Raw genomic sequence first — 112,480 nt, forward strand, 5'->3', positions numbered from 1 at the left:
GCCCAGGAGGCCCCCGCCGCCCAGGAAGCCCCGGCTCCCGCCGCGGCCCCGGCCGCCCCCGCCCCCGCCGCCGCACCGGCGCCGGCGCCGGCACCTGCTGCCTCGGGATCCGACGACACTGATGCCTCGGCCTACGTCACTCCGTTGGTGCGCAAGCTCGCATCGGAGAACAACGTCGACCTCGGCTCTCTCAAGGGCACCGGCGTCGGCGGACGGATCCGCAAGCAGGACGTCCTCGACGCGGCCAAGGCCGCCGAAGAGGCCGCTGCCGCGCCCGCCCCTGCTGCAGCCTCCACCCCGGCGCCGGCCGCAGCAGCCACGTCCGCACCGGCTGCATCCAGTGGGGCCGCCTCGGTCTCGCCCAAGCGGGGCACGACCGAGAAGATGTCGCGGCTGCGGCAGACCATCGCCAAGCGGATGGTCGAGTCGCTGCAGGTGTCGGCCCAGCTGACCACCGTGGTCGAGGTCGACGTCACCAAGATCGCCCGACTCCGGACCAAGGCCAAGACCGAGTTCGAGCAGCGTGAGGGCACCAAGCTCAGCTTCCTGCCGTTCTTCGCGCTCGCGGCCGTCGAGGCCCTCAAGGCCCACCCGGCGGTCAACTCCAGCGTCGAGGGCACCGAGGTCACCTACCACGGCACCGAGAACCTGGGCGTCGCGGTCGACACCGAGCGCGGCCTGCTCGTGCCGGTCATCAAGGACGCCGGTGACCTCAACATCGCCGGGCTGGCCCGCAAGATCGCCGACCTCGCGGAGCGCACCCGCACCAACAAGATCGGCCCGGACGAGCTCGGCGGCGGCACCTTCACGCTGACCAACACCGGCAGTCGCGGAGCGCTCTTCGACACCCCGATCATCAACCAGCCCAACGTCGCCATCCTCGGCACGGGTGCGGTCGTCAAGCGCCCGGTCGTCGTGTCCGACGGTGACGGCGGCGAGACGATCTCGATCCGCTCGATGGTCTACCTCGCGCTGTCGTACGACCACCGCGTCGTCGATGGTGCCGATGCCGCCCGCTTCCTCACGACGATGAAGTCGCGTCTCGAGGACGGCAACTTCGAGTCCGACCTCGGTCTGTAGCGGAGTCGGTCGAGCAGGTTCAGCAGATGCCGCAGCGTGTTGCCATCACCGGTGCCTCCGGACTGATCGGCAGCGCGCTGTCGGCGTTCCTGCGGGGGCGCGGCGACGAGGTCGTCCACCTGGTGCGGCGGGCTCCCTCCGCGCCGGACGAGGTCCAGTGGGACCCGGCCAACCGTCGCCTCGACCCGTCTGCCCTGCGCGGCGTGACGGCCGTGGTCCACCTCGCGGGCGCGGGTGTCGGGGACAGGCGGTGGACCCCCGCCTACCAGCAGGAGATCCTGGCCTCCCGCGTGGATGGCACCACCACCATCGCCACCACCCTCGCGACCCTGGCCGCGCAGGGTCAGCGAGTCCGCCTGGTCAGCGGCGCGGCCGTGGGCTTCTACGGCGACCGCGGGGACGAGGTCCTGACCGAGGAGTCCGCTCCCGGCGAAGGCTTTCTCAGCGAGGTGGTCCGGGCGTGGGAGGCGGCAGCGGAGCCGGCCCGTGCGGCCGGTCTGTCGGTGGCCACGACCCGCACCGGCCTGGTGTTCGCGCCAGATGGCGGTGCACTCTCGCGCATGCTGCCGCTGGCCAGGCTCGGCATCAACGGCCCCCTGGGCAACGGGCGTCAGTGGTGGCCGTGGATCTCGTTGCGCGACACCGTGGGCGGCCTGGCCCACCTCGTCGACCGCTCCGAGATCGAGGGGCCGGTCAACCTCGTCGGACCACACCCTGACCACCAGCTCGACATCGCGAGGGAGCTGGGCCGCCAGATCCACCGGCCCGCCCTGCTGCCGGCCCCGGCCTTCGGGATCAAGCTGGTGCTCGGCGGCTTCTCCGACGAGGTGCTCACCAGCAAGCGCGCCGTTCCCGCGAGGCTCACCGAGTCCGGCTTCGTCCACCAGGACCCGACGGTCGAGTCCGCCTTACGTTGGGTGTTGTCCCAACGGCCCTAGAGGGTGTCGCCCGTGATGCTGTCCACCAGCCACCGTCCGGACGTCCACCTCAGCTGGTAGCGCAGCTCCTCGCCCGCGACCGCCGGGCGTGTCTGGGCCCGACCCGCGGTGTCGACGACCCGGTATGCCGCCGTCCCCACCACCGCGTCGACCGCAGCCGTGGTCGCGGTGTGCCTCACGGTGCGGGCCGACGTCACTGTCAGCGCCACGCCCTCCCAGGACTGGCCCGAGGTGTCGAGGTCCCGCAGCAGCGCGGTGTCCTGGGCCATGGCGGCGGAGCCGGGGACGTCCAGGCGGGCGAGTGCCGCGGCCGACCTCGACATCGTCACCTCGGCCCGCAACCCGGCCAGTGCGGACATCAGTCCGCGTGGATCGGTCTGCGGGGCGGTCGGGTCCGCCGCGAGGTCCCGCCGAGCGCGGGAGACGCCGCCCCCTCCCGCCTGCGTCGGCGCACCCGTCGGGCCAGGAGCGGAGACGGGCAGCAGCCCGTCGCGCGAGGCGCTCGAGGGGGCGGCCGCGTCCCGCGACCGGTGGACCCAGTCGGGCGTGGCGAGGCGGCCGCCGGCCATCAGTCCGCCGCAGCCGAGTCCGACAGCCAGCACCAGCAGGGTGCAGAGCGCAGGAGCCCGACTCGGCTCACGAGAGCGCCGCTCCGCGCCATCGACCGGAGTTGCCGCCCCGGACTGCCGCAGGCGCTGGGTCAGCAGTGACGTCTCGTCGCTGCCCACCACGAGTCGGAGCGGCTCGCACGGGGCCGAGTCGTAGTAGGTCAGGGCCAGCTCAGCAGCGGTGGGGCGGGCGTGTGGGTCGCTGTGCAGTGCACGCAACGTGATCTCGGACCACGCGGGCGGCAGACCGGGCGCAAGCTCCTCGAGGGGTCGACGCAGGGCCACCGGTGCCGGCGGCGAGCCGGTGACACACCACCAGGCGAGCGCACCCACGGCATACACGTCGGAGGCGGCGGTGACCACGCCGCGATCGAGGACCTCGGGCGCGACGAAGCCCTCGGTGCCCCAGAGCTCCCCGGGCAGCTCGCCCACCAACGAGGCGACCCCGAGGTCGGCCAGCAGCGGTCGCCCCGTGCGTTCGACCAGGACGTTGGCCGGGGTGACGTCGCCGTGGACGACGCCCAGCCCGTGCAGGCCCGCCAGGGCCCGGGCGACCGGAGCGAGCATCGTCACCGACTCCCCCACGCTCAGGTGGCCGCGCGCCCGGACGAGGCCCTCCAGGGAACCACCGCGCACCCGGTCGAGCACCAACGCGACCGCGGCAGGCTCACCCGGCAACCCGACCGCCTCGTGGAACGCGACCAGCCCTTCGACGTCGACCCTGGCCAGCACGGCCAGCTCGCGGGCCAGCGAGTCGGCCTGGTCGGACTGGCCGACCGGCACCACCTTGACGGCCACAGCCGCCCCGTCACTGTCCCGCGTCGCGGCCCACACGGTGCCGGATCCCCCGCGCCCCAAGAGCTCGCCCAGTAGGTAGCCGGGCACGTCTGGCCGCGTCGCAGCGCTCTCGGTACTCATCGCGCCACTATGCCCAGTCCAGCGACACCAGCCTGCGAGTTGTCCACAGGCCCCTCCTAGAGTCGGGGCATGCCTGCAGACCAGCCGACCATCCTCGCCACCTCGGGTGGCTACCGCATGGCCCAGCGCAGCCGTTTCGAGTTCGACGCCCTGGTGCACCACGCGGTCGCGCTCTCCGGCGCCGAGGGCACCCCCGAGGTCACCGTGCTCGGCACGGCTAGCGGGGACCAGCGGAGCTTCGCCGCCGAGGTCGACGAGGCGGGACGGGCGGCCGGGTTCGCCGTCACGAACCTGCACCTGTTCCCCATGCCGAACCTCGACGACGTGGAGGGCCACCTCCTGTCCCAGGACGTCGTCTGGGTCAACGGCGGGTCGGTCGCCAACCTCCTCGCGGTCTGGCGGGTGCACGAGCTGGACGCTGTCTTCCGACGGGTCTGGGAGGCGGGAGTGGTCCTCGCCGGCGTCTCCGCCGGCTCGATCTGCTGGTATGCCGGGGGCACGACCGACTCGTTCGGCCCCGAGCTCCGCGCGGTGACCGACGGCCTGGGCTTCCTGCCGTACGGCAACGGCGTGCACTACGACTCCGAGGAACGCCGGCGCCCCCTCGTGCACCGCCTCGTGGCTGACGGCACGCTGCCGACGACGCACTGCACGGACGACGGGGTCGGGCTGGTCTACCACCGCACCGAGCTCGTCGAGGCCGTCACCGAGCGGGACGGAAAGGCTGCGTTCATCGTCAGTCGCGACGCTGGTAGCGCCGCGGGTGCCGTCGAGGAGCGTCTGGAAACCCGCCGTCTCCCTCGGGCGTAGGCTGACCCGCATGCGTTTCGAGCACGTGGGCTTCGCCCCCGACTTCGTCGACTACGAGGCTGCCTGGGCCCACCAGCGTGAGGTGCACGCCGCGGTCGTCGAGGGTGCGGAGGACACGGTGCTACTGCTTGAGCACGCCGCGGTCTACACCGCGGGCAAGCGCACCGAGGCACACCAACGGCCCTTCGACGGCACCCCTGTCATCGACGTCGACCGGGGCGGGCTGATCACCTGGCACGGGCCCGGTCAGCTGGTCGGCTATCCGATCGTCCGGTTGCACGGTGTCCCGATCGACGTCGTGGCCCACGTGCGCCGCCTCGAGGAGGTCATGATCCGCACCTGCCGCGACTTCGGCGTGGACGTGACGCGGGTGGAGGGTCGCAGTGGCGTCTGGGCCCTGGCCGACGACGCCCCTGGTGGTCGTCCGGACCGCAAGCTCGGCGCGATCGGCGTGCGGGTGAGCCGACAGGTCACCATGCACGGCTTCGCCCTCAACTGCGACGCGGACCTTGCCTGGGCCGACAACATCGTCGCCTGCGGGATCGACGACGCCGGGGTGAGCTCGATCAGCCGCGAAGCCGGGCGCGTGGTCACCGTCCAGGACGTCCTCCCGTATGCCGAGAAGCACCTCTTCGACGTCCTCGCCTCGGGCGCGTGAGGGCCGCCGACCGGCACCCGACCACCGCGGACACGTCGGTCGCCCCCGAGGGCTCCACGCCCGCCGCCCTGTCACGACGCCTGGTGCAGCTGGTGCTCTCGTGCGTGGTCCTGGGCGCGGGAGTGGCCTGTCTCCTCGACGCGGCCCTCGGCTCGGACGGCTACTCGACCCTGATCTCGGGCCTCACGAAGGCCTCCGGGCTGCCATTCGTCGTCGTCAACGTCGGGGCGGGGATCCTGCTCATCGGGGTGGCCTGGAGCCGGGGCACCCGACCGGGAGTGGGCACGGTCGTGCAGATGGTCGTCGTCGGGGCCACCGTCAACGTGCTGCTCCCTGTCCTACCGACCCCGACGACGCTGGGACCCCGGTTCGTGGAGCTGGCGGCGGCGTTCGCCCTGCTGTCGCTGGGGGTGGCCGGCTACCTCGCGTCGCACACCGGTGCCGGCCCGGCGGAGGCGGCTGCGATCTCGTTCGACCCGCCACTGCCCTTCAAGTGGAGCTACACCGTGCTGCAGGCGGTCAGCGCGGTGGGCGGCTGGTCCCTGGGAGCAGCCGTCGGGCCGGGCACCCTGCTGGTCTCGATCCTGGTCGGGCCGACCGTGGACCTGCTCACCCGGGCGCTGTTCCACAGTCGCAAGGTCTCGGCCTGACCCGCCACCCCTCCCGGAGGTGAGGCGCGGGAATAGTCCTCCGAGGGCAGGCGTACCCTTGAGGGACGCCCGGTGACCTCCGGGCGCACCCGTGCCCCACGGCATACCGGACGACCCGACCGGGTCGCTGCACAGGGCACGTGCACCACCGAGAGGGCAAGGGAGTCTTCGTGACCATCGCACCCGAGGGCCGCCGACTGCTGCGCGTCGAGGCGCGCAACGCCGAGACGCCGATCGAGCGCAAGCCCGAGTGGATCCGCACGACCGCGAAGATGGGCCCGGAGTACACCAAGCTCCACTCGATGGTGAAGACCGAGGGTCTGCACACGGTCTGCCAGGAAGCCGGGTGCCCCAACATCTTCGAGTGCTGGGAGGACCGCGAGGCGACCTTCCTCATCGGCGGTGACGTCTGCACCCGCCGCTGCGACTTCTGCGACATCGCCACCGGCCGGCCCGAGTCACTCGACCGCGACGAGCCCCGGCGGGTCGCGGAGTCGGTGGCCCAGATGAGACTGCGCTACTCGACCGTGACCGGCGTCGCGCGCGACGACCAGCCCGACGGCGCCGCCTGGCTCTACGCCGAGACGATCCGCCAGATCCACGCCAAGAACCCCAACACCGGTGTGGAGATCCTGCCCCCCGACTTCGGCGCCAAGCCCGAGCTCGTGGGCCAGCTGTTCGACGCGCGTCCCGAGGTCTTCGCCCACAACCTCGAGACCGTGCCGCGCATCTTCAAGCAGATCCGGCCCGCCTTCACGTACGAGAAGTCGCTCAAGGTGCTGTCCATGGCCCGCGACGCCGAGCTCGTCACCAAGTCCAACCTCATCCTCGGCATGGGTGAGCAGGACCACGAGGTGGAGCAGGCGATCGCCGACCTGCACGACGCGGGCTGCGACATCCTCACCATCACGCAGTACCTGCGCCCCTCCAAGCTGCACCACCCGATCGACCGGTGGGTCAAGCCCGAGGAGTTCGTGCACTGGAGCGACGTCGCCCAGGAGATGGGCTTCAAGGGCGTCATGGCCGGCCCCCTGGTGCGCTCCTCCTACCGCGCCGGACGCCTCTGGGCGACGGCCATGAAGAAGTGGGGTCGCGAGATCCCCGAGCACCTCCAGCACCTCGCCGAGGCCGCCGGTGACCCCGCCCGCCAGGAGGCCTCTTCCCTCCTCGCCGCACGCCAGCCGGGCGTGTTGGGCGCCCCCGCCTGACACCCGTATCCTGACCCTCATGGCCCGCAAGGAAAAGCAGCAGTCGGACACGCCCAAGAAGCCGGGCCGGTTCGCCCAGGTCCGCCAGGTCTTCACGGCATCGCGCAAGGCCGACCCCACGATCCCGTGGTGGATGCTGCTCGCGTTCCTGGCCGTCCTCGCCGTCGGCGCGGGCATCGGCGTGCTCGTCGGTCACTGGAAGTACGCCCTCGTGCTCTCCTTCCCGCTGGCTCTGCTCGCGGCCACCCTCGTGTTGTCCCGGATGGCCGAGCGCGCGGCTTACCGCTCCCTCGAGGGCCAGCCCGGAGCCGCTGGGGCCGCGCTGGGCTCGCTGCGGCGTGGCTGGTACTTCGACCAGCAGCCGGTCGCCGTCGACGGTGCACGTGGCACTCGACCCGAGGACGTCGCGGGTGCGGCGTTCGTCTACCGGGCTCTGGGTCGCCCCGGCATCGTGCTCATCGGCGAGGGCCCCGATGCCCGTCGCACCAAGCTGCTCACGCAGGAGCGCAAGAAGGTCGAGCGCGTCGCGCCCGGTGTTCCCGTGACCGCGATCGTCGTCGGTGACGGCGCCGACGAGGTGTCGATCCGCAAGCTCACCGGCAAGCTCACCCGGATGAAGCCCGTCCTCACCAAGGAGGAGGTGTCGGCCGTCAACAAGCGCCTCAAGTCCCTCGGTGGCCTGCGCCCGCCGATCCCCGCCGGCATGGACCCGATGCGGGCGCGCGTCGACCGCAAGGCCATGCGCGGCCGGTAGTCTCCACCGACCCTGGTTCTAGCCCGAGGCGCGCTCGACCAGCGACGTGTCGAGGACCCGCTGCTCGGGGGTGGACACCCCCCCAGCGCTGATCTGCGCAAGCAACATCGTCGCCATCTCACGGCCGAGCTGCTCCATCGGCTGGTGCACCGTCGTGAGCGGGGGGTTCGCGACCGCTGCCAGGGGGCCGTCGTCGAAGCCCACCATGGCCACGTCCTGGGGCACCCTACGACCGGCCTCGCGCAGGACCCGCAGGGCGCCCAGCGCCATGAGGTCGCTGGCCGCGAACACCGCGTCGATGTCAGGACGCCGCTCGAGCAGTGCGGTCATGGCCGCGGCACCACTGACCTCGCTGAAGTCGCCGACCTCGACCAGCGACTCGTCGACCTCCCGGCCTGCCTCAGTTAGGGCCTGGCGGTAACCGTCGAGGCGGTCGCGACCGGCGATCATGTCCTGCGGTCCCGCGATGAGGGCGACCACCCTGCGACCGCTCGACACGAGGTGGGTCACCGCGTCTCGCGCGCCGCCGGTGTTGTCCACGTCGACGTAGCTCATCTCCCCGGGCTGTCCCGGGCGGCCACAGAAGACGATGGGCAGGCCCCGCCCCTGGAGCCGGCCCGGGAGGGTGTCCGCGTCGTGGGCCGAGAGCATCAGCACCCCGTCGACGTGCTGGGGCGTGAGGTAGGTGTCGAGGCGGTCGACCTGCTCGCGGGTCTGCACGAGGGCGAGCACGAGCTGTCGCGACGCCTCCCCCACCACGGTGGTGATGCCGCGGACGACGCCGGCGAAGAACGGCTCCCCGAAGATCCGCTCCTCCGGCTCGCTGATGACCAGGGCGATGGCGCCGGTCCGGCGGGTCACGAGGGCGCGCGCCGCCATGTTGGGCACGTAGCCGAGCTCGTCGACCGCCCGCATCACCCGGACGCGGGTGCGCTCGGACACCTGAGGCGACCCGTTCACCACCCGCGAGACGGTGCCGCGTCCCACCCCTGCGCGGGCCGCCACCTCCTCGAGGGTCGGCTGGCCGGTGCCGCTGCTCACGAGCTGTGCCTCATGGGGTCAGTATTGCGTGCGGTCACGGGCGAGGAACGCGGCATACCAACGTCCGCTGTCCTTGACGGTCCGCTCCTGGGTCTCGAAGTCCACGTGCACGATGCCGAAGCGCTTGGCGTAGCCCTCGGCCCACTCGAAGTTGTCCATCAGCGACCAGGCGAAGTAGCCCCTCAGGGGGACGCCCGCCCCCACGGCGTGCGCGGCCGCCTCGAGGTGGGCTGCGAGGAAGTCGATCCGGCGCGGGTCGTGGACGGTGCCGTCGGGGGCCACCTCGTCGTCGAAGGCGGCACCGTTCTCGGTCATCACGAGCGGGAGGTCGCCGTAGTCGCGGGTCACCCTCGTGAGGATGTCGAAGAGCCCGTCGGCGTCCACTTCCCAGCCCATCGCGGTGGTGGGCAACCCGCGGTCGGTGAAGTCGACGACGCCCGACCCGGGGAATGCTCCAGGCGCCACGACGTGCCGGGTGTAGTAGTTCACCCCGAGGAAGTCGAGCGGGGCACTGATGGTCTCCAGGTCCCCCTCGGCGACGAACGCGAGGTCGCTGACGTGGGCCACGTCCTCGACCACGTCCTTGGGGTAGGAGCCCCGCAGCACCGGGTCGAGGAACCAGCGGTTGGACAGGCCGTCGATCCGGCGCACCGCGTCGTCCACGCCGTGCCCGTCGTGGGCACCGGCGACCGGGTAGAGGTTGAGGGTGATCCCGACCTGCGCGTCAGGCACCCGCTCGCGGAGCGCCTGCACCGCCAGCCCGTGCCCGAGCATCAGGTGGTGCGCGGCGGCCAGGGCGTCGGCGCCGTCGGCCCGACCGGGCGCGTGCCGCCCGCTGCCGTAGCCGAGGAAGGCAGAGCACCACGGCTCGTTGAGCGTGATGAAGTGCTTGACCCGGTCGCCGAGGGCGTCGGCGACGTGCGCGGCATACTCCGCGAAGCGGTATGCCGTGTCGCGGGCCGGCCAGCCCCCCAGGTCCTCGAGTGGTTGTGGCAGGTCCCAGTGGTAGAGCGTGGCCCACGGCGTGATGCCCCGCTCCAGCAGGCTGTCGACGAGGCGGCTGTAGAAGTCGACCCCGGCCTGGTTCACCGGACCCGATCCGTGCGGCTGCACCCGTGGCCACGCGATCGAGAAGCGGTACGCGTCGACGCCCAGACCGGCCATGAGGTCCGCGTCCTGGGCGTAGCGGTGGTAGTGCTCGACCGCCACGTCGCCGTTGTCACCGCCGACCACTCGCCCGGGCGTGGCCGCGAAGGTGTCCCAGATCGACGGTCCCCTGCCGCCCTCGGACGTCGCCCCCTCGATCTGGTAGCTCGAGGTGGCGACGCCCCAGGCGAAGTCGTCGGGGAAGTCGCCGCGCGACAGTGGGCTGTGGTGGATCGGCATGGTCATCCCTTGACTCCGCCCTGCATGATGCCGCCGATGATCTGGCGGCCGAACACGATGAACACGATGACGAGCGGCAGGGTCCCCAGCAGGGTCCCGGCCATGACCAGCGCCTGGTCGGTGTAGTAGCCACCCGACAGCCGGGACAGCGCGACCTGCACCGTCGGGTGCTCGGCGTCGAGCGTCAGGTAGGGCCAGAGGAAGTCGTTCCAGCGCTCCATGAAGGTCAGCAACCCGAGCACCGCTGCGGCGGGGCGCAGGATCGGGAAGACGACGGAGAAGAAGATCCGGAACGTCGACGCCCCGTCGACCCTGGCCGCCTCGATGAGCTCGTTGGGGATCGCCTGCGCGGCGTACTGGCGCATCATGAAGACCCCGAACCCGCTCACCAGGAAGGGCAGCAGTGCCGACGGCAGGGTGCCTGCCAGCCCTAGCTTGCCCATCAACATGTACAGCGGGACCAGCCCCAGCTGGACCGGGACCATCATGGTCCCGATCACGATGAGCAGCAACGCATTTCGTCCGCGGAAGCGGAGCTTGGCGAAGGCGAAGCCAGCGAGCGCGGACAGCACCACGACCGAGATGGTGGCCACTCCCGCGACCAGCACGGAGTTGACCATCGCCTGGCCGAACATCACGTCCTGGTTGGCGAAGACGCGGGAGACGTTGGTGCCGAGCTGGTCGCCTGGCGTGAGCGGCGGTGGCACCGAGGTGATGTCGCTGTTCGGCCGGGAGGCCATGACGACCATGTAGTAGAGGGGCCCGGCGGACAGCAGGACGGAGATCGCCAGGCACAGGTAGACGAGCTTGCTCGCCGGAGTGGCGCCGGTGCTCTGGGCCGCCAGCCGGGCCAGCGACCGACTTCTGCGGGCGCTGGGCGCCTCGACCTCGGGGACGGCGGGGGGCACCGCGGCGGGGAGCTGGATCTGGGTCATCGTCGCCTCACTCCGCCGACCGGATGCGCCGCAGCAGCAGCACGTTGACGGCTGAGAACACCGCGATGAAGAGGAAGAGCACCCAGGCGATGGTCGCGGCATACCCGAACCGCTGGCCCGTGAAGGCCTGCTGGATGAGGTACATCGCGGCCGTCTGGAACTGGCCGGTGGTGCCGCCCCCGATCGAGTTCGCTCCGGGGTTGAACAGCAGTGGCTCGGTGAACAGCTGGGTGCCACCGATCGTGGCGACCACCGAGACGAAGATGAGGGTGGGGCGCAGCATCGGGACCGTGATCGACCAGAACGTCCGCCAGCCGTTCGCCCCGTCGATCCGGGCGGCCTCGTAGATCTCGGTGGGCACCGACTGCAGCGCAGCCAGCAGGATCAGGGCGTTGTAGCCGGTCCAGCGCCAGTCGACCATGGTCGAGATGGCGAGCCACGACGACCACCGGTGGTCCTGCCACGCGATCGGGTCGACGCCCACGTGGCCGAGGATCCAGTTGAACAGCCCGAAGTCCCGGCTGAACATCATCGTGAAGATGATCCCGACCGCGGCCACCGAGGTGACGTTCGGGAGCAGGATGCCCATCCGCCACCAGGTCGCCCCCCGCAGCCGCGAGTTGAGCATCTGGGCCAGGACCATGGCGAGGACGAGCTGGGGGACGGTGGCCACCACGAACATCCCGAAGGTGTTGAGCATGGCGTTCCAGAAGTCCTTGTCCTGCATCAGCTCGCTGTAGTTGCCGAGTCCGAGCCAGCCCTGGTCTCCCGCGAGGAGGCTCCAGTCGTGGGTCGAGACCCAGGCCGTGTAGAGCAGCGGGAAGAGGCCGAAGATCCCGAACAGGATGAAGAACGGCGAGACCATCGCGTAGGGCGACWGGCGGGTGTCGGCTCGCCGGAGCCGCTGCCGCCAGCCGGTCGTCGGCGGGGCTGCGCCGACGACCTTCTCGGGCGTGGTGGTGGTCACGGCTCTCCTTCCTGGGTGCGGTCGTGCTGGGGTGCGGTCGTGCTGGGTGTGGTCGTGCAGGGTGGTGGCGGTCGGGTGCCGGCTCGCGAGAGCGCCGACACCCGACCGCAGCTGGGTGTGCCGCGGGGTCGCGGCTACTTGGCTGCCTTCTGCGCGGCCGCGACGGCCTCCGTCCAGCCGGCTGCCGCGGTGCGCTGACCGCCCTCGACGGCGCGCAGGGTGTTCTCCACGGCATCACGGACAGGCTGGTTCTTGGCGCCGAGGTAGACCGGCTTCAGGTTGGCGGCGCCGGCCACGAACAGCTCTCCCACTGGCGCGTTGTTGAAGTAGTCGTTCTTGGCGTCCTTGAGGGCTGCCTCGGTGTAGAGCTTGGGATTGGAGGGCAGGTTTCCGGCCGCCTTGAACGCCGCCAGCTGGCTCTCGCCGGTCGTGAGGAACTTGGCAAGCTCGACTGCCTCCTTCTGGTGCTTGCTCTGCGTCGGGACGCCGAGCCAGGAACCACCCCAGTTGCCGCCACCGCCGGGGATCGTGGTGATGTCCCATTTCCCGGTGTTCTCGGCGCCCGCTTGGTCCTTGATGTAGCCGGTCATCCACGCGGGGCAGGCGAGGGTCGCGAACGAACCGTTCTTGAACCCGGCGTTCCACTCCGGCGAGAACGCCTTGAGCTTGGCCGACAGGCCAGTGTCGACCATCTTGAGGGACTCGTCCCAGGCCGACTTCACGGCCGGGTTGCTGTCGACGACGAGCTTGTCGCTGCGGTCGAAGTAGGTGTGGTCACCCGACTGCATGAGGATCGAGTTGTAGGTGTTGGTCGCGCTGTCGACGAAGTGGGACTTCGGGTCCTTGATCCCGGCCTGGTACTTCTGGCCGGTGGCGATGTACTCGTCCCAGGTGGGCCAGAGCTTGCCGACCTCGACGCGGTCGGTGGGCAGCCCGGCCTTCTCGAACAGGTCCTTGCGGTAGCACATGGCCAAACCACCGACGTCGGTGCCAAGGCCGATGGTCGTCGCACCGTCCGCGGTCGTGGCGTTCGAGTACTTCCACGGCAACCAGTTGTCCTTCAGCTCGTTGCTGCCGTACTTCTGCAGGTTCACGAACTTGTCGGCGCTCTGGAGGAAGTTGACGACCTGGCCCTCCTCGATCGCCACGACGTCCCCGGCACCCGAGCCGGCCGCGATGCGCTGGATGAGCTGGGTGTTGTACTTGCCGAGGTCGCCCTCGGCGGTCTCGACGACCGTGATGTTCGCGTGGTCCTTCATGTACTGCTTGTAGAGGTCCGTGTAGCCGAACTTGCCGAACGTGCTCACCCGCAGCGTGATCTTCTCGCCGCTGGATGAGGAAGAGCCGCCGTCGTCGCCACCGCAGGCGGCGGTGAGGGCGGCCGTAGCGATCATTGCGGCTGCGGTAACCAGCCAGCGAGAGCGTGAGTGCACCGTTGCACCTTTCGTCGGGCCCCCTTATGGGAGCGCTCCCGGCCAGCGTGGGACCGCAGGCGCCGCCCGGTCAAGACCTGCGTGGGAGCGTTCTCATTTCGTAATCATTCCGTGACCTTAGCGCACCAGCCGCCGCCGCTGCCGCAACGGCCGCCGCGAAGCGCGTCACGGAGCCGGGCGCGAGGCGCAGGAACAGGTCGGGTTCGATCAGCTCGAGCTCCATCAGCGTCGGCTGACCATCCACGTCGATGAGGTCGACGCGCGCGTAGACCAGCTCGTCCGGGGCCAGGGCCATCGCCCGGGCCGCGACGTCGAGCTCCGCCGGGCTCGGCTCGTGCACCTCCTCGGAGCCACCGTGCAGCGCCTGCACGCGGTAGTCGCCCGCCTTGGGCACCTTGCGCACGGCATGGGAGAACTCGCCGCCGAAGAAGAACAGTGACGTCTCCCCCAGCTCGACGCTCGGGGCGAACGGCTGGACGATCGTGTCGCCGGCGGCGACCAGCGCCCCCAGGTGTGCGCCCGCCTCGGCCGAGCCGGCCGGCGCCTTGAGGGCGCCCCTTGCGCCGCCGTCGACCGCCGGCTTGATCACGACGTCGGCCCAGCCGGTGGCGAGCATCCGGTCGACCGGGTGGGCGGCCCCCTTCGCGAGGGGGAGGCTGGGCAGCACGGGTATGCCGGCCTCGCCCAGCTCCGAGAGGTAGCCCTTGTGCGAGTTCCAGCGAATGATGTTGGGGCTGTTGATGATTCGCGAGACCGAGTCAACCCGGTCGGCCCACTCGAGGAACGCGTCGAGGCGGTCGAAGTAGTCCCACGTCGAACGGATCACCACGAGGTCGAAGGATGCCCAGTCAGCCTCGTCGTGCCACACGACCACCTCGGCGGCAACACCCAGGGCGTGCAACGCCTCAGCGATCTGCGGTGGCTCCGGGTCGACGTAGGACGGGTCGGACCAGGTGCACAGGGCGATGCGGTGGCTCGTCACGGAAGGGATTGTCTCAGGCGTGATGAGGGCCCGAAGGATCACCCTGCACTGGGACTTGCCCTCGCGGCATACGCGATATAACGTGAGTCTCAACAACGCGATATAGCGCGAGATGACCCCTCAACGAAAGGACATCCCATGAGCGAGGAATGGTCGATCGACACCGCCAGGGTGCTCGACATCGGCGGCGACGGCGAGCGGGTCCGTCGGCTCAGCGTCGCGATCGTCGGCGGCAGGGTCGACGTCGTGACCCACGCCGACTCCCCCACGGCGCGGGTCGAGATCGCCAAGGTCGAGGGCATGCCGGTGAAGGTCACCTGGGACGGCACGAAGCTCAAGATCACCCACGGCGTGGACTCCACCCGGATCCTGGAGCGGGTGCGTCAGGCCTTCGACGGCCTCGAGCGCAACCGGGTCGCGATCAGCATCTCGATCCCCGAGGACGCCGAGACCTCCGTGAGCACGGTCAGCGCCAGCGGGCTGCTCGCCGGCATGCGGGCGGGCGCCAGGGCCAACACCGTCTCCGGCTCGATCACGATCGACGACATCGTCGGCCCCGTCGACGTCAACACCGTGAGCGGCGAGGTCGAGTGCGGCAACGTGCGCGGCCCGCTCAAGGTGCACTCCGTGTCCGGTGCAGTGACCGCCCAGCACAGCGACGTGCCCGAGGTCAGCATCAGCACGGTCAGCGGCGACGTGGCCCTCGACCTGGTCAACGGCGCTGCCACGATCAAGTCCAACTCGGTCTCCGGGGACGTGACCGTCCGTGCGCCGCACGGTGGCTACGACGTCACGGCCAACACCGCATCGGGCCAGGTCGTCATCGACGGCCACACCATCCACAAGCACTCACGCCAACCCGGCAACCGGCTCACCGACGGCGACGGCAGCCTGCGCCTCAGGGCCAACGCCGTCTCCGGCAACGTCGTGGTCCTCAAGGCGAGCCCGGCAGCGCCCTCGGACGAGGCGTCCGCATGAGCCCCGTCTTCGCGCACGGCCAGCTCCGCCTGTACCTGCTGGCCCTGCTCAACGAGGGTCCCCGGCACGGGTACGAGGTGATCCAGGACCTCGAGCACCGTTTCAACGGGCTGTACTCCCCCAGTGCCGGCACCGTCTACCCGCGGCTGGCCAAGCTCGAGGAGGAGGGCCTTGTGCAGCGGTCCGACGAGGGGCGCAAGGCGATCTACCGGATCACCGAGGCCGGCCGTGAGGAGGTCCGGGCACGCCAGGACGACCTGTCCAGCCTCGAGTCCGATCTCGACCTGTCGGTGCGCGAGCTCGCCGAGCAGGTGCGCTCGCGCGTCCGTGGCCAGACCAAGGACCTGCGCGCCGAGCTCAGGGCCGCGGCGCAGGAGGCCCGCCGCACGGCGACACCGGTCGGTGGCCCGGAGCCGTGGCAAGGCTGGAAGGGCAGCGACCCCAAGGCGATCCGCGATCTCGAGGAGGCCGTTGCCGAGCTGCGGTCCGAGGCGCGAGGCGCGTGGAAACGGCACGGGCTCACGAGCGACCAGAGCCGCGAGATCATCGACATCCTCGCCGAGGCGACGGGGCGGATCCGCGACGTCATCAGCCGGCGCTGACCGACCGCCCGGCTGAGCCTGCCAGTCGGTCAGCTGCGCACGAGGAGGGTGCCAGCCGCCTTGTCGTGCAGGCCGCGACCGTCCTTGTCCCAGAACATCGCGGGCAGGAACATGCACAGCAGCACAGTGCGCACCAGCACCTGGGTGGGCCTGGGCGTGCGACCGTCGAGGGACATCACGCGCAGGCCGACGATGCGGTGGCCGAGGGTGTAGCCGGTCGTGCTGAGCAGGAGGAGGTTCTCCAGGGCGAAGATCGCCAGCAGGATGAGGGTGTCGGTCCCCGAGGCCACTCCCCTGAACGGCAGCGGCACGTGGAACAGCGCCGCCGCGATCAGCTGGCAGGCGGTCCAGTCGATGACGACGCCCACCAGGCGGCGCCCGAACCGGCCCATCGAACCGGCGCCTTCGCGCGGCATACCCAGACGCTCACCGGGGTATGCCGCGGGCGCGCCTGAGCGCGAACCCGGCCCCTGGAGCCACGAACCGATGTCCTTGCGGTCGACCACGCGGAAAGCCTATGTCCGCGTAACACCGGCGAAACATTCGGGTCATGGGCGAGAAATCCCCACCCGTTAGGGTCGACGCCGACACCAGTTGAGCCATGGGCGGATTCGCCCGCCCCACCACAGGAGGTTGGTTTGTTCAGCAATGCTGACGAGGTCCTGAAGTTCATCAAGGACGAGGACGTCATTTTCGTCGACGTGCGGTTCTGTGACCTGCCCGGCGTGATGCAGCACTTCAACGTGCCCGCCAAGAGCCTCGACGCGGAGTTCTTCAAGGAAGGGCAGATGTTCGACGGATCCTCGATCCGCGGCTTCCAGGCCATCCACGAGTCCGACATGAAGCTCATCCCGGACCCCACGAGCGCGTACCTCGACCCGTTCCGCAAGGAAAAGACGCTCATCCTCAACTTCTCCATCGTCGACCCGTTCACCGGCGAGGAGTACTCCCGCGACCCGCGCAACATCGCGGCCAAGGCCGAGGCCTACCTCAAGTCGACAGGGATCGCCGACACCGCGTACTTCGGCGCCGAGGCCGAGTTCTACGTCTTCGACGACGTGCGCTTCGAGACCAAGCAGAACGCCAGCTACTACTACATCAACTCCGTCGAGGCCGCCTGGAACACCGGGCGCGAGGAGGAGGGCGGCAACAAGGGCTACAAGACCCGCTACAAGGGTGGCTACTTCCCCGTCCCGCCGACCGACCACTTCGCCGACATGCGCGACGAGATGACCCTGGCCCTCGAAGCCGCCGGCCTCTCGGTCGAGCGCGCCCACCACGAGGTCGGCACCGCCGGTCAGCAGGAGATCAACTACCGCTTCAACACGCTGAAGCAGGCCGCGGACGACGTGCTGAAGTTCAAGTACATCGTCAAGAACGTCGCGTGGGACGGCGGCAAGACGGTCACCTTCATGCCGAAGCCGATCTTCGGCGACAACGGCTCGGGCATGCACTCGCACCAGTCGCTCTGGAAGGACGGCGAGCCGCTCTTCTACGACGAGCGCGGCTACGGCGGCCTGTCCGACCTGGCCCGCTGGTACATCGGTGGACTCCTCAAGCACGCTCCGGCGCTGCTGGCGTTCACCAACCCGACGGTGAACTCCTACCACCGCCTGGTGCCCGGCTACGAGGCGCCCGTGAACCTGGTCTACTCGGCCCGTAACCGCTCAGCCTGCATCCGCATCCCGATCACCGGCGACAACCCGAAGGCCAAGCGCGTCGAGTTCCGCGTGCCGGACCCGTCGGCCAACCCCTACCTCGCGTTCTCCGCGATGTTGATGGCCGGCCTGGACGGCATCAAGAACCGCATCGAGCCCCCGGAGCCGGTGGACAAGGACCTCTACGAGCTGCCGCCCGAGGAGCACGACGCCATCGCGCAGGTGCCCGGTTCGCTCCCCGAGGTGCTCGCCGCCCTCGAGGCCGACCACGAGTTCCTGCTCGAGGGTGACGTCTTCACCAAGGACCTCATCGAGACCTGGATCGAGTGGAAGCGCAAGAACGAGGTCGACCCGATCCGCTTCCGCCCGCACCCGCACGAGTTCGAGATGTACTTCGACATCTAGGCCACTCAGGGGTGCTGACCTGCGGAAACGTCAGTCGGCCACCTCCTTTGTCCTTGACTTGTCCTCACGGGCTGCCAGCGCGACCGCAACGGCAGCCCGTGAGGACTCGTCGCTGTCGGGCCACAGGTGCCCGTACGTGTTGAGGGTGGTCATCGCTGAAGCATGCCTCAGTCGCGCCTGGACGATCTTGACGTCGAGCCCTGCCGAGATGAGCAGGCTCGCGAAGTAGTGCCGCAGGTCGTGGAAGCGGAAGCCCTCTGGCAGACCCTTCACACTCCCCCGCACGTCGCGCATCGCGCGCTCGATCGCCCACGGGGTCGAGGCCCGCATGATCTCCGACGTGACCAGGACGTCCGCGCCAGTCCGGGCGACCTCGGCCGAGAGCATCAGGGCCAGCTCGGAGGGAATCGGGATCGGCGTGCGTGACGTGTCGGACTTCAACGGCTTGGCTGGGTACTGGATCTCGGGCGCCACGATGCCGCGCATGAAGTCGACGTCGGACACCCTCAGCGCGGCCGCCTCGGCCACCCGGAGGCCGGCGAACGCCCCTAGGAGCACCGCGGGCCGCAGACCCTCGGGGAAAGCCGCGTGCAGAGCCCAGACCTGCGCCGTGGTGGCCACGTAGGGCCGCTGCTCCCCCGACTTGGGCGCCGTCTTCCTCGAGCAGGGAGACCTCGGGATGATGCCGTCGTGCACTGCGTCGCCCATCACCTGGGCGAAGCGCCGGTAGGTCGCGTAGATGTAGCTCGGCTCGTAGCCCTGCGCGGCCAGCCCTGCAGTCCACGCCTTCACGGCGGAGGGCCGCACCGAACCGAGCGGCTGAGGCCCGAAAGCCTCGCGGATCAGTCGTAGGTGGACCTTTGCCTGTCGCACGGTGCTCGGCGCCCGAGAGCCGTAGCCGGCCAGCCAGGTGTCACACCACTGGTCGACGGTCTGGCGCGAGGTGCGCGGGTCGACATGGGTCCCGGTGACGAGTGCTGAGGACTGTTCGTCGATCCACCGCTGCGCGTCCACCTTGCGGTCGAAACGGCGCGCGTGCTGCTTGCCCGCGTGGTCGTAGTAGCGAGCCTGCCACCGCCCGCTCGGCTGCTTCCTAATGCTTGCCATCGGTCGACCGCCTTCCAGCGTTGTGCTTCGCCATCTCGTGAACGGCCCCGTACGCATCCCGTCGTGCCGAGAAATCGAGCCAGAGGCGATCGTCGTCAGCGAGCAGGTCCTCGATGGCGGCAGCTGTGTGGGGGTGCTCCCGCGTATGAGCCACCAGCTTCAACTGCGCCTGCGACTCGGCAGTCCGGGCTGCCCGCCACTCCTCGAGCAAGGCCAGTGCCTCATGGTCGGCAACCAATTCGGGCGGCAGGAGCAGTTCCTCCGCAGAGATCTCGAACACCTGAGAGAAGGCCACCAGTTCGTCAACGGTGATGCGGCGTGGTGGGTCCTCATTCTCGATCTTGGAGATCGCGCTCTGTGTCAGGGGACAGCCGAGCGCGCTCATCCTGGCGGCCAGCGCAACCTGCTTCCACCCGCGCTTTTCCCGCTCGTATGTGATGCGTCGGGCCAGCGCCCGCTCGCTGCCCACCGACCCCGCTACTCGCCTTGGCACGTTGGTATCCCGTCCTCTCATTATCCATTGCGGAATGCACGTTACTCGTCTTTGGCTTGCCACGTCAAGCGCTTACCCCTCAACATCAAACGTAGGAGGCGCTGGAATCCGCGCCGGCACAAGGAGAAGCGAAGTCATGACCGAAGCGATGGGCAGTCGACAGGCGCCAACCCACCTCACGACGGAGGAGCTGGCGCAGCGGTACAGGACCTCAGCTGAGACATGCCGCTACTGGAGGCACGTCGGCAAGGGCCCGAAGTCATTCAAGGTCGGCAGACGAGTGCTGTACGCACTCGAGGACGTCGAGGCATGGGAGCGCGCGGCCCGCACCTCGGGCGCTGTCGCATGAGCGGCGGATTCGCTCTCGAGGCCATCCCCGGCCAACCGGGGGTGATCGCATGCACCTCTCCGGCGTCCTGCTCATTGACCTGACCCCAGCCGCGGACGAGTTCGGCTACATCGAGGGCCGTGCCGCCGCACGCCTTGTGCCTGTCATCCCAGAAGGCGTGGCAGTGGAATTGCACATCGGCGGCAAGTCCCCGCTCGGCGGCCTGCTCGGTCCACTCATCGAGGAACTTCGCCCTGCGGGCTCGCTCACGGTCGTCGGCACCAACCCCGCCGGCATCGCTGCGGTGTACCGGGCGCTGGAGATCGCCTTTGCCAGAACGGGGGCAGCGTGAGCGAGCTGACACCCTGGCCCGGATTCGTCTACCCCGACGACTGGCGGGAGGCCGCAAACGACACCTGCACCGAGCGCGACGGGCTCAAGCTAGGGCAGTGGACCGCCGACGCGAAAGACGACCACGGCGCCCGGCACGCCGACTACGCCCACCCGTGGTGCATGCGCTGCGAACTCGCCTCGTTGATGGAGCGGGACGGGACGTCCCTTGACGCCCTTGACGATCAGGTCGGCGGCGCCTACGTCGACGAGGCTGCGCGTCGCGTCGACTCCCGAGCCCTGCGCTACCTGCGCCTGCACGGCCGACAGCCCCGCCCCGAGCCCATGCGAGTCGTCTGCGAGCCGTTCGACGCAGGCACCCTGACCGAGATCCTGGCACGGCCCAGTGAGCCCCCCATGCGCGCCGATGGCCTCATCCCGTCCGACGCGAGCGCCCTGCTCGTGGCCCAGCGCAAGACCGGAAAGACGACCGCAGAGCTCAACTACGCCCGCTCCCTCTTGACCGGGGAGCCGCTGCTCGGAACCTTCGACGTGCGCCCCCTGGATGGTCGCGTGGCACTGCTCAACTACGAGGTCTCAGCTGCGCAGATCGGCCGTTGGGCGCACGAGCACAGCGTGCCCGCCGATCGCCTCGTGCTGGTCAACCTCCGAGGCCGCCGCAACCCCCTGACCGACGTCGAGGACCGCGCCAAACTGGCCTCCTACCTCCGCAGTCACGACACTGAGGCAGTCATCGTCGACCCTTTCGGACGCGCCTTCACCGGCGCCTCCCAGAACGACTCCGGCGAGGTCGGCGCGTGGCTGGTCGACCTGGACAGGTTCGTCCGCTCCGAGGTGGGCGCCACCGACCTCATGCTGTCCGCGCACGCCGGCTGGAACGGCGAACGCACGCGAGGTGCGTCCGCCCTCGAGGACTGGGCCGACGTCGTCATAACCATGACCCGCGGCGAGGACGAGGACGGACACCGCTACCTGCGCGCCATGGGCAGGGACGTCGACCTCGAAGAGGACCGCCTCATCTTCGACCCGGCGACCCGCACGCTGACCCTCTCCGGGCAGGGCTCCCGCAAGGCCGGACGCGACTCGCGCAAGGCCGCAGAGCTCGCGGTGCTCGTAGTCCGAGCGGCACGCCAGCAGCCCGGACTGAGCTACGCAGCGACCGAGGCCGCGATCCGAGAGATGGACGACAACCCCGGCTTCCGCAACGGCGAGGTGTCCAAGGCTGCGCGGTTCGCCCAGGAACAGGGTCAGCTGACGATCGGCACCGGAACCCGAGGCGCGGCAGCGCTGTTCGCCAACGACATCCCCACCTCTCCCACCTCTCCCGACCTCTCCCATGGGAAGGCTCCCCACCTCTCCCACCTCTCCTTTAGGGGAGAGGTGGAGGTGGGAGGTGCCGCACAGCACGCAGCTCTCCCACTTGATGACGAGCGCACGACCACCACCACCGCCACAGACACGAAAGCGAGCTGACCACATGGCCAGAGTCCCGAATTCACGCCTCACCCTCAGCGGTGAGATCAAAGACCACCGCGCCCAACTTCGAGACAGGGGCACCAACTTCTCAGGCACCGGACTCCACTTCCCGGCGCCGGGCACCGTGCAGGTGGAAGGCAACCTGTGGGTCACCGGCGACTTCACCGCTGACGGCAAGATCAGCAACGACGCGCTCGTGAGCCCCGTCGCCCCTGGCGTCGTCAGCAATGAGGTCACCAACTTCGGCATCACCACCAGCAGCGCCACCAAGATGTCGGGGACGATCAGCGTCCCGGCCGGCTTCACCAGCGCCGCGATCAGCGTCATCGCTAGGACGTTCGCGCTCGACAACGACACCGTGAACCCGACCGACTACCTCTACTCGAGGGTCACCCTGGGCGGTGTCTCCTCCAGCGAGGTGCCGTTGGCCTGCACCTTCAACGGAGGCAGCGGCACCAGCGTGTCCCCGCTGAGCGTCGTGCTGACCTCGCTCGGTTCGTCCATCGCCTACTCCGTGAGCGCGCACAGCGCGTTCGCCAACTGGGGCACCGATGCCCTCAACCGCGTGTCGCTCAGCGGCAGCGTCCTGTGGTTCCGATGAGCAAGGAGAGCACCATGCCCGACAACCCGATCCCCCGCCCGCCCGCAGGCCTCGAGGGCGACGCACCCGTGGTCCAAGGCTCGCCATGGCTCTTCCCCGAGGAGCCTCCGGCCGATGACGAACCCGAGACTGCATCATGACGAACCGCAGGCTCATCGACATGGTGCTCACCAGCGACCGCCGCCGAGGCCCGCGCACCGGGCAAGTGATCAGCGTCAGTGACGGCATCGCCCTCGTCAACGTCGCGGGCGGTGAGGTGCCCGCGTTCGTGACCGACCAAACTGGGGCAGTAGTGGTCGGCAATCTCGTCACGATCACCCCGCTCGGGGAGACCTACGAGCTGACCTCGATCCGCTCAGGTGGCACCCCGGCAGGACTCGTCCTAGGACCGAACCTGCTGCCCAACCCCGGTTTCGAGTACGGCCCAGCCGGTGCACCGCCCGACCACTGGACGCAGTACGTCACCAGACCCGCCGCCCTCACGTGGGACAACACCGCGGGCCAGGCGCTCGCGGGCTCGGCGCGCGCCCTCGTCACGATGACACCCGACGTCGCCCCGGTCGACCACACCACGGCCAGCAGGCCCGTCATGGTCGACGACGGCATCGACTACCAAGGCAGCGTCTGGCTCAAGGCCGCAGGCAGCGCCACCACATGGGCATGCGTGCTGAAGGTGCTCACCGCACCCACCGCGGCCACGTGCGAGCCCAGTGACCCTTCCGCCACCACGCACACCCTCGCCACCGTCACCAGCCCAGGCGCCGCATATCAGCTCGCACTGGGTCCGGTCACGGTCCCCGCTGGCCACGGATACGCCCGCCTGCTCTTGCAGACCACGGCAGCCACGGGCGCAGCCATGACCGTGTCGTGGGACGAGGCCGCGCTCCAGCAGAAGGTGACGCCATGACTCCCGTCCCGCCCCCGCCGGCTAACCACCAACGCACAGGCGAGCAGTGGCCACGACACCGCTACCGCGCACGCAAGAGACGACACGCCAAGGCTCCCTCCAAACCCAGCAGGACATCCCCGAAAGGAACACCATGACCAACTACGACTCAGACACCCGCGCAGCCCTCGCACAGGCCGGCGCCACCGCACTGACCAGCGGCCACTACCAGAGCGGCCCGGTCGACCCCGACGCCACGAGGCGCCTGCAGGTCGACCAGCTGGCCGTCTTCGCTCCCGCAGCGCACGCCGCAAGCGCCCTCGTCGGCTCCCACGGCATGCCCGCCGTCCCGCTGAACCGGGACACCCTCCAGCCGACCGCAGCCCCACTGGCGACCCTGTCCGATGTCGTCGAGCACTACCGCACCAACTACGCAGACGGCGTCGGCATCCTGGCAGGCGCCGACCCGACCCGCACCGTCTTCGCCGTCAAGGGACCACTGGCAAAGGTGCGCCAGTGGCTCGAGCAGATCGGCACCGAGGAGCACCACCGCACCGGGGACACCGGCCGGACCACCAGCGAATGGCGCGAATGGCGCCCCGTGCCGACCTTCACCCAGGTCGCGTGGACACCACCCGCACCGCCCAAGGCAGCCTCCACCGTGGCGTTCGGCGCCGCCGTGAACACCGACCCCCTTGCGCTGCGCGGCGACCACCGCGACCGCAAGGCCGTGGCAGAGCGCACCGCATGGCTGTGCTGGTCCGTCCCGGCCACCTGGGCAGTACCGCCCGCCCTCGACGCCATGGGCGAGCTCGTCCGCGGCCAAGGACTCCAGCGGCTCAAGGTCCGCTCCCACAAACTCACCGATGGTGTCGAGGTCGTGGCCGAAGGGGTCATCCCCTGGCACGTCCGCAGCGCTGACGGCTGGTCCCTCATCGCCCCGGGCATGCCCCGAGACACGGACATGCCCATCCCGGCCTGGCTGCTCGAGGCCACCGGCGCCAAGTGGGAGGCCACCCGATGAGCACCACCGACACCCAGACCGAGGACCGGATCGTCGCAGCCCTCGTCACCGTCGCGAACCGCAACACCGACATCATCGAGCGGGCAGCGTTCTGGATCAGCGGATGGGGCGACCACGGCCAGGACGTCGACGAGGCGGCACGCATCGCCCGGGAACACGGCTTCGACGAGTGCCGCCTCACCGCCATGAAGTCCCTCGCCCGCTCCCGTGACATCGAGCTGGCCGACGTGCTGCGCGCTGCCCTGCGAGGAGACCTGCGGGACATCGTGCGCAAGCCACCAGCCCCGGGATACCCCGGGCAGGGATGAGCGCACGCACGCGCTCAGTGGCCCTCGGAAAAACCGAGCGGGGTCGGGCCGTTTCTTTCCGAGGGAATCCGGCTGCGACCCGCGAGTCCATCTTCTCTCTCTGTAGGACCTGAAACGATTGGAGTAATTGAATGAGCACCGACAAGCCAGCCCCGCCGAAGGGCTCGGGCGTCGAGGGTCGTCGCCTGTGGCGGGCGGTCCTGAACGAGTACGAACTCGAGGAGCACGAACTGTCCCTGCTGCGTCAGGCGGTGCGGGTTGCGGACCTGTGCACCGCCTTGCAGGACCGGGTGGACGCTGAGGGCATCATGGTCGCGGGCAGGGCGCACCCTGCGCTGGTCGAGCTGCGTGCCCAGCGCATCCTGCTGGCTCGTCTGATCGTGGCTCTGCGGGTGCCGATGGGTGAGCGGGAGGGTGAGCAGTCTCAGCGCACGCAGCGCCGCGGCACTCGGGGCGTGTACGGCATCCGTGGTGCGGTCTCGTGAAGCGTCGAGCGAGGCCGCGGAGGATCGACCTGCTACCGGATGGCCTGGCGCGGTTCGATGAGGCCGACTGGCCCGGCGAAGTCTTCGAGGGCGCTCCAGGCACACCGCGGCAGTGGGCGCGCCTGCGGTGGAACCGCGCACGGTCGCGGTGGATCAGGGGAGTCGCGTCATGAGACGCCGTGAGAGGGCCAACCCCGATGCGGACGCACCCCCGGCACGACTCGTCCACTACAGCCCCGCCGACTGGCCCGACCCTGCCTGCCATCCGGAGTGCGCCTACTGGGAGGCGCGGGAGCAGTGGTCAGCCAAACACCCTGACGTCGACGACCTCTTCGACGTGGGCGGCCCGGACACCCCATTTCACCCGGAGCTGATCTAGGCGTGGGTGCCGCGCCCGCCCCGTCACCTTGCACTAGGACCGCTGTCGGACGCCTGCACGGCCTTGCCGTGGGTAGCATCGGCCATATCGCGGCCCGCCCCGCCCCCTCACCGGTGCGCCGCGACAGCCGCCCCGCCTGCACCCCCCTGACAGACGGGGCGGTGCCATTCTGAGGCGCGTTCCTATGTCCAGCAGCGCCCGCCGCGGGTAGCATTCCGTCTTGGCGCCTGCCCGGACCCGCATCGCCACTCTCGATGGCGAACGTCCGGGTCCAGCAGCGCGGCTTGGGGACGAAGGTCATCCGGGCGACGTCCAACGCCACAGGGGAAGTCTGGCGACGTCGACCGTAGAGACAGCCCCCCGTTCCGAGGGCGACGGGGGGCTGTCTTGATGTCGAGAGACTGTCAGGAGGCGGCCTCGAGCACGTCCGCGCCGAGCACGATCTCCTCGAGCGTCCAGACCAGGGTGACCCGCTGGTTGTCGGACCGTAGGTCGAGGCGCGTCTTCCGGCCCGACTGGGATCTGAGGTCGAACAGGTGCACCACGACCTCGGGGTAGTCGCACTCCTGATGGCCCACGACGGTCCACAGGGTCCGGCCCTTGCCGATACTGATGACGTCGCCGACGCGCACGGCGTGCATTGCGTCGGTCATCGCTGCACCGCGGTGGGGTAGTTGGCGAACCCCAGCGCTGCCATCTGCTCGTCGGTCGCCTCGAGCCCCTGGTGCTGGAGCGCCTCGACCACCTGCGCCCGCGTGGGGCGGACAAACGGCTGCTCGCCCATGGCGAACCCCATCTGGTAGGCGGCGTCGCAGTCCTCCTCGATCGTCGTAGCGCTTCCCTCGGAGATCCATCCCGTCAGTCGGTAGAGCGGGATGGTGACGGCCTTGTCGATGGCTTTGCCCACATTCCAGCGCGTTGCTCCCCAGATGTCGTAGGCGGTTTCGCTCACGCGGTGCGCGGCGATCCTCTGTGATGCTGTGCTCATGATCGTTCTCCACTTCGGTTGGTGATCGGTCTAGGCCCCGGTTGGTGTTGCTTCACCGGCTGGGGCCGTTCTAACCCGCGGCACTGAGGGCCGTGGGCGTTTTGGGGTGATCTTTACCCTTTGTCTCAGCCTGCAGGCGAGGGGCAGACGGTGGTCCCACCGCAGTACCGCGGGGCGTTGCCCGGGTCGCCCGGAGGTGGCCGCGGGATGGTCCGCGCTGGTGTCGTGGTGACCGGCTCCGGCGTCGTCTCCGCGGGTGCCGGGTCGGGTGCGACGTTCTGGACCGCTGGCGCCCGTCGCGCCGTCGTGGTGGCCGGTTTCGGTGCTGGTGGCTTGGCCGTCGTCGTGGTGCTCGGCGTGGCCGTCGTCGTGGTCGCGCTGGGCGTGGCCGTCTCGGTGGCGACCACCTGACGCAGCTGCACCGGGTGGTGCTGCGGTGCGCCCTGGCTCAGCGCGACTGCGAAAGCGCCGCCGATGACGCCGGCCGCGACCAGCGACAGGGCGCCGACTGTGATGGACCTGCTCATGTTGTTCTCCCCTTGTCCTTGGATTGTCCTTACGAGGTTCACAAACGCCCAACGGTGTCCAACACCTCAGATGGGCATTCGTGCAGGTCAGGGGCCCTTTGCCACGTCAGCCAACGTTTGCCAACTGTGCGGGGAGAGTTCGAGATGTACTTCGATATCTGAGCGAGCGAGAAACGGCGGCTGATCGTTACGGCTCGAAGCGGTAGCCCAGTCCGGGTTCGGTGATCAGGTGGCGCGGCGCGGAAGGGTTCTCCTCGAGCTTGCGCCGCAGCGTTGCCATGTAGACGCGCAGGTAGTTGGTCTCGTCGCCGTAGGAGGGCCCCCACACCTCCTGCAACAGCTGACGGCCGGGGATGAGCTTGCCCGGGTCGCGCACCAGGGCTTCGAGCAGGTGCCACTCGGTCGGCGTGAGGCGCACGTCCTGTCCTGATCGCGTCACGCGTTTGGCCCGTCGGTCGATGACCAGGGCGCCAGCCAGAAGGGTGGGCGCGTCCTCGGCCGGAGCCGCTCGTCGCAGACTCGCGCGCAACCGGGCCAGGAGCTCGTCCATGCCGAACGGCTTGGTGACGTAGTCGTCCGCGCCCGCGTCCAGTGCGTCGACCTTGTCCCCTTGGCCGTCCCGCGCGGAGAGCACGATGATCGGCACGTCGGTCCAGCCACGCAGGCCGCTGACCACGTCGACCCCGTCGATGTCAGGCAGCCCGAGATCGAGGATGACGATGTCGGGCACCTCGGCTGCGGCGGCGTTCAGGGCCGAGGTTCCGTCGGCCACGGCGCGCACGTCGTAGTGGCGGGCGCGCAGGTTGATCGCCAACGCCCGGCGAAGCTGGGGGTCGTCCTCGACGATGAGCACGGTGGTCACGGCGTGGCCGCCGCCGGCAGCAGGAGGGTCATGGTGAGGCCGCCGCCGGGAGTCGCAGATGGCCTGACGGTTCCGCTCATCGCCTCGGTGAAGCCGCGGACAATCGCCAGACCGAGCCCGACCCCGCCAGGAGTGTTGTCGCCGAGGCGCTGGAAGGGAACGAACATCTCGTCCCAGCTCGTCGGGTCGGCGCCGGGTCCCTGGTCGCTCACGCGGATCTCGACGACTGCGGGGTCGGGGGCCGGCAGGGCGGCGACGGTCACCTGGCCCCCTTCGGGGGTGTACCGGAGGGCGTTGTCGACGAGGTTCGCCAGGACGCGCTCGAGCAGGCCACCGTCGGCCATGACGGGTGGCAGTCCCTCCGCGATGTCGAGGACGACGCAGTGGGTGTCGTGGCCGATCAGTGCTCGGGAGGCAACCTCCTCGACGTCCACGGGATGAGCGTGCACGGACAACGCGCCAGCCTGGAGGCGGCTCATCGCCAGCAGGTTGTCGACGAGGGCGGCGAGCCTGTCTGCGCCGTCCTCGATGGTGGCCAGCAGCTCGTCCTGCTCGCCCGGCTCCCAGGCCACATCGGGCTGCCGCAGCCCGGACGCAGCGGTCTTGATGCCCGCCAGCGGCGTGCGCAGGTCATGCCCCACGGCTGTCAGCAGCGCGGATCGGACCCGGTCGGTCTGCGCGAGCTGTTCGGCTCGACTGGCCTCCTCGGCCAGGCGCGCGGTCTCCCACGCGCGGCCGGCAGTCCCGGCCAGGGCTTGCAGCAGGACTCGGTCCTCGGCGAACACGGGGCGGCCGTACCCGAGCAGGCTCAACGAGTCGGACGCCGGGATCGACAGCACCGGCGACCCGTGGGGGGTGGGACCAACCGATGCCACCGGCCGCTGGACGTCGGTGTGCGGGGCGAGGACCACAGTGCTCATGCTGTACAGCTGGCGCACCTGGTCGAGCACCCGCTCCACGCTGACGCCCTGCATCTCGGCGGAGCTCAGGTTCGCGACCATGTGGGTCTGGAGCCGGTTTCGCTCCGCCTTCGCGCGGTTCCGTGCACCGACCTCGACGGTGACGCTGACGATCGCGGCGGCCAGGACGAACACCACGAGGTCGGCCAGGGCTGCGGGTTCGCCGACCGTGAACGTGTGGAATGGCGGGGTGAGGAACCAGTTCGCGAGGAGGAAGCCGCCGACCGCGGCGAGCAGTCCCGGCAGCATCCCGCCGACGACGGCGATCACCACGACCGCCAACAGGTAGATCAGCAGCACGCTCTCACCGGTCCCGGAGCCGCGCAGCCCCACCATGACCCATGTGAGCAGTGGCAGCCCGACGAGGCACAGGCCGAGGCCGATGAGCAGCCGCCGTCGTGACAGGCCGATGACCCTCGACGGTGGCACGGTTGCAGGAAGGAGGGGGACGATGAGCTCTGCGTCCCGCGCGGCCCGCTGCATGTCCTCAGCGTGACACACGTGCGTCGCGGGACAGGGACAGGTCCTCCACTTCGACCGGGGGGTCGGCGGAGAGCTGCCAGGGCACTGAGGTGACCATGACCCCGGGCTCGAACAGGAGGCGAGCCTTCAACCGCAGTGCGCTCTGGTTGTGCAGCAGCTGTTCCCACCACCGACCGACCACGTACTCCGGGATGAACACCGACACGACGTCGCGGGGATGGTCGCGCAAGAGCTCGCGGACGTGCTCGACCACGGGGCGGGTCATGTCGCGGAACGGCGAGTCCAGGACGGTCAGCTCGACCGGGATGTCGCGCTCGATCCACTGCGCAGTCAGTCGTTCCGTGTCGGCAGCGCTGGTGCGCACCGTGACTGCCCGCAGGCTCGCCGGCCTGGTCGCGCGGGCGAACGCCAGCGCGCGCAGCGTGGGTGCGTGCAGCCTCGACACGAGCACCAGGGTGTGGATGTGGGCAGGGAGGACCACCCCGCCGGCAGCCGGGCGAAGCGCTCGGGCCACCGTCCGGTAGTGCCTGCGGATGAGCGTCATGAGCGCGATGAGCAAGGGCATGGCGACCACGACCAGCCAGGCACCGTGGGTGAACTTGGTGACCAGGACGATGACCAGCACCAACCCGGTCACCGCAGCGCCCACAGCATTGATCGCCAGCTTGCGCCTGGTACGTGCCCGGTCCCGTGGCGCTGCTGGTCCGACCAACAGCTGCTGCCAGTGCCGAACCATCCCGGCCTGGCTGAGGGTGAAGGAGACGAACACCCCGATGATGTAAAGCTGGATCAGGCGAGTGGTGTTCGCATCGAAGGCCCACAACAGACCGACCGCCAAAAGCGCCAGGATGACGATTCCGTTGGAGAACACGAGCCGGTCCCCGCGACGAGCGAACTGTCGCGGCAGGTAGCCGTCCTCCCCCAACAGCGAGGCGAGGATCGGGAAACCGTTGAACGCGGTGTTGGCAGCCAGGACGAGGATGGCTGCCGTGAACGCCTGGACCGCGTAGAAGCCGATGCTGCCCCCACCGAAGACGGCACCAGCGATCTGGGCGATCACCGTCTTCTGGATGTACCCGTCAGGAGCACCGGTGAGCATGGTGGGGTCATGAGCGACGTGGACCTTCGCGATCAGCGCCATCGCGGTCAGGCCGACGAACATCACGATGGTCAGGACCCCCATGATCGCCAGGGTGTCGGCGGCGTTGCGGCTCTTGGGTCGTTTGAAGTTGGGCACCCCGTTGCTCACGGCCTCGACGCCGGTCAACGCGGTACAGCCCGAGGCAAAGGCTCGGAGCGCGAGGGCAAGCACGAGCAACCCTGAGACGTGGCTTTCGGCGTGTATGCCGAGTGGTGCGGACTCAGCGACCGGTGGCGCCCCGATCGCGGTCCGGTACATCCCGAGGGCGAGCATGACGAGGACGCAGGCGACGAACCCGTAGGTGGGGACGGCGAACGCGGCTCCGGACTCCTTGATCCCGCGCAGGTTGACCAGGGCGAGCAGGGCCACCAGCACCACGGACAGCGTGAGGGCGTGGGGCGCGAGCGCCGGGACCGCGGAGACGATGTTGGCCACTCCTGCCGCCACCGACACCGCGACGGTGAGCACGTAGTCGACGAGCAGGGCGCTGGCCGCCACGAGGGCCGCGCTTCGCCCCAGGTTGGCCCGGCTGACGGCATACGCCCCGCCACCGTTCGGGTAGGCGTGACACGTCTGCCGGTAGGAAAGGACGACCACGACGAGCAGCAGCACGACTCCGGCGGCCACGAGCGGGGTGAGGTGAAGCAGGGTCAGCCCACCCATGCTCAGAACCAGGAGGATCTCCTCGGTGGCGTACGCGTTGGACGACAGCGGGTCGCTGCAGAACACGGGCAGAGCCAGCTTCTTCGGCAGCAGGGTCTCCCCCATCTGGGAGCTCAGCAGTGGTCGGCCCACCAGGAGGCGCTTGGGCATGCGCAGCAGTTCGGTCACGACCCGACTGAAACACCGGTGCGACCGCGCGGCCCCGGCTCTTGACGCATCCTTAGCGCGCGCGACGGCAATCTTGACGGCCTCTTGGCCCAGCACCCCGTGCCCTCAGGGAGGGCACGCGGCGAGGGCCAGCCTCAGCGCATAAGGTGCGCAGTGCGATCCACGAGAGAGGTACCCATGGCAGGCTCCCACCGGCATACCAACACGAGCGCTCACCCGCCGACACCGGTGTGGATGCGGGTCGCGCTGGGCGCCGCCGTCCTGGTCATCGCCGTCGTGACGGCAGCCGGCATGTGGGTCCTGCGTCCCACTGGCGAGGGCCGTCCGGCCTTGCGCGACAGCGCCGTCGCCGGCGTCGAGTACCTCCACGGCACCGTCACCTCGATCGCCCCCCTGGACTGTGACCAGTTCGGGGCACCCGACACCGCGATCACCAAGGATCCAGCGACCGCGAAGTGTGGACGGGCCAAGGTCGAGATCCGCACCGGCCCGGAGAAGGGATCCGAGGTCACCGTCGACCTGCCCCCCGATGCGAGACGTGCGGGGACTGGCATCGGCCTCGTGGTGCTCAAGGTCCCCGGCGAAGGAGAGGGGTCTCCCTACACCTTCTATGACATCGAGCGCGGCGCTCCCCTGACGTGGCTGGCGGTCGCTTTCGGCCTCACCGTCATCGCCGTCGCCCGGTGGCGCGGCCTGCGGTCGTTGGTCGGCCTCGCCGTCGCCGGCGCGGTGGTCGTCAAGTACCTCATGCCTGCGCTGCTCGATGGGCGCAGCCCTGTGGCGGTCGGCCTCTTCTCCTCCGCAGCGATCATGATCGTGGTGCTGTACCTGGCTCACGGCGTCTCGGCCCGCACGACGACCGCACTCCTGGGGACGTTCGCCGGCCTGGGGATCACCGCTGGCGTCGGCACGCTGGCAGTGGCGCAGGCGCACCTGAACGGCGTGAGCAGTGAGGACAACGCCGCCCTGCAACAGGTGGCCCAGCAGATCGACCTGCGCAACCTGCTGACCTGCGGCATCATCCTCGCCGGTCTGGGCATCCTCAACGACGTGACGATCACGCAGAGCTCCGCCGTCTGGGAGCTGTACGACGCTGCCCCGACCATGCCGCCGCTGCGGCTGTACCAACAGGCCATGCGCATCGGGCGCGACCACATCGCCTCCACCGTGTACACGGTCGTGTTCGCCTACGCCGGCGCCGCTCTGCCGGTCCTGCTGCTCATCAGCCTGGTCAACCAGCCCGTCGCGCGGATCCTGACCAGCTCCGACATCAGCGAGGAGATCGTGCGCACGATGGCCGGCGGCATCGGCCTGGTCCTTGCTGTCCCGGTCACCACCGCACTCGCCACCCTCGTCGTGCGCTCCCTCCAAGCCGGCGCGACTGCGGCCACCACCCCGCACGCGGACGTGGTTCCGGGGCGATCCGCAGGCTGACGAAGTTCACGAGGAGGCGGCCGTAGACTCGCGGCATGTCGGGTGGCAGCCGCTCCAGCGCAGGCCGACAGGCCCGCGCTGCCAGCCATGCCGGCTCACACCGCACACCACGCAGGTACCCACCCCGTATCGAGCGGTTGGCCGCGACCGTGACGATGCTGGCGCTGGGGACGGCTCTCGGCCTTGCTGGCCTCGCGACCATGGGGATCGGCCCGTTCAGCGGGCCGGCAGGCCAGCATGAGCAACCGGCAGCCGCCAACGGGCCCCAGGACACCCCCTCGCCCGGAACGTCGGCGAGTGGAGCAGGCTCCGCGGTCCCTGACCCGGCCGCCTCCCCCACCCCCTCCACCACCACAGCCGCCCCGCGGACCCTCCCTGTCGGCGCACGGACGCGCAGCACCATTGCAGGACACACCAGACAGGTGGTGGTGGTTCGTGGAGCGACCGCGACGTCGAGTGCGGCCACTGTCGAGTTCTACGAGCGCACGGCAGCGGACTGGATGCTCGTGGCCGCTTGGCGGGGACACGTCGGCAAACGGGGCTGGGCCACCAGCCACGTCGAAGGCGACCTCAAGACTCCGGTCGGCACCTTCACCCTCAGCGCGGCAGGCGGGCGCAAGGCCAATCCCGGATCCCAGCTGCCCTACCACCGGTCGGCAGCGTTCGAGCCTCCTCCCAAGCAGCCGGGCTTCGGGGACTCGACGGCGGACGCGTTCGACTACGTCATCGCCGTCGACTACAACCGCGTTCCCGGCCGGTCGCCCCTCGACCAGTCACGACCTCTTGGCGACCGACGCGGCGGTGGCATCTGGCTACATGTGGACCACGACGGTCCCACGCACGGTTGCGTCTCCCTCCCCGCTGAGGGTGTGCGCTACCTCCTGCTGCACCTCGCTCCCGAGTCACATCCCGTCGTGGTCATGGGGCATGCGGCCCAGCTCAAGCTCTGAGGTTCAGGGGCGCCTCGTTGGTGCCTCGCGCGCCATATCGGGTCGGGGTCACTGCCCCGTCGCCTCCCGGATGAGACGGACGGGACCGAGGAGGCCGTGATCGTGCACGTCGGTTGTCTGCATCTGTGGTTCCCCACCTGAGATCTGCCAGATGATGTCGGGCACCTTCTCGTAGTAACCCCGGGCGAGCAGCCGGTTGTTCAGTGAACTCGACACCCGGACGGTCAGCGTGTTGGCACCCGCGCGCAGGTCGTCGGTGACGTCGACGACGGGACAGGACGTGTCGAAGCCTTTTGCCTCGGCATCGTTGATCCGCACGGAGCCGAGGGCGCCGGCGGTGGAGCCGAGGTGGAGGAGGTGGCGGCGCCCCTCCAGCGGCTCATGGTCGAGCTGCAGCGTGGTGGTGTACTCACCCACGCCGGACACCTCGGGTCCGACCTCGGGCAGGTCCTTCCAGGGCCGCAGTGCTCCTGTCCCGGCTTCGAGGCGCGAGACTGCCGTCAGAGGCCGGACCTCGCGGGTCTGGTAGCCGAGCCCGCGGTCCTCGGTGATGACCTTGAGCTCCCCCGCGTCCCAGCTCTCGACAGCGATCGTCCACTCGGCCGGCTCGACAACCGTCTCGAACGAGGTCGCATCGACGTCGACGTCGGTGGTGTCGGGGGCGGTGGTGTCAGGGGCGGTGGTGTCCCCGCGGTCCAGAGTGAGCAGCACGGTCTCACCCGGTGCGAGCGCCACCCGCAGGATGGTTCGATCGCCCTCCCCCACGCTCGGGTACGGCCGGATCGCCCCCGTCCACCCGTCGATCCGGTGCGCACGTCCCTGACCCGGAAGTGCTACCTCGACCTCGACGGGCGCTCCCGTATCGTAGAGGAAGTGGTACAGGTACAAGTGCAGCAGCTCACCGTCCTCGCGCAGGTGGGACAGCACGCTGCGGTTCTCGTTGGTGAACTCGGCGCGTCCCGCGACGCCAAGGTCTCGCAGTGCCTCGACGGTCTCTGCGGGATCGTCGATCGCCACGACGGTGGGTTGGGCGAGGAGCTCGGCCATGGTGCGGGCCAGCTCATCGTCGCGTCCGTCGAGTCCGGGTGTCTGTGCGGCGGCACGCTCATGGGTCCTGTGAAGGTCCTTGATGAGCAGCTTCAGCTCGCGCGCGCCGTTCACGACGAGCACCTTCAGCCCCTGGCGAGCCCACTCGAGGAGCTTGGCGGCGACGTCCGGGTCGAACTCGCTCTGGTACACGATCAGCGCTTGGTAGCCGGGACCATTCGGCTGGACGAGCCCGTCGGCAAGGGTGACGTCATCGCGCAGCAGGAGGGAGCCGTCGAAGAACTCGTAGGTCCAGCCGGCGTCCTGCATGCCGAGGTCCTGCCACCAGTGGTTCTGTCGGTTGCGCATCCAGAGGCGGCCATAGGCCTCCTCGTCGTGGGTGCGGGTGCCGTCCGCGCCGAGGAACCCGATGCCGGACATGTTGTCGGTGAAGTGGTCGGTGCGCAGGATGCCGACATCGACGCGGGGGTTTCCCTGCCGCAGGACGCACTGGTAGCGGCCCAGCGCGTCATTCCACAGCGGGTAGAACTCCGACCCCGGCTGCCTGGTGTCGAACCGCTCGGAGAACATGGACCACATGCCCTCGTGTCCGGGCCACTCGGTCACACCTTCGGCGCCGGCGGTGCTGGCCCAGCCGTGCAGGACGGTCTTGGTGATGCCGGCGGCCAGCTGGGTGGCGATGATCTGGTCGTAGAACCGGTGGTCGAGGATGTGGTTGCGGGTGGTGGCGCCGGTCTCCGACGAGTACTGCTTGCCGAACAGGTGAGCCGGACCGGCCATCAGCCGGTAGGCATCGATCTGGGAAGCGAACTCCAGTGACTCCGTCTCGATGCCGTCGACCTCCGGGCCCGGTCGGGTGAGCTCGAACGGCAGGCCATAGCTGATCTCCGCGCGGAGCGTCATGCCGTTGTCGTGGAGGAACGCCGCGAACGGGCGGAGCATGTTCTCGATGTAGAGGTCGGTGAGGGTGCGGACGTAGTCGAAGCGGACCTTCTCGACCGTGACTTGGTGCTCCTCGGTGGCCTCGTTGTGGTAGGTCGTCGCCGCCGCCATCATGAACACCGTCCGGGTGAGGAAAGGCAGCCAGGGCTGGATGTCGTAGCCGCGGCGTGTCCGAAACTCGTCGGCCACCGTGCGGCCCCAGAACACGCCACCGGCTCCGGTCGTGAACAGCTCGAGGGAGTCCATGTACATCTGGGCGCGCGGGTTGCGGGCGATCTGCTCTCGGAGCTCGGGAGTGAGCACCACGGCGTCCCAGTAGCGGATCACCTCCTGCGCGCCATCAGGGTCGAGGTAGTTGACGGTGTAGTTGACCAAGGCCGCAGGAGACGCTGTCTGCCCGGTCCCGTGCGTCCAGTAGGTGAAGATCCGCCAGGAGCCGAGGTCCGGGGCAGTCCACGCCAGCGCCTCGTCCTGGACGAGACCCGTCAGGTCCACCACGGAGTCGACGTCCAGGACAGCGCCAATCTCCGTCTCCTCCACCACGCGGGCGGCCAGGACCGAGACGAAATGCTGCTTGCGGATCTCACCGCGGTGCCCGGGGAGCACCTGCTGTACCACTTCAGCATCGAGGTCGATGCGGGGCAGGGCGCCCCGTCGCGAAGCCCCGCCCTGGAGCTCCTCGATGACGACGTCCAGCTCCTTGGCCGCTGCGGGGTGGTCGGCGTCGATGGTCGGGAGGTTCGCGTTCGACCAGTTCGTCCCCGACGTGAAGCTGACCGACATACCCCGCTTGGTGGTCTCCTCGACGACGATCTGCGAGTCGTGCACCCACTCCTCGGCCCCCCACCCGTAGCGGGTGTGGTCGATGTCGCCCTCGTCCATGGCGAGGAACTCCATCCCGCCGAAACCCAGTCGATGGGCGGTGTCGATCTCGTGTCGCAGGGTCTCGTCGGTGTGCAGTCCCTCGGCGAGCCACCAGCGCAGCTCGGGCCGGTACTCGATCGCAGGGTCCTTGATGAGCCGGCTGAGGTCGTCCAGGGTCATGCTGCAGTCCTTTGCTCGCGGTGGAAGTCCCGGGATCGGTGGGCTCGGTGCAGGGGCCGGCTCTAGCCGGTGAACTCGTGGTCCCCAGCACTCACGGTCTGCTCCGTGCCGTCGGGCAGGCGCACCGTCGCCTCGACGCCCTCGGGGACCGTCACCCGGACGGACAGCCGTCGGTCGTCATCCAAGGCCCAGTCAGTGGCGATGGTGCCGTGCCTCGTGTCGAGAGCACCCCTGGCCCAGGTCAGCCCTCCGCCTGGCTGTGGGGCGATGAGGACGCGGTCGTACCCGGGCGAGAGGGGCGCGATGCCGGCGATGGTCCGGTGCATCCAGTCGGCCACGGCACCCAGGGCGTAGTGGTTGAAGCTCGTCATCTCGCCGGGGTTGATGGTGCCGTCCGGGAGCATGGAGTCCCACCGTTCCCAGACCGTCGTGGCACCCATGGTGACCGGGTACAGCCAGGACGGGCACTCTCGCTCGAGGAGCAGGTTGTAGGCGTCGTCGAGGTGCCCCGTGTTGGTCAGTGCGTCCGTTACGAAGGGCGTCCCGGCAAACCCGGTCGAGATGCGGAAACCATTCTGCCGCACCAGTTCTGCGAGTCTGTCGCCCGCACCCTGGCGGTCGGCCCCGTCGAGCAGACCGAACTCGATGGCCAGGGCATAGACCGTGGCACAGTCGCTCACGATGCGGCCGCCCTCGGTGACGTAGTGCTTCAGGAAGGCGCTGCGCACTCGGTCCGCAAGGTCCGAGAAGTATCCGGCGTCGTCGCTCTCACCCACGAGCTCGGCTGTCGCGGACACCTGGCGCAGGGTGCGGTAGTAGCAAGCGGTCGCGACGACGCCGTTGTCGGCCTTGGCCTTGAACGGCTCGTCCGGGGGTGCCTGCGGGTCCAGCCAGTCGCCGAACTGGAACCCGGTGTCCCACAGGCCGGTGTCAGACAGCATGCCCTCCACCCGGCGGGCGTGCGCCGTCATGGCCGGGTACTGGCGGCCGAGCGCCTCCCGGTCTCCGTACGCCTGGTAGAGCGCCCAAGGCACCCAGACGGCCGCGTCGCTCCAGACAGCGGTGCTGTTCGGAGTGGGGAACTCGGCCGGGATCTCCATGTACTTCAGGACATCTGGCACCACGAACGGCACCATGCCATCGGCGTGGCTCTGCTCGAGGTCGACGTCGACCAGCCAGCTGGAGAGGAAACCAGACACGTCATAGAGGTATGCCGCCGTGGGGGCGAAGGCGGCGATGTCACCGGTCCAGCCCAGGCGCTCGTCGCGTTGCGGGCAGTCGGTGGGGACGTCGAGGAAGTTGCCCTTCAGGCCCCAGACCACGTTGCGGTGCAGCTGGTTGAGCATCTCGTCGGAGCTCTCGAACGTCCCCGTTCGCGCGAGGTCGGAGTGGACCACGACGGCCTCGAGCGAGCCCTCAGTGAGCTCACCCGGCCAACCGGTCACCTCGGCATACCGGAAGCCGTGGAAGGTCTTGGTGGGCTCGAAGGTGTCCACTCCCCCGCTGAGGACGAACCGGTCCGTGGCCAACGCGCTGCGCAGCGGCCGGGTGCCCAGCTCGTCGTGCTCGAGGACCTCGGCATGACGGATGGTGACCTCGGTGCCGGCCTCGCCCTGCACGGAGAAGCGGAGCCAGCCGACCAGGTTCTGCCCGAAGTCGACCAACGTCGCGCCCGCCGGTGAGGTCCACACCTTCACCAGTGCCACGACTTCCTGACGACGGACGGGAGGCCCGAGGTAGGGCTCGAGTCGCGCGGTGTCATGGCTGACCGCGTGCACTCCGGACCAACCGTCGAGGGCCGCCTCGGGCAGCGTCCAGTCGGACGACTCCAGCCGGGCGTCGATGGTCTGGCCGTCGTAGAGGTCGTTGGCGAGCGTGGCGGAGGGACCTGCCTGCCAGGTGGCGTCCGTGCCCACGACCTGGTGGTGTCCGTCCTCGAAGTCGAGGTGCAGCTCCGCCAGGGCCGCCAGCTCCGAGCCGTACAACGCCCGGCGACCGTCCCACCCGAGACGGCCGCGGAACCAGCCGTTGCCGAGCGCGAGCCCCAACACCGAGGTGTCCGAGACCAGCGACGTGACCTCGTAGCTGCGGTAGCGCAGCCGCCACTCGTAGCTGGTCCATCCCGGCGTGAGCACCTCGTCGGACACTGGCGCGCCGTTGAGGGTCGGTTCAACGATCCCGTGCGCCGTGACGAAGAGTGTCGCGCGGACCACGGCGCCATGGCCCTGGTCGAGCGCAAACTCCTTGCGCAGCACGGGGGCGCCGGCGAAGTCCTCGTCGGGGGCGATCAGGGCTGCGGACCAGTCGTGGGTCATGTCTGCCTTTCAGGAGAACGGTGAGAGCGTCACGGGATCGGGGAAGGAAGGGTCGGGTTGGCGGGCCCTGCGCCCACCTGGCGAAGGGCGTCAGCCCTTGACGGCGCCGGACGTCATGCTGGCGACGATCTTGCGGTTGAAGAAGATGAAGAGGACCAGCGGCGGCAGCGTCACGAGCACGATGTCCATGAAGAGCAGGTTGTACTGCGTGCTGAACTGGCTGAGGAAGTTGTACAGCGTGAGCTGCACCGTGGCGTTCTCGTCACCAGGCAGGAAGTACAGCGGGTTGACGAAGTCGCTGTAGATGAAGACCGAGCTCGTGAGGATCACCGTGATCGTGACTGGCCGCAGGAGCGGGAAGATCACCCGGAAGAAGAGGGACAGCCCGGTGCACCCGTCGATCATGGCCGCCTCGTCCAGCTCTCGCGGGATGGCGGCGACGAACGCGCGGAAGAGCAGGACGCAGAACGCCATCTGGAAGGCGACCTCGACGAGGATCAGTCCGGGCAGAGTCTTGAAGAGGTGCAGCTGCTGGAGCACCCAGATCGTCGGCACGACGGCCGGGGGGATGATCAGCCCGGAGATCACCAGCACGTTGGCGAGGTTTGCCACCCGCCCGGGCCGGCGCTGGATGACATAGCCGACCATCGAGCAGAGCACCACCAGGATGGCCACCGAGACGACGGTGAGGATGGTGCTGTTCTTGAAGGCCGTGAGCAGCATCCCGTCCCTGGCGGCGAATGCCTCCTTGATGTTGTCGACGACAGCCCAGTCGGTGGGCAGCGAGAACTTCAGGTCGGCGGACTCGAACTCGTCCTTGGACGCGGTGAGGAACATGAAGACGAACGGGACGACGAAGACGACCAGGGCGACCACCACGGCCAGTACCTCGAGTGAGACACGCCTCAGGGCTCGTGTCCTCATGACTCCACCTCCTTCGAGTTGAAGTACCGGAACAGCGGAAAGATGATCAGGGACACCAGGACGAACAGGACGACGTTGCCCGCCGTCGCCAGGCCGTAGAAGCCGGCCTGGTACTGCTTGTAGATCACCGAGGCGATCACGTCACTGCTGAACCCGGGCCCGCCCCCGGTCATCGTCCAGATGAGGTCGAACGACCTGAGACCCCCGATGAGGGAGAGCAGGATCACGGTGAACGTGGCCGGGCGGGCGAGCGGGAGGGTGATGTTCCTGAACTTGGTCCAGGCACTGCCGCCGTCGACGTCGACGGCCTCGTAGTAGTCCTTGGGAATGGCGAGGATGCCCGCGATGTAGATCAGCGTCGCGAGTCCGACGCCCTTCCACACGTCGACGAGAGCCACCGAGATCAGGGCGAGGCTGGGGTCACCGAGCCAGTCGGGAGAGGTGATGCCGACCTTGCTCAGGACGGTGGCAACGAGGCCGAAGTCCGGCTGCAGCAGCACGCTGAAGGTGATGCCGACGGCCACCGTGCTCACGAGGACGGGGAAGAACACCACCGACCGAAGGAGGCCACGAGAGCGGATCGGCCCGGTCAGCAGGACTGCGAAGAGCATCCCGAGCACCACCTTGAGGCCACTGGTGAGGACCGCATAGATCAGCGTGTTCTTCATGCCGCTGACCAGCGACTGCTCTGAGAAGAACTGCTTGAAGTTGTCGAGACCGATGAACTCTGAGTCGAACAGGGTCCAGCGAGTGAGGGAGTAGTAGAAGGCGATCACGGTCGGCACCAGGAAGATCAGGCCGTAGATGACCGCTGCGGGCGCGTAGAACCAGTACGAGTAGGTCCGAGCGCGGAGGTTGCGGGCGCCACCGGACCGGGCCTGCTTCCGGGTGGGCCGACCGGCCCCCGCGTCACCGCGGGGACCGGTCGTCCGAGTCTGGCTCGGGGTGGCGCTGGTTACCATCCCGGCAGTCCCAGCTGCTTCGCCTGCTTGGTCACGTCGGCGTCGTACTGCGCGGCACCGTCCTTGCCCGAGGTCTGACCAGTCTCCACGGCGACGGTGATCTGCTCGAGCGACGGGCCCTTGACCGGCGACAGGAACTCGAGGGCCGGGGTCGTCGCCTTGGCGTCGATGTAGGCCTGGAGGTCCTGGGCGACCGGCGGGGCATCGGCGGGCACCTTCGAACCGGTCACCATGTAGGGGCCAGTCGGCGGGGCCGCGGAGGAGTACACCTCGGAGCCGGCGGGCGAGGCCACGAAGGCGATGAACTTCTTGGCCGCGTCGATGTTCTTGCTGTTCTTGGGGATGTACTGACCGTTACCGGGCCAGATGGTGGCGCCGTTCTTGCTGGCGTCGTCACCCGGGATCCCGAAGAAGCCGATCTTGGCGGCGTCCTCCTTCGACAGCGTGCCGACTGGGAACGTGAGCAGCGGGTACTGGCCGGCCTTGCCACTGGCCAGCAGCTTCATGCCCTGGTCGAAGGTGGTGGAGCCGGCACTCTTGTTGAGCCAGCCCCTGGCCTTCGCCTCTGCGGTCTTCTCGAAGCCCTTCACCGCCGTCGGATCCGTCGCGTACTTGACCTTGTTCGCGGTGTAGTCGGCAGCGAAGCTGGGGTTGGCCGAAGCGACGTTGTGGAAGTCGCCGAGAACGAACAGCTGGGACGTCCAGGTGTCCTTGAAGCTGCCCACCACCGCGGTGATCCCCGCTGCCTTGATCTTGTCGCTGTTCGACTCGAACTCCGACCACGTCTTGGGGACCGACAGCCCGAGCTTGGAGTAGACGTCCTTGTTGTAGAGGATGCCGCCGCCCATCACGGTGCCCACGGGAGCGCCGTAGACCTTGCCGTTCTGCGTGACCGTGGGCAGGAACGCGGGGTCGGTGTCCTTGAGCGCCGCGTCGCCGGTCAGGTCGACCAGGTTCTTCTCCGGGCTCAGCGCCTGCAGGAGCGACCCGGAGTTGTACCAGAACACGTCTGCCATGTCGCCGGTCGACAGCTTCGTCTTGACCAGGTTGTCGCCGTCGGCGCCACCCGGCCGGGACTCCAGCTTGACGGTGATGGTCGGGTTCGCCTTCTCGAAAGCCGCCGCGAGCGCCTTCGCAGGCTTCACCGTCGTCTCGGCGTTGTCGGTCAGCAGCGTGATCGTCGTCTTGCCGGACGAGCTGGCATCACCACCACCACAGGCAGCAAGCGACACGACGGCAGTTGCAGCAACGACGGTTGCCGCGAACTTTGAACGGGAAATCTTCATGGGTACCTCCACAGCATTGGGGCGCGTATCCGCGTTGGTCTCACGTCCTGTTTTGAATCGCTTCATTTCCTGACGTGGCTCCAAGGTAAGGGTGCCACTTGAACCTGTCAACCATTCATTCGCGATTTATTCCGGCCTCACAGGCCCTTGACATCAAGCCATGCGGCCCTAGGCGCCCTCTCCTGCGAGCAGTCCACAGTTCGGCGTTGACGTGCGCCGGTCCATGCTGTTTACTCCACTCAACTGAAGCGCTTCATTTACACTCATGAACGGACGGTCACGGATGAACACCTTCGCCGACATCGCAGACCGGCTCGCCGAGCAGGCGATCGAGCTGCCCTCCTGGGCGTTCGGCAACTCGGGCACGCGCTTCAAGGTCTTCACCACCCCGGGCACGCCGCGCACGGTCGAGGAGAAGCTCGCGGACGCGGCCCAGGTGCACCGGCTGACGGGGCTCGCGCCGTCGGTGGCCCTCCACATCCCGTGGGACAAGGTGGACGACTACGACAAGCTCGGCCGCTTCGCCGAGGACCTGGGTTTGCGCCTGGGCACGATCAACTCCAACTCGTTCCAGGACGACGACTACAAGTTCGGCAGCCTCACCAACGTGGACGAGCGCATCCGCGCCAAGGCCATCGCCCACCACGTCGAGTGCATCGACATCATGGACGTCACCGGGAGCCGGGACCTGAAGATCTGGCTCGCCGACGGCACCAACTACCCCGGTCAGGGCGACCTGCGCGACCGTCAGGACCGCCTGGCCGACAGCCTCCAGCAGGTCTACGCCCGCCTCGGCGAGCACCAGCGGCTGGTCCTCGAGTACAAGTTCTTCGAGCCCGCCTTCTACGCCACCGACGTCCCCGACTGGGGCACCTCGCTGGTCCACTGCCTGGCCCTGGGCGACAAGGCGAGCGTGTGCCTCGACACCGGCCACCACGCCCCCGGCACCAACATCGAGTTCATCGTCGCCCAGCTGCTGCGGCTGGGTCGGCTGGGCTCCTTCGACTTCAACTCGCGCTTCTACGCCGACGACGACCTCATCGTCGGGGCGGCCGACCCGTTCCAGCTGTTCCGCATCCTCTACGAGGTGATCCGCGGCGGCGGCTACGGCGAGGACAGCGACGTGGCCTTCATGCTCGACCAGTGCCACAACGTCGAGGACAAGATCCCCGGCCAGATCCGGTCGGTGCTCAACGTCCAGGAGATGACGGCCCGGGCCCTGCTCGTCGACCGTGAGGCGCTGCGCGAAGCCGAGCGCGCGGGTGACGTGCTGGGCGCCAACGGCGTCCTCATGGACGGCTTCTACACCGACGTGCGCGCCGACCTCGCGGACTGGCGCGCCGGCCGCGGGCTGCCCGCCGACCCCCTGAAGGCGTACGCCGCCAGCGGCTACCAGGCCCGCATCGCCTCTGACCGAGTCGGCGGCACCCAGGCCGGTTGGGGCGCCTGAGCAGCCCACCGCACCGCGCCCCAGCCCCCACCCCGAGTCCCCCATCTCGCGAACCCCTGCACCGTCATACCCCCGAACGAGAAAGAACTCCCCGATGACCAACCCCGCCGTCTCCGACCTGATCGCCCGCTCCAACCGCCTGGGCGCCGACCCGAGGAACACCAACTACGCGGGTGGCAACACCTCCGCCAAGGGCGCCGAGACCGACCCGGTGACCGGCGAGCAGGTCGAGCTGCTCTGGGTCAAAGGCTCCGGTGGCGACCTCGGCACGCTCAAGGAGTCCGGCCTGGCCGTGCTGCGGCTCGACCGCATGCGCTCCCTCGCCGACGTCTACCCCGGTGTCGACCGCGAGGACGAGATGGTCGCCGCCTTCGACTACTGCCTGCACGGCAAGGGCGGCGCGGCGCCGTCTATCGACACGGCGATGCACGGTCTGGTCGATGCGGCTCACGTGGACCACCTCCACCCCGACAGTGGCATCGCCATCGCGACGGCCAAGGACGGGGAGCAGCTCACCAAGGAGATCTTCGGCGACAAGGTGGTGTGGGTGCCCTGGCGCCGTCCCGGCTTCCAGCTCGGCCTCGACATCGCCGCCATCAAGAAGGCGAACCCTCAGGCGGTCGGCACGATCCTCGGTGGCCACGGCGTGACCGCATGGGGCGACACGAGCGAGGAGGCCGAAGCCAACTCGCTGTGGATCATCCAGACCGCGCAGGCCTACCTCGACGAGCACGGCAAGGCCGAGCCCTTCGGCCCCCAGGTGCCCGGGTATGCCGCCCTCCCGGAGTCCGAGCGACGCGCCAAGGCCGCTGCACTCGCCCCGCACCTGCGCGCGGTCGCCTCGCAGGACAAGGCGATGGTCGGCCACTTCAGCGACACCGACGTCGTCCTCGAGTTCCTGGCCAGCGAGAAGCTCGCTCCCCTGGCCGAGCTGGGCACCTCCTGCCCCGACCACTTCCTGCGCACCAAGGTCAAGCCGCTCGTCGTCGACCTCCCCGCCGACGCCACCGTCGAGGAGACGGTGGCACGCCTCGGCGAGCTGCACACGGCATACCGCGAGGACTACCAGGCCTACTACGACCGCAACGCCACCCCCGACTCCCCCGCGATCCGCGGCGCCGACCCAGCGATCGTCCTCGTGCCCGGGGTGGGGATGTTCTCCTACGGCAAGGACAAGCAGACCGCCCGCGTCGCCGGCGAGTTCTACACCAACGCCATCAACGTGATGCGCGGAGCCGAGTCGGTCTCGACCTACTCCCCCATCGACGAGTCCGAGAAGTTCCGCATCGAGTACTGGGCCCTCGAGGAGGCCAAGCTCGCTCGAATGCCCGAGCCCCGCTCGCACGCCGGCCGCATCGCCCTCGTCACTGGCGCCGCCTCGGGCATCGGCAAGGCCATCGCCACACGCCTTGCGGCCGAGGGCGCGTGCGTCGTGATCGCGGACCTCGACCTGGCCAAGGCGCAGGCCGCCGCCGCCGAGCTCGGCGGCACCGATGTCGCAGTGGGCGTCCAGGCGAACGTCACCGAGGCCGCCGCCGTCCAAGCCGCCGTCGACGCCACGCTGCTCGCCTTCGGCGGGATCGACCTGCTGGTCAACAACGCCGGCCTGTCGATCTCCAAGCCCTTGCTGGAGACCACCGAGGCCGACTGGGACCTGCAGCACGACGTCATGGCCAAGGGCAGCTTCCTGGCCTCCAAGTCCGCCGCCGCCGCGATGATCGCCCAGAAGCTCGGCGGCGACATCCTCTACATCTCCTCCAAGAACTCGGTCTTCGCAGGCCCCAACAACATCGCCTACTCCGCGGTCAAGGCCGACCAGGCCCACCAGGTCCGGCTGCTCGCCGCAGAGCTCGGCGAGCACGGCATCAAGGTCAACGGCATCAACCCCGACGGGGTGGTCCGCGGCAGCGGCATCTTCGCCGGTGGCTGGGGCGCCAAGCGCGCCGAGGTCTACGGGGTCCCGGAGGAGGAGCTCGGCGCCTACTACGCCAAGCGCACCCTGCTCGGCCGCGAGGTCCTTCCGGAGCACGTCGCCAATGCCGCCGCCGTGCTGACTTCCGACGAGCTCAGCCACACCACCGGCCTGCACATCCCCGTCGACTCCGGCGTCGCCAACGCCTTCCTGCGCTAGACCATGGCAGGCAGGGTGTTCGGCGCCGTCGACATCGGAGCCTCCGGCGGCCGGGTCATGGCCGGCGTCGTCGACCCGGCCAGCGGCCGGACCCAACTGCACACCCTGCATCGCTTTGCCAACGGAGCGGCGATGCAGGGTGGTCACCTGCGGTGGAACCTCACCGGGCTCTTCGACGAGGTCCTCACCGGGCTGACCGAGCTGGCTGCCCAGTTCCCCGACGTCGAGTCCATCGGCATCGACACGTGGGCCGTCGACTACGGACTGCTCGACTCCGACGGTCGGCTGCTCGCCGAGCCGATCTCCTACCGCGACGGCCGGACCGATGCCGTGATCGCGCGCGTCCACGACCGGATCAGCCAGGACCACCTGTATGCCGTGAACGGGCTCCAGTTCCTCCCGTTCAACACTGTCTACCAGCTGGAGGCGGAGAGGCAATCCCCGTTGTGGGACAGGGCCGCCCACGTGGTCCTCCTGCCGGACCTGCTGGCCCACTGGCTCACCGGACAGCTCCGCACCGAAGCCACCAACGCCTCCACCACCGGGCTGCTCGACGTCTCCACCGGGGATTGGTCGACCGAAGTGCTGAGCCTGCTGGACCTCCCCGAACACCTCCTTCCCGACCTCGACCAGCCGGGCGACATCCGCGGTCGACTGCTCCCGACGGTGACCCGGGCGACCGGTCTGGGCCCGGGTGTCGTGGTCACCACTGTCGGGTCGCACGACACAGCCTCGGCCGTCGTCGCGGTGCCAGCCACCGACCGTCGGTTCGGTTACGTCTCCAGCGGCACCTGGTCCCTCGCCGGACTCGAGCTCGACAAGCCGGTCCTCACCCGGGAGAGCCAGCAGGCGAACTTCACGAACGAGGGTGGGGTCGACGGGCGAGTGAGGTACCTGCGCAACGTCGGCGGACTGTGGCTTCTCCAGGAGTCCCTGCGGACCTGGGCCGACGAGGGCACCACCCACGCCCTCGACTCGCTCCTCACCGAAGCAGAGACGTTGCCCGGCGGTGGCCCGACCATCGACGTCGACGACCCCGAGTTCATCCCCCCGGGGCGCATGCCGCAGCGGATCGCTGCCGCCGTGTCCCGCGAGGGCCGCACGCTCCCTGCCGGGCCGGCTGCCACGGTGCGGTGCATCCTCGACTCGCTCGCCACGGCATACGCCCGCACTCTCGGCCAGGCCACCGAGCTGGCCCACGACATCGACGTAATCCACATCGTCGGCGGTGGTTCCCAGAACGCGCTCCTGTGCCAGCTCACCGCCGATCTGTCCGGCAAGCCTGTCACGAGCGGACCAGTCGAGGCCACGGCCTTGGGCAACATACTGGTCCAGGCCAGAGCCCACGGTGCCGCGCCGGCCAGCCTCGAGGAGATCAGGGCGAACCTGCACGCGACCCAGGAGGTTCGCGACTTCGTGCCCTCCTGACCCGTCGCGCGAGCCCAACCGCAACAATGAGCAGTCATCCCGTCGTCGGCACCAATGGATAGGACCAGGCACATGGCTTCGGTGAGCATCAAGGACGTCGCCGCCGTGGCGGGGGTCTCGGTCGGCACCGTGTCCAACGTGCTCAACCGTCCCGACGCCGTCCGTCCGACCACGCGGGCCAAGGTCGAAGCAGCGATCGCCCAGCTCGGCTTCGTGCCCAATGCCTCGGCTCGACAGCTCGCCGCGGGGCGAAGTCGCACGCTCGCCTACCTCGTCCTCGACGCGTCCAACCCGTTCTTCACCGACGTCACCCGGGGAATCGAGGAGGTCGCGAAGACGGAGCACCTGTCGCTGTTCATGTGCAACAGCGACCTCGACGCGGACCGCGAGGACCAGTACCTCGAGCAGCTCACCGAGCYGCGGGTGCGCGGCGTGCTGATCACGGCGATCGACTACGCCAACCCTCGGTTGGCCCGGCTGCGGGAGCAGGGGGTCCCGGTCGTCCTGGTCGACCGGGCGCCGCAGGGCCCCCACGACTGGTGCACGGTGGGGGTCGACGACGTGAGCGGTGGCGAGCTCGCCCTCAACCACCTCATCGAGGCGGGGCACCACAGCTTCGCCTTCATCGGGGGGCCCCTCGAGATCCCCCAGGTCAAGGACCGTCAGATCGGGGCCCGCAGGGCCATGGAGACCGCCGGCCTGCGCCCCGACGACCTCGTCTGGATCCAGACCGACGCGCTCACGATCGCCGAGGGCCGGCGGGCCGGAGAGCGGCTGCTCGGCCTGCCGCGGCGCAGTCGCCCGACGGGGGTGTTCTGCGCCAACGACCTGCTTGCCCTGGGCCTCCTGCAGCACCTGGTGCAGCTCGGTGTGCGGGTGCCCGACGACGTGGCCATCGTGGGGTACGACGACATCGAGTACGCGGCTGCGGCCGCCGTGCCGCTCACCACCGTGGCCCAACCGCGACAGCTCCTCGGTCGCACGGCCGCCCGGCTGCTCGTGGACGAGGCCGAGCAGGGCGACGAGCACGAGCACCAGCACGTGGTCTTCCAGCCCGAGCTCGTGGCCCGCGCCTCCACTGCTGCCGCCCGCAGGAGCGCCTGATGAAGATCGCGCTGTTCGTCACGTGCCTCGGAGACGTTCTCTTCCCGGACGTGGGTCGCGCCACGGTCACGGTGCTCGAGAGGCTCGGTCACGAGGTCGTCTTCCCCCAGGCCCAGACCTGCTGCGGCCAGATGCACACCAACACCGGCTACCAGCGTGACGCGGTGGGGCTGGTCCGCCACCACGTCGATGTCTTCGAGCAGGCCGTCGCGGACGGCTGCGAAGCTGTCGTGGCGCCTTCCGGGTCGTGCGCCGGCTCGGTGCGCCACCAGCACGCCGCGATCGCGCGCCGCGCCGGTGACGAGCCGTTGGCCGTGCGAGCGGAGGCGGTCGCGGCGAAGACCTTCGAGCTGTCCCAGCTGCTCGTCGACGTGCTCGGCGTGACCGATGTGGGGGCCTCCTACCCGCACCGCGTGACCTACCACCCCACCTGCCACTCCCTGCGCCTGCTGGGAGTCGGCGAAGCCCCGTTGCACCTGCTGCGCGCGGTGCGCGGCATCGACCTGGTCGAGCTGCCCGCAGCCGACGTGTGCTGTGGCTTCGGGGGCACCTTCTCGGTCAAGAACGCCGAGACCTCCACCGCCATGCTCGCCGACAAGATGTCCTCCGTCCTCACGACCAAGGCCGAGGTCGTCACCGCCGGTGACTCCTCCTGCCTCATGCACATCGGTGGCGGCCTCTCCCGCCTGAAGACAGGGGTGCGACCCGTGCACCTCGCCGAGATCCTGGCGAGCACCGCATGAGCACCTTCCTCGGCATGCCGGGTGGCCGGGTGCGCGGCCCCGCCGCCGACACCGCCGTGGGCCACCTGACCGGCGACCGGTCGTTTCCCGCCGAGGCCCGAGACGCGCTGGCCAACACTCAGCTGAGGCGCAACCTCGCCCACGCCACCTCCACCATCCGGGCCAAGCGGGCCAGCGTGGTGGCCGAGGTGCCGGACTGGGAGGCCCTGCGCGACGCCGGCTCCGCGATCAAGGCCGACACGATGGCCCGGTTGCCCGAGCTGCTCGAACAGCTCGAGGCCAACGTCATCGCAAGGGGCGGCACCGTCCACTGGGCGCGCGACGCCGCCGAGGCCAACCGCATCGTGACCGACCTCGTCCGTGCCACGGGAGCCCACGAGGTCGTCAAGGTCAAGTCGATGGCCACCCAGGAGATCGGGCTCAACGAGGCCCTCGAGGCCGCAGGCATCACCGCCCACGAGACCGACCTGGCCGAGCTGATCGTCCAGCTCGGCCACGACAAGCCGTCGCACATCCTCGTCCCGGCGATCCACCGCGGGCGGGCCGAGATCCGCGAGATCTTCGCCCGCGAGATGCCCGGCGTGGACCCGGGCCTGACCGACGAGCCGGCGGTGCTCGCGGCCGCGGCCCGGACCCACCTGCGTGAGGTGTTCCTGCGAGCCAGGGTCGCGGTCTCCGGTGCGAACTTCGGGGTCGCCGAGACGGGCACGCTCACTGTGGTCGAGTCCGAGGGCAACGGACGAATGTGCCTGACGCTGCCCGAAACCCTGATCAGCGTGATGGGCATCGAGAAGGTCGTCCCGACGTGGCGCGACCTCGAGGTCTTCCTCCAGCTCCTGCCCCGCTCCTCCACGGGCGAGCGGATGAACCCCTACACGTCGACCTGGACCGGGGTCACCCCCGGCGACGGACCCCAGGAGTTCCACCTGGTCCTGCTCGACAACGGCCGCACCCGCGCGCTCGCCGACGAGCTCGGCCGCACCGCCCTGCACTGCATCCGTTGCTCGGCCTGCCTCAACGTGTGCCCGGTCTACGAACGCACCGGCGGCCACGCCTACGGCTCGGTCTACCCCGGCCCGATCGGCGCCATCCTGACGCCGCTGCTGACCGGCCTGACCGGCGGAGACGACCCCAACGACTCGCTGCCGTACGCCTCCTCGCTCTGTGGGGCGTGCTACGACGTGTGCCCGGTGAAGATCAACATCCCCGACATGCTCGTCCAGCTGCGCGCCGAGCACACCGAGGCCCATGCCGACACCCACCGACTCCCCAGCCCCGAAGCCGCCGCGATGAAGGCAGCTGCCTGGGTCATGGCCGACGAAGGGCGTTTCGCGAAGGCGGGACGCGCCGCGGCGCTGGCACGACACGGCATACGAAAAGGAAAGACCCTCATCCCCCTCCCTCCGCCGCTGAGCGGGTGGACCGCCTCGCGCGACGCCCCCAGCCCGCCCGCCGAGTCCTTCCGCGACTGGTGGACCCGCACCCGTGGGAGCTCGTCGTGACCGCCCGCGAGGAGGTGCTGGCCCGCATCCGCGGCGCCCTCGGCGAGGACCCGTCAGCACCGCCGGTGACTCGCACCTACCGCACGCAGGGCGCGTATGCCGCGGGCGCACCCGAGCTCGTCCTCCAGCTCGTCGACCGGCTCGAGGACTACAAGGCCACCGTCGTCCGCGTCGGCGCGGACGACGACGACTCCATCGGACAGGCGGTCGCGAACGCGCTGGCCTCCCTCGAGATCGGACAGGCCGTCGCTCCTGCCGGCACGCCGCGCGAGTGGACTTCCTGGCTGGCCGACGTCGTCGTGGACGACGGATCCCTGGACGCCAGAGCGCTCGACCGCATCCCCGCGGTCATCACCGGGTCCGTGGTCGCGATCTCCGAGACCGGCACCATCGTCCTCGACGCCGGGCCCCTCTGCGGGCGCCGCGCCATCACCCTGGTCCCCGATACCCACGTCTGCGTCGTCCGGACGGCCGACATCGTGCAGACGGTTCCCGAGGGACTGGGCCGGGTGGACCCGAGGGCCCCACTCACCTTCATCAGTGGACCCTCGGCGACGAGCGACATCGAGCTGGACCGCGTCGAAGGTGTCCACGGGCCCCGCACCCTGGTCGTCGTCCTGGCCGGCTGATCCCGCCACCGGGCCCACACCGGGCCTACACCGGGGGCTCACACGCCGGTGACCCTCAGGGTGGGACCATCGCCGAAAGGGCCGAATCAACCATGATGCCTCCTCCCGATGGGTGGGCAAATGGCTCAAACTGACTATGGTCTGGAGGGCTCACCGCGAGGAATCTTGGTGCGGGGAAGAGAGGTGCCTACGCAACAGGGGGCCAGGGGGCGTAGGCACCTCTCACCACGTCTCGGGATCGCGCCTCAGGGTCGTGTGGCCCGAGATTTCCTGCGCCTCGAGCAGCGCGTGGGGTTCGAGCGGAAGCGCTCGGCACCTGACGCGGCCCACGCCGTCAAGTCGGTCGAGGCCCGAGGGCTCGTCCTCCCGGAGGGGCACAAACCGCTCGATCAGTCGCTGCCACATGTCCGGTCCGTCCTTTCGTCGATGGCCGAGCTGGCTCGGTGACAGGAACAACGAGGACGAGGGTGCCGAGGTCACGGTGCGTCGTCGTCACCGCTCGACCAGGTAGGGGTCGGCCCACGCGCTGATGATCCGGGCCGCCCGCTTGGCCTGGTTCCTGCCGGTGAGCAGGTGGTCGGCGCCTTCGAGTGACACGAAGCTGCGTGGGTGCCGAGCGGTCCGGAAGATCTCGCTCGCGTTCGCGATGCCCACGGTGTTGTCGGTCGGGGAGTGCATCACCAGGAGTGCCCGGCGCAGGGTCCCGATCTGCTCGCGCAGGTCCACCGCCCGGACGTCCTCGATGAAGTGCCGGCGCAGGACGAGCGCCTTGCCACCGATCAGGAACGGAGCCTCCCCGTCGGCCAGGATCCGCTCCACGAGGGCGTCGTAGTTGTGCTCCACGTGCCCTGGTTCGTACGGCGCTCCGATGCTCGCCACCGCCCGCACGGACTCGAGGTGGTGGGCCGCCGCGATCACCGCCGCGCCCCCGAAGGAGTGCCCCACCAGGAGCCGCACCTGGCGACCGGACTCGTTCATGAACCGCACCGCCTGGGCGGTGTCCGCGACCTTGTGCGAGAACGACCCGTCGCCCCAGTCACCCTCGGAGTCGCCGAGCCCGAGGTTGTCGAACCGCAGCATCCCGATGCCCTCGAGGGCCAGCTGCTTGCAGATCCGGCTGGCCGCGGGGCTGTTCTTGCCCAAGGTGAAGCCGTGGGAAAAGACGCCCCAACCCCGGACCGGCCCATCGGGCTGGTCGATGGCGCCGGCAAGGCGCGGTCCGCTGGTACTGGGGAACCACACCGACTCGGGCACGGTGCCCATGCTCTCAAACTGCCGAGGGACCGCGCCGTGCTGCTCGGGGCGTGAGAACTTCGACGGGCCCAGAAGGGCACGGGGACGAGAGGGTCAGAGTCCCGGCACCAACCGGTACGGCGAGCCGCCGGCCACGGTGCACTGACCGGGACCTCAGGAGGTCAGGGGGCTGATCCGTCCCTCGTACGCCGTGCGGATGTGGCTGACGGGCGCCGCGGCAGCACCGACGCGACGGGGCAGCGCAGGAGCCGAGTCGTTCGAGGTGCCCACACCGTCACGTCGGTCCAGCGACGAGACGTCCTCGTCCATGAGGGGGACGAACCGTTCGAGCAGCCGTTGCCACATATCCATCGACCCTTCACCGTTCAGGACGAGCACTCGTCCGGGCGATCCTTCTGACGCGCAGCATGAACGATGCCGCAGGCAAGGCGTTGGCGGCGCGCCGGTGCGGGCGGTCTCGTTCGTTGGTCACCGAGCGATGTCCGAACGGACGATCGGCCACTCCCGACCAAATCGGGACGAGTCCGGCTGGTCCGGGCCACGGAGTCGTACGAACCTCCCCCGCGGCCCGGAGCCGGCCCGCGGGTTGGCGGATCAGCCGGCCCAACCCTGGGCGGTGGACTGCGCCCCGACCAGCTCGACGGCCACCTCGAACCAGACGGTGGATCCGGCCGAGGTCCGGTGGGCTCCGAAGGCGTCGGCGATGGCGCGCACGAGCGACAGGCCCCGGCCGCGGACTGCCATGGGCTCCGCGCCGGTCAACAGCGGCTCGCCCCTGTTGCCACTGTCGGCGACGGTCACGGCCAGGATCCCGGTGTCGAGGTCCATGGTGAGGTGTGACTCGGTCCCGGCATGCAGGACGGCGTTGGTGATGAGCTCGGAGATCCCGGTGACGACGGTGTGCTGGTCCCCGTCGCCGACGTTCCAGTCGGTCAGCTGCTCGCGCGCCCAGTCACGAGCGGCACGCACGGACTCCGGCATGGGTGGGACGACGATCGCGGCCCGCCGGTGCCCCGCCGGTGAGCGCCCGACGGCAAGCACTGCGCAGTCATCCTCCTGGCCGGAGGTCTGCAGCATCGAGTCCATGACGTGCTGCGCCACACTGCGCGGGCTGCCGGGCGGCATGTCGGACAACACCTCCAGCAGCCGGGCCTCGCCCTCGTCGAAGGCCTCACCGCGCCGCTCGAGAAGGCCGTCCGTGAAGCAGACCAGCATGTCGCCGACCCCGAGGGTGAGGTGGTGTGCCGGCCGGACCCCTTCGATCCCCAGCGGCGGACCGACGGGCACCGTCAACAGCATCGCCCGCGACTGACCCTCCTCGCGGGAGGCATGGCCGAAGAGCAGTGCCGGGAGCGGGTGGCCCGCGCTGGCCAGCACGACGTCGCCCGTCTCGGGGTCGACCGTGCCGTAGAGCATCGTCACGAACAGCTCGCCACCGAAGGCCATCCCCGGTCTGGCCCGGGGCGAGCCGAGCGGCATCGACGCCGGCCACAGGGCGTCCAGGTCCCAGACGACACGGTCGAGGGCGTTCATGACCGAGGCCGGCTCGCTGTTGGTCAGGGCCGCGCCCCGCACGGCGGCGCGCACCTGGCCCATGACCGTGGCTGCCATGACGCCCCGCCCGACGACGTCTCCGATGACCACGGCCAGCCGGCCATCCGGGAGGAAGAACGAGTCGTAGAAGTCTCCGCCGGCCACCGTCCCCTCCGACACCGGCTCGTAGCGTGCGGCGATGCTGATCGCGTCGGACTGCGGCAGGTTGGGGGGCAGCAGCGTGCGTTGGAGGAGCTCTGCCGTGGTGCGCTCGGCGTCATAGACGACGGCCCGACCCAGGGCATCCCCCACGAGCTCACGGAAAGGCGCGAGCACCGCCATGACGTCGTGCGGCACGGGAGCGGCCTCGCGCTGGATGACGAGCGCCGAGTCCCTTCCGCCCGCCTTGGTCGGCACGGCCACGATCTCGCCGTTGTCGGACAGGTAGGGCTCGCCGCGCGCGATCGCCTGGGCGATGGTCGCCGACATGTCCTCCCCGAGCTCGGACCAGATGAGCGGCAAGCGCTCCTCGTCGGGCGAGAGCTGCTCGATCCGGTGGCGTCGCGCCATCCGCCACGAGGCCGGCCCCGGCGACGGCAGGCAGATCGAGACGGACAGCCCGTCGAAGGCCACCATCGCCTGGCGCAGGACCACCTTGCACACGTCGTCCACGGTGACTGCGACAGCGAGCTGGGCGGCGAGCTTCGCGACGGCGCGCGCCCGCCCGATGGCACTGGTGGTCTCGACGATGACGTGCAGGACCGCCAGCACGCTCCCGTCCTCGGCCAGGACCGGCGACCCGCTCCGCAGGAAGTAGCCGACGTCGGTCCCGTCGTCCGGCCCCTCCTGGGACCCGTCTCGGGACCCACCCTGGGACCCGGTGCCGTGGCCGGCAACCGACCCTCGCCCGCGGTCCAGCCGCAGCTCGCTGCCCTCGTCGAGGAACGACTCGCCCTCGGCAAAGGTGCGCTCCAGCAGCGGACCCACCCTGGGGTCGTCCCAGATCTCCGCGACCACCGTGCGCGCAGACTGTCCGAACGCCGACGGGTGCTTGCTGCCCAAGAGGTCGCGGAAGGCGTCGTTGTAGAGCATGGTGAGGTCGGCTCCACACAGCAGCGCCACCGGCAGCGGACACTCCAGGGCGATCTCCCAGGCGGCCTCGAGCTGTGGTGGCCACAGCGACCGAGCCCCGAGAGGCGTGGCGGCCCAGTCGCTGTGGGCAGCAAGACGACGCGCCTCCCGCGTTCGGCCCTCACCCACGCATTCCGCCTCTGTCCGACCTGGATCGCTCTATCCGAAAGGGTAGGGCCCCCACCGGTGCTGAGACACGGTCATTTCAGACTGAATCGGGAGTTCCTCGTCACGGCGTCCACCTGGTCGATGAGGAAAGCCCACTCCCAGGCCACCTGCCGCCACGCGTCATAGCGCCCACTCTTGCCCCCGTGGCCCGCGACCATCTCGGTGCGCAGCAGCACGGGGCGCTGGGCTGGGTCACTCGTCGTGGCTTCCCTCAGGCGGGCAACCCACTTCGCCGGTTCTGTGAAGAACACCCGCGTGTCGTTGAGCGACGTGGTGGCGAGGACCGCCGGGTATGCCGCGTGCTGCACGTTCTCGTACGGCGAGTAGGACTTCATGTAGCCGTAGACCTCGGGGTCGGCCAGCGGGTTGCCCCACTCCTCCCACTCCACCACCGTCAGCGGCAGCGAGGGGTCGAGGATCGTGGTGAGGGCGTCGACGAAAGGGACGGCGGCGTGCACGGCACGGAAGCGAGCGGGCGCAAGGTTCACCGCTGCACCGATGAGCAGGCCACCAGCCGAACCGCCTTCTGCCACCAGTCGATCCGGTGCCACCCAGCCGCTCTCGACGAGGTGCTCAGCACAGCTGACGAAGTCGGTGAAGGTGTTCTTCTTGGTCGCGAGCTTTCCTTCGTCGTACCACGCCCGTCCGAGCTCGCCACCCCCGCGAACGTGCGCGATGGCATAGACGAAGCCGCGTTCGAGCAGCGACAGCCGGGCCACCGAGAAGTAGGGGTCGGACGAGATCTCGTACGAGCCGTAGGCCGTGAGCAGCCCCGGGTGGGCTCCGTCGGGTCGGGTGCCGGCGGGGTAGACCAGCGACAGCGGCACCTTGGTGCCGTCCGCCGCGGTCGCCCACTCGCGCCGCTGCTCGTACTGCGTCGGGTCGTAGTCGCCGAGTACTGGCTGTCGCTTGAGCAGCTCGAACTCTCGGCTGACGACGTCGTAGTCGTAGACCGTCTTGGGCGTCACCATCGACTCGAAGACGACCTGCAGCCTCGTCGAGGCGCTCTCGGGGTTGTCGCCGAGCCCGACCGAGTAGACCGGCTCGTCGAACTGCAGGTCGTGGTGCCCGGCGAAGCCCGACGCCTGAGCCGGGTCGCGGTCGAGGACCCGCAGGGCGGTCAGCCCGTCCCTGCGCAGCGACAGCACTGCCACGTCGTCGAAGGCGTCGATGCCCTGGAACCGCTCGCCGCGCTCGGCCCGCATCAGGGTCTGCCACTGGTCGGCCGAGGTGGCATCGAGCGGGGCCCAGGCCAGGTCGGAGTCGATCGAGTCCGCGTTGTGCACGATCAGCAGGCGGTCTCCTGCGGGCTCCACGTCGTACTCGACACCCTCGCACCGGGGCGCGACGACGCGGAACTCGCCCGTCGGGTCGGCTGCGTCGAGGATCCGGACCTCCGACGTCGTCTTCGAACCCAGGCCGATCATCAGCCAGCGGTCGTCCCGGGAGGACCCGACGCCCATCCAGAAGCGTTCGTCCTCCTCATGGTGGACGAGGACGTCAGCGGCCGTGGGAGTACCGACCTCGTGTCGCCAGACCTGGTGGGGGCGCCAGGTCTCGTCGACCCGCGTGTAGAAGAGGTGCTGGCCGTCGAGCGAGAACACACACCCGTAACCCACCTCGTCGACCGCAGTGTCGATGACGTCGCCCGTGCGAAGGTCCTTGACCCGCAAGGCGAACCGCTCGTCGCCCTCGGTGTCCACGGCATACGCGAGGCGCTGGTGGTCCGGGCTCACCGTGAGCGCCCCGAGTGCGAAGAAGTCGTGCCCCGCCGCCTCGGCGTTCGCGTCGAGCAGGATCTGTTCGCCCTCGACCTCGGAGCCGGGCTCGGGCATCGGTCGCGGCGCGCCCTCGACCCTCGGGGCGCGGCACTCGACGGTGTACTGCGAGCCCTCGAAGCTGCGGGAGTAGTACCACCAGGGGCCGCTCGCGACCGGGACCGAGAGGTCGGTCTCCTGGGTGCGGGAGCGGATCTCCTCGAAGATCGCGTCGCGCAGTGGCTGCAGGTCGGCGGTCACCGCCTCGGCGTAGGCGTTCTCCGCCTCGAGGTGCGCGCGCACCGCCGGGTCCTCCTTGTCACGCAGCCACTCGTAGGGGTCGACGACGACGTCACCGTGGTGTTCCCGCGTGCTCTCGCGCTGCTCCGCCCGAGGGGGGGCCGGGGCGGGTCCCGTCGGCACAGGCGTCCCACTCACCATGGGCGCGGTGGTTGGTGGGGTTGCCTCAGGCGTGGTCACGCTCGCACCCTACGTGGTGGCCTCAGCCGGCCAGGCAGCGCGGGCCGAGGATCACCTTGAGGTCGCCGAAGAGCGCCTCCGTGGCGTTGACCCGGTAGGAGTCCTCGAGCTTCATCAGGACCGAGCGACCGGGTTGGCTCAGTCGGACGTGGACCTCGGTGGAGCCGGGGTGCGACGACAGCACCGACTTCAGCTCCTCGACCTTGGTCTGGGTCGCCCGGTTGGTGTCGATGGTGACCACGACTGGGCCCCGCGGCCCCTCTGAGATGTCGGGCAGCGTCAGGTCGGACGCGAAGATGGTCGGGGTGTCGTCGCGCCGGTTCACCCGGCCCTTGACGACGACGACGGCGTCGTGGGTGAGCGCATGCTGGACCGTGAGGTAGGCGCTCGGGAAGAAGAGGCACTCGATCGCGCCCTCGAGGTCCTCGACCGTGACGATCGCCCAGAGGTCGCCCTTCTTGGTGCGCTTGACCTGCAGGCCGGTGATCAGCCCGGCGATCGTGACGTTGGCTCCCTCGGGCTTGCCGTCCTCCCCCATCAGGCTCGCGATGGAGGTGTCGGCATGGGAGCTGAGCACGTGCTCGATGCCGAACAGCGGGTGGTCGGACACGTAGAGACCCAGCATCTCGCGCTCGAACTGCAGGAGGGTCTTCTTGTCCCACTCGACGCTGGGAATGGTGGGTAGCACGGAGAAGTCGACGGACTCCCCTGCTGCATCGTCGCCGAAGGACCCGAACAGCGAGTCCTGGCCGATCGCCTCCTGGCGCTTGATGTCGACGAAGTTGTCCACGAAGTCCTCGTGCACGCGGTAGAGCCCTTGGCGTGACTCCTGCAGCCCGTCGAAGGCGCCGGCCTTGATCAGCGACTCGATGGTGCGCTTGTTGCAGACCACGGCCGGGCACTTGGACAGGAAGTCCTTGAACGAGGTGAAGGCGCCCTTCTCCTCGCGCGCGGCCACGATCGCCTCGACGACGTTGTGGCCGACGTTGCGGATCGCCTGCATGCCGAAGCGGATGTCGGTGCCGACCGCGGCAAAGCGAGCCACCGAGTCGTTGACGTCCGGGGGCAGCACCTTGATGCCCATCCGGCGGCACTCACCGAGGTAAAGGGCGGACTTGTCCTTGTCGTCGCCCACGCTGGTCAGCAGGGCAGCCATGTACTCGGCCGGGTAGTTGGCCTTGAGGTACCCGGTCCAGTAGGACACCAGGCCGTAGGCGGCGGTGTGCGCCTTGTTGAACGCGTAGTCCGAGAACGGCACGAGGACGCCCCACAGTGCCGCGATCGAGGCCTCGTTGAACCCCTTGGCCTTCATGCCCTGGGAGAACGGGACGTACTCCGCGTCGAGGACTTCCTTCTTCTTCTTGCCCATCGCGCGACGCAGCAGGTCGGCGTTGCCGAGGGTGTAGCCGGCCAGCTTCTGGGCGATCTCCATGACCTGCTCCTGGTAGATCACCAGGCCGTAGGTGGTGCCGAGGATCGGGAGGAGGGCGTCGACCATCTCCTGCTGGAGCTTGCCCGCCAGCTGGGGGTCGAGCGGCGTCAGCTCCTGCTTGCCGTTCTTGCGCAGGGCGAAGTTGGTGTGGGCGTTGACCCCCATCGGACCGGGTCGGTAGAGCGCGAGGGCCGCGGAGATGTCCTCGAAGTTGTCTGGCTGCATCAGCTTGAGCAGCGTGCGCATGCCGCCGCCGTCGAGCTGGAAGACCCCGAGGGTGTCGCCGCGCGCCAGCAGGTCGAACGTGGCCTTGTCGGTCATGTCCTTGGACAGCGCGTCGAGGTCGATCTCCTCGCCACGGTTGGCCACCACGTTGTCGATGGCGTCGTCGAGGATGGTGAGGTTGCGCAGGCCGAGGAAGTCCATCTTGACCAGCCCGAGCGCCTCACAGCTCGGGTAGTCGAACTGGGTGATGACCTGGCCGTCTTGCAGCCGCCGCATGATCGGGATGACGTCGATGAGCGGCTCGCTCGACATGATCACGCCGGCGGCGTGCACCCCCCACTGCCGCTTGAGCCCCTCAAGGCCGAGCGCGGTGTCGACGATCTCCTTGAAGTGCGGCTCGGTCTCGACGAGCGTGCGGAAGTCGCCGCCCTCGTTGTAGCGCTTGTGCTCCTTGTTGTAGATCTCGGCCAGTGGCACGCCCTTGCCCATGACGTCGGGCGGCATCGCCTTGGTGAGCTGCTCCCCCACGACGAACGGGTGGCCCATCACCCGGGCGGCGTCCTTGACGGCCTGCTTGGCCTTGATGGTGCCGTAGGTGACGATCTGGGCGACGCGGTCGGCGCCGTACTTGTCCGTCACGTACTTGATGACCTCACCGCGTCGGCGCTCGTCGAAGTCGACGTCGAAGTCAGGCAGCGAGGGTCGCTCGGGGTTGAGGAACCGCTCGAAGATCAGGCCGTGCGGGATCGGGTCGAGGTCGGTGATCTTCATGGCGTACGCGCACATCGACCCCGCACCCGAGCCACGACCGGGACCGACCCGGATGCCGTTCTCCTTGGCCCAGTTGATGAAGTCGGCGACGACGAGGAAGTAGCCGGCATAGCCCTTGGAGACGATGACGTCGGTCTCGAAAGCGGCCTGCTTGGTGGCGTAGTCGGGGACCCCGCCCGGGAACCGCTCGACCAGCCCTCGCTGGACCTCCTTGATGAACCACGACTCCTCGTTCTCCCCTGGGGGGCAAGGGAAACGGGGCATGTAGCGGCCCTCGTCCTCGGTGAACGAGATGTCGCACATCTCTGCGATGAGCAGGGTGTTGTCGCACGCCTCGGGCAGCTCGCGCCAGGTGTGGCGCATCTCGGCCGGGCTCTTGAGGTAGAAGTCGTCGGCGTCGAACTTGAACCGGTTGGGGTCCATCAGGGTCGAGCCGGACTGGACGCAGAGCAGGGCGGAGTGCGCCTTGGCGTCCTCGCGCGTCGTGTAGTGCAGGTCGTTGGTCGCGACCAGGGGCAGACCGAGCTCGCGGGCCAGGCGCAACAGGTCCTTCTGCACCCGCCGCTCGATGTCGAGGCCGTGGTCCATCAGCTCGGCGAAGTAGTAGTCCTTGCCGAAGATGTCGCGGAAGTCAGACGCCGCCTGCAGCGCCTCGCGGTACTGGCCGAGGCGAAGGCGGGTCTGCACCTCGCCCGACGGACACCCGGTCGTCGCGATGAGCCCCTGGCCGTACTGGCCCAGCAGCTCGCGGTCGATGCGCGGCCACTTGGCGTAGACCTGGTCGAGGCTGGCCTGGGAGTCGAGCCGGAAGAGGTTGTGCAGGCCGTTGTTGTTGCGGGCCAGCAGCGTCATGTGGGTGTAGGCACCCGACCCGGAGACGTCGTCGCCGCCCTGGTGGTCCTCGCCCCACTTGACCCTCGTCTTGTCGGTGCGGTGGGTGCCCGGCGTGACGTAGGCCTCCACCCCGATGATCGGCTTGACGCCCGTTCCCTGGGCCTTCTTCCAGAACTCGTAGGCCCCGAAGACGTACCCGTGGTCCGTCGTGGCCAGGGCCGGCATCCCCATCTCCGCGGCCTTGGTGAACAGGTCACCGATCCGCGCCGCGCCATCGAGCATGGAGTACTCGGTGTGCACGTGGAGGTGGACGAACGAGTCGTTGCCGCTCGAGGTGGTGGAAGAGGCGCGGGAGCCGGGCTGGGAGGACATCGAGACGATCCTAAGCCTCCCCACCGACTGCCCCTCGGCGTGTCGGGACCCCGTGTCGCGGCGGGTTCCCGACGCCTCCCCCACCACGCTCAGGTATGCCGCCGAGCCGGCCCCGCGGCATACGTCAGCGCCCGCAGGGGCGGCTCAGAGACGCTCGAGCGCCTGGGCCAGGTCAGGCGGGTAGGGGCTCTCGTAGGTGACGTACTTGCCGGTTCCGGGGTGGTCGAAGCCGAGCCCCACGGCGTGCAGCCACTGCCGCTCGAGACCGAGGCGGGACGCCAGGGTGGGATCGGCGCCGTAGGTGAGGTCGCCCGCGCAGGGGTGGTGCAGCGCGGAGAAATGCACCCTGATCTGGTGGGTGCGGCCGGTCTCGAGGTGGATGTCGAGGAGCGAGGCGGCCCGGAATGCCTCGATCACCTCGTWGTGGGTGACGCTGGGCTTGCCCTTCTCCATCACCGCGAACTTGTAGTCGTGGTTCGGGTGTCGGCCGATCGGTGCGTCGATCGTGCCGACGACCGGGTCGGGCAGGCCCTGGACGAGGGCGTGGTACTTCTTGTCGACGCTGCGGCTGCGGAAGGCCTGCTTGAGGACGCTGTAGGCGTACTCGGACTTGGCCACCACCATCAGCCCGCTCGTGCCGACATCGAGGCGCGAGACGATCCCCTGCCGCTCGCTCGCCCCGCTGGTGGCGATGCGGTAGCCGGCCGCCGCCAGGCCGCCGACGACCGTCGGGCCGGTCCAGCCCACGCTCGGGTGGGCCGCCACCCCCACGGGCTTGTCGACCACGACCAGGTCGTCGTCATCGTGGATGATGCTCATCCCGGGTACCGGCTCGGCGATCACCTTGAGCGTCGGGCTCTGCTCGCTGGCCGGCAGGGTCACCTCGAGCAGGTCGCCCGCGCTGACGCGGTCGGACTTCCCGGCCTGCTTGTGGTTGACCTGGACGTCACCCGCGGAGGCGAGGTCGGCGGCCTTGGTGCGCGAGACCCCGAACAGCCGGGCCAGGGCAGCGTCGACACGCTCCCCCTCGAGCCCGTCCGGGACGAAAAGGGTTCTGGCGTCAGTCATCTGCGGCCTCATGTCGTCCGTGGTGGGGGCGTTTGCCGTCGACACCGATACCGCGCAGGGCCAGCAGCCCGATGGCTGCGGCGGCGCCGACGATGGCGATGTCGGCGATGTTGCCGATGAACAGGCCGAAGTAGTCGATGAAGTCCACGACGTGTCCGCGTCCGGGACCGGGCTCGCGAACCATCCGGTCGGTGAGGTTGCCGAGGGACCCGCCCAGCAGCAGCCCCAGCGCCCAGGCCCAGCCGCGGCTCCCGATCCGGCGGGCCGTGCGGATGATGACGACCAGCACGGCGAACGCGATCAGGGTGAGCACCCAGGTGGCGCCGTTCCCGATGGAGAACGCGGCGCCGGCGTTGCGGATCAGGTTGAGCCGGATGAACTCCCCGACGACGTTGACGGGTGCGCCCGGGTCGAGGTGGTCCAGGGCCCACGCCTTCGTCGCCTGGTCGGCGAGGTAGGCCGTGAGGGCCGCTGCGGCCATCAGGCCGAAGAGGCGTCGGCGCTCTGGTGCGGGTCTGGTGGTGGAGGGGGACTCGTCGGCCGCGATCAGCGGCGCTCCTGCTTCGTCTTGCATGTCACGCATAGGGTCGCACGAGGAGCGGCCTGAAGGCGAAGTTTGCCGATCGGGTTGCCGCAGGACTCGCAGATTCCGTAGCTGCCGTTGTCGAGCCGCTCGATGGCGTGGAGGTTCTGGTCGAGCATCTCGCGGGCGTTGTTGGCCAGCGAGATCTCCTGCTCGCGCTCGAAGGTCTTGGCTCCTGCATCAGCCTGGTCGTCCCCGGCGCCGTCGCCGGCGTCCCGCATCAGCCCGACCAGATCGGCCTCGGCGACGGTGATCTCCTGGCGCAGGTGCGCGACGTCGGCCTCGATCGCGGTGCGGATCTCGCGCAGCTCCTTCGCCGTCCACGGAGACTCGTCGTCACGGACCCGCAGGGACCGGGGGGCGGTCCTGGTGGCGGCGCTGGTCTTCTTGACCGGTGCCGCGCTCGTCTTCTTGGCGGGTGCGGCCTTCTTTGCGGGTGCGGCCTTCTTGACAGGTGCCGCGCTCGTCTTCTTGGCGGGTGCGGCCTTCTTGGCGGGCGCGGCCTTCTTCGCGGGCGCGGCCTTCTTCGCGGGCGCGGCCTTCTTCGCGGGCGCGGCCTTCTTCGCGGGCGCGGCCTTCTTCGCGGGCGCGGCCTTCTTCGCGGGCGCGGCCTTCTTCGCGGGCGCGGCCTTCTTGGCCGGCGCGGCCTTCTTCGCGGGCGCGGCCTTCTTGGCGGGCGCGGCCTTCTTGGCCGGCGCGGCCTTCTTCGCGGGGGCGGTCTTGGTCGCGCTGGAAGCCTTGCTCGCTGATGCGGACTTCGTTGCAGCTCTCGCCTTTTGAACCATGGTGTGCCAGGCCCCTCGGTCGCATGGCGCTCCCAGTCGAGCGCGCACAGGTGCGGTGAGGATAAGCGCTTGGCGCTGCGTACTCAACGGCAAAACGCGGTCGGAGCCAAAACCGTTGGACCGCGGGGCTCCCAGAACGCGAGAGAGCGCCCACCGCGATGCGGTGGGCGCTCTTGTCGTGCACTGCTGCCTGTAGCCGGAGGTAGGCCTCCTACCGGTTGTCGGAGCCGTCCTCGTCCTGCGTCTGGCCCTCGTCGTCGCCGGCCTCGGCAGGCTCCACACCGATCTGCTCGAGGTCGGCGAGCTGCTCCTCGATGTAGTTCTTGAGCCGTGCGCGGTAGTCGCGCTCGAAGGTCCGCAGCTCGTCGATCTTCTTCTCGAGCATGCTGCGCTCGCGACCGAGCTCCTCGAGGATCTGCGCCTTCTTCTGCTGCGCCTCGTGGACCATGCCGGTCGAGCGCTCACGGGCCTCCGTGATCAACTGCTCGTGCTTGGTCGTCGCCTCGCCGACGAGCTCGTCGTGCCGGGACTGCGCCGTGGCCAGGAGCTCGTCGTGGCGGGACTGACCCACGGACAGCAGCTCGTCGTGCTTGTTCTGGCCGACCGTGATCAGCTCGTCGTGCTTGCTCTGGCCGTCGCCGATGAGCTCGTCGTGCCGTGCCTGTGCCTCCGAGATCAAGCGGTCCCTGGTGGACTCGCCCTGGCCGACGTGCTCGTCGTGCAGTCGCTGAGCCATCTCGAGCAGGGCGGCAGCGCTGGCGCCACCACCGACCCCGGCACCCACGGCCGCGGCGTGGCCCTGTTCCGCAGCAACGATGGGCGCCGCCTGGGCTGCCTGCGTCGCCTGCGCCGCCTCGACCCGGGCGGCCTCGAGGGCCTTGGTCTGCTCGTCGTTGGCGCGCTGGAGCTCCTCGGCCTGGCGCTGGGCCTCCTCGGCCTGGCGCTGGGCCTCCTCGACCTGCTGCTGGGCCTCGGCAGCCCGCTGCTCAGCCTCGGCGGCCCGCTGCTCCGCTTCCTTGGCGCGGGCCTCGACGGCCTGCGCGCGCTCCTGGGCACCCTTCTCGGTGTCCGAGATGCGACCCTGGGCGGCCTGCTCGGCCTCCTCGGCGCGGGCCTGCGCCGTCTTCTCGGCCTCCTCGGCGCGGGCCATGGCTGCAGCCACCCGCTCCTGGGCTGCCTTCTCTGCCTCGTCGGCCTTGGCCGTGATGGCCGCCAGGCGCTCCTCGGCCTCGCGGGTGGCCTTCGCCTCCGCCTCCTGGGCGGCCTTGGCATCCGCTGCCTTGGCAGCGGCGGCGTTGGGGTCGGCCTTGGCGACGACCGGCATACCCTTGGTCTGCCGGCACTCGTTCAGCTGGTCACGGAGGTCATCCCCCTCCTTGACGATGCGACGCATCTCGGCGACCACCTCGTCGAGGAAGTCGTCCACCTCGCGTTCGTCGTAGCCACGCCGAAACTGCGTCGGCGTGAAGTTCTTGTTGAGGACGTCCTCAGGCGTGAGCGTCATGTAGTCACCTCGGTTGGCTGGCATGAGCAGTGCAGGTAAAGCATCCCAGAGAATGGGTCACGCGCCAGCCTAGAGGATGCGGCGCGGACCAGGATGTGGCTCGTCGGAAAGTGGGCGACTACAACAGGCTCAACGCCAGGCTGGTCAGCAGCATCAGGACCAGGAACGCCAGGTCGAGGCGCAGGGTGCCCAGCGTCAGCGGGGGGATGATCTTGCGCAGCGCCTTCAGGGGCGGGTCGGTGATCGTGTACACGAGCTCCGCCACGACGAGGATCGCGCCGCGGGGACGCCAGTCGCGTGCGAAGGCCTGCACCCAGTCCAGGACCAGCCGTCCCAGCAGGATGATGAAGAAGAGGAAGACGACGAAGCGAAGGGTGCTCGCGACGATGTTCTGACCCAGCAGCATGGGCTCACCCTGCCATGGGAGGTTTGGTGTTGGCTGTGTGGGTCAGCTCTGGTTGAACAGGCCGCGGGCCGCCGTGGGGGCCGCGGGGCCCTCCTCCGCCGAGACCTCGACGTGTGACGGCGACAGCAGGAACACCTTGGAGGTGACCCGCTCGATCTGCCCGTGGAGTCCGAAGACCAGTCCGGCCGCGAAGTCGACCAGGCGCTTGGCGTCGGAGTCGTCCATGTCGGACAGGTTCATGATGACCGGCGTGCCGTCGCGGAAGCTCTCGCCGATGTTCTTGGCCTCGTTGTAGGTGCGCGGGTGGATCGTGGTGATGCGGTTCAGCGCACCCACCTCGACGTCGCGGACGACCCGGGCGACGGGGGTGCGCTGCGGCAGCGGGGTGACGGCGGCCGAACGCTCCGCCGGGGCCTCCTGGTGGCCGGGCTCGTCGTAGTCGTACTCGTCGTAACCGTCGTAGCGCTCGTCATCCTCGGCGAGCCCGAGGTACACCATCGTCTTGCGCAGCGCCCCAGCCATGTGCGAGCTCCCTTTGGGTTCAGTGCCTACTGTCCGTTCACGACCACGCCTTGCCCGCGTCATCGCCGTCTTCGCAACAGAAGTTACCGGTGTGACTGCCGAGAACCGAGGATTGCGCTCCCGACACGCAGGTGTGTCGCTCCGTGCGCCACCGCAGCCTCGAGGTCTCCACTCATCCCCGCGGAGATCCAGGTCGCCTGCGGATGCGCCTGTTGTATGCCGTGTGCCACCGCGCGCAGGCGGGCGAACGCGTGCGCGGGGTCGGCCCCGAGCGGCGCGACCGCCATCACGCCACGCAGGTCGAGGTGGTCGCAGCCGGCCACCTGGTCGGCCAGCGCCTCGGCAGCCTGCGGCTCGACCCCTCCCCTGTCGGGTGGGTCGTCGAGGGAGACCTGGACCAGGACGGCGGGACGGACACCACGGGCGGCTGCCGCGCGATCGAGGGCGGCGACGAGCTTGGGGCGGTCGACCGACTGCACCACGTCGGCATAGGACACGACCGACGCTGCCTTGTTGGTCTGCAGCTGACCGATGAAGTGGACCTCCACGTCGTGCCGCCGGGCCAGCTGGGACACCTTGGCCGAGGCCTCCTGGTCGCGGTTCTCCCCGATCGCCGTGACGCCCAGCTCCACGAGGAGCTCGATGTCGCTGGCGGGGAAGAACTTGGTCACGGCGACCAGCGCGACGTCCGACGGGTCCCGTCCGGTCCGGGCGCACGCCGCATCGATGCGCTCGCGTACCCGGGCGAGGTTGTCGGCGAGCTCGGCGCGACGCGCCTCGCCGCTGCTCACGGCACCCCGGCCACGACGACCCCCGCGAAGCGACCGGTGCGCCCGTCGCGGCGGTAGGAGAACAGCCGTGCGTCCTCACGGGCACACCCCGGGACCCACTGCACCCCGACGTCATTGGCCACCAGCTGGGCGACCACCCCTGCGGCGACATCGATGGCGGGCGTGCCTGACCACGACCGTGCGGACGACTCGGGTGCGACCTCCGCGGCCGCGGCGCGCATCCCCGCGGGGACCTCGTAACACCGGCCGCAGACCGACGGCCCGACCACGGCGCTGATGTCACGGGCACCGAGGTCGCGCATCTGCCGCACCGCGGACTCGACGATGCGGGACATCATCCCCGGCCGACCGGCATGCACGGCGCCCACGACGCCGGCGACCGGGTCGGCCAGCAGCACCGGGGTGCAGTCGGCCACGAGCACCGCGATGGCCAACCCCGGGGTGGCGGTGACGACACCGTCCGCCGGAGGCGGTCCCTCCGAGCCCCACTCCCGGTCGACGACGATGACGTCGTTCCCGTGGCACTGTTGCATGAACAACAGGCGATCACGTTGCACCCCAAAGGATTTCGCGACCCGAGCACGGTTCTCCTCGACAGCCTCGACCTCGTCCCCAACGTGGCCGCCCAGATTGAGCGAGTCGAAGTCGCCGCCGCTGACGCCACCCTCGCGGTCGGTGAAGGCCCATTGCACGGGACCGGAGTGCGCGCGCCAGTAGAACACCGCCCCAACCTACGACAGAGGCGCCGGAGTCGTCCGGCGCCCCTGTCGGCGTGGTCTCAGCGTGTCGTCACTTCAGGAAGTCGGGCACGTCCAGGTCGTCGCCCTCGTCGAAGGTGACGGTCCGCGGCGGGCGGCCAGCGGGCTCGCGCTGCGCCGCGGGCTCGACCGGCGTTGCCTGCGACGTCTGCACGGGGGCGTCGCGCGACACGGGGGCTGCGACGGGCTCGAACCTGGGCGTCTCGGCGACCGGGGCAGCGGCCTGCGGGACGGGCGCAGGGGTCGCCGGCTGCTGGGCCGGGCGCGACGAACCCTGGATCTGTCCGATCGCGCGGTCGTTCTCGCGCTTGAGGGGGGCGCCGCCGTCAAAGCCTGCGGCGATCACGGTGACCCGCACCTCGTCGCCGAGGGCGTCGTCGATGACCGCGCCGAAGATGATGTTGGCCTCGGGGTGGGCCGCTTCCTGCACCAGTCGCGCTGCCTCGTTGATCTCGAAGAGACCGAGGTCGCTGCCACCCTGGATGGACAGGAGCACACCGTGGGCGCCGTCGATGCTGGCCTCGAGCAGCGGGCTGGAGATGGCGAGCTCAGCGGCCTGGACGGCCCGGTCGTCGCCGCGCGAGGAGCCGATGCCCATGAGGGCCGAACCGGCACCCTGCATGACGGACTTGACGTCGGCGAAGTCGAGGTTGATCAGTCCGGGTGTCGTGATGAGGTCGGTGATGCCCTGGACGCCGGACAGCAGCACCTGGTCGGCCGAGCGGAACGCGTCGAGCATGCTGACCGTGCGGTCGCTGATCGACAGCAGCCGGTCGTTGGGGATGACGATGAGGGTGTCGACCTCTTCGCGCAGGTTGGCGATGCCGGTCTCCGCCTGGTTGGCGCGACGACGTCCCTCGAAGGTGAACGGACGCGTCACCACACCGATCGTCAGGGCGCCGAGCCCCCTGGCGATCTTGGCGACCACCGGTGCACCACCGGTGCCGGTGCCACCACCCTCACCTGCCGTGACGAAGACCATGTCGGCGCCCTTGAGCACCTCCTCGATCTCCTCGGCGTGGTCCTCGGCGGCCTTCTTGCCGACCTCGGGGTCCGCGCCGGCACCGAGGCCGCGGGTGAGCTCACGACCGACATCGAGCTTGACGTCCGCGTCGCTCATCAGCAGCGCCTGCGCATCAGTGTTGATGGCGATGAATTCGACGCCCTTGAGGCCGACCTCGATCATGCGGTTGATGGCGTTGACGCCACCTCCGCCGATGCCGACGACCTTGATGACGGCCAGGTAGTTCTGTGGTGCTGCCACGGCGGTGGGCCTTCCTGAATGCGGTGCTTGGTGATGGTCGTCGCTGGGTGCAGACGAGTCCGTGGTGGTGCCCGTCGACCGATCGCCTGTCCCTCGACGTCAAGTTGAGGGTTACCCTCATCCGCGTCCAGATGCCTACGTTTCGGTGTCGCCGACGCTATGCGTCACATGGGTCGCAGGCAACCTGATCGACCGCGTGTCGCAGCACAGATTCACCCGATTCAGCAGATTTCCGCAGGGTCGTCGGACGGTCTGTCACACCCGTCACTTCAGCCCCACAGGCCACAGTCTGTCACGAGCTGCGGGTGTCCCCTCAGCGGGTGACAGGCGTGCTGGGAGCGCTGACATCGATCAGGGCCGGCCGCGACCTGAGCAGCGCGGTCATGATCGCCACCTTGCGCTCCGGCTCGTCGACTCCGCCCCAGACCACGGAGGTCCGGCCGATCCTCAGCGTGACGAGGTTCGCGCTGCTGACGGTGATGTTGGTGACCCGCTTCTGCGTCGCCGCGGGGAGGGCCTTCAGGACGCTGACCGCAGCGGCGAGGGCATCCCGGGACAGGGCGGCTGTCGTCGCGGCGTTGACGGTCGGGACGCCCCGCGGAGGGGTGCTGACCTGGGCATAGGCCATCCCTGTCTCATCTACAACCTGTAGTTGACCTTGAGGGTTCTTGACGACGAGGAACGGTTGCCGCGGGCTCGCGTGGATGACCAGCGTGCTGGGCCAGGACCGCTCGATCGAGACGTCCGCCACGGTGGCCCGCTCGGCCACCCGGGCGGCCACGGCGGCACTGTCGACCCGCGCCAAGGGCTCCCCCAGCGGCACCCTGGCCATGGCCCTGATGGCTGCGACCTCCGCGTCGGGGACCCCGACCACCTCGACGGTGCGGACGGCGAGGACCGGGCTGAACCCGACCACCCACCCGAGGAGCACCACGACCGCGAGGCCGGCGGCGGCATACCCGAGCAGCCGGAGGGGGCGCTGGCGCACCTCGTGGGCCCGGCGCTGGAACCGCGCACGGGACGACGCGAGGCCCGTGCGACCCACGCGACCGCTGGACCCGGGATGGCGGCTCATGCCTGGCCGAGGGCGCGCAGGATCTCGGGCCCGATCATCGTCACGTCCCCGGCACCCACCGTGATGACGAGGTCCCCCTGGCGGGCCAGACCGGCCACGTGCTCGGCCACGGCCGACCAGGACGGGATGACGATGACGTCCGCGTCCGGACGCAGCTCACGCAACGCGTCGGCGACGAGCTGGGACGAGACGCCCGGCATGGGGTCCTCCCGCGCGGCATAGATCTCCATGAGGACGACCACGTCAGCGGGCAGCAGCGCCGCCGCGAACTCGCGGGCGAAGTCACGCGTACGCGAGTAGAGGTGGGGCTGGAAGACGACGACGAGCCGCCCCTCGCCGGCCAGGTCCGCGCCCGTCCCCACGACGGCCGCGACCTTGCCGGGGTTGTGGGCGTAGTCGTCCACCACCGAGACACCGGCCGCCGAGCCCTTGGGCTCGAACCGGCGCCGGGTGCCGGTGAAGCCGAACAGCCCGTCCAGCACGCGGGTGGGGTCCTGGCCGAGGCCGTCGACGGCCACGGTGTAGGCGGCAGCGGCGTTGAGCAGGTTGTGGCGACCGGGGATGTTGATCCGCAGGTTCCGCGCGACGCCGTCGGGTCCGGTGACGGTGACCCGACCCATCAGCCCGCGGAACACCTCGTCGCGCAGGACGACGTCGGCCTCGCTCGACCATCCGTAGGTGAGCACCCGCCTGCCTGCCGCTCGCGCTGCCAGCGCCAGCTCGCGGGACCCCTGGTCGTCCTGGCAGGCGACGAGCAGTCCACCCTCGAGGATCGACGCCGCGAACGCGGTGTAGGCCTCCTGCACGCGCTCGAAGGTTCCGTAGAAGTCGAGGTGGTCCGGCTGCACGTTGGTGACGACCGCCACCTCGGGTCGATAGACGAGGAACGAACCGTCGCTCTCGTCGGCCTCCGCGACGAACACCTCGCCGGTGCCCCAGTGCGCGTTGGTGCCGTGCTTGGCGAGCTCACCGCCGGCCGCGAAGGACGGGTCGACGCCACAGTGCTGGAGCGCGACCGTCAGCATCGAGGTCGTCGTGGTCTTGCCGTTGGCCCCCGCGACGGCCACGCGCCGCGAGTCGGCCATGGTGCTCGCGAGGGCCTGTGAGCGGTGCAGCACGCGCAGGCCCGCCGCGCGGGCGGCCGCCAGCTCGATGTTGGACTCGCGGATCGCCGAGGAGATGACCACGGTGTCCTTGCCCTCGACGTATGCCGCGTCGTGGCCGACGTGCACCTCGGCGCCTTCCGCGGCGAGGGCGGCGAGCACCGGGGACTGCTTGGCGTCGGAGCCGCTGACCGCGCACCCCCGGGCCAGCATCACGCGTGCCACGCCGGACATGCCAGCGCCACCGATGGCGATGAAGTGGATCGAGCCGAGGTCGCCCAGAGGAGGCACGGGCTCAGTGAAGTCGAAGCGTTCGTTGGAGCCGTTCATCGTTGCCGCGCAAGGGAATCCGTGAAGGCAGCAACCACAAGGTCAGCCAGGAGCTCGTCGGCGCCGCGCTCCCCCGTTGCTGCCGAGGCAGCGGCCATGGCGTCGATCCGGTCGCGGTCCGACACCAGGGGCACCAGGGTGCTGTCGACCCAGGCGGGTGTGAAGGCAGCGTCCTCGACCAGTAGGCCACCACCGGCGGCGACCACGTCGGCGGCGTTGAACCGCTGTTCGCCGTTGCCGATGGGCAGCGGGACGTAGACGGCCGGCAGCCCCACGGCGGTCAGCTCACAGACGGTGTTGGCGCCCGCGCGGGCGACCACCAGGTCGGCCGCTGCATAGGCGAGGTCCATCCGGTCGGCATAGGGGGCGACGACGTAGGGCGCGCCCGTTCCGCTGTTGTCGGCGACGAACTCCTTGCCGGCACCGGTGAGGTGCAGCACCTGCACGCCCGCCGCCCGCAGGGTCGCCGACCGCGCCTCGAACGTCGTGTTCAGCCGCTGCGCCCCGAGCGAGCCACCGGTGACGAGCACCGTCGGCCAGTGTGGTTCCAACCCGAAGTGGGCCAGAGCCTCCGGGCGCACCGCGGCGCGGTCGAGCTGGGCGATCTCGCGACGCAGGGGCATGCCGATCGCGGTCGCGTGGGCGAGCTTCGTGCTCGCGAAGGTCGTGGCCACGAAAGGGGTCATCCGGGCGCCGACGCGGTTGGCCAGACCGGCGCGGGCGTTCTGCTCGTGCACGACGATCGGGACGTGTCGGCGACGGGCTGCGAGGTAGGCGGGGGTCGAGACGTAGCCACCGAAGCCGACGACCACCTGGGCACCGGACTGCTCGATGGCCCGTTCGGCGGCCGCGACCGCCGCGCGCAGGTTGCCGGGGAGGCGGAGCAGGTCAGCGGAAGGCCTGCGGGGCAGCGGCACCTTGGGGACGGTCATCAACGGGTACCCGCGGTCGGGTACCAGCCGCGCCTCGAGGCCCGTCTCCGTGCCCAGAGCGGTGATGACGACCTCGGGGTCACGTCGGCGCAGGCAGTCGGCGAGGGCCAGGAGGGGCGAGACGTGACCAGCCGTCCCGCCACCGGCCAGCAGGACCGACCTGGGGGTGGACTCAGGGGACATCAGCGCCGACCCCGACGCCCGGGCAGGACCGCGAGCGAGCGGCGGACCACGGACGGTTTGGCCGACAGTGCCTCGGAACAGCCCGGTTCCTTGCGGGCAAAGGACAGCAGCATCCCGAGGGCGAACATGGTGGTCATCAGTGACGACCCGCCGTAGGAGACGAGCGGGAGCGGCACCCCGATCACCGGGAGCAGCCCGATCACTGCACCGATGTTGATGATGGCCTGGACCACGATCCATGCCATCACGCCAGCGGTCGCGACGCGCACGAAGGTGTCGTCGGTGCGCAGGACGATCCGGTAGCAGACCAGCGCCAGGGCGCAGAACAGCCCGAGCAGCACCAGGGTGCCCGGCAGCCCGAGCTCCTCACCGAGGATGGCGAAGATGAAGTCGTTGTGGGCCTCGGGCAGCCACTGCCACTTCTCGCGACTGGCGCCGAGGCCGACCCCCCACCAGCCACCGTCGGCGAGGGCGTAGCGGCCGTGCAGTGGCTGGCGGTAGGCACCGTACTCGTTGGTGTCCTTGCCGAGCCAGACGTCGAACCGGGCCAACCGGTTCGGGCTTGTGACGACCATCGTCACGGCGAGGGCCGCGAAGAGGGAGCAGCCGTAGACGAACATCCGGCGCGGCACCCCCGCGGCGAACAACAGTCCCGCGACGATGCCGCCCATCACCATGACCGTACCGAGGTCGTGACCGAGCAGGACCAGGCCGATCGTCCCCGCCGCGACCGGGACGAGGAACGGGATGAGGACGTGCCGCATCTGGCCGAGCAGCCTGCGCTTGGCGGTGAGGACGGTGGCCCCCACGAGGATCAGCCCGATCTTGGCGAACTCCGACGGCTGCAGGGTGACCGGACCCAGGGCCAGCCAGTTGCGGTTGCCGTTGACGGAAACCCCCAGCGGCGTGAAGACGAGGAGCTGGAGCAGCAGCGAGCCGACCAGGATCGGCACCGCCAACGCCTTCCACGCCCGTGGTGGGATCCGCACGGCGACGATCATGGCGATCGCCCCCATGGCCGCGAACTGCAGCTGTTTGCGGAAGAAGACGTAGGGGGTGGCGTTGTCGGTCTGGACCAGCGACTTCACCGAGGAGGCGGACAGGACCATGATGAGGCCGATGACCACCAGCACCACGGTCACGCTGAGCAGGACGTAGTAGCTCGTGACCGGCGAGTCGAGTCGCTGCAGCCAGCCTCCGACCCGGCCCGGCTCCCCCTGGGTCGAGGACGCGCGGTTCGAGGAGGCGTGCGACGCGGTCCGCGCCCCGGGGGGCGAGGTCGTGGCACTGCTCACGACTAGTCTCCTGCGGACCCGGCGTGGCGTGCGACCGCCGCAGCGAAGGCATCGCCTCGGGCACCGTAGTTGGGGAACATGTCCATCGAGGCCGCTGCCGGGGCGAGCAGCACGACGTCGCCGGGCTGGGCGAGCTCGGCCGCGCGCGCGACGACGGTCTCCATGACTCCAGTGTCCGTGCTCGACACCTCGACGACGGGGACATCCGGCGCGTGTCGGGCCAACGCCTCGGCCAGCCGGGCGCGGTCCGCGCCGATGAGGACGACGCCGCGCAGCCGCTCGGCCGCCTCGCGGACGAGGTCGTCGACGTCGGCGCCCTTGAGCAGGCCGCCGGCGATCCAGACGACGTGCTCGAAGGCGTGCAACGACGCAGACGCCGCGTGGGGGTTCGTCGCCTTGGAGTCGTCGACGTAACGGACCCCGTCGACCTCGCCGCAGTCGGCGATGCGGTGCGGGTCGGGGGTGAAGGCCCTCAGCCCGTCGCGGACGGCCAGCGGGGCCACGCCGTAGGCCCGGGCCAGGGCCGCCGCCGCCAGGGCGTTGGCCAGGTTGTGCGGGGCCAGGGTCGCCGCGCTGCCGCGGACGTCGTCGAGGGTGGCCAGCTCTGCGGCCGAGGTCTTGCGCTGCTCGACGAAGGCCCGGTCGGCGAGGATGTCGTCGACGACGCCGACCATCGACAGCCCCGGCGTGCCGAGGGTGAAGCCGATCGCGCGACAGCCCTCCTGCACCTCGGCGTCCTCGACGAGCCGCTCGGTGACGGGGTCCTGCACGTTGTAGACGCAGGCGACCTTGGTCCGCGCGTAGACCTTGCCCTTGGCGCGCTGGTACTCCTCCATCGATCCGTGCCAGTCGACGTGGTCCGGGGCGACGTTGAGGCACACCGAGGCGTAGGGGGCGATCGAGTCCGACCAGTGCAGCTGGAAGCTGGAAAGCTCCACCGCGATCACGTCGTAGGGCTCGGGGTGCAGCACCGCCTCGAGGATCGGCGTGCCGACGTTGCCGGCAGCCGTGGCGCGGAGCCCGGCCGCCCTGAGCATCGACGCGAGCATGGTGACCGTGGTCGTCTTGCCGTTGGTGCCGGTGATGGTCAGCCAGGGTGCCGGGCCGACCTCCGCACGCATCCGCCAGGCGAGCTCCACCTCGCCCCAGACAGGTATGCCGGCCTGCGCAGCTGCCAGGAGCAGCGGCTGGTCCGGGCGCCACCCTGGTGAGGTGACGACGAGGTCGGGAAGCGGGCCGTCCGGCAGGTCCGCGACGTGGTCCGGACCGAGGCGCACGTCCACCCCGAGGATGTCGAGGATGCGCGCGCGCTCACCCAACGCCGTGGTGGCGGCGGGGTCGCCACCGTCCACGGCCACCACCCGCGCGCCGCGCTCGTGCAGCGCGTCGGCAGCGGCGAAGCCGCTGACACCGAGACCGGCGACGAGCACGGACAACCCGCCCCAGTCGGCCGAGGCACTCGTCAGGCCGTCGAGCCGGCCGCCGACGGCGCCGTTGCTGCCACTGCCGGGACCCGAGATCGGTCCGGTGCTCACGCCGCGCCCACGACCCACTCTGCGTAGAACAGGCCGAGGCCGAGAGCGACGAACAGCCCGGCGATGATCCAGAACCTGATGACGATGGTGACCTCGTTCCACCCGAGCAGCTCGAAGTGGTGCTGCAACGGCGCCATGCGGAAGACGCGTTTGCCGGTCAGCTTGAACGAGCCGACCTGGATGATGACCGAGAGCGTGATCGCGACGAACAGGCCGCCGAGGATGACGACGAGCAGCTCGGTGCGGGTGGTGATCGCCAGTCCGGCGAGCAGTCCGCCGAGCGCGAGGGATCCGGTGTCGCCCATGAAGATCTTGGCCGGCGACGCGTTCCACCACAGGAACCCGAAACACGCCCCCATGGCCGCGGCGGCCACGACCGCAAGGTCTCGTGAGTCGCGCACCTCGTAGCACTTGAGACCGGGGGTGTTCTGGCAGTTCTGGTTGCCCTGCCAGATGCCGATGAGCACGTAGGCCGCGAACACCATCACCGAGGCTCCGGTCGCGAGGCCGTCGAGCCCGTCGGTGAGGTTTACGCCGTTGGACGTGCCCGCGATCATGATGTTGGCCCAGATGATGAACAGGATCAGCCCGAGCAGCGTGCCGGCGAACGCGAGGTCGAACCCGGTGTCCCGCACGAACGAGATGTGCGTCGAGCCCGGGGTGCGGTTCTTGCTGTTAGGAAACTGAAGCACCAGCACGGCGAACACGACGGCGACCAGGGTCTGGCCGATGAGCTTCTCGCGCGACCGGAGCCCGAGGCTGCGCTGCTTGGAGATCTTGATGTAGTCGTCGAGGAACCCGACGAGCCCCAGTCCTGCCATGAGGAACAGGACGAGCACTCCGCTCCAGGTCAGCGGGGTGCCCGTGAGCAGGTGCGCGAGGCCGTATGCCGCGAGGCTGGACCCGATGATGACCGCGCCACCCATGGTGGGCGTCCCGCGCTTGGTGTGGTGCGAGGTCGGGCCGTCGTCGCGGATGAACTGGCCGTAGCCGCGGCGGACGAGGAACTTGATGAACATCGGGGTGCCGAAGAGCGCGCCCACGAGGGAGATGACGGCCGCGAGCAGCACCGCCTTCACGTCGTGCCCTCCTCGCTGTTGGCTGCGCCGCTGCCGGCCAGTCTGTCTCCGAGCCACCGTAGTCCGGCATCACGGCTGGACTTGAACAACACGACGTCACCAGGCCGAAGTTCTTCGGCCAGCAGATCGTAGGCGGCGTCGGCATCCGGCACCCACACGGCCTCGTCGCCCCAGGACCCCTCGTGCTGCGCCCCGGTCGCCATCGGGCGGGCGGTGTCACCCACCACGACGAGCCGGGAGATGTTGAGCCGCACCGCGAGTCGCCCGATGGCGTCGTGCTCCGTGGTCGAGTCCTCGCCGAGCTCGAGCATCGACCCGAGAACCGCCCACGTGCGGCGTGCCGGCGTGGTGTCGTCGTGGCCGCGGCCGCCACCCATCGCCACCAGTGCCTTGAGGGCCGCTCGCATCGAGTCGGGGTTGGCGTTGTAGGCGTCGTTGACGACGGTCACGCCGTCGGGACGCTCGGTGACCTCCATCCGCCAGCGTGACGCCGGCACCGCTGTGGCCAGGGCTGCCACGATGTCGGCGAGGGCCATCCCGCACTCGAGCGCTGTCGCGACGACGGCCAGGGCGTTGCCGACGTGGTGCTCGCCGTGCAGCGGGAGGGTGACCCGGGCGCTGCCCTCCGGCGCGGCCACGGCGAAGGACGGTCGACCCCGCTGGTCGAGGGTGATCTCGGTCGCGCGGACGTCGGCCTCGGGTCCCGTGCCGACGAGCTGCACGCGGGCGGTGGTCTTCGATGCCATGGCGCGCACGACCGGGTCGTCCGCGTTCAGCACGGCGAGCCCACCGGGGGGCAGGGCCTGGACGAGCTCGGCCTTGGCGACGGCGATCGCCTCGCGAGAGCCGAACTCCCCCACGTGGGCGGTGCCTACGTTGAGCTCGATCCCGATGCTGGGCGGGGCGATTCGCGTGAGGTAGTCGATGTGACCAACCCCCCGGGCACCCATCTCGACCACGAGGAACCGGGTCTGCGGCGTCACCCGGAAGACCGTGAGGGGCACGCCGACCTCGGAGTTCAGGGAACCCACGGGCGCCACGGTCGGCGCCACGCCCGACAGGACGCTGGCGAGCAGGTCCTTGGTCGAGGTCTTGCCGGAGGAGCCCGTGATGCCGATGACCGTCAGGTCGGGATGCCTGTCGACGACCGCACGGGCCAGCGAGGCCAAGCCGGCCTGGATGTCCTCGACGACGACGCACGGGAGGTCGTCGACCGGCCTGGTCGTCATCGCCGCGACGGCCCCGAGTCCCGCGGCCGAGGAGACGAACTGGTGGCCGTCCATCTGCTCACCGATGCGGGCGACGTAGAGGCCGCCCGCTCCGGCCTCGCGAGAGTCGGTGACGACCGGTCCGTCGATGACCAGCGCGGCTGCCGCGGTGTCGTCCAGACCCTCAAGCCGGCCGCCCGTGATCTCGGCAATCTCCTTGAGCGACAACGGAATCATCGGCTGCCACCACCCTGTGTCCGACGGGCCGCGGTCAGCGCATCCAGGGCCTGACGTGCCTCGTCGCGGTCGTCGAACGGGTACACGGTGCCGGCGATCTCCTGTCCCGTCTCGTGACCCTTGCCGACGACGGCGACCACACTCCCCGGTCCGGCGTCGTGGGCCGCACGGACGGCCTCGGCGATGGCCGCTGCCCGCCCGTCGACGTCGAGGAGCAGGGCGTTCGTCCCCGCCTCTCGCGCGCCTTCGAGCACGGCGGCGCGGATGGCCTCGGGAGGTTCGGACCGGGGGTTGTCGTCGGTGACGACGACGACGTCGGCTCCCAGCGCTGCCGCGCGTCCCATGGCGGCGCGCTTGCCCCGGTCTCGGTCCCCACCGGCGCCCAGCACGACCACGAGGGCACCGGTCGTCGCGGGACGCAGCGCCTTGAGCGCTGCGGCGACCGCGTCGGGGGTGTGTGCGTAGTCGACCACCACGAGCGGCAGGCCGAGGTCGGCGGGGGTGGCGAGGTCGACGTCCACCCGCTCCATCCGGCCGGGGACGTGCGGGTCGACCAGGAGCGCCCGCTCGGCCTCCTGCGGTTCGATCCCCCCAGCCACCAGGGCGAGTGCCGCCATCGCCGTGTTGACGCGGTTGAAGTCGCCGGGCAGGGCAGATCGCAGGTGAAGCGTCGTCACCCCATCGGACAGCGTGAACGAGGAGGGGTCTTGCTCGTCCGACACGACCCGCCAATCCGCGTCGACGTCAGCCAGGGAGGTCAGCGTCGTGACGGGCACCGTGGCCAGGGTGCTCAGCTCGCGACCCCACTCGTCGTCGACGCACACGATCCCGCGCCGGGAGCGCTGCGGGGTGAAGAGCCCTGCCTTGGCCAGGAAGTAGTCACGCATCGTGGCGTGGAAGTCGAGGTGGTCCTGCGAGAGGTTGGTGAAGAGCGCGACGTCGTAGACCACCCCGTCCACCCGGTGCTGGCTCAGGGCGTGGCTCGACACCTCCATCACGCAGGAGTCGATGGCCCGCTCGGACATCACCGCCAGCAGTGCGTGCAGCACGGTGGCCTCCGGTGTCGTGCGGACGCTCTTGACCCGCTCGTCGCCGATGCGCGTCTCGACGGTGCCGATCAGGCCGGTGGTGTGGCCGAGCGCCGTGAGGGCCGAGTTGACGAGGTAGGCCGTGGTGGTCTTGCCGTTGGTCCCCGTCACGCCGTACATCTGCAGCGGGAGGTTGCCGGTGGCGTAGACGAGGGAGGCCGCGAGTCCGACGATGCTGCGTGGCTGCTCGACGACGACGCGGGGCAGGTCCGGCACGCCCTCGGCGTCGAGGACGTCGAGCCCTGCCTCGTCCGTGAGGACGGCGACCGCACCCGCCTCCCGCGCCCCCGCGGCATACCTCGCACCGTGGGCGTTGGCACCTGGAAGGGCGGCGTAGAGGTCGCCGGGCACGACGTCCTGGGAGGACAGGCTCACCCCTGTGACCTCGCGGTCCTCACCGAGCAGCGTGCCCCCGACGAGGGAGGCCACGGCGGAGAGCGGGGTCGCGTGCGGGGACGACGGACGGGGGGATGGCACGGACAGCGAGCCTACCCTCAGCGGGAGGAGCTGGATGCGCCCGACCTGCGGTCGCGGATGACGCTCAGGTCGCTGGCGGCCGGGACCTTGCTGGGGCGGATCTTGGCCACCGGCGACGACGTCCCCGTGGGCGGGATCTGCAGCTCCTGCAGCGCATAGGTCATGACGTCGTGGAACACCGGGCCGGCGACCACACCACCGAAGTAGCCCTTGATCGGCCGTTGCAGGGTCACCGCGACGACGATCTCCGGGTCGTCTGCCGGTGCGAAGCCGATGAAGCTCGCCGTCTTGCCCGAGTAGTGGCCGACGCGGGCGTCGTACCGGTCGGCGGTGCCGGTCTTGCCGGCCACCCGGTAGCCGGCGATCTTGGCCTCCGGCGCCGTGCCCTCCTTGGTGACGACGCCTTCGAGCATGTCGCGCACCTGCTTGGCAGTCCCGGGTGAGACGACCTTGACCGGTGCCGACTTGGCGGCCGGGGTGAACCCGCCCTTGCCGTCGCCGGTGGCGGCCACGATCCGCGGCGGGATGCGCACGCCGTCGTTGGCGATGGTCTGGAAGACGCCGGCGGCCTGGAGCGCGTTCACCGACAGGCCCTGGCCGAACAGCACGGTGTAGCGCTGCGACCCGCTCCAGTCCTTGACGTTGGTCAGCAGGCCGGGACCCTCACCCGGGAAGCCCATCCCCGATGTCTGGCCGAGACCGAACTTCCTGAAGTAGTCGTACATCGTCGGCGCCTTGACCTTCTCGCCGGCCAGGATGGTGCCGATGTTGCTGGACTGCGCGAGCACCCCGGCGAAGGTGAGGTACTCGGTCGGGTGGTCGTGGCTGTCCTTGAACTCCGTGCCCGCGCGGTGGATCCGGTTGGGGACCTCGACCACGTCCGACGGGGTCACGACACTCTCCTCGAGAGCGGCTGCAGCGGTGATCACCTTGCCGGTGGACCCGGGCTCGTAGACATCGTTGAACGCCTTGTTGGTCCAGTTCTCGCTCGACTGGCCGGGCTGGTTGGGGTCGAAGGTCGGATACGACGCGACGGCCAGCAGCTCCCCCGTCTTGACGTTCTCCACGACGACCGTGCCCGACAGCGCCTGGGTCTCGATGACCTTCTGGGCGACGGCGTTCTGGGCGAACCACTGCAGGTCGGAGTCGATGGTGAGCTGGACCCCTCGGCCCGGCACGGGGTTGATCGTCTCCTGCCGCGCGTTGGGGATCGGCCGACCATCCTGGGACTGCTCGAAGATGGTCTTGCCCGACTTGCCCCTGAGGGTCTTGTCCATGAGAACCTCGAGGCCGGCACCGGCCGTGCCGTCGGACTGGACGAAGCCGACCAGGGCCGAGGCGGCCGTGGCGGTGGGATAGACACGGTCGGAGGTGGCCTCGGAGTAGATGCCGTTGATCCCCAGCTCGGAGATCTTGCGCCAGTTGAGCGGGGTGACGTTCTTCTGCAGCACCCGGTACTTGGCGTTGCCCGTGAGCTCTCCCGTCAGGGTCTCGACGGAGATGCCCAGCAGCGGCGAGAGGTCCTGGGCGGCACCGGCCACCCCGACCTTGCTGCGCACGCCGTCCACCGTCTTGACGTACTGCGGCACCGCGGTCTGGTCGACGGTCACCGTGCGGCGCTCGATGCTCGAGGCGAGGATCGTGCCGTTGCGGTCCGTGATCGAGCCGCGCATGGCCGGCAGCGCAATGGTCGCCGTGCGCGAGGACTGCGCGTTCTTGGACACCGCCGAGGCGTCAAAACCCTGCAACCGCAACAGCTGCGCGCCGAAGATGCTGAAGATGAAGAGCACCGCGATCGTCATGGTGCGCATCCGCCGGCGCGGGCTGGAGGCGCCGAGGCTGACCCGGCGACGGGCTGGCGGGCGCGGCGGTGCCGGAGGGCGCTGCGCCGGGCGAGAGCTCGGCTTCGCCGCCCTGGCGGGGCGCGCGGGCGCTGCCGGCTTGGCGGCCTTGCGAGGTCCTGGCTGGCTTCGCGCGGTCTCTGTGCGCGGCTGACCTGCCTTGGGGTTCGGCGCGCCGGTGCGGGGGCCGCGAGGACGCGAGGACGCAGTGGGGCGCGGGGCTCCGGGGCGGCTGCCTCGGGTCTGCGTCACTGGGTACCTCTCGTCCTGTCCTGGGGTCGTCTGGTGGTGCTGGTTGAGTCGTGGTGCTGGTCGAGTCGTGGTGTCAGCGGCCGGGGGTGGGCGTGGTGGCCGGCTTCTTCGCCGGGGCCTTGGTCTTCGTCGTGCTCGTCGTGGTGGTGGTCCTGGCGTTGACGCTGGTCACCGTGGTCACGACCGAGCCGTCGGGCTTGGTGACCACCACGGTCGTCGTCGTCACATCCCCCTTCTTCGTGACGGTCGTCGCCGGACTGCTGCTCCTGGCCGGACCGGACTTCGCCGACGGCGCCTGTGGAGCTGTCACCACGGTAAAGCCGCCGTCCTTCGCCGCCGGCTTCGCCACGCCGAGGACCTTGCCGTCCGAGAGGCGGAGGAACGCGGCAGAGTCGGCCGGGACCATGCCGAGCCGGGTGGCCCGGGCTGCGAGGTTGGCCGGGCTGCGCTGGGCATCGATGGCCTGCGTCAGGGCGTCCTGGGTGTCGGCGAGCTCACCCGAGGTCGACTGGAGGTTGTGCAGGGTGAACGACCCCTCGGCCATGGCGGTGTTGAGCATGAGCAGGCCGAACAGCCCCGCGCAGAGCAGGGTCATGCACAGCGCGGCAAAGAAGCCGTTGCCCGGGTGCCCGACGGCCGCGGGAACCACCCTCAGGGGCTGCGGGGGCGCGACCCTCCTGGCGGGTGCCCGAGATGCGACCCTCGCGGTCGCAGTCTGCTGGCTCATCGGTTGTTTCCCTTCGTGGTGGCGACAGTGGGTCGGGTGCGCTCGGCGGCGCGCAGGCGCACCGAGGCGGATCGGGGGTTGGCGGCCTGCTCAGCGGGGCTGGCCTCCTCGGCGCCGCGGGTGAGCAGGCGCAGGTATGCCGCGTGCTCGGGCAGCTCGACCGGCAGGCCCTGGGGGCTGCTCCCCTTGGCACCGGCCGAGAGCTCGCGCTTGGTGATGCGGTCCTCGAGCGAGTGGTAGGACAGGACTGCGATGCGGCCACCGACGGCCAGGGCGTCGATCGCCCGCGGGAGGGCGTCGGCCCACACCGAGAGCTCGGCGTTGACCTCGATGCGCAGGGCCTGGAAGGTGCGCTTGCCCGGGTGGCCGCCGCTCTTCTGGGAGGCCGCCGGGACGACCTTCTTCAGCAGCTCGACGAGCCGACCCGATGTGGTGAACGGTGCCTGCTCACGTTCGCGGACGATGGCGCCGACGATCTTGCGGGCGAACCGCTCCTCACCGAACTCGCGCAGCACCGTCTCGAGCGCTGCCGGGTCGTAGGTGTTGAGCACCTCGGCGGCGGTCAGGCCTGTGGACTGGTCCATGCGCATGTCCAGCGGGGCGTCCTGGCTGTAGGAGAAGCCGCGGTCGGTCTCGTCGAGCTGGAGCGAGGAGACGCCCAGGTCGTAGAGGGAGGCGTCCACGTGGTCGACCCCGGCCTCGGCGAGGGCCCGCGGCACCTCGTCGTAGACGGCGTGGACGAAGGTGACCTGCGCGGCATACGGAGTAAGGCGTTCGGCGGCCAGCGCGAGCGCCTCCTGGTCGCGGTCGATGCCCACGACGTGCGCGTTCGGACAGCGCTCGAGGATCGCCTGTGCGTGCCCGCCCATCCCGAGGGTGCCGTCGAGGTACACCGCTCCGGGCTCCGTGAGGGCCGGGGCGAGCAGTTCGACGATGCGGTCGCGGAGCACAGGAATGTGCCGGTCTGCGGCCATTCCTCGTGCGTTCATCGACATCTCCTGCGGGACGGTGCTGGTGGTGCGGTGGGATCGTGCTGGGTGCTGCGGTGTTGGTGCTGGTGCTGGTGCTGGTGGTGGTTGCTGTGGTGGTGCGGAGGCCCTGCGGTCAGGTCCCCATCCGCTTCAAGGGATGCGGCCCGGGGCGGGGGAAGTCGTCCCGGGATGCGAAGCGGCTGGAGACCTGGCTGCAGGGGCCGACGGTCAGCGAGCTCGGGGATCAGAGGAGTCCGGGGATGACCTCCTCGGACTGGTCGGAGAAGCCCTGTTCGGTGCTCTCGAGGTAGGTGTTCCAGCTGTCGGTGTCCCAGACCTCGACCCGGGAACCCGCACCGATGACGGTGCACTCGCGGGTCAGGCCGGCGTAGGCCCGCAGGTTGGCGGGGATCGTGACGCGACCCTGCTTGTCGGGCACCTCGTCCGAGGCGCCGGACAGGAAGACGCGGGTGAAGTCACGGACGGCCTTGCTCGTGGTCGGCGCGGCCTGCATCTGCTGGGTGACCTTGAGGAACTCGTCCATCGGGAAGACGTAGAGGCACCGCTCCTGGCCCCGGGTCACCACCAGGCCGTCGGACATCCGCTCGCGGAACTTCGCGGGGAGGAAGAGGCGGCCCTTGTCGTCGAGTCGGGGGCTGTGCGTACCGAGAAACATCGCGCCCACCTCCCCTGCCGACCCGTCCGAGGACCCCACGGCCCTCTGGTTTCCCCCACTTTACTCCACGATCGGCCACCACTACCTCACTTTCCCCACAATTTGCGAGGCAATCACGATATTTCTGCAGGTCAGGTCGGTGGTGGAAAGTGGTGCGGATCTGACAGCACATCGGCGAATTGGCCCTCCCGGGCACCCCCGTGCACCCCCGACCACCCGGACCACGGGGCAGCGTGAGCTCGGGGACACCGATCCGGCGGCTGCGCGGCGCCGAACGACCCCCTGCAGCCGCCACGAGAGGTCACGAGACGGCATACCCCCTTCTTTGGTGGTGCGATGTGGGGGAAGATCGATCGACCACCCGGAGGGGCGCAACGTGGCGGCCATGGGGACGACGGAAGGACAGCCGGTGCAAGGCAGGCACGAGGACCAGGCAAGGCCAACACCCGTGGGCACGACCAAGCCCGACACGTTGCTCTCGCTCCCCGCGGGGTCCCCCGCGTCACTGGGGCAGGTCACCGAGGTCGCCGGACGTCTCGCCCGCGCCATCAACACGGTGATCGAGGGCAAGCCGGACGTCGTGCACACCGCCATCACCGTCCTGCTCGCCGAGGGACACCTGCTCCTCGAGGACGTCCCCGGCGTCGGCAAGACGATGCTCGCCAAGACGCTCGCGCGGTCGATCGACTGCTCCGTCCGACGGGTGCAGTTCACCCCCGACCTGCTGCCGAGCGACATCACTGGCGTGAGTGTGTTCAACCAGGACGTGCGCGACTTCGAGTTCCGTCCGGGCGCGATCTTCGCGAACGTCGTCGTGGGCGACGAGATCAACCGCGCCTCGCCCAAGACGCAGTCGGCCCTGCTGGAGTCGATGGAAGAGGGACAGGTCACGGTCGACGGCCAGACCTACGACCTCCCCAAGCCGTTCATCGTGATGGCCACCCAGAACCCCATCGAGATGGAGGGGACCTATCCACTGCCCGAGGCCCAGCGTGACCGCTTCATGGCGCGCATCTCCCTCGGCTACCCCTCGGCGCGCGCCGAGGTGGCGATGCTCGACAGCCACGGACAGGTGTCTCCGCTGGAGACGCTCAGCCCGGTCACCGACGCCGCCACCGTCTCGGCCATGGTCCGGGCGGTCCGCTCGGTCTTCACCAGCGACGCCATCAAGCAGTACGTCGTCGACCTGTCAGCGGCCACCCGGTCCAGCTCGGCGCTGCGGCTGGGCGCCTCCCCGCGGGCCAGCCTGCACATGCTGCGCGCTGCCCGCGCCCACGCGGCACTGGAGGGCCGCGACCACGTGCTGCCCGACGACGTGCAGGCCATCGTGCTCCCGGTCCTCGCCCACCGCATCATCCCCACCGGCGAGACGCAGCTGGCCCGGCGCAGCACCGGTGAGGTGTTGCAGGACCTCATGCGCCGAGTGCCCGTCCCCGCTGCCGGTCGCTGAGGCGCGCCGTGCGTCGGGTTCGCGACCTGCTCACCACCCGCGGGCGAGCGTTCGTCGCCGCGGGAGTCACGTTGGTGCTGTGCGGAACTGGGCTCGGTTTCACCGACCTCACCCGCATCGGGGTGCTGCTCGTGGCGTTGCCCCTCCTGAGTGGGCTGCTCATGCGGCGCCACGACCTGCGGTTCGCCTTGGAGCGCACCGCCGTGCCGGGTCGGATCCAGGTCGACGAGCAGTCCCTGGTCACGCTCGGCATCGAGAACGCCGGGGGCGCCGCCAGTCCCCTGCTGATGGCCGAGGAGCAGCTGGACTACGCCCTCGGTGACCGGCCGCGGTTCGTCGTGCCGAGGCTGCGCCGTGGCGACCGCCAGGAGGTGCACTACTCGGTGCGATCGCACGTCCGGGGCCGCCACCGCCTCGGACCCCTCGGCGTCCGCCTGCGCGATCCCTTCGGCCTGAGCACCAGGGTTGCCGCGATCTCCGGATCCAGCGACATCCTCGTCCTGCCCAAGATCGTCCCGCTCGGAGGCGGCCAGCCCCCGGGCAGCGGAGTGGGCGCCGAGGGCGCGATCCCGCACATGGTCGCCCTCCACGGCGAGGACGACGTCTCCATCCGTTCCTACCGAGATGGCGACGACCTGCGCCGCATCCACTGGCCGGCGACGGCCAAGACGGGCGAGCTGATGGTCCGTCAGGAGGACCGCCCCGCGCGCCGGCGTGCAGCGATCGTGCTCGACTCCCGCGCCCGTGGCCACCACGGCTCGGGCACCTCGGGCTCGTTCGAGTGGGCCGTGACCGCGTGCGCCTCCGTGGCCGCCCACCTCCTCGACCAGGGGTATGCCGTGCACCTCATCAGCGACGAGACCGCCGAGGACAGCCGAGCGGCCACCGCGATGGAGGTCGACCCGCTCCTGGACGTGCTGGCCATGGCCGAGACCGGGTCGGACGACCAGTTCGCCGACGTGTTGCAGGCCGCCCACCCGGTGACGGCGCCCGGCGGACTCATCCTCGCCGTGGTGACCGACCTCGACGAGGAGCTGGCCCGCCGTGTTGCCTCACTGCGCCAGCCCGGCGGTACGGCCCTGGCCATCGTGCTGGACCCGGACGGGTTCACCACGACGCGGCGCAGCCGGGCAGGGACCGCCGACGAGCTCACCTGTGTACCAGTGCTGCGCGGCGCGGGGTGGGCCGTGGCTGTCGTGGGCGCCGGCGACGACCTCCCCTCCGTGTGGGGCGTCCTGTCCGGCACGACGAGCCGGGTGGGTGTGGCATGAGCCGCGGTCGCATTGCGGACTCCGTGATCGCCGGAGCCGCCTCCGCCGTGGTCGCCTGGCCGCTCACCACCTTGTTCACGCCCAACACGTGGATCCGCCCGATGCTGGCCATGGGCTTCGCGGTGGTCGTCATCGGGATCGTCTTCCGGATGGTCACCAGCTCCTGGGTCGCCATCGCCGCCGCCCAGCTCGCCGGGGTCGTCCTCGCCGCGGCCTGGGTCTTCGGCCGCGGCCACCTCTGGCACGGGCTGCCCACCCCTGACATGGTGCTGGCCTTCAACAACCTCCTCGTCGATGCTCGCGAGACGATCCAGAACTATGCCGCACCCGCCCCCACCAACCGCGGAATCACCTTGGCCATCGGCCTCGCGATCGGCGTCGTGGCCATGGTCGTCGACCACCTGGCCGTGATGCGTCGCTCCCCCGCACTGGCCGGTCTTCCGCTGCTCACCGCCTACCTGATCTCCGCCTCCAACTCGGGCGACTCCCTGCACCCGATGTTCTTCGTCGCGGCCGGTGGGCTGTGGCTGCTCATGCTCGGACGCCAGGGCATCGCCTCGCTGCGACGGTGGAGCACCACCGTGCCGATGAGCACCACGGGCACGCGCAACTCCGACGACCGCGACGGCGCCTACGGGTATGCCGCGGTGGGCCGGACCCTGGCCGTCGCGGGGCTGGCGGCAGCCATCGTCGTTCCCGTGGTCATCCCCCACTTCCCGACGCGTTACCTCATCGACGGCCTGGGCCGGTCCAGCGGGGCCACCGGTTTCAGCGACGGTCAGATCGGCCTCAAGTCGACCCTCGACCTCACCAAGAGCCTCACCAGCCCGTCCAAGGCACCGGTTCTGAGCTACACCACCAACGCCGCGATCCTGACGCCGCTGCGCGTCGGGGTGCTCGACACCTACATCGCCGACAACTGGCGACCTGACCCCGACGACGTCGACTACGGCCGTCGCACCACCCTCGATCCGCCACCCGACCTGGCCCCCGAGGTCCCGCGGGAGACCTACCGCGTGTCCGTCGAGAACTCCCGGATCGAGGCGCCCCAGATCGCCGCGCCGACGCCGCTGGTGTCCGCCGACCTCGGCCGCGCGACCTGGGGCCTGGACCGCAACACCTCGGTCGCCACGGTCACCCGGGCCGTGCGGTCCTACAGCTTCTCCTACCTCGCACTGAACCCGACGCAGGAGTCGCTGGCCCAGAGCCGGCAAGGGGCCAGCGGCAGCTTCCTGCGGGACGACCTGCAGGTCGACCCGGCCTCGCAGGAGATCGTCAGCCAGCTCGTCAGCGACATCGTCCCGCAGAACGCCTCACGCATCGAGGCCGCGCGCGCAATCCAGAAGTACCTCCGAGCGGACGGGGGCTTCAGCTACTCCCTCAAGCTGCCGACCACGGTCAAGGACGCGTCCGGCCAGGAGGTGCGGCCCGATGCCATCACCCTCTTCCTGAAGTCGAAGGTCGGCTACTGCGTGCAGTTCGCCACGGCCATGGTCATGATGGCCCGCGAAGCCGGGATCCCGGCCCGCATGGCGATCGGGTTCCTGCCGGGCACCGCCGACCGCGGCACCTACACGGTGCGCTCGTCCGACGCGCACGCCTGGCCCGAGCTCTTCTTCGACCGCATCGGCTGGCTTCGGTTCGAACCGACCCCCTCGGGCACGCAGAACACCGTCGCCCCGTCCTACTCGCTCGCCCCCACGACCCCCGGCAGCGGCAACGCCGCCACCAACACCGCCACGGGTGGTGCGACGGGGAGCCCCACCCGCCCCGGCGACCGCAACGACCCGGGTGCCACGGACCCGGCCAACACCAACGGCAGCGGCTCCGACTTCGGCGGCTGGTTCGGATCGCGCACCCGGACCACCGCGCTGTGGATCGTGCTCGGACTGCTCGGCGGGGTCCTCGGGTCGCTCGCCGTGCCACTCGCCGCCCGTGGTCGGCTGCGCCGCCGGCTGCGGCACGCGCCCGACGAGTCGACCCGCGTCGAGATCGAGTGGCAGGCCATGATCGAACGGATCGGCGACCTCGGCGTGATCCCTCCACGGGGCAGCACCCCGCGTCAGGCCGGTCGCTTCTACCAGCGCGAGGCCTACCTCGAGGGGGAGCAGACGGAGGCACTCAACCGGGTGGTCACCGGCGTGGAACGCTCGCGCTACGCCCCTCCCGGGGCGACCATCTCCGACATCCGTGCCGACACCCACACCGTGGTCAAGGCAGTCTCCGGTGTGCGCAGACGCAAGGACCGGCTCCGCGCTGCCTGGTGGCCCACCGACGGCCTGATCGAGTGGCGCGAGCGCCGTGCCGCCGTAGGACGCCTCCTACGCCGACCCGTGGATCGCATCCAGGACTGGCGCGCCGAACGTCGGGGCTAGGCGAACGTCTGGGCTGGGCGAGCGTCCCGGCCAGGGCGAACGAGAGGACTGACGAGGTCAGGACTCACCCGGCGATCTTGCGGCGATAGGTGAGCATGGCGAACGTGAAGGCGACCACGAGGATGGCGACGCACCAGGCGAGGGCGACCCACAGGTCGGTGCCCACCTGCTGCTGGGCGAACAGGTCCCGGATGGCGTTGACGATGGAGGTCACGGGCTGGTGCTCGGCGAAGGCGCGCACGGGGCCGGGCATGGTGTCGGTGGGCACGAACGCCGAGCTGATGAACGGCAGGAAGATGAGCGGGTAGGAGAACGCACTCGCCCCGTCCGCGGAGGTCGCCGAGAGGCCGGGGATGACGGCGATCCAGGTCAGCGCCAGGGTGAAGAGCACCAGGATCCCGGCGACCCCGAGCCACGCCAGCACACCCGCCCCCGAGCGGAAGCCCATCAGGAGTGCGACGAGCACGACCACCACCACCGAGACCAGGTTGGCGACCAGCGAGGTCAGCACGTGCGCCCACAGCACGGACGACCTCGCGATCGGCATGGACTGGAACCGTTCGAAGATGCCGCCGGACATGTCGAGGAAGAGCCGGAACGCGGTGTAGGCGATCCCCGAGGCGATGGTGATGAGCAGGATGCCAGGCAGCAGGTAGTTGACGTACGAGTCAGACCCTGACGCGATCGCGCCACCGAACACGTAGACGAACAGCAGCATGAAGGCGATCGGCATGACCGTGGTGGTGATGATCGTGTCCAGGCTGCGCGTGATGTGGCGCAGGGACCGGCCCAGCAGGACGGTCGTGTCGCCGAAGAAGTGCGTGGTCATCGGTGCTCCTCAGTGGTTCGTGCCGACGAGGGCGAAGAAGACGTCCTCGAGGGTGGGTTGCTTCTCGACGTACTCGACCGTGGCCGGCGGCAGCAGCTGCTTGAGCTCGGCGAGGGTGCCGTTCACGATGATCCGGCCCTCGTGGAGGATCGCGAGCCGGTCGGCGAGCTGTTCGGCCTCGTCGAGGTACTGCGTCGTGAGCAGCACCGTCGTGCCGTGCGCGGCGAGCTCCTTGACGGCCTGCCAGACCTCGATGCGCGCCTGGGGGTCGAGCCCGGTCGTCGGCTCGTCCAGGAAGACGACCGGCGGACTCCCGATGAGGCTCATGGCGAGGTCGAGACGGCGGCGCATGCCGCCCGAGTACGTCGACACCCTCCGACTCGCCGCGTCGGTCAGTGCGAACCGTTCGAGCAGCCTGGCTGCGACCACGCCGGGGTCCTCGAGGTGCCGCAGCCGTGCGACGAGGACGAGGTTCTCCCGTCCGGTGAGGATCTCGTCGACGGCGGCGAACTGTCCGGTCAGGCTGATGGACTCACGCACCCGGGCCGGGTGGGTGCCCACGTCCTCGCCGTCGATGACAGCCGTCCCCGCGTCGGCCTTGAGCAGCGTGGCGAGGATGCGCACGACCGTGGTCTTGCCCGCCCCGTTCGCCCCGAGCAGGGCGAAGATGGTTCCCGTCTCCACCTCGAAGTCGACACCTCGGAGCACCTCCAGGTCCTTGTACGACTTCTCGAGGCCCCGCACCTGGATGGCAGCGTCGGTCGTCATCGGTCCTCACCTCCCTTGGCGTCACCTTCCTGGGCGTCGTCGATCGCCTTGGTGAGGCGGGCGCGCTCCTTGTCGATCCACCGGGTGCCGGTGTAGGCCTGCGCGAACGCCTCGGCGAAGTCGACGGGGTCCTCGCCCACGATGGCCCGCACAGGGGTTCCGTCGGCAGCGGCCCGGTCCCAGAGGTCCGCGAGGTCTCCCAGCATCGTGACGGCGATGGTGCCGTCCGTGATGCCCCCGTAGTACATGAGGTACCGCTGCACGGCCTTGGCCGCAGCGCCGTACGGTTCCGGCAACGCGTCGATGCGGGCCTTGTACGCCCGGTACTGCTTCTTCTGCTCCCACGAGCCGGTGACGGTCTCGATCCACTTGGCTGCCATGCCTACTTATCTCCTTCGTCCGGGCTCTGGGCGTTCTCACTGCGGAGCTGGTTGAGACGTTCGGTGAGGAAGCTCCAGGTCCTCCAGAACTCTTCGAGGTGCTCGCGCCCCTGCGCGTTGAGCGAGTACACCTTGCGCGGCGGGCCCTTCTCGGACGGGACCTTCTCCACGTCGACCAGGCCGCGCTGCTCGATCCTGACCAGCAGCGCGTAGACGGTGCCCTCGGCGATGTCGGAGAAGCCCTGGTCGCGCAGCCAGGCGGTGATCTCGTAGCCGTACGCCCGCCGAGCGAGAAGGATGGCCAGGACGATCCCCTCCAGCGTCCCCTTGAGCATCTCGGTCTCCTGCTTGCCCATGGAACCTCCCTTCGCTACTCAGTGTTAATGACTACCGGTAGATAGTAACACTGAGTAGCGGCGTCAGCGCAAGCCCCGACGACAGGCGGGAACGACGAACGCCCCCCGAGTCTCGGAGGGCGTTCGTGTGGAGAGGTATGCCGGCCAGCGCCGGACCGCGCGTCAGTCCAGGTAGTCGCGCAGCACTTGGGACCGGCTCGGGTGGCGCAGCTTGCTCATCGTCTTGGACTCGATCTGACGGATCCGCTCACGGGTCACGCCGTAGACCTTGCCGATCTCGTCGAGCGTCTTCGGCTGGCCGTCGGTGAGCCCGAAGCGCATCGAGACGACACCGGCCTCCCGCTCGGACAGGGTGTCGAGCACCGAGTGGAGCTGCTCCTGCAGCAGCGTGAAGCTGACCGCGTCGGCCGGGACGACGGCCTCGGAGTCCTCGATGAGGTCACCGAACTCGCTGTCACCGTCCTCACCGAGGGGGGTGTGCAGGGAGATGGGCTCGCGACCGTACTTCTGGACCTCGACGACCTTCTCCGGGGTCATGTCGAGCTCCTTGGCGAGCTCCTCCGGGGTGGGCTCGCGCCCGAGGTCCTGGAGCATCTGGCGCTGCACGCGGGCCAGCTTGTTGATGACCTCGACCATGTGGACCGGGATGCGGATGGTGCGGGCCTGGTCAGCCATGGCGCGGGTGATCGCCTGGCGGATCCACCACGTCGCGTAGGTCGAGAACTTGTAGCCCTTGGTGTAGTCGAACTTCTCCACCGCACGGATCAGGCCGAGGTTGCCTTCCTGGATCAGGTCCAGGAAGAGCATGCCGCGACCGGTATAGCGCTTGGCGAGCGACACCACGAGGCGCAGGTTGGCCTCGAGCAGGTGGTTCTTGGCCTTCTTGCCGTCCTGGGCGATCCACCACAGCTCACGCTTGAGCTTCATCTCGATCTTGTCGCCCGAGTTGAGCCGCTCCTCGGCGAACAGCCCGGCCTCGATGCGCTTGGCGAGCTCGACCTCCTGCTCGGCGTTGAGCAGGGCGACCTTGCCGATCTGCTTGAGGTAGTCCTTGACCGGGTCGGCGGTGGCACCGGCGGTGACGACCTGCTGGACAGGAGCGTCGTCCTCGTCGTCATCGCGCAGGACGAAGCCGGAACCCTCGTCCTCGTCGTCCTTCTTCTCGTCCTCGGTGTCGTCCTCGACGACGACGTCCTCGAGCTCGGACTCGACCACGTCGGTGGGCTCTGCCGGCACCGCCTCGTCGTCGCCGTTGCCGGCCGCGTCAGCCGCCGTGGCAGTAGCGTCCGTGGCCTCGGTCTTGGCTGCCGACTTCGTGGTCGCGGCCTTCTTCGTGGCCGGGGCTGCCTCGCCCGCGGCTGCGGCGGCGGCCTTCTTCGTCGTGGTCGCCTTCGCCGGCGCCGTCTTGCTGGTCGCAGCCTTCGCGGTCGCAGTCTTGACGGGGGTGTCCTTCGCCGACTCGGCCTTCGGCGACGCAGCCTTGGCCGTCGACTTGGCGGCAGGTGCGGCAGTCTTGACTGCCGTCTTGGCGGCCGCCTTCTTGGCCGGCGCGGTCGTCGTCTTCTTGCGGGTGCTCGTCGCAGCCACCGCGCGTGAGGCGGTGGCCGAGTCGAGGGTCACGTGGATGCCCTGCTCGTCCAGGGAACGCAGCACAGCCTTCATCCGCGTGGGTGCGATCTCGGCCCCCTCCAGGGCATCACGCAACTGACCACTGTCGACCGAGCCGTTGGTGCGGCCCTGCTTGAGCAGCTTCTGCAGTGCGGGGTGGGAGAACTCGGGGGGAAGAGACGGTGCGGGGCTCGCAGCCTTCTTGGACACAGGCGACACGGACTACCTTTCGTCGCGGACTCGCGGCACGGCGCACGTCATCACAGCCATGCTTGAGGATGTCTGTGACAACAACAGCGGGAGTGGAAGTATTGCCGAGATCGGCTGGGCTGGACCCTGACGAGATCTCGTTGATGACATTGTAAAACGAGTTGCCCGCAGATCACGCATCGGCACACTGCCGACACGGCGCGATGTCCCGCTGGACAGCCATGGAGAGCCGTGCCGGACCGGTGCAGACCGGTCGCCTCAGGCGTCGGCCTTGACGGCCAGGACGGGGCACGACGCGTCGAGCAGGATGCGCTGGGCGTTCGAGCCCAGGATGAGCTTGCCGACGGGGGTGCGACGACGCAGGCCGATGACGATGAACTCCGCGTGCTCCTCCTCGGCCACTGCGATCAGGTCCTCGGCCGGCTCGTTGCCCCGGACGAGCTGACGCACCTCGTGCTCCAGCCCCTCCTCGTCCAGCTCGCCCTGGATGCGGGAGAGGTCGGCATCGAAACGGTTCGCCTCCTCACTGTCGAAGTCTCGGCCACCGCGCTGGGAGTTGATGACGATCAGCTTGGACTTGCGTAGCAGCGCCTCGTCCGCGGCCCGGCGCAGAGCCGCCCGCCCTTCCTTCGTCGGCACATATCCCACAACGATGGCCACAGGGACCTCCTACGTTCAGTTGACCGAGTAGCGGTGCGACCGGGTGGTGGACCCGGGGCACACCAGGCGACGGCAGCCGCTGGGCCCGACCGTACCGGAAATCCCCCCGTCAGGCAGGGCCTGCGAGAACCCGGGCCACGATCTGCCCGACCTGCTCGATCTCGATGAGGAACCCGTCGTGGCCGTAGTCGGAGTGCACGGTGTGCAGCTGGGCCGCCGGGACGGCGTCGGCGATCTCTCGGGACAGCCGCGGCGGGTAGAGCCGGTCCGAGTCGACGGCGACCACCGCCACCTGAGCGGAGATCCTGGCGAGCGCCGCGGCGACTCCCCCACGGCCTCGTCCGACGTCGTGGGAGTTCATCGCCTCGGTGAGGACGACGTAGGAGTTGGCATCGAATCGTCCGGCCAGCTTGCCGGCGTGGTGGTCGAGGTAGGACTCGACGGCATAGCGGCCGTGACCGCCCAACGGGTCCTCCGCCTCCTGCGGCTCGCGACCGAAGCGCTCGTGCAGCTCGAGCTCGCTGCGATAGGTGACGTGCGCGATCCGCCGCGCGATCCCGAGCCCGGTCTCGGGACCGGGGCCGCGCTCGTAGTAGTCGCCGCCGTGGAAGTCGCCGTCCGCGCGGATCGCCAACAGCTGCGCCTGACACCAGCCGATCTGCTCCGCCGTGGCGTATGCCGTGCTGGCCAGCACGATGGCCATCGCGACCCGTTCGGGGTGGGTCACCGCCCACTCGAGGACCCGCATCCCGCCCATCGAGCCACCCAGGATGGCGTGCCAGCGGTCGATGCCGAGGACGTCGGCGAGCAGGGCCTCGGTCTGCACCTGGTCACGCACGGTGACGAAGGGGAAGCGGCTCCCCCACGGGGCACCGTCGATGGCCGGCGAGGACGGGCCGGTGCTCCCCTGGCAGCCGCCCAGGACGTTGGCGGCAACGACGAAGTAGCGGTCGGTGTCGAGCGGCCGACCGGGGCCGATCAGCCCGTCCCACCAGCCCGGCGTCGGATGACCAGGACCGGTCGGTCCCTCGACATGGCTGTCACCGGTGAGGGCGTGCTCGACGAGGATGGCGTTGTCACCCGCGGCGCTGAGCTCACCCCAGGTCTCGTAGGCCACCCGCACCCCGGGAAGGACGCCACCGCGCTCGAGCTCGACCGCGCCGAGGTCGACGAACTGGCGTCGACCGACCGGGTCACCGTCGCGCCAGGCACCTGACGTCGCTCGTGGTGGGGAGGTCGTGGTCATCGAAACTGCTCCTGTGGCGCTCGCGCTTGCCGCCCAGGTCAGGGTCGGCCGGGTCTTCACCCGGGGCACCCCACCGCGAGGAGGGTTGCCGCCCAGCAAGCCGGGGCTTGGTGCTGGGACTCATGACCTGGCGACCATCATACGAGGAGGCCGTCGGCGTGTCCGCGGCGTCCGCACGATGGACGCGTCGTCCCCGCCGAGCTGCGCGCGAGCACTTGGGTCAGCCCGACCGCAGCTCGGCCGCGCGCTGCGCGCCGTGGCTGCCGGGACGCACGCCGAGGTCGAGCATGCGCTCGAGCAGCTGCGCCAGCCGGTAGTCGGGGCGCGCCCGGAGCGCCCGGTCCACGCAGGTCCGGGCCAACGCGCCGTCGCCCTGCCACCAGGCACAGTTGGCGAGCACGGTGAGCGCCGGAGCCGCGTGGTCGTCGGGGACCGACCTGACCAGGGACTGCAACCTCGCCAGGAGACGGCGACCGGCCCCGGCCGACGGCCCTGCCCCCGGGCTGCGGTGCCAGGTGGGAGCCGGCAGCGTGCAGCGCAAGGCGTCGACGAGGTCCGGCGACAGGGAGTCCAGGGGCAGGGCACCAGGGCACAGCCAGGCCACGAGTCCGTCGCGCAGCGCGAGGTCCTCCAGGCTGCGCACGAGCAGGCAGACCTCGGCGGGCCCGAGCTCTGCGACCTCGGGCGCGCCACCGGTCACGTCGCACACCACCGACCAGCGCGACAGCGCCTCGAGCCGACGGGCAGCATCGAGGCGTCCCGACTCGGGCTCCGAGCCGCTACCCAGCTCTGCTGCCACCGCCTCGGCGAGGACTGGGTCCGCGGCGACGAGGTCCGCGATCGCGGACCTACCCGGGAGGGGCGCGATCTCGAGCCCGACGTACTCGGCCACGGCGGGGGTGTCGGCCGCCTCCGGGACCGGCGCGCCCTCGGCCGGACAGCATCCGTCGGCGCAGTCGATGGCGAACCAGCGCCCGTCGCGGACGACGAGTCGGTCCAGGACCTCGAGGTCGGCCTCGGTCGCCAGGCGACGCACGGCGTCCAGACCGGGCCGGCTCGAACCCGCCGCCGTCTCGTAGCCGACGAGCATGACCGCCTCGGGCCGGTCCTGCAGCAGCGGAGCCACGAGGACGCGGCCGACCTGCTCCGCGTCCTGGGGTGGTGGCAGGTCGATCCGCTCGATCAACCCGACGCTGCGACCGTGGAGGGCGACCAGCACGATCGAGTCCTGGGGGTGGTAGCCGAGCTGGTAGGGCAGCACGGCGACGACATCGGCCGGGCCGCGCAGTCTGATCTGGCTCATGGGCCAACGCTGGCCTCCCGGGGGCCTTCGGGTCAGGGGCCGGAGCCAGCCCTGTGGACAGGCGCACCCACGCCGACGGGGTGGGGCTGCTCCGCGCCGCCACGGCGCAGCAATGGCGTCCTCACGGCCCGCCACGCCCTCGACACACCCCGACCGAGCGGATGAGGACGTGCTGGAGTCAGCGGACGACGTCGCCCTCGACGGTCTCGTGCGCCCTCGCCGGCGTGGTGCGCTCCCAGGCCAGGAACGACTCGGTCTCGTTGACGACGGTCGCCGCGATCCACGACACCACCACCGCGTCGTCGGCGAGGCCGAAGACGGACAGCGCCAGCTCGGGGATCAGGTCGATGGGCGACACGACGTAGGCCACCGCGCCGAGAACCATCAGGAGCCGACCGCGGGTGGTCCCGGCATACTCGCCGCGAAAGGTGGCCCGGAACAGCCGGGGCAGGCTCATCAGGCGTTCACCCAGCGCGGGCGATCCCGGACGGGTCGCGGTGCGGACTGCGGTGGCGATGGTGCGCAGGGCACCGAAGCGGGTCATGGCCATGGTCAGACTCCCGTTGTTCGAAGGCGCAGGCTCCGGGCACCACGATGGCCCGGACACGGTTCAAACGACCTGGGTGCCCCGGTGATTCCCGGCGCTCCCCCAGCCTGCGTCCAACCGGCGCAGCACGCCACTCAGAAGCCAGTGGCCCTGGGCGGGAACTCGTGACGCGCGTGGTCGGCGATCTTCTTGAGCAGGTAGCTGTCGAGGCCCGCGCCGACGACACCGCCGATGACGGGCACGCCCTTGCCGAACCGGCTCAGCGTCTTCTTCCCAGCGGTCGACAGCAGCCGGAAGCCGACCGCCTTGTTGACCACCATCAACGCAGGCCCGGGCAGCCGCTGGGCCGCGAGGTTGGCGAGTCGGCCGGTCGAGGCCACACCTGCCTTCTTGAGCAGGTCGTCCGCGTCGGCTCCCACGAGGGTGAGCAGCACCGCCGACCGGATCTCGGGTCGCTTGATGTCGTAGCCGCGCAGGGACGCGATCGCGGCCACCATCCGGGTCGCCACGACGTAGAACTCGACGACGTTGGCGGGGAGCGCCACGGGCAGCGTGACGAACCCACCGAGTCCGGTGACGAAACCACCGGCGGCCGCGAGCCTGAGGTGACCTCGGACCACGGCGTCGACGGCCTCCTCGGCTCCTGGCTTCTCGGCCCGCCGGACGTCGGCGACCTTCTGCGCCGAGTCGAACGGACCCTTGCCGTCGATGCCGACGTCGAGCAGGCTCTCGATCAGGCCGGTCACGGCTCCGGAGAACATCCCCGAGTCCTCGCGGGGGGCCCTCGCCTGTTCGAGCGCCGAGGTCGGCTTCGCCTGCGCCTCGTCCTTGCCCATTCCGAGAAAGCCCACGTCAGCACCCCTCCGGGTTTGGTTTCGGTCGGTCGCCGCCATCCTGCCATGTGGCCCCGTGACCAGCGGGATTAGCCTTGGGACATGGTCGACACCGCTGACTCCCCCTCCGCCACCTTCACCCAGTACGCCCATCCCGAAAGGCTCGTCAGCACGCAGTGGCTGGCCGACCAGATCGAGGCCGGCGCCGTCGGCGGGCCCGACGGCATCGTCGTCCTGGAGTCCGACGAGGACGTGCTGCTCTACGACACGGGCCACATCCCGGGCTCGCTCAAGCTGGACTGGCACCAGGACCTCAACGACCCGGTGGTGCGCGACTACGTCGATGCCGAGCAGTTCGCTGCGGTCATGTCGGCCCGCGGTGTCGGCCGGGACACCACGGTCGTGATCTACGGCGACAAGAACAACTGGTGGGCCGCCTACGCGCTGTGGGTGATGAGCCTGTTCGGACACGAGGACGTGCGGCTGCTCGACGGCGGCCGTGCCAAGTGGGTGGCCGAGGGTCGCGAGCTGACCCGCGAGGTCCCCGCCGTGGGCAGCCTCGCCGGCGACGCGGCATACCCAGTGGTGGAGCGCGACGACGCGCCGATCCGCGCGTTCAAGGAGGACGTGCTCGCCCACCTCGGTGGGCCGCTGGTCGACGTGCGCTCCCCCGGCGAGTTCAGCGGCGAGCTGCTGCACATGCCGGACTACCCGCAGGAGGGCGCCATGCGCGGAGGACACATCCCCGGCGCCAAGTCGGTGCCGTGGGCGCGAGCGGCCAACGAGGACGGCACCTTCAAGTCGCGCGAGGACCTCGAGGCGATCTACCTCCAGGAACAGGGACTGTCGCCCAGCGATGCCACGATCGCCTACTGCCGCATCGGCGAGCGGTCGTCGCACACGTGGTTCGTCCTCACCCACCTGCTGGGTTTCGACGCCGTCCGCAACTACGACGGCTCGTGGACCGAGTGGGGCAACTCCGTCCGAGTGCCGGTCGAACAGGGTGCGTCGCAGTGACCAGTGCCGTGAGTGGCACAGCGTCCACCCAGCCGGCGCCCTTGCCTGCCGCGATGCAGGAGATCGCCGACGACTTCGCGGAGCTGCTTGCGCCGCAACGCCTCGAACTCCTGCTGGAGTTCAGTGAGGGACTGCCCGACCTCCCCGAGAGGTATGCCGGTCGGCTGGGTGAGATGGAGCAGGTCCACGAGTGCCAGTCCCCGATCTTCCTGGCGGTCGAGGTCGCCGAAGAGCCGCTCGACCAGCCCGGCGAGCGCGCGGTGCACCTGTTCTTCTCGGCGCCGGCCGAGGCACCGACCACGCGCGGGTTCGCGGGGATCCTCAGCGAAGGGCTCGACGGCCTGACCGCTGCCGAGGTGCTGGCGGTGCCGGAGGACGCGCCCTACCGGTTCTCCCTCGGCGAGGCGGTCTCCCCGCTGCGGCTGCGGGGCATGGTCGGGATGCTGAGCCGGATCAAGCGCCAGGTCGCCCTCAAGACCCACGCCTGACCCACCCCCACGCGTGGCCCCACCTTTATCGGGTGACCCGATAAAGGTGGGCTTCACCCCGGAACCGTTCCGCGGGGAAGCGGACCTTTGTCGGGTGAAGCAGCCGGGACCGACGGGATCGTCGGTCCCGGGTGCGAGGATGTGCCCGCCATGCCTGCTGCCCACGTCGCCTTCGTCGCCACAGCGGACGGTCGCGCCGCCATCGTGGGTGACCACGTCCAGCTGGTGGGCCGGGCAGACCAGCTCGTCACCCGGGCCTGCGAGCTGGAGGCGGCTGGGGACGTGCGGTGGGTCTGGTGGTCAGCCGGCGGCGATGCCTCAGCCCTCGTCGCGGCCGGGGTGCCGGTGAACCGCTGCTGGGACGTGGCCGAAGCCCACCGCCTGCTCGCGGGCGGGTGGGAGGCGACGCCCCAGGTGGCCTGGGCCGCGGCATACCGACTCGATCGTGCGGGCCTGCCGGCAGCGGCGCGCGGTGACCTCTTCGACTTCCACAGCACTGGACCCTCGTCGTCGGCGCCGGCCCGCGCACCGGGCACGGACGTCGGCGCGAGCTTGTCGGTGGTGCGGCCGGACGGCTACCTCGACCCCGACGCGGGCGCGGCCACGTGGGCGCCCGACGACGACGTGGTGGTGGCCTGGGGGCGCGCGGCCCTCGCTTGCGCAGGCGCTCAGGCGGCGGCCCTGGCGGAGGTGGGCCCACGATCGGTGGCGGCCGCCCACTCCGAGTCCGCGGCAGCGTTCCTGTGTGTCGAGCTCGCCCGCGACGGGCTGCCAGTCGACCGGGCGACCGCCGAGAGGATGATCGCGGAGGCCGCCGGCGCCCGCCCCGAGAGCGAGGCGGACGCGCGACGGATCCGCGCCGAACGCGACCTGCAGGTGCTGTCGCACACGCCTGGTCGCGAGTCCACGGATCTGCGAAACCCCTTGCAGGTCAAGGAGCTGCTCGCCTCCGTCGGGGTAGTCGTCCCCAACACGCGCAAGTGGGTCCTCGAGCCGTTCCGCGAGACCCACGCGGTCGTCGGAGCCCTCCTGGCGTGGCGCAAGGCCGAACGCATCGCGACCACCTACGGCTACCCCTGGCTCGACGCCCACGTGGGCCCGGACGACAGGCTCCGTGGCGGGTGGACCGCCTGCGACGGAGCCGCTGGACGGATGACCGCGCAGAACGGCCTCCACAACCTCCCGACCTCGCTGCGCCCAGCCGTGGCCGCCCATCCCGGTTACGTGTTCGTCCGCGCCGACCTCGGACAGATCGAACCGCGCGTCCTGGCCGCGGTCTCCGGCGACGAGGCCTTTGCGGCAGCGACCCGCGCCGACGACCTGTACGCGCCTGTGGCAGCCGCCCTCGGGGTCGAGCGTCCGGTGGCCAAGATCGCGGTGCTCGCCGCGATGTACGGCCAGCGCAGCGGCGCCGCCGGCGAGGCCCTCAAGGACCTCGAGCGCACCTACCCGGTCGCCATGGGCTACCTCGATGCCGCGTATGCCGCGGGGTTGCGACGCGAGCCGCTGCGCACCTTCGGTGGTCGGCTGATCCGGCTCGACGCGGTCCTGGCCGACGTGCCCGCCGAGGGCACCGCGGCCTACGACGCCGCGCGTGGACGGTTCGCCCGCAACGCCGTGATCCAGGGCAGCGCGGCCGAGCTGTTCAAGGCCTGGGCCGCCACCGTCAGGGTCACGACACGCGACCTCGGCGCCCAGATCGTGCTGTGCCTGCACGACGAGCTGCTCGTCCACGTCCCCGAGGAGAACGCCGCCGAGACCCGCGCCAGGCTCGAGCGCGCCCTGACCGACAGCGCCCGACGCTGGACGGGGTCGACGCAGGTGCGGTTCGTCGCCGACGCCTCGGTCATCCGGCGCTGGTCCGAGGCCAAGGACTGAGCCAGGGAGTACCGGCCCTTACTCCCTGACCTGCGGTGATGCGTGGTTAGGTGGTGCCATGGACCACCAGGACGTCAAGCAGGCCGCCTCCAGGGCCTCCGACCACCCCGCCCTCGAGGCCGCCGCACGCGTGGGTTACGCCACGAGTGGGCTGCTGCACCTGCTGATCGGCTGGATCACCCTCCAGGTGGCCTTCGGTGGCAACGGCGGCAAGAACGCAGACCAGAGCGGGGCGCTCGCGTCCCTCGCCGGCAACGGGGCAGGCAAGGCGGCGCTGTGGGTGGGGGTGGTCGGCTTCCTCGGCCTGGCCGTCTGGCAGCTCGCCGATGCCGTCGTGGGGCATCCCGGCGGCGACAAGGACGCGTGGGGTGGACGCGCCAAGGCCGCGGGCAAGGCGGTCGTCTACCTCGCTCTCGCCTGGTCGGCCTTCCAGTTCGCCCGCGGCAGGACCAGCGACAGCCGGAGCCAGAGCGTGGACTTCACCGCCAAGCTGCTCGACAAGCCCGGTGGACGCGCGCTCGTGGTCGCGATCGGGCTCGCGATCATCGCCGTCGGCGTCTACCACGTCCACAAGGGGTGGACGAAGAAGTTCCTCCAGGACCTCCAGGACCACCCCGGCACGTGGGCGACGCGCGCCGGGCGGATCGGCTACATCGCCAAGGGCGTTGCCCTCGTCATCGTCGGGTTCCTCTTCGCCGCTGCGGGCGTGCACAAGCAGGCGAAGGAGGCCACCGGCCTCGACGGCGCGCTCAAGTCGCTGCGCGACGAACCCTTCGGTCCTGCCCTGCTCGTCGTGATGGCGGTCGGGTTCGCGGCGTTCGGGCTCTACAGCTTCTCGCGCGCCAAGCACGCGAGGGTCTGAGCGGATCTACCGGTCAGCTCGGGTTGCCCTCGCCGGAGGCCTCGTCATCGGCGACGTCCCGCAGGAACTGCTCGAACTCGGCGCCGATCTCGTCCGCTGACGGCAGCTCGCTCACATCCGTGGCCAGCAGGCTCGGCTTCTGGCGACCCTCGCTGAAGGTGTCGTACTGGCGCTCCAGGGCGGCGATCACCTGCGACACCTCGTCGGACCCCTCGATCTCGCGGGCGATCTCGGCCCGGTTGAGGCCGGCCTGCGCGATGAGGTCGTCGATGGGCAGGTTGAGCCCGGTCGCGGCGGTGATCGCGTTGAGCGCGGTCACCGCGCCGTCGGCGAACTCTGCCTGGGCGAGGTAGTGCGGGACGTGCACCGCGAACCCGAGGGCGTCGTGGCCCGACTCCCCCAGCCTGAGCTCGAGCAGGGAGGACAGGCTCGCCGGCACCTCGACGCGACCGAACGGGTTGTCCTGCAAGGGAATCAGCCGCGGGTCGGTCGCGTGGGACGTGAGGCCGATGGGGCGGGTGTGCGGGACCGCCATCGGGATGCCGTGGGCGCTGACGACGAGGTTGACGCCGAGCAGCACCACGAGCTGTCGGACCGCCTCGGTCATCCGCTCCCACTGGAAGTCCGGCTCGGGTCCGGTCAGCAGGAGGAAGGGCGTGCCGTCCCGGTCGACGAGGCGGTGCAGCGCCAGGCACGGGTCGTCGTAGCTCATCCAGCGGTTGGAGTCGAAGACCATGGCGGGCCGACGACTGCGGTAGTCGACCATCTGGTCGGTGTCGAAGGACGCGACGACGGTGGACTCGCCGGAGCCGAGGAGGTGCTCGGTGAGGATCCGCTGCGTGTGGCCCGCGTCCATGAAGCCGCCGAGCGCGACGACCATGACCGACGCACGCAGCTCCTGCGGGTCGGTGTCGGTCTCGAAGTGGTAGAGCTCGGATGGGTTCAACACGGCTACTCCAGCGGTCGGTCCCAGGTGTCGCCTGGGCTCGTGGGGATGGTGGTTCTCGCCCGGGATGCTGGCGGGCGTCCCGGTCCACAGTGCCAACGCTCCAGCATGGCAGGGGATTCCGCGCCCCGCCTCCACCACCGGCGCGAGCTGCGTCATCGCCTCGATGTGACGCCCGTCACACTTGCCGAGTTTGTGGAATGGGTCGCCCGAGCCTAGAGTTTGATGAAACGAAACAGTTTCGTTCTATCCACGACGCGAGGAACCCCGTGACCCCCACCAGCACCGCCACCACGACCAGGGGAACTGCGGAGGCGCCCGAGCAGGCGCGCTCCCGCCCCCGGGTCGAGGGCGACCGCGAACGGGAGATCCTCGAGGCCGCGCTCGTGACCCTGGCCGACGTGGGGTACGACCGCCTCAACTTCGACGCGGTGGCCAGTGCGGCCAAGGCCTCGAAGGCCACGCTCTACCGCCGCTGGCCGTCGAAGGTCGACCTCGTGATCGACGCGCTCCAGCTGATGATCGGCGTCGAGGCCGACCGCTACCCCGACACCGGCTCCCTGCGTGGCGACCTCATCGCCCAGGCCTGTGCCAAGGGCGGCCTCGGTGAGGACCTCCCCCTGCAGGTCTTCGCCGCACTGCTCGGGTCCCTGCACCGCGACCCCGAGCTGCGCGACGCCATCATGACCCGCCTGATGGCTCCCAAGATGGCGGTCACCCTCAAGACGTTCCGCGCCGCTCAGCAGCGCGGGGAGATCGGCAAGGACGCCGATCTGGAACTGCTGGCGCGACTGCTGCCGGCGATCACCATCCACGAGGCCATGCTGTCGGGCTCCCACCCGTCGCAGGAGCGCCTCATCGCCTTGGTGGACAGCGTCGTCCTCCCCGCCTGCGCCGCGACGTTGCAGCGCGACTGACCCACCACGCCTCACCACACCACCAGCCACGCACCACCCACACACCAAGGAACATCCATGTCTTCGACTGCTGTCGTCGAGTCCGTCTCGACTCCGGAACCCGACGCCGCGCCCAGCGGCAAGGGCCGGCACCTCGGCATCGCCCTGACCGTCATCACGGCCGCGCAGCTCATGGTCGTGCTCGACGGCACGATCGTGAACATCGCGATGCCGCACATCATGGCCGACCTCGGCTTCACCCAGGAGAACCTCTCGTGGGTCGTCACGGCCTACACGCTCGCCTTCGGTGGGCTGCTGCTCCTCGGGGGGCGCCTCGGTGACCTGTTCGGCCGCCGCAAGGTCTTCATGACCGGTGTGCTCGTCTTCGCCGGGGCCTCGCTCCTCGGCGGCCTCGCCCAGACCGAGGGCATGCTGCTCGGCGCCCGCGCGCTGCAGGGCATCGGTGCCGCGCTGGCCTCCCCCACCGCCCTCGCCCTGATCACCACGACGTTCCCGGCCGGGCCGGCCCGCAACCGCGCCATGGGCGTGTATGCCGCGATGTCCGGCGCCGGTGCGGCCGTGGGCCTCATCCTCGGTGGCGCGCTCACCGAGATCGACTGGCGCTGGACGATGTTCATCAACGTGCCGATCGGCCTCCTCGTGGCCTTCATGGCGCCGCGCTTCCTCTCCGAGTCGGAGCCCGGCAAGGGCCGGATCGACGTCCCCGGGGCGATCCTGGGCACCGGTGGGCTCGTGTCCCTGGTCTATGGCCTCACCAACGCCGCCAGCGACTCCTGGACCTCGGCGACCACCCTCACCACGCTCATCGCCGGTGTCGCGATGCTCGTCGCGTTCGTCGTCGTGGAGATGCGTTCCTCCCACGCGCTCATGCCGATCCGCATCCTGGCCGACCGCACCCGCGGCACGTCCTTCGCCGTGATGCTGATCGTCGGTGCCGCGATGTTCGCGATGTTCTACTTCCTCGGCCTCTACATCCAGCAGGTGCTGGGCTACTCGCCGCTGAAGTCCGGTTTCGCGTTCCTGCCGTTCTCGTTCGGCATCGTCGTGGCGGCGCAGATCGCCTCCACCCTGATGACCCGCGTGGACCCCCGATGGATCGCCGGAGTGGGCACCCTGCTCGCCGCGACGGGCATGTTCGGCTTCGCCCAGCTCGACGTCGACAGCTCCTACGCCACGGGCCTCCTGCCCTGGATCACCGTCCTCGCGGTCGGCATGGGCCTCACCTTCGTGCCGATGACGCTCACGGCCACCGCCGGCGTGGCGTCCGAGGACTCCGGTGTCGCCTCGGCGGTGCTGAACACCATGCAGCAGGTCGGTGGGGCCCTGGGCCTGGCGACCCTCAGCACGGTCTTCGCGAACGGCGCCAAGGACAAGGGCGCCGAGCTCGGTGCCGCGCTCCAGACCAAGGCCGCGTCTGGCGCTCTGTCCCCGGAGCAGCTCCAGGCCGCACAGCACCAGATCGCGCTGCAGGCGCAGACGTTCGGCTCCAGCCACGCCTACCTGGTAGCCGGCGTGATGATCATCATCGGCTCGCTGATCACCTTCGGCTTCCTGAACGTCAAGCACGAGTCGCTGTCGTCCGAGGGACACGAGAACGTGCACCTCGCCTGACCTGCTCATCGCGCCGACGAGGGCCCCGACCACCTGTGGTCGGGGCCCTCGTCGGTTGTGCAGCAGGAGTGCCCGAGTCACTCCAGGGCGGCGATGGCCGCGCGGATCCGCTTCTCCGACACCGGGTATGCCGTGCCGAGCCCGTTTGCGAACAGGCTCACCCTCAGCTCCTCGACCATCCACCCCACGTCCCGGACCGGGGCCGAACGGCGCTCGACGGGCGGCAGGGAGTCGAGCAGGTCGGCATACGCGATCTCGACCCGGTCCACGACCTCCTGATTGGCCGCGTCGCGCGCCAGCGCGGCAGGCGAGGACGGGGCCTTCTCCAGCCGTTGCAGCATCGCCCGCAGGTAGCGCCGCAGGTGGGGCAGGCGCGCGAGCCCGGTATCGGCGATGAAGCCGCCGTAGACGAGGCTGTCGAGCTGGGCTCGGACATCGGCGACGAGGGCCGACGCGGCTGGAGCGGTGAGGCCGTCGAGGCGCACCCGCACCTCCCTCGCCGCGGAGAGGACCGGCTCCACCTCCGCGACCACCGTCAGGACGCGCGTCGCGATGTGGGTGCGGACCGCTGCGAGCACCGCGTCGAAGGTGGCGGCGTCGCGGACTCCATCGGCGCCCGCCCCGTGGCCATCTCGCTCGAGGACGATCGCGTCAACGACGCAGGCCAGGGCGTCGTCGAGCAGGGCCGGCACGGAGCCGTGCGGGTTGTCGCCCAGAGCCAGCTTCTGCGCGTTGGTGAGGGTGGCCAGCACTCGCTTCCAGGGCGCCGTCGTGTTGAGCAGCAACAGCCGCCGGACACCCAGCGCAGTGGCCGCGCCCGCCTCTCTCGCGCCGGGCATCACGACGATGTCGACGCGGTCGCCGCGGTCCACCAGAGCAGGGAAGCCGTGAACGGTCTGGCCACCGGACGTCGACTCGAAGGTCGCAGGCAGGTCACCGAAGTCCCACTGCCGCAATCCTTTCCGCTCGATGGCTGCGGCCGCACTCGACATCCGCCGCTGCACCTGGCCGGCCAGCTGCTCCTGGAGGGCGTCCAGGTCCTTGCCGCTGCCCAGCACGCGTCCAGTGCCGTCCTCGACGGCGAACGTGATGCGCAGGTGGTCGGGGACTCGGTCTGCCGCGAACTGTTCGGGCGGCACCTGGATCCCGGTGCGTGCGCGGAGCACCCGAGCGAGCTCGTCAGCCAGCCGTCGGTCGCCGCCGGGCTGGGCCTGCGCGAGAGCAGCAGCCGCGTGGTCGGGCGCCGGGACGAAGTGCACCCGGGTGGCCTTCGGCAGTGACCGCAGCAGCGCCGTCGCCAGCTCCTCCCGCAGCCCGGGCACCTGCCAGTCGAAGCCCGCGTCGGACACCTGGTTGAGCACCTGGACAGGAATGTGCACCGTCACGCCGTCCGCCGCCGCACCCGGTTCGAACTGGTAGGTGACCGGCAGCTCGATGCCCCCTTGGGTCCACGTCCTCGGGTAGTCGAGGGCGGACACCCCCTCCGCGCTCTCGCGGGTGAGGAGCTCTTCGGTGAAGGTCAGCAGCTGCGGCGTCGTGCGGCGGGCGTCCTTCCACCAGCGGTCGAAATGGCGTTGGGAGACCACCTCGGCGGGTACCCGTGCGTCGTAGAACGCCACGAGGTCCTCCTCGTCGACGACGATGTCGCGGCGCCTGGCTCGTTCCTCGAGCTCGGAGAGTCGTTGCAGCAGAGCTTGGTTCGCGGTGAAGAACGCGTGGTGCGTGTCCCAGTCCCCCTCGACCAGCGCATGCCGGATGAACAGGTCCCGCGACTCCTCGGGGTTGATCCGCGCATACTGCACGGTGCGGGCGGCCACGAGGGGGACGCCGTAGAGCGTGACCCTCTCGGTCGCCACCACAGCGCCCTGCTTGCGAGACCAACGCGGCTCGGAGTAGGTGCGCTTGACGAGGTGGTGGGCCAGCCGCTCGGCCCAGATCGGGTCGATCCTGGCGTTGCTGCGCGCCCACAGCCGGGTCGTCTCGACGAGCTCGGCCGACATCACCCAGGTCGGCTGACGGCGGAAGAGCGTCGAGCCGGGCGAGATGCCGAACCGTGCCCCGCGAGCCCCCAGGTAGTCACGCTTGGCCTCGTCGCGCAGCCCGATGTGGGACAGCAGTCCGGCCAGCAGCGCCTGGTGGATGAGGTCGGCGTTGGGCGGCTCCCCCGGGGCTGCGGTCGCCGCCTTCGTGTCGATGCCGACGTCCTGGCACGCCTTGCGCAGCTGGCTGTGCAGGTCCTGCCATTCCCGCACCCGCAGGTAGTGGAGGTACTCCGTGCGGCACATGCGCCGAAAAGCACTGTGCGACAACGCCTTCTGCTGTTCCTTGAGATAGGCCCACAGGTTCAGCAACGACATGAAGTCAGAGTGCTCGTCGCGGAACCTCGCATGCGACTGGTCGGCCTGGGTCTGCTTGTCGGCAGGTCGCTCGCGCGGGTCCTGCATGGAGAGCGCGGCGACGATGACCAGCACCTCGCGGGTGCAGCCCAGCGCGCCCGCCTCGATCAGCATGCGTCCCAGCCGCGGGTCCACGGGCAGCCGCGCCAACGACGTCCCGTATGCCGTGAGCCTCCTTCCGCGGCCACGCCCCTTCCGGGGCGGGCCCGTGGAGGGCGACGCCGCGGCATACCCGTCTGGGCCGTCCTGCCCGATGTCGAAGGCCTGCAGCTCCTCCAGCAGTCGGATGCCGTCGGCGACCTGGCGGGCGTCCGGGGCGTCCACGAAGGGGAAGGCCGCGATGTCGCCGAGGCCCAGCGAGGTCATCTGGAGGATGACGGACGCGAGGCTGGTGCGCTGGATCTCGGGCTCGGTGAACTCCGGTCGCGCCTCGTAGTCCTCCTCGGAGTACAGCCGGATGCAGATGCCGTCGGCGAGGCGCCCACAGCGGCCGGCGCGCTGGTTCGCACTCGCCTGCGAGATCCCCTCGATCGGCAGCCGCTGCACCTTGGTGCGCTGGGAGTACCGCGAGATTCGCGCGGTGCCGGCATCGACGACGTAGCGGATGCCGGGCACAGTGAGCGAGGTCTCGGCGACGTTGGTGGCCAACACGATCCGGCGTCCGGCGGCTCGTCCGAAGACCTTGTGCTGCTCTGCCGCGGAGAGGCGCGCGTAGAGCGGGAGCACCTCGGTCTGCGGCAGCTTCAGGCTCTCCAGCGCGTCCGCCGTGTCCCGGATCTCGCGCTCCCCGGACAGGAACACGAGGATGTCGTGACCGGTGCCGTCCGCGGCCCGCTCGGTCCACAGCTCCTCGACGGCCTCACACACGCCGGTGACCTGGTCGCGCTCTTCGGCATCGGGCCGCTCAGGGTCGACGAGCGGGCGGTAGCGGACCTCCACCGGGTAGGTGCGACCGGACACCTCGATGATCGGCGCCGGCTCACCACGGGCCGAGCAGAAGTGCTCCGCGAACCGCTGGGGGTCGATCGTCGCCGACGTGATGATGACCTTGAGGTCAGGGCGTCGCGGCAGCAGCTGCTTGAGGTAGCCGAGGATGAAGTCGATGTTGAGCGACCGCTCGTGCGCCTCGTCGATGATGATCGTGTCGTACTTGCGCAGCAACCGGTCTCTTTGCATCTCGTTGAGGAGGATGCCGTCGGTCATCACCTTGACGAGGGTGGAGTCGCTGCTCTGGTCGGTGAAACGCACCTGGTAGCCGATCGCGCCACCGAGCTCCACCTCGAGCTCCTCGGCGATCCGCTCGGCGACCGAGCGGGCCGCGATGCGTCGCGGCTGGGTGTGCCCGATCAGTCCGGCCTGCCCGCGCCCCACCTCGAGGCAGATCTTGGGCAGCTGGGTGGTCTTGCCCGAGCCCGTCTCGCCCGCGACGATGACGACCTGGTGGTCGCGGATCGCGGCGGCGATGTCGTCCTTGCGCGTGACGACCGGCAGGTCCGGCGGGTACTTGAGCTCCGGCACGGGCGGCGGGACGCGCACGGGCCGAGGTGGGCCCGCCTGACGTGGCCGCCGAGACCGGGACCGCTGCTCGGAGGACACGGGCGAAATCATACGGGTGAGCCCCAGCCACCCCTGGGTCTGCTCAGCGCACCAGTGTCGTCAGGTTGCGCGGGTTCGGCAGCTGGTCGGGAGCCAGGATCGCCCCGCCACCTGCGACGGTCACCAGCACGAGGACGACGGCAAGGACCGTCACGACCGCGACGAGGAGAAGCGGTGCGACCTGGTGTGGAAGGTGGACCGTGTGGACGTGCAGGTGGAGCGTCACGGGCCCCGGGTGCGAAGCCATGCCCCAGTATCCCCCCGCGGCCGACTGCTGACACCTGCATTCGACGTGTTCGGTCGGACGCAGGTGTCAGCAGTCGCCTCAGACGCCCTTGGCCGCGATGAAGCCCTGCTCCAGGTCGGCAAGGATGTCGTCGATGTGCTCGATGCCCACGGCGAGGCGCACCAGCCCGGGCGTGACCCCGGCCTTCAGACGGTCGCCGTCCGGGCCCTGGGAGTGGGTCGTGGAGGCTGGGTGGATCGCGAGCGAGCGCACGTCACCGATGTTGGCGACGTGACTGTGCAGCACGAGGGACTCGACGAACCGACGCCCCGCTTCGACGCCGCCGACGATCTCGAACGCCAGCACCGCCCCAGCACCCCGGGGCGTGTACTTCGTTGCCTTCGCGTACGACTCGTGGTCCGGCAGGGAGGCCCACACGACCTGCTCGACCTGCTCGTGCTGCTGGAGGAACGCCGCCACCTTGTGCGTGTTCTCCAGGTGCCGCTCGATGCGCAGGCTCAGTGTCTCGATGCCCTGGGCGATGAGGAAGGCGTTGAACGGTGCGATCGCGGGACCAAGGTCGCGCAGCAGCTGGACGCGCGCCTTGAGGATGAACGCGAGGTTGGCGCCGAAGGCACTCCCCACGCCGAGGTCCCGCGCGAACACCAGCCCGTGGTAGCTCTCCTCCGGGGTGTTGTAGTTGGGGAACTTGTCGGGGTCGGCCCCGAAGTCGAACGTGCCCCCGTCGACGATCACCCCCGCGATCGACGTGCCGTGACCACCGAGGTACTTGGTGGCCGAGTGCACGACGATGTCGGCTCCCCACTCCAGTGGGCGGATGAGGTAGGGCGTCGCGATCGTGTTGTCCACGACGAGCGGCACTCCGGCCTCGTGGGCGACGGCCGCGACGCCCTCGATGTCGAGCACCTCCGACTTCGGGTTGGAGATCGTCTCGCCGAAGAACAGCTTGGTGTTGGGTCGGACGGCGGCCCGCCAGGACTCCAGGTCGTTGGGGTCCTCGACGAAGCCCACCTCGATCCCGAACTTGGGGAGGGTGTGCTTGAGCAGGTTGAAGGTGCCGCCGTACAGGCTCGGGCTCGCCACGACGTGGTCCCCCGCCTCCGCGATGTTGAGGATGGCCAGGGTCTCGGCAGCCTGGCCCGAGGCGACCAGCAGCGCCCCGACCCCGCCCTCGAGCGACGCGACTCGCTGCTCGACAGCGTCCTGGGTCGGGTTCATGATGCGGGTGTAGATGTTGCCGAACTCCTTGAGGGCAAACAGGTTTGCCGCGTGTTCGGTGTCCTTGAAGACGTACGACGTCGTCTGGTAGATCGGCAGGGCGCGAGCGCCGGTGGCGGCGTCCGGCTCCTGTCCGACGTGGACCTGCCGGGTCTCGAACGACCAGTTGGTGGAGCTCATCTCGGTGTCCTTCACTCTCGGATGCCGCGTGGCACGGATCGGGGGACCGTCACCGGCGGAGCGGGTGGTCGAGGTGCCTGTGAAGGGAGGTTCGAGCTCCCGAGGTCCTGTGATCACTGATGCCACCGCCGGAACGGTGCGGGACACGTGGTGGGTCTCCCGCGCTTGCGGACGGCGACTGCGCCGCCCGCCAGGTCTTCACCCGGGGCACCCCACCGCGGAGGAGGGTTGCCGGCCAGCGAGCCGGGGCTTGTCGCTGGCACTCATGACCTGGGCCGAGGCTACGCCGGGGAGGTGAGCGGGCGGCATACCCATCTCTCATGGCGGACGCACGAACGGCGGGTCAGCGAGCGCCGGGACGTGGGTCGGGATCGGGGGTGGTGCCGCGCGCATCGGTGGCGTCGCGGGTCCGCATCGCCAGGTCCCCCTCGTGTCGGGCGTACAGGTCGCGCCCGGTGCCGACGGCCCCCAGACCCGCCGTGGTCGCCTCGGCCGCGAGGCCGGTCACGAACATCGTGCGCGACCGGGCGGGGTCACGGGTCACCAGGGCGAGGTCGTCGAGCCACTTGTTGCGCACGAGGACGCGTGCACGTCCCGCGACCTGCTCGGCCACCCAGTGCGCTGTCGCGGTCGGCGAGCCCGGCGACCGGGTCGCGCGGAACGTGCGGGCGTCGGGCTGGTACTCGGCTCGACCGGCGCGGCGAAGCTCCTCGGCCGTCGCGAGCCGGAGCCGTTGAGCCGTGCCGAAGCGCAGCGAGCGTCGCGCCGTCCTCGTCGGGCCCGCGAGGGCCGCGGGGTTCGTCGCCAGGGCGCCTCGCTTGAGCACGCCGGACGCGGCGCCGGTGACCGACATGGCGGCGCCCACGCCGATGTGGCCCCAGTCCCCGTCGCCGTAGCCGACCTTGACCACCGCGTCTGCCGTCAGCTGGAGTCCGTCGCACGCCCCGGCGGCGACCCCCAGCGCCTTGGACGGCGGCGTGGGAGCCATCGCCACGGCCCCTGCCGCGCTCCCGAGCACGCCGGCCCCGCGACTGAGCCCCGTCAGCGAGTCGTACATCCGTGAGTCGTCGAGGCCGTCCTGGACGAGCTGGTGCAGAACCGTGGCGCACCGGCGGTCCGCCTCGGCGAACCGATGCCAGGCTGCGGCATGGCGGCGTTCGGCGACCTGGACGAGCTCGAGCTGCTCCAGCTCCTTGCGGTGCAGGTCCGCGGCGACCGCACGCTGCGTCGGGTCGGCGCTCTCCTGCGCCATCACCCGCCGGTTGCCGAGGGTGACCGCGAGCTGCCAGGCCTCCGCGTGCGTCGTCACCGCCCAGGAGGCGTCGTGCTGCGCCTCCGCCAGGGCTGCGGCAAGAGGCCGCAGGGCCACCGCCGACACCGCGTAGCGACGCCCCACCGAGACCAGGAGCGAGGCCGCGGTGCGGGACCGAGCGGCGAAGGCGGCGCCGCCCGGCCCCTCCCAGGTCGTCCTGCTCGGGTCGCCGAGGCTTCGCACCGTGCTCGCCAGGGC

General features: G+C 69.9%; 102 protein-coding genes and 2 riboswitches (1 of these 104 cut by a window edge). Of the genes, 40 read left to right on the forward strand and 62 right to left on the reverse strand.

Annotated elements, in window-relative coordinates; translation table 11 throughout:
* Both sucB and AC1DXJ_RS10145 read left to right on the forward strand, forming a co-directional pair.
* On the forward strand, positions 1-1,080 hold a 1,080-nt coding region (sucB, locus tag AC1DXJ_RS10140; protein ID WP_477636884.1), incomplete at its 5' end, for a 2-oxoglutarate dehydrogenase, E2 component, dihydrolipoamide succinyltransferase.
* 26 nt (positions 1,081-1,106) lie between these two features.
* Positions 1,107-2,018 (forward strand): TIGR01777 family oxidoreductase, encoded by a 912-nt coding sequence (locus tag AC1DXJ_RS10145; protein ID WP_477623617.1) that lies wholly within the window; start codon positions 1,107-1,109, stop codon positions 2,016-2,018.
* Here AC1DXJ_RS10145 and AC1DXJ_RS10150 read toward each other — a convergent pair.
* Complete coding sequence (locus AC1DXJ_RS10150) at positions 2,015-3,544, reverse strand: protein kinase domain-containing protein (protein ID WP_477623616.1); 1,530 nt, start codon at positions 3,542-3,544, stop codon at positions 2,015-2,017. The two genes, AC1DXJ_RS10145 and AC1DXJ_RS10150, sit on opposite strands and share 4 nt — an antisense overlap.
* Before the next feature lie 69 nt (positions 3,545-3,613).
* On the opposite strand from AC1DXJ_RS10150, the gene AC1DXJ_RS10155 reads away from it, so the two are divergent.
* From AC1DXJ_RS10155 to AC1DXJ_RS10175, 5 genes are all read left to right on the forward strand, one after another.
* Positions 3,614-4,354, forward strand: a complete 741-nt coding sequence (locus tag AC1DXJ_RS10155; protein ID WP_477623615.1) for a Type 1 glutamine amidotransferase-like domain-containing protein — start codon at positions 3,614-3,616, stop codon at positions 4,352-4,354.
* Between the two features lie 10 nt (positions 4,355-4,364).
* Entirely contained in the window at positions 4,365-5,012 is a 648-nt protein-coding gene (gene lipB / locus AC1DXJ_RS10160) for a lipoyl(octanoyl) transferase LipB (RefSeq protein ID WP_477623614.1), read from the forward strand.
* Positions 5,009-5,662: a DUF6198 family protein gene (locus tag AC1DXJ_RS10165; protein ID WP_477613264.1), complete on the forward strand. Its 654-nt coding sequence runs from the start codon at positions 5,009-5,011 to the stop codon at positions 5,660-5,662. The genes lipB and AC1DXJ_RS10165 overlap by 4 nt, the downstream gene beginning before the upstream one ends.
* A 170-nt stretch (positions 5,663-5,832) precedes the next feature.
* Complete coding sequence (gene lipA, locus AC1DXJ_RS10170) at positions 5,833-6,870, forward strand: lipoyl synthase (RefSeq protein WP_477636885.1); 1,038 nt, start codon at positions 5,833-5,835, stop codon at positions 6,868-6,870.
* Positions 6,871-6,889: 19 nt separating this feature from the next.
* A complete protein-coding gene (locus AC1DXJ_RS10175; protein WP_477613266.1) occupies positions 6,890-7,624 on the forward strand; it encodes a DUF4191 domain-containing protein in 735 nt (244 codons plus the stop codon).
* 18 nt (positions 7,625-7,642) lie between these two features.
* On the opposite strand, the gene AC1DXJ_RS10180 is transcribed toward AC1DXJ_RS10175, so the two are convergent.
* The 6 genes from AC1DXJ_RS10180 to AC1DXJ_RS10205 form a co-directional block, all read right to left on the reverse strand.
* The gene (locus tag AC1DXJ_RS10180) at positions 7,643-8,665 is read right to left on the reverse strand and encodes a LacI family DNA-binding transcriptional regulator (protein ID WP_477613267.1); all 1,023 of its coding nucleotides are present in this window, start codon (positions 8,663-8,665) and stop codon (positions 7,643-7,645) included.
* A gap of 18 nt (positions 8,666-8,683) precedes the next feature.
* Positions 8,684-10,051, reverse strand: a complete 1,368-nt coding sequence (locus tag AC1DXJ_RS10185) for a GH1 family beta-glucosidase (protein WP_477636886.1) — start codon at positions 10,049-10,051, stop codon at positions 8,684-8,686.
* A gap of 2 nt (positions 10,052-10,053) precedes the next feature.
* Positions 10,054-10,986 carry a carbohydrate ABC transporter permease gene (locus AC1DXJ_RS10190; RefSeq protein WP_477633372.1) on the reverse strand — a complete coding sequence of 311 codons (933 nt, stop codon included), beginning with the start codon at positions 10,984-10,986 and terminating at the stop codon, positions 10,054-10,056.
* Positions 10,987-10,993: 7 nt separating this feature from the next.
* A complete protein-coding gene (locus AC1DXJ_RS10195) occupies positions 10,994-11,953 on the reverse strand; it encodes a carbohydrate ABC transporter permease (RefSeq protein WP_477636887.1) in 960 nt (319 codons plus the stop codon).
* Between the two features lie 134 nt (positions 11,954-12,087).
* Positions 12,088-13,347 carry an ABC transporter substrate-binding protein gene (locus tag AC1DXJ_RS10200; protein ID WP_477613271.1) on the reverse strand — a complete coding sequence of 420 codons (1,260 nt, stop codon included), beginning with the start codon at positions 13,345-13,347 and terminating at the stop codon, positions 12,088-12,090.
* Positions 13,348-13,456: 109 nt separating this feature from the next.
* Positions 13,457-14,368, reverse strand: coding sequence for an ATP-grasp domain-containing protein (locus AC1DXJ_RS10205; RefSeq protein WP_477636888.1), 912 nt, complete (start codon positions 14,366-14,368; stop codon positions 13,457-13,459).
* Positions 14,369-14,506: 138 nt separating this feature from the next.
* Here AC1DXJ_RS10205 and AC1DXJ_RS10210 point away from each other — a divergent pair, with 138 nt between their 5' ends.
* Positions 14,507-15,346, forward strand: a complete 840-nt coding sequence (locus AC1DXJ_RS10210) for a DUF4097 family beta strand repeat-containing protein (protein ID WP_477623611.1) — start codon at positions 14,507-14,509, stop codon at positions 15,344-15,346.
* Positions 15,343-15,948, forward strand: coding sequence for a PadR family transcriptional regulator (locus AC1DXJ_RS10215; RefSeq protein WP_477623610.1), 606 nt, complete (start codon positions 15,343-15,345; stop codon positions 15,946-15,948). Before AC1DXJ_RS10210 ends, AC1DXJ_RS10215 begins: the two co-directional genes overlap by 4 nt.
* A gap of 29 nt (positions 15,949-15,977) precedes the next feature.
* Here the strand turns inward: AC1DXJ_RS10215 and AC1DXJ_RS10220 are convergent, their stop codons facing one another.
* Positions 15,978-16,454, reverse strand: coding sequence for an RDD family protein (locus AC1DXJ_RS10220; protein ID WP_477613275.1), 477 nt, complete (start codon positions 16,452-16,454; stop codon positions 15,978-15,980).
* 132 nt (positions 16,455-16,586) lie between these two features.
* Between AC1DXJ_RS10220 and glnA the strand changes: the two genes are divergently transcribed.
* Positions 16,587-18,011, forward strand: coding sequence for a type I glutamate--ammonia ligase (gene glnA, locus AC1DXJ_RS10225; RefSeq protein WP_477613276.1), 1,425 nt, complete (start codon positions 16,587-16,589; stop codon positions 18,009-18,011).
* 30 nt (positions 18,012-18,041) lie between these two features.
* Here the strand turns inward: glnA and AC1DXJ_RS10230 are convergent, their stop codons facing one another.
* Entirely contained in the window at positions 18,042-19,118 is a 1,077-nt protein-coding gene (locus AC1DXJ_RS10230; RefSeq protein WP_477636889.1) for a tyrosine-type recombinase/integrase, read from the reverse strand.
* Positions 19,105-19,587: a helix-turn-helix domain-containing protein gene (locus tag AC1DXJ_RS10235; RefSeq protein ID WP_477636890.1), complete on the reverse strand. Its 483-nt coding sequence runs from the start codon at positions 19,585-19,587 to the stop codon at positions 19,105-19,107. Before AC1DXJ_RS10235 ends, AC1DXJ_RS10230 begins: the two co-directional genes overlap by 14 nt.
* A gap of 160 nt (positions 19,588-19,747) precedes the next feature.
* Here AC1DXJ_RS10235 and AC1DXJ_RS10240 point away from each other — a divergent pair, with 160 nt between their 5' ends.
* From AC1DXJ_RS10240 to AC1DXJ_RS10285, 10 genes are all read left to right on the forward strand, one after another.
* A complete protein-coding gene (locus tag AC1DXJ_RS10240) occupies positions 19,748-19,960 on the forward strand; it encodes a helix-turn-helix transcriptional regulator (RefSeq protein ID WP_477636891.1) in 213 nt (70 codons plus the stop codon).
* A gap of 49 nt (positions 19,961-20,009) precedes the next feature.
* Complete coding sequence (locus tag AC1DXJ_RS10245) at positions 20,010-20,291, forward strand: hypothetical protein (protein ID WP_477636892.1); 282 nt, start codon at positions 20,010-20,012, stop codon at positions 20,289-20,291.
* Positions 20,288-21,763 (forward strand): AAA family ATPase, encoded by a 1,476-nt coding sequence (locus tag AC1DXJ_RS10250; RefSeq protein ID WP_477636893.1) that lies wholly within the window; start codon positions 20,288-20,290, stop codon positions 21,761-21,763. The genes AC1DXJ_RS10245 and AC1DXJ_RS10250 overlap by 4 nt, the downstream gene beginning before the upstream one ends.
* Before the next feature lie 4 nt (positions 21,764-21,767).
* Positions 21,768-22,367 carry a hypothetical protein gene (locus tag AC1DXJ_RS10255; RefSeq protein ID WP_477636894.1) on the forward strand — a complete coding sequence of 200 codons (600 nt, stop codon included), beginning with the start codon at positions 21,768-21,770 and terminating at the stop codon, positions 22,365-22,367.
* Between the two features lie 14 nt (positions 22,368-22,381).
* Entirely contained in the window at positions 22,382-22,507 is a 126-nt protein-coding gene (locus AC1DXJ_RS10260; RefSeq protein ID WP_477636895.1) for a hypothetical protein, read from the forward strand.
* Positions 22,504-23,274, forward strand: a complete 771-nt coding sequence (locus AC1DXJ_RS10265; protein WP_477636896.1) for a hypothetical protein — start codon at positions 22,504-22,506, stop codon at positions 23,272-23,274. Before AC1DXJ_RS10260 ends, AC1DXJ_RS10265 begins: the two co-directional genes overlap by 4 nt.
* A gap of 133 nt (positions 23,275-23,407) precedes the next feature.
* A complete protein-coding gene (locus tag AC1DXJ_RS10270; RefSeq protein WP_477636897.1) occupies positions 23,408-24,277 on the forward strand; it encodes a hypothetical protein in 870 nt (289 codons plus the stop codon).
* On the forward strand, positions 24,274-24,585 hold the full coding sequence (locus tag AC1DXJ_RS10275; RefSeq protein WP_477636898.1) for a hypothetical protein: 312 nt from the start codon (positions 24,274-24,276) through the stop codon (positions 24,583-24,585). The genes AC1DXJ_RS10270 and AC1DXJ_RS10275 overlap by 4 nt, the downstream gene beginning before the upstream one ends.
* Before the next feature lie 131 nt (positions 24,586-24,716).
* The gene (locus AC1DXJ_RS10280) at positions 24,717-25,070 is read left to right on the forward strand and encodes a terminase (RefSeq protein ID WP_477636899.1); all 354 of its coding nucleotides are present in this window, start codon (positions 24,717-24,719) and stop codon (positions 25,068-25,070) included.
* Positions 25,071-25,239: 169 nt separating this feature from the next.
* A complete protein-coding gene (locus AC1DXJ_RS10285) occupies positions 25,240-25,449 on the forward strand; it encodes a hypothetical protein (RefSeq protein WP_477636900.1) in 210 nt (69 codons plus the stop codon).
* 404 nt (positions 25,450-25,853) lie between these two features.
* On the opposite strand, the gene AC1DXJ_RS10290 is transcribed toward AC1DXJ_RS10285, so the two are convergent.
* Positions 25,854-26,102, reverse strand: coding sequence for a hypothetical protein (locus AC1DXJ_RS10290; protein ID WP_477623567.1), 249 nt, complete (start codon positions 26,100-26,102; stop codon positions 25,854-25,856).
* Positions 26,099-26,437, reverse strand: a complete 339-nt coding sequence (locus AC1DXJ_RS10295) for a hypothetical protein (RefSeq protein ID WP_477623568.1) — start codon at positions 26,435-26,437, stop codon at positions 26,099-26,101. The genes AC1DXJ_RS10290 and AC1DXJ_RS10295 overlap by 4 nt, the downstream gene beginning before the upstream one ends.
* A 150-nt stretch (positions 26,438-26,587) precedes the next feature.
* On the opposite strand from AC1DXJ_RS10295, the gene AC1DXJ_RS10300 reads away from it, so the two are divergent.
* On the forward strand, positions 26,588-26,848 hold the full coding sequence (locus tag AC1DXJ_RS10300; protein ID WP_477636901.1) for a hypothetical protein: 261 nt from the start codon (positions 26,588-26,590) through the stop codon (positions 26,846-26,848).
* 303 nt (positions 26,849-27,151) lie between these two features.
* Here AC1DXJ_RS10300 and AC1DXJ_RS10305 read toward each other — a convergent pair whose 3' ends face one another.
* From AC1DXJ_RS10305 to AC1DXJ_RS10315, 3 genes are read right to left on the reverse strand one after another with little or no spacing between them, the layout of a single operon-like run.
* Positions 27,152-27,826: a response regulator gene (locus AC1DXJ_RS10305; RefSeq protein WP_477613277.1), complete on the reverse strand. Its 675-nt coding sequence runs from the start codon at positions 27,824-27,826 to the stop codon at positions 27,152-27,154.
* Positions 27,823-29,268, reverse strand: a complete 1,446-nt coding sequence (locus AC1DXJ_RS10310) for a sensor histidine kinase (RefSeq protein WP_477623609.1) — start codon at positions 29,266-29,268, stop codon at positions 27,823-27,825. Before AC1DXJ_RS10310 ends, AC1DXJ_RS10305 begins: the two co-directional genes overlap by 4 nt.
* A gap of 4 nt (positions 29,269-29,272) precedes the next feature.
* Positions 29,273-31,240, reverse strand: coding sequence for an APC family permease (locus tag AC1DXJ_RS10315; protein ID WP_477623608.1), 1,968 nt, complete (start codon positions 31,238-31,240; stop codon positions 29,273-29,275).
* Positions 31,241-31,417: 177 nt separating this feature from the next.
* Here AC1DXJ_RS10315 and AC1DXJ_RS10320 point away from each other — a divergent pair, with 177 nt between their 5' ends.
* Both AC1DXJ_RS10320 and AC1DXJ_RS10325 read left to right on the forward strand, forming a co-directional pair.
* Positions 31,418-32,674, forward strand: coding sequence for a YibE/F family protein (locus tag AC1DXJ_RS10320; protein WP_477623607.1), 1,257 nt, complete (start codon positions 31,418-31,420; stop codon positions 32,672-32,674).
* A 35-nt stretch (positions 32,675-32,709) separates the two neighbouring features.
* The gene (locus AC1DXJ_RS10325) at positions 32,710-33,624 is read left to right on the forward strand and encodes a L,D-transpeptidase family protein (RefSeq protein WP_477633365.1); all 915 of its coding nucleotides are present in this window, start codon (positions 32,710-32,712) and stop codon (positions 33,622-33,624) included.
* A 48-nt stretch (positions 33,625-33,672) separates the two neighbouring features.
* Here the strand turns inward: AC1DXJ_RS10325 and AC1DXJ_RS10330 are convergent, their stop codons facing one another.
* The 5 genes from AC1DXJ_RS10330 to AC1DXJ_RS10350 all read right to left on the reverse strand — a co-directional run bounded on the left by AC1DXJ_RS10330 (position 33,673) and on the right by AC1DXJ_RS10350 (position 42,144).
* Complete coding sequence (locus tag AC1DXJ_RS10330) at positions 33,673-36,657, reverse strand: glycosyl hydrolase (protein WP_477636902.1); 2,985 nt, start codon at positions 36,655-36,657, stop codon at positions 33,673-33,675.
* Positions 36,658-36,719: 62 nt separating this feature from the next.
* Positions 36,720-38,972: an alpha-L-rhamnosidase gene (locus tag AC1DXJ_RS10335; RefSeq protein WP_477636903.1), complete on the reverse strand. Its 2,253-nt coding sequence runs from the start codon at positions 38,970-38,972 to the stop codon at positions 36,720-36,722.
* Positions 38,973-39,062: 90 nt separating this feature from the next.
* Positions 39,063-39,896, reverse strand: coding sequence for a carbohydrate ABC transporter permease (locus AC1DXJ_RS10340; protein ID WP_477636904.1), 834 nt, complete (start codon positions 39,894-39,896; stop codon positions 39,063-39,065).
* A complete protein-coding gene (locus AC1DXJ_RS10345) occupies positions 39,893-40,858 on the reverse strand; it encodes a carbohydrate ABC transporter permease (RefSeq protein ID WP_477623602.1) in 966 nt (321 codons plus the stop codon). The genes AC1DXJ_RS10340 and AC1DXJ_RS10345 overlap by 4 nt, the downstream gene beginning before the upstream one ends.
* The gene (locus AC1DXJ_RS10350) at positions 40,852-42,144 is read right to left on the reverse strand and encodes an ABC transporter substrate-binding protein (RefSeq protein WP_477623601.1); all 1,293 of its coding nucleotides are present in this window, start codon (positions 42,142-42,144) and stop codon (positions 40,852-40,854) included. The genes AC1DXJ_RS10345 and AC1DXJ_RS10350 overlap by 7 nt, the downstream gene beginning before the upstream one ends.
* Positions 42,145-42,427: 283 nt before the next feature.
* On the opposite strand from AC1DXJ_RS10350, the gene rhaI reads away from it, so the two are divergent.
* The 7 genes from rhaI (at position 42,428) to AC1DXJ_RS10385 (ending at position 51,131) form a co-directional block, all read left to right on the forward strand.
* Positions 42,428-43,594: an L-rhamnose isomerase gene (rhaI, locus tag AC1DXJ_RS10355; protein WP_477636946.1), complete on the forward strand. Its 1,167-nt coding sequence runs from the start codon at positions 42,428-42,430 to the stop codon at positions 43,592-43,594.
* A gap of 94 nt (positions 43,595-43,688) precedes the next feature.
* A complete protein-coding gene (locus AC1DXJ_RS10360; protein WP_477633362.1) occupies positions 43,689-45,725 on the forward strand; it encodes a bifunctional aldolase/short-chain dehydrogenase in 2,037 nt (678 codons plus the stop codon).
* A 3-nt stretch (positions 45,726-45,728) separates the two neighbouring features.
* Positions 45,729-47,153 carry a rhamnulokinase gene (locus AC1DXJ_RS10365; protein ID WP_477623599.1) on the forward strand — a complete coding sequence of 475 codons (1,425 nt, stop codon included), beginning with the start codon at positions 45,729-45,731 and terminating at the stop codon, positions 47,151-47,153.
* Positions 47,154-47,225: 72 nt separating this feature from the next.
* Positions 47,226-48,257: a LacI family DNA-binding transcriptional regulator gene (locus tag AC1DXJ_RS10370; RefSeq protein WP_477636905.1), complete on the forward strand. Its 1,032-nt coding sequence runs from the start codon at positions 47,226-47,228 to the stop codon at positions 48,255-48,257.
* Positions 48,257-49,000, forward strand: a complete 744-nt coding sequence (locus AC1DXJ_RS10375; protein ID WP_477623597.1) for a (Fe-S)-binding protein — start codon at positions 48,257-48,259, stop codon at positions 48,998-49,000. Before AC1DXJ_RS10370 ends, AC1DXJ_RS10375 begins: the two co-directional genes overlap by 1 nt.
* Complete coding sequence (locus AC1DXJ_RS10380; protein ID WP_477636906.1) at positions 48,997-50,502, forward strand: lactate utilization protein B; 1,506 nt, start codon at positions 48,997-48,999, stop codon at positions 50,500-50,502. The genes AC1DXJ_RS10375 and AC1DXJ_RS10380 overlap by 4 nt, the downstream gene beginning before the upstream one ends.
* Positions 50,499-51,131, forward strand: coding sequence for a LutC/YkgG family protein (locus AC1DXJ_RS10385; RefSeq protein ID WP_477636907.1), 633 nt, complete (start codon positions 50,499-50,501; stop codon positions 51,129-51,131). The genes AC1DXJ_RS10380 and AC1DXJ_RS10385 overlap by 4 nt, the downstream gene beginning before the upstream one ends.
* A 222-nt stretch (positions 51,132-51,353) precedes the next feature.
* Here the strand turns inward: AC1DXJ_RS10385 and AC1DXJ_RS10390 are convergent, their stop codons facing one another.
* The 24 genes from AC1DXJ_RS10390 to AC1DXJ_RS10505 form a co-directional block, all read right to left on the reverse strand.
* Entirely contained in the window at positions 51,354-51,611 is a 258-nt protein-coding gene (locus tag AC1DXJ_RS10390) for a hypothetical protein (protein ID WP_477636908.1), read from the reverse strand.
* Positions 51,612-51,623: 12 nt separating this feature from the next.
* On the reverse strand, positions 51,624-52,394 hold the full coding sequence (locus AC1DXJ_RS10395; RefSeq protein ID WP_477636909.1) for an alpha/beta hydrolase family protein: 771 nt from the start codon (positions 52,392-52,394) through the stop codon (positions 51,624-51,626).
* A 144-nt stretch (positions 52,395-52,538) separates the two neighbouring features.
* The gene (locus AC1DXJ_RS10400; RefSeq protein ID WP_477613295.1) at positions 52,539-52,736 is read right to left on the reverse strand and encodes a hypothetical protein; all 198 of its coding nucleotides are present in this window, start codon (positions 52,734-52,736) and stop codon (positions 52,539-52,541) included.
* Positions 52,737-52,979: 243 nt separating this feature from the next.
* The gene (locus AC1DXJ_RS10405; RefSeq protein ID WP_477613296.1) at positions 52,980-55,178 is read right to left on the reverse strand and encodes an ATP-binding SpoIIE family protein phosphatase; all 2,199 of its coding nucleotides are present in this window, start codon (positions 55,176-55,178) and stop codon (positions 52,980-52,982) included.
* A gap of 71 nt (positions 55,179-55,249) precedes the next feature.
* Positions 55,250-57,415 carry a S9 family peptidase gene (locus AC1DXJ_RS10410; RefSeq protein WP_477613437.1) on the reverse strand — a complete coding sequence of 722 codons (2,166 nt, stop codon included), beginning with the start codon at positions 57,413-57,415 and terminating at the stop codon, positions 55,250-55,252.
* A gap of 61 nt (positions 57,416-57,476) precedes the next feature.
* A complete protein-coding gene (gene dnaE / locus AC1DXJ_RS10415) occupies positions 57,477-61,088 on the reverse strand; it encodes a DNA polymerase III subunit alpha (protein ID WP_477633359.1) in 3,612 nt (1,203 codons plus the stop codon).
* A 144-nt stretch (positions 61,089-61,232) separates the two neighbouring features.
* Positions 61,233-62,156 carry an RluA family pseudouridine synthase gene (locus tag AC1DXJ_RS10420; protein WP_477636910.1) on the reverse strand — a complete coding sequence of 308 codons (924 nt, stop codon included), beginning with the start codon at positions 62,154-62,156 and terminating at the stop codon, positions 61,233-61,235.
* Entirely contained in the window at positions 62,149-62,730 is a 582-nt protein-coding gene (gene lspA, locus AC1DXJ_RS10425) for a signal peptidase II (protein ID WP_477613299.1), read from the reverse strand. The genes AC1DXJ_RS10420 and lspA overlap by 8 nt, the downstream gene beginning before the upstream one ends.
* Positions 62,703-63,524 carry a TraR/DksA family transcriptional regulator gene (locus tag AC1DXJ_RS10430; RefSeq protein WP_477636911.1) on the reverse strand — a complete coding sequence of 274 codons (822 nt, stop codon included), beginning with the start codon at positions 63,522-63,524 and terminating at the stop codon, positions 62,703-62,705. Before AC1DXJ_RS10430 ends, lspA begins: the two co-directional genes overlap by 28 nt.
* Positions 63,525-63,735: 211 nt before the next feature.
* Positions 63,736-65,028 carry a DivIVA domain-containing protein gene (locus AC1DXJ_RS10435; RefSeq protein WP_477613301.1) on the reverse strand — a complete coding sequence of 431 codons (1,293 nt, stop codon included), beginning with the start codon at positions 65,026-65,028 and terminating at the stop codon, positions 63,736-63,738.
* 118 nt (positions 65,029-65,146) lie between these two features.
* Positions 65,147-65,434, reverse strand: coding sequence for a YggT family protein (locus AC1DXJ_RS10440; RefSeq protein WP_477613302.1), 288 nt, complete (start codon positions 65,432-65,434; stop codon positions 65,147-65,149).
* Positions 65,435-65,476: 42 nt separating this feature from the next.
* Positions 65,477-65,956 carry a cell division protein SepF gene (locus AC1DXJ_RS10445; protein ID WP_477613303.1) on the reverse strand — a complete coding sequence of 160 codons (480 nt, stop codon included), beginning with the start codon at positions 65,954-65,956 and terminating at the stop codon, positions 65,477-65,479.
* Between the two features lie 83 nt (positions 65,957-66,039).
* The gene (locus AC1DXJ_RS10450; protein WP_477613304.1) at positions 66,040-66,747 is read right to left on the reverse strand and encodes a YggS family pyridoxal phosphate-dependent enzyme; all 708 of its coding nucleotides are present in this window, start codon (positions 66,745-66,747) and stop codon (positions 66,040-66,042) included.
* A complete protein-coding gene (gene pgeF / locus AC1DXJ_RS10455; protein WP_477613305.1) occupies positions 66,744-67,469 on the reverse strand; it encodes a peptidoglycan editing factor PgeF in 726 nt (241 codons plus the stop codon). The genes AC1DXJ_RS10450 and pgeF overlap by 4 nt, the downstream gene beginning before the upstream one ends.
* 67 nt (positions 67,470-67,536) lie before the next feature.
* Complete coding sequence (ftsZ, locus tag AC1DXJ_RS10460; RefSeq protein ID WP_477613306.1) at positions 67,537-68,769, reverse strand: cell division protein FtsZ; 1,233 nt, start codon at positions 68,767-68,769, stop codon at positions 67,537-67,539.
* A 313-nt stretch (positions 68,770-69,082) separates the two neighbouring features.
* Positions 69,083-69,844: an FtsQ-type POTRA domain-containing protein gene (locus tag AC1DXJ_RS10465; RefSeq protein ID WP_477613307.1), complete on the reverse strand. Its 762-nt coding sequence runs from the start codon at positions 69,842-69,844 to the stop codon at positions 69,083-69,085.
* Positions 69,841-71,277 carry a UDP-N-acetylmuramate--L-alanine ligase gene (gene murC, locus AC1DXJ_RS10470; protein WP_477636912.1) on the reverse strand — a complete coding sequence of 479 codons (1,437 nt, stop codon included), beginning with the start codon at positions 71,275-71,277 and terminating at the stop codon, positions 69,841-69,843. The genes AC1DXJ_RS10465 and murC overlap by 4 nt, the downstream gene beginning before the upstream one ends.
* A complete protein-coding gene (murG, locus tag AC1DXJ_RS10475) occupies positions 71,274-72,392 on the reverse strand; it encodes an undecaprenyldiphospho-muramoylpentapeptide beta-N-acetylglucosaminyltransferase (RefSeq protein WP_477613309.1) in 1,119 nt (372 codons plus the stop codon). Before murG ends, murC begins: the two co-directional genes overlap by 4 nt.
* Positions 72,392-73,687: a putative lipid II flippase FtsW gene (gene ftsW, locus AC1DXJ_RS10480; protein WP_477613310.1), complete on the reverse strand. Its 1,296-nt coding sequence runs from the start codon at positions 73,685-73,687 to the stop codon at positions 72,392-72,394. Before ftsW ends, murG begins: the two co-directional genes overlap by 1 nt.
* 2 nt (positions 73,688-73,689) lie before the next feature.
* Entirely contained in the window at positions 73,690-75,207 is a 1,518-nt protein-coding gene (gene murD, locus AC1DXJ_RS10485) for a UDP-N-acetylmuramoyl-L-alanine--D-glutamate ligase (protein WP_477613438.1), read from the reverse strand.
* Positions 75,208-75,218: 11 nt separating this feature from the next.
* On the reverse strand, positions 75,219-76,301 hold the full coding sequence (mraY, locus tag AC1DXJ_RS10490) for a phospho-N-acetylmuramoyl-pentapeptide-transferase (RefSeq protein WP_477613311.1): 1,083 nt from the start codon (positions 76,299-76,301) through the stop codon (positions 75,219-75,221).
* Positions 76,298-77,746 (reverse strand): UDP-N-acetylmuramoyl-tripeptide--D-alanyl-D-alanine ligase, encoded by a 1,449-nt coding sequence (locus AC1DXJ_RS10495; protein WP_477636913.1) that lies wholly within the window; start codon positions 77,744-77,746, stop codon positions 76,298-76,300. Before AC1DXJ_RS10495 ends, mraY begins: the two co-directional genes overlap by 4 nt.
* Complete coding sequence (locus AC1DXJ_RS10500; protein WP_477636914.1) at positions 77,743-79,311, reverse strand: UDP-N-acetylmuramoyl-L-alanyl-D-glutamate--2,6-diaminopimelate ligase; 1,569 nt, start codon at positions 79,309-79,311, stop codon at positions 77,743-77,745. The genes AC1DXJ_RS10495 and AC1DXJ_RS10500 overlap by 4 nt, the downstream gene beginning before the upstream one ends.
* Positions 79,312-79,328: 17 nt before the next feature.
* Positions 79,329-81,113 carry a peptidoglycan D,D-transpeptidase FtsI family protein gene (locus AC1DXJ_RS10505; protein WP_477613314.1) on the reverse strand — a complete coding sequence of 595 codons (1,785 nt, stop codon included), beginning with the start codon at positions 81,111-81,113 and terminating at the stop codon, positions 79,329-79,331.
* On the opposite strand from AC1DXJ_RS10505, the gene AC1DXJ_RS10510 reads away from it, so the two are divergent.
* Complete coding sequence (locus tag AC1DXJ_RS10510; protein ID WP_477613315.1) at positions 81,091-81,306, forward strand: hypothetical protein; 216 nt, start codon at positions 81,091-81,093, stop codon at positions 81,304-81,306. The genes AC1DXJ_RS10505 and AC1DXJ_RS10510 overlap by 23 nt on opposite strands.
* A gap of 171 nt (positions 81,307-81,477) precedes the next feature.
* Here the strand turns inward: AC1DXJ_RS10510 and ftsL are convergent, their stop codons facing one another.
* The 3 genes from ftsL to mraZ all read right to left on the reverse strand — a co-directional run bounded on the left by ftsL (position 81,478) and on the right by mraZ (position 83,778).
* Positions 81,478-82,131, reverse strand: coding sequence for a cell division protein FtsL (ftsL, locus tag AC1DXJ_RS10515; RefSeq protein ID WP_477613316.1), 654 nt, complete (start codon positions 82,129-82,131; stop codon positions 81,478-81,480).
* Entirely contained in the window at positions 82,128-83,120 is a 993-nt protein-coding gene (rsmH, locus tag AC1DXJ_RS10520; RefSeq protein ID WP_477613317.1) for a 16S rRNA (cytosine(1402)-N(4))-methyltransferase RsmH, read from the reverse strand. The genes ftsL and rsmH overlap by 4 nt, the downstream gene beginning before the upstream one ends.
* A 226-nt stretch (positions 83,121-83,346) precedes the next feature.
* A complete protein-coding gene (mraZ, locus tag AC1DXJ_RS10525; RefSeq protein ID WP_477613318.1) occupies positions 83,347-83,778 on the reverse strand; it encodes a division/cell wall cluster transcriptional repressor MraZ in 432 nt (143 codons plus the stop codon).
* Between the two features lie 385 nt (positions 83,779-84,163).
* On the opposite strand from mraZ, the gene AC1DXJ_RS10530 reads away from it, so the two are divergent.
* From AC1DXJ_RS10530 to AC1DXJ_RS10540, 3 genes are read left to right on the forward strand one after another with little or no spacing between them, the layout of a single operon-like run.
* Positions 84,164-85,228 (forward strand): AAA family ATPase, encoded by a 1,065-nt coding sequence (locus AC1DXJ_RS10530; RefSeq protein WP_477613319.1) that lies wholly within the window; start codon positions 84,164-84,166, stop codon positions 85,226-85,228.
* An 8-nt stretch (positions 85,229-85,236) separates the two neighbouring features.
* Entirely contained in the window at positions 85,237-86,499 is a 1,263-nt protein-coding gene (locus AC1DXJ_RS10535; protein ID WP_477613320.1) for a DUF58 domain-containing protein, read from the forward strand.
* Complete coding sequence (locus AC1DXJ_RS10540; protein ID WP_477613321.1) at positions 86,496-88,874, forward strand: transglutaminase TgpA family protein; 2,379 nt, start codon at positions 86,496-86,498, stop codon at positions 88,872-88,874. The genes AC1DXJ_RS10535 and AC1DXJ_RS10540 overlap by 4 nt, the downstream gene beginning before the upstream one ends.
* 64 nt (positions 88,875-88,938) lie before the next feature.
* On the opposite strand, the gene AC1DXJ_RS10545 is transcribed toward AC1DXJ_RS10540, so the two are convergent.
* The 10 genes from AC1DXJ_RS10545 to AC1DXJ_RS10590 form a co-directional block, all read right to left on the reverse strand.
* A complete protein-coding gene (locus AC1DXJ_RS10545) occupies positions 88,939-89,703 on the reverse strand; it encodes an ABC transporter permease (protein WP_477613322.1) in 765 nt (254 codons plus the stop codon).
* A gap of 9 nt (positions 89,704-89,712) precedes the next feature.
* Positions 89,713-90,471 carry an ABC transporter ATP-binding protein gene (locus AC1DXJ_RS10550; RefSeq protein ID WP_477613323.1) on the reverse strand — a complete coding sequence of 253 codons (759 nt, stop codon included), beginning with the start codon at positions 90,469-90,471 and terminating at the stop codon, positions 89,713-89,715.
* The gene (locus AC1DXJ_RS10555; RefSeq protein WP_477613324.1) at positions 90,468-90,851 is read right to left on the reverse strand and encodes a DUF1048 domain-containing protein; all 384 of its coding nucleotides are present in this window, start codon (positions 90,849-90,851) and stop codon (positions 90,468-90,470) included. The genes AC1DXJ_RS10550 and AC1DXJ_RS10555 overlap by 4 nt, the downstream gene beginning before the upstream one ends.
* Positions 90,852-90,853: 2 nt before the next feature.
* Positions 90,854-91,207 (reverse strand): PadR family transcriptional regulator, encoded by a 354-nt coding sequence (locus tag AC1DXJ_RS10560; RefSeq protein WP_477613325.1) that lies wholly within the window; start codon positions 91,205-91,207, stop codon positions 90,854-90,856.
* 162 nt (positions 91,208-91,369) lie between these two features.
* A complete protein-coding gene (locus AC1DXJ_RS10565) occupies positions 91,370-93,034 on the reverse strand; it encodes an RNA polymerase sigma factor (protein WP_477636915.1) in 1,665 nt (554 codons plus the stop codon).
* Between the two features lie 249 nt (positions 93,035-93,283).
* Positions 93,284-93,685, reverse strand: a complete 402-nt coding sequence (locus AC1DXJ_RS10570; protein WP_477613327.1) for a universal stress protein — start codon at positions 93,683-93,685, stop codon at positions 93,284-93,286.
* A gap of 109 nt (positions 93,686-93,794) precedes the next feature.
* Positions 93,795-94,931 (reverse strand): homoserine O-acetyltransferase MetX, encoded by a 1,137-nt coding sequence (gene metX, locus AC1DXJ_RS10575; protein WP_477636916.1) that lies wholly within the window; start codon positions 94,929-94,931, stop codon positions 93,795-93,797.
* Positions 94,932-94,948: 17 nt separating this feature from the next.
* A riboswitch (SAM riboswitch) is annotated at positions 94,949-95,059 on the reverse strand.
* A gap of 92 nt (positions 95,060-95,151) precedes the next feature.
* Positions 95,152-96,234, reverse strand: a complete 1,083-nt coding sequence (locus AC1DXJ_RS10580) for a DUF4192 domain-containing protein (protein ID WP_477613329.1) — start codon at positions 96,232-96,234, stop codon at positions 95,152-95,154.
* Positions 96,235-96,412: 178 nt separating this feature from the next.
* Positions 96,413-96,784: a YkvA family protein gene (locus AC1DXJ_RS10585; protein ID WP_477613330.1), complete on the reverse strand. Its 372-nt coding sequence runs from the start codon at positions 96,782-96,784 to the stop codon at positions 96,413-96,415.
* 131 nt (positions 96,785-96,915) lie between these two features.
* Positions 96,916-97,632 carry an EcsC family protein gene (locus tag AC1DXJ_RS10590; RefSeq protein ID WP_477613331.1) on the reverse strand — a complete coding sequence of 239 codons (717 nt, stop codon included), beginning with the start codon at positions 97,630-97,632 and terminating at the stop codon, positions 96,916-96,918.
* 84 nt (positions 97,633-97,716) lie between these two features.
* Here AC1DXJ_RS10590 and AC1DXJ_RS10595 point away from each other — a divergent pair, with 84 nt between their 5' ends.
* The 4 genes from AC1DXJ_RS10595 to AC1DXJ_RS10610 all read left to right on the forward strand — a co-directional run bounded on the left by AC1DXJ_RS10595 (position 97,717) and on the right by AC1DXJ_RS10610 (position 101,859).
* The gene (locus AC1DXJ_RS10595; RefSeq protein ID WP_477613332.1) at positions 97,717-98,631 is read left to right on the forward strand and encodes a sulfurtransferase; all 915 of its coding nucleotides are present in this window, start codon (positions 97,717-97,719) and stop codon (positions 98,629-98,631) included.
* 53 nt (positions 98,632-98,684) lie between these two features.
* Positions 98,685-99,119 (forward strand): SufE family protein, encoded by a 435-nt coding sequence (locus tag AC1DXJ_RS10600; RefSeq protein ID WP_477613439.1) that lies wholly within the window; start codon positions 98,685-98,687, stop codon positions 99,117-99,119.
* Positions 99,120-99,269: 150 nt separating this feature from the next.
* Positions 99,270-100,997 (forward strand): DNA polymerase, encoded by a 1,728-nt coding sequence (locus AC1DXJ_RS10605; RefSeq protein WP_477613333.1) that lies wholly within the window; start codon positions 99,270-99,272, stop codon positions 100,995-100,997.
* A gap of 58 nt (positions 100,998-101,055) precedes the next feature.
* Positions 101,056-101,859 carry a DUF1206 domain-containing protein gene (locus tag AC1DXJ_RS10610; RefSeq protein ID WP_477613334.1) on the forward strand — a complete coding sequence of 268 codons (804 nt, stop codon included), beginning with the start codon at positions 101,056-101,058 and terminating at the stop codon, positions 101,857-101,859.
* 13 nt (positions 101,860-101,872) lie between these two features.
* Here AC1DXJ_RS10610 and AC1DXJ_RS10615 read toward each other — a convergent pair whose 3' ends face one another.
* Positions 101,873-102,808 (reverse strand): PAC2 family protein, encoded by a 936-nt coding sequence (locus AC1DXJ_RS10615; RefSeq protein WP_477613335.1) that lies wholly within the window; start codon positions 102,806-102,808, stop codon positions 101,873-101,875.
* Between the two features lie 266 nt (positions 102,809-103,074).
* On the opposite strand from AC1DXJ_RS10615, the gene AC1DXJ_RS10620 reads away from it, so the two are divergent.
* Together AC1DXJ_RS10620 and AC1DXJ_RS10625 are read left to right on the forward strand one after the other, a co-directional pair.
* Positions 103,075-103,722 (forward strand): TetR-like C-terminal domain-containing protein, encoded by a 648-nt coding sequence (locus AC1DXJ_RS10620; protein WP_477613336.1) that lies wholly within the window; start codon positions 103,075-103,077, stop codon positions 103,720-103,722.
* A 57-nt stretch (positions 103,723-103,779) separates the two neighbouring features.
* Positions 103,780-105,333, forward strand: coding sequence for a DHA2 family efflux MFS transporter permease subunit (locus AC1DXJ_RS10625; RefSeq protein ID WP_477613337.1), 1,554 nt, complete (start codon positions 103,780-103,782; stop codon positions 105,331-105,333).
* A gap of 77 nt (positions 105,334-105,410) precedes the next feature.
* Here AC1DXJ_RS10625 and hrpA read toward each other — a convergent pair whose 3' ends face one another.
* The 4 genes from hrpA to AC1DXJ_RS10645 form a co-directional block, all read right to left on the reverse strand.
* The gene (hrpA, locus tag AC1DXJ_RS10630) at positions 105,411-109,337 is read right to left on the reverse strand and encodes an ATP-dependent RNA helicase HrpA (protein WP_477613338.1); all 3,927 of its coding nucleotides are present in this window, start codon (positions 109,335-109,337) and stop codon (positions 105,411-105,413) included.
* Between the two features lie 31 nt (positions 109,338-109,368).
* Positions 109,369-109,572 (reverse strand): hypothetical protein, encoded by a 204-nt coding sequence (locus tag AC1DXJ_RS10635; protein WP_477613339.1) that lies wholly within the window; start codon positions 109,570-109,572, stop codon positions 109,369-109,371.
* 78 nt (positions 109,573-109,650) lie between these two features.
* Positions 109,651-110,970, reverse strand: coding sequence for a bifunctional o-acetylhomoserine/o-acetylserine sulfhydrylase (locus AC1DXJ_RS10640; protein WP_477613340.1), 1,320 nt, complete (start codon positions 110,968-110,970; stop codon positions 109,651-109,653).
* Positions 110,971-111,126: 156 nt separating this feature from the next.
* Positions 111,127-111,241: riboswitch (SAM riboswitch) on the reverse strand.
* Between the two features lie 72 nt (positions 111,242-111,313).
* Positions 111,314-112,480: the 3' portion of a hypothetical protein gene (locus AC1DXJ_RS10645; protein WP_477613341.1), read on the reverse strand. The gene runs 87 nt beyond the window's last position; only the last 1,167 of its 1,254 coding nucleotides appear in the window; the start codon falls outside the window, past its right edge — the gene reads right to left on this strand; it ends in the stop codon at positions 111,314-111,316.

The sequence above is a fragment of the Pedococcus sp. P2_D9 genome (genome assembly GCF_056404275.1).

What these genes read in the sequence shown, in the direction of transcription:
- AC1DXJ_RS10145 (WP_477623617.1), top strand. Translation starts at nt 1,107, where the DNA reads ATGCCGCAGCGTGTTGCCATCACCGGTGCCTCCGGACTGATCGGCAGC.
- AC1DXJ_RS10150 (WP_477623616.1), bottom strand. Translation starts at nt 3,544, where the DNA reads ATGAGTACCGAGAGCGCTGCGACGCGGCCAGACGTGCCCGGCTACCTA.
- AC1DXJ_RS10155 (WP_477623615.1), top strand. Translation starts at nt 3,614, where the DNA reads ATGCCTGCAGACCAGCCGACCATCCTCGCCACCTCGGGTGGCTACCGC.
- lipB (WP_477623614.1), top strand. Translation starts at nt 4,365, where the DNA reads ATGCGTTTCGAGCACGTGGGCTTCGCCCCCGACTTCGTCGACTACGAG.
- AC1DXJ_RS10175 (WP_477613266.1), top strand. Translation starts at nt 6,890, where the DNA reads ATGGCCCGCAAGGAAAAGCAGCAGTCGGACACGCCCAAGAAGCCGGGC.
- AC1DXJ_RS10185 (WP_477636886.1), bottom strand. Translation starts at nt 10,051, where the DNA reads ATGCCGATCCACCACAGCCCACTGTCGCGCGGCGACTTCCCCGACGAC.
- AC1DXJ_RS10190 (WP_477633372.1), bottom strand. Translation starts at nt 10,986, where the DNA reads ATGACCCAGATCCAGCTCCCCGCCGCGGTGCCCCCCGCCGTCCCCGAG.
- AC1DXJ_RS10200 (WP_477613271.1), bottom strand. Translation starts at nt 13,347, where the DNA reads ATGATCGCTACGGCCGCCCTCACCGCCGCCTGCGGTGGCGACGACGGC.
- AC1DXJ_RS10210 (WP_477623611.1), top strand. Translation starts at nt 14,507, where the DNA reads ATGAGCGAGGAATGGTCGATCGACACCGCCAGGGTGCTCGACATCGGC.
- AC1DXJ_RS10215 (WP_477623610.1), top strand. Translation starts at nt 15,343, where the DNA reads ATGAGCCCCGTCTTCGCGCACGGCCAGCTCCGCCTGTACCTGCTGGCC.
- AC1DXJ_RS10230 (WP_477636889.1), bottom strand. Translation starts at nt 19,118, where the DNA reads ATGGCAAGCATTAGGAAGCAGCCGAGCGGGCGGTGGCAGGCTCGCTAC.
- AC1DXJ_RS10240 (WP_477636891.1), top strand. Translation starts at nt 19,748, where the DNA reads ATGACCGAAGCGATGGGCAGTCGACAGGCGCCAACCCACCTCACGACG.
- AC1DXJ_RS10245 (WP_477636892.1), top strand. Translation starts at nt 20,010, where the DNA reads ATGCACCTCTCCGGCGTCCTGCTCATTGACCTGACCCCAGCCGCGGAC.
- AC1DXJ_RS10255 (WP_477636894.1), top strand. Translation starts at nt 21,768, where the DNA reads ATGGCCAGAGTCCCGAATTCACGCCTCACCCTCAGCGGTGAGATCAAA.
- AC1DXJ_RS10260 (WP_477636895.1), top strand. Translation starts at nt 22,382, where the DNA reads ATGCCCGACAACCCGATCCCCCGCCCGCCCGCAGGCCTCGAGGGCGAC.
- AC1DXJ_RS10265 (WP_477636896.1), top strand. Translation starts at nt 22,504, where the DNA reads ATGACGAACCGCAGGCTCATCGACATGGTGCTCACCAGCGACCGCCGC.
- AC1DXJ_RS10270 (WP_477636897.1), top strand. Translation starts at nt 23,408, where the DNA reads ATGACCAACTACGACTCAGACACCCGCGCAGCCCTCGCACAGGCCGGC.
- AC1DXJ_RS10275 (WP_477636898.1), top strand. Translation starts at nt 24,274, where the DNA reads ATGAGCACCACCGACACCCAGACCGAGGACCGGATCGTCGCAGCCCTC.
- AC1DXJ_RS10280 (WP_477636899.1), top strand. Translation starts at nt 24,717, where the DNA reads ATGAGCACCGACAAGCCAGCCCCGCCGAAGGGCTCGGGCGTCGAGGGT.
- AC1DXJ_RS10285 (WP_477636900.1), top strand. Translation starts at nt 25,240, where the DNA reads ATGAGACGCCGTGAGAGGGCCAACCCCGATGCGGACGCACCCCCGGCA.
- AC1DXJ_RS10290 (WP_477623567.1), bottom strand. Translation starts at nt 26,102, where the DNA reads ATGACCGACGCAATGCACGCCGTGCGCGTCGGCGACGTCATCAGTATC.
- AC1DXJ_RS10295 (WP_477623568.1), bottom strand. Translation starts at nt 26,437, where the DNA reads ATGAGCACAGCATCACAGAGGATCGCCGCGCACCGCGTGAGCGAAACC.
- AC1DXJ_RS10310 (WP_477623609.1), bottom strand. Translation starts at nt 29,268, where the DNA reads ATGCAGCGGGCCGCGCGGGACGCAGAGCTCATCGTCCCCCTCCTTCCT.
- AC1DXJ_RS10320 (WP_477623607.1), top strand. Translation starts at nt 31,418, where the DNA reads ATGGCAGGCTCCCACCGGCATACCAACACGAGCGCTCACCCGCCGACA.
- AC1DXJ_RS10325 (WP_477633365.1), top strand. Translation starts at nt 32,710, where the DNA reads ATGTCGGGTGGCAGCCGCTCCAGCGCAGGCCGACAGGCCCGCGCTGCC.
- AC1DXJ_RS10330 (WP_477636902.1), bottom strand. Translation starts at nt 36,657, where the DNA reads ATGACCCTGGACGACCTCAGCCGGCTCATCAAGGACCCTGCGATCGAG.
- AC1DXJ_RS10335 (WP_477636903.1), bottom strand. Translation starts at nt 38,972, where the DNA reads ATGACCCACGACTGGTCCGCAGCCCTGATCGCCCCCGACGAGGACTTC.
- AC1DXJ_RS10340 (WP_477636904.1), bottom strand. Translation starts at nt 39,896, where the DNA reads ATGAGGACACGAGCCCTGAGGCGTGTCTCACTCGAGGTACTGGCCGTG.
- AC1DXJ_RS10345 (WP_477623602.1), bottom strand. Translation starts at nt 40,858, where the DNA reads ATGGTAACCAGCGCCACCCCGAGCCAGACTCGGACGACCGGTCCCCGC.
- AC1DXJ_RS10350 (WP_477623601.1), bottom strand. Translation starts at nt 42,144, where the DNA reads ATGAAGATTTCCCGTTCAAAGTTCGCGGCAACCGTCGTTGCTGCAACT.
- rhaI (WP_477636946.1), top strand. Translation starts at nt 42,428, where the DNA reads ATGAACACCTTCGCCGACATCGCAGACCGGCTCGCCGAGCAGGCGATC.
- AC1DXJ_RS10360 (WP_477633362.1), top strand. Translation starts at nt 43,689, where the DNA reads ATGACCAACCCCGCCGTCTCCGACCTGATCGCCCGCTCCAACCGCCTG.
- AC1DXJ_RS10365 (WP_477623599.1), top strand. Translation starts at nt 45,729, where the DNA reads ATGGCAGGCAGGGTGTTCGGCGCCGTCGACATCGGAGCCTCCGGCGGC.
- AC1DXJ_RS10375 (WP_477623597.1), top strand. Translation starts at nt 48,257, where the DNA reads ATGAAGATCGCGCTGTTCGTCACGTGCCTCGGAGACGTTCTCTTCCCG.
- AC1DXJ_RS10380 (WP_477636906.1), top strand. Translation starts at nt 48,997, where the DNA reads ATGAGCACCTTCCTCGGCATGCCGGGTGGCCGGGTGCGCGGCCCCGCC.
- AC1DXJ_RS10395 (WP_477636909.1), bottom strand. Translation starts at nt 52,394, where the DNA reads ATGGGCACCGTGCCCGAGTCGGTGTGGTTCCCCAGTACCAGCGGACCG.
- AC1DXJ_RS10400 (WP_477613295.1), bottom strand. Translation starts at nt 52,736, where the DNA reads ATGGATATGTGGCAACGGCTGCTCGAACGGTTCGTCCCCCTCATGGAC.
- AC1DXJ_RS10410 (WP_477613437.1), bottom strand. Translation starts at nt 57,415, where the DNA reads ATGGTGAGTGGGACGCCTGTGCCGACGGGACCCGCCCCGGCCCCCCCT.
- dnaE (WP_477633359.1), bottom strand. Translation starts at nt 61,088, where the DNA reads ATGTCCTCCCAGCCCGGCTCCCGCGCCTCTTCCACCACCTCGAGCGGC.
- lspA (WP_477613299.1), bottom strand. Translation starts at nt 62,730, where the DNA reads ATGCAAGACGAAGCAGGAGCGCCGCTGATCGCGGCCGACGAGTCCCCC.
- AC1DXJ_RS10430 (WP_477636911.1), bottom strand. Translation starts at nt 63,524, where the DNA reads ATGGTTCAAAAGGCGAGAGCTGCAACGAAGTCCGCATCAGCGAGCAAG.
- AC1DXJ_RS10435 (WP_477613301.1), bottom strand. Translation starts at nt 65,028, where the DNA reads ATGACGCTCACGCCTGAGGACGTCCTCAACAAGAACTTCACGCCGACG.
- AC1DXJ_RS10440 (WP_477613302.1), bottom strand. Translation starts at nt 65,434, where the DNA reads ATGCTGCTGGGTCAGAACATCGTCGCGAGCACCCTTCGCTTCGTCGTC.
- AC1DXJ_RS10445 (WP_477613303.1), bottom strand. Translation starts at nt 65,956, where the DNA reads ATGGCTGGGGCGCTGCGCAAGACGATGGTGTACCTCGGGCTCGCCGAG.
- AC1DXJ_RS10465 (WP_477613307.1), bottom strand. Translation starts at nt 69,844, where the DNA reads ATGAGCCGCCATCCCGGGTCCAGCGGTCGCGTGGGTCGCACGGGCCTC.
- murC (WP_477636912.1), bottom strand. Translation starts at nt 71,277, where the DNA reads ATGAACGGCTCCAACGAACGCTTCGACTTCACTGAGCCCGTGCCTCCT.
- murG (WP_477613309.1), bottom strand. Translation starts at nt 72,392, where the DNA reads ATGTCCCCTGAGTCCACCCCCAGGTCGGTCCTGCTGGCCGGTGGCGGG.
- AC1DXJ_RS10495 (WP_477636913.1), bottom strand. Translation starts at nt 77,746, where the DNA reads ATGATTCCGTTGTCGCTCAAGGAGATTGCCGAGATCACGGGCGGCCGG.
- AC1DXJ_RS10510 (WP_477613315.1), top strand. Translation starts at nt 81,091, where the DNA reads ATGAAGAGCACCGCGATCGTCATGGTGCGCATCCGCCGGCGCGGGCTG.
- AC1DXJ_RS10505 (WP_477613314.1), bottom strand. Translation starts at nt 81,113, where the DNA reads ATGACGATCGCGGTGCTCTTCATCTTCAGCATCTTCGGCGCGCAGCTG.
- ftsL (WP_477613316.1), bottom strand. Translation starts at nt 82,131, where the DNA reads ATGAGCCAGCAGACTGCGACCGCGAGGGTCGCATCTCGGGCACCCGCC.
- rsmH (WP_477613317.1), bottom strand. Translation starts at nt 83,120, where the DNA reads ATGAACGCACGAGGAATGGCCGCAGACCGGCACATTCCTGTGCTCCGC.
- mraZ (WP_477613318.1), bottom strand. Translation starts at nt 83,778, where the DNA reads ATGTTTCTCGGTACGCACAGCCCCCGACTCGACGACAAGGGCCGCCTC.
- AC1DXJ_RS10530 (WP_477613319.1), top strand. Translation starts at nt 84,164, where the DNA reads ATGGGGACGACGGAAGGACAGCCGGTGCAAGGCAGGCACGAGGACCAG.
- AC1DXJ_RS10540 (WP_477613321.1), top strand. Translation starts at nt 86,496, where the DNA reads ATGAGCCGCGGTCGCATTGCGGACTCCGTGATCGCCGGAGCCGCCTCC.
- AC1DXJ_RS10545 (WP_477613322.1), bottom strand. Translation starts at nt 89,703, where the DNA reads ATGACCACGCACTTCTTCGGCGACACGACCGTCCTGCTGGGCCGGTCC.
- AC1DXJ_RS10550 (WP_477613323.1), bottom strand. Translation starts at nt 90,471, where the DNA reads ATGACGACCGACGCTGCCATCCAGGTGCGGGGCCTCGAGAAGTCGTAC.
- AC1DXJ_RS10555 (WP_477613324.1), bottom strand. Translation starts at nt 90,851, where the DNA reads ATGGCAGCCAAGTGGATCGAGACCGTCACCGGCTCGTGGGAGCAGAAG.
- AC1DXJ_RS10560 (WP_477613325.1), bottom strand. Translation starts at nt 91,207, where the DNA reads ATGGGCAAGCAGGAGACCGAGATGCTCAAGGGGACGCTGGAGGGGATC.
- metX (WP_477636916.1), bottom strand. Translation starts at nt 94,931, where the DNA reads ATGACCACGACCTCCCCACCACGAGCGACGTCAGGTGCCTGGCGCGAC.
- AC1DXJ_RS10580 (WP_477613329.1), bottom strand. Translation starts at nt 96,234, where the DNA reads ATGAGCCAGATCAGACTGCGCGGCCCGGCCGATGTCGTCGCCGTGCTG.
- AC1DXJ_RS10585 (WP_477613330.1), bottom strand. Translation starts at nt 96,784, where the DNA reads ATGGCCATGACCCGCTTCGGTGCCCTGCGCACCATCGCCACCGCAGTC.
- AC1DXJ_RS10595 (WP_477613332.1), top strand. Translation starts at nt 97,717, where the DNA reads ATGGTCGACACCGCTGACTCCCCCTCCGCCACCTTCACCCAGTACGCC.
- AC1DXJ_RS10600 (WP_477613439.1), top strand. Translation starts at nt 98,685, where the DNA reads ATGCAGGAGATCGCCGACGACTTCGCGGAGCTGCTTGCGCCGCAACGC.
- AC1DXJ_RS10605 (WP_477613333.1), top strand. Translation starts at nt 99,270, where the DNA reads ATGCCTGCTGCCCACGTCGCCTTCGTCGCCACAGCGGACGGTCGCGCC.
- AC1DXJ_RS10610 (WP_477613334.1), top strand. Translation starts at nt 101,056, where the DNA reads ATGGACCACCAGGACGTCAAGCAGGCCGCCTCCAGGGCCTCCGACCAC.
- AC1DXJ_RS10625 (WP_477613337.1), top strand. Translation starts at nt 103,780, where the DNA reads ATGTCTTCGACTGCTGTCGTCGAGTCCGTCTCGACTCCGGAACCCGAC.
- hrpA (WP_477613338.1), bottom strand. Translation starts at nt 109,337, where the DNA reads ATGATTTCGCCCGTGTCCTCCGAGCAGCGGTCCCGGTCTCGGCGGCCA.
- AC1DXJ_RS10635 (WP_477613339.1), bottom strand. Translation starts at nt 109,572, where the DNA reads ATGGCTTCGCACCCGGGGCCCGTGACGCTCCACCTGCACGTCCACACG.
- AC1DXJ_RS10640 (WP_477613340.1), bottom strand. Translation starts at nt 110,970, where the DNA reads ATGAGCTCCACCAACTGGTCGTTCGAGACCCGGCAGGTCCACGTCGGA.